This window comes from Methylobacterium sp. FW102-HT35C08, from assembly GCF_058790235.1.
This window is the reverse complement of record NZ_JBYTCL010000002.1, coordinates 3,687,358-3,800,136: the sequence shown is the minus strand read 5'-3', so window position 1 is coordinate 3,800,136 and position 112,779 is coordinate 3,687,358. Positions and strand designations below refer to the sequence as shown.

General features: G+C 69.2%; 100 protein-coding genes (1 of these 100 only partly in view). 52 read left to right on the top strand and 48 right to left on the bottom strand.

Annotation, left to right across the window (positions count from 1 at the left end; translation table 11 throughout):
- Window positions 1–44: 44 nt before the first annotated feature.
- The 9 genes from AC3WSN_RS18105 to AC3WSN_RS18065 form a co-directional block, all read right to left on the bottom strand.
- A complete protein-coding gene (locus tag AC3WSN_RS18105) occupies window positions 45–245 on the bottom strand; it encodes a hypothetical protein (RefSeq protein ID WP_192707929.1) in 201 nt (66 codons plus the stop codon).
- A 612-nt stretch (window positions 246–857) separates the two neighbouring features.
- Window positions 858–2,390 (bottom strand): exopolysaccharide biosynthesis polyprenyl glycosylphosphotransferase, encoded by a 1,533-nt coding sequence (locus AC3WSN_RS18100; protein ID WP_492539799.1) that lies wholly within the window; start codon window positions 2,388–2,390, stop codon window positions 858–860.
- A gap of 387 nt (window positions 2,391–2,777) precedes the next feature.
- Window positions 2,778–3,509: a hypothetical protein gene (locus AC3WSN_RS18095; RefSeq protein ID WP_492539797.1), complete on the bottom strand. Its 732-nt coding sequence runs from the start codon at window positions 3,507–3,509 to the stop codon at window positions 2,778–2,780.
- Between the two features lie 269 nt (window positions 3,510–3,778).
- A complete protein-coding gene (locus AC3WSN_RS18090) occupies window positions 3,779–4,558 on the bottom strand; it encodes a winged helix-turn-helix domain-containing protein (RefSeq protein ID WP_492539795.1) in 780 nt (259 codons plus the stop codon).
- Window positions 4,559–4,806: 248 nt separating this feature from the next.
- Window positions 4,807–6,369, bottom strand: coding sequence for an oligosaccharide flippase family protein (locus AC3WSN_RS18085; RefSeq protein ID WP_492539793.1), 1,563 nt, complete (start codon window positions 6,367–6,369; stop codon window positions 4,807–4,809).
- Window positions 6,356–7,525: a glycosyltransferase gene (locus tag AC3WSN_RS18080; protein WP_492539791.1), complete on the bottom strand. Its 1,170-nt coding sequence runs from the start codon at window positions 7,523–7,525 to the stop codon at window positions 6,356–6,358. Before AC3WSN_RS18080 ends, AC3WSN_RS18085 begins: the two co-directional genes overlap by 14 nt.
- 4 nt (window positions 7,526–7,529) lie before the next feature.
- Window positions 7,530–8,483: a glycosyltransferase family 2 protein gene (locus AC3WSN_RS18075; protein ID WP_492539789.1), complete on the bottom strand. Its 954-nt coding sequence runs from the start codon at window positions 8,481–8,483 to the stop codon at window positions 7,530–7,532.
- Window positions 8,480–9,685, bottom strand: a complete 1,206-nt coding sequence (locus AC3WSN_RS18070) for a glycosyltransferase (protein WP_492539787.1) — start codon at window positions 9,683–9,685, stop codon at window positions 8,480–8,482. The genes AC3WSN_RS18075 and AC3WSN_RS18070 overlap by 4 nt, the downstream gene beginning before the upstream one ends.
- A gap of 172 nt (window positions 9,686–9,857) precedes the next feature.
- Window positions 9,858–11,465 (bottom strand): GMC oxidoreductase, encoded by a 1,608-nt coding sequence (locus tag AC3WSN_RS18065; RefSeq protein ID WP_492539785.1) that lies wholly within the window; start codon window positions 11,463–11,465, stop codon window positions 9,858–9,860.
- Window positions 11,466–11,868: 403 nt separating this feature from the next.
- On the opposite strand from AC3WSN_RS18065, the gene AC3WSN_RS18060 reads away from it, so the two are divergent.
- From AC3WSN_RS18060 to AC3WSN_RS18045, 4 genes are read left to right on the top strand one after another with little or no spacing between them, the layout of a single operon-like run.
- Window positions 11,869–13,083 carry a glycosyltransferase family 4 protein gene (locus tag AC3WSN_RS18060; protein WP_492539783.1) on the top strand — a complete coding sequence of 405 codons (1,215 nt, stop codon included), beginning with the start codon at window positions 11,869–11,871 and terminating at the stop codon, window positions 13,081–13,083.
- Window positions 13,080–14,519, top strand: a complete 1,440-nt coding sequence (locus tag AC3WSN_RS18055; protein WP_492539781.1) for a DUF1800 domain-containing protein — start codon at window positions 13,080–13,082, stop codon at window positions 14,517–14,519. The genes AC3WSN_RS18060 and AC3WSN_RS18055 overlap by 4 nt, the downstream gene beginning before the upstream one ends.
- 2 nt (window positions 14,520–14,521) lie before the next feature.
- The gene (locus AC3WSN_RS18050) at window positions 14,522–15,778 is read left to right on the top strand and encodes a DUF1501 domain-containing protein (RefSeq protein ID WP_492539779.1); all 1,257 of its coding nucleotides are present in this window, start codon (window positions 14,522–14,524) and stop codon (window positions 15,776–15,778) included.
- A gap of 53 nt (window positions 15,779–15,831) precedes the next feature.
- The gene (locus AC3WSN_RS18045) at window positions 15,832–16,788 is read left to right on the top strand and encodes a class I SAM-dependent methyltransferase (protein ID WP_492539777.1); all 957 of its coding nucleotides are present in this window, start codon (window positions 15,832–15,834) and stop codon (window positions 16,786–16,788) included.
- A 92-nt stretch (window positions 16,789–16,880) separates the two neighbouring features.
- On the opposite strand, the gene AC3WSN_RS18040 is transcribed toward AC3WSN_RS18045, so the two are convergent.
- Window positions 16,881–17,891, bottom strand: coding sequence for an NAD-dependent epimerase (locus AC3WSN_RS18040; protein ID WP_192707941.1), 1,011 nt, complete (start codon window positions 17,889–17,891; stop codon window positions 16,881–16,883).
- Between the two features lie 370 nt (window positions 17,892–18,261).
- Here AC3WSN_RS18040 and AC3WSN_RS18035 point away from each other — a divergent pair, with 370 nt between their 5' ends.
- The 6 genes from AC3WSN_RS18035 (at window position 18,262) to AC3WSN_RS18010 (ending at window position 22,701) form a co-directional block, all read left to right on the top strand.
- On the top strand, window positions 18,262–18,978 hold the full coding sequence (locus AC3WSN_RS18035) for a Crp/Fnr family transcriptional regulator (protein WP_373622802.1): 717 nt from the start codon (window positions 18,262–18,264) through the stop codon (window positions 18,976–18,978).
- Window positions 18,979–19,131: 153 nt separating this feature from the next.
- Complete coding sequence (locus AC3WSN_RS18030) at window positions 19,132–19,350, top strand: hypothetical protein (RefSeq protein ID WP_192707943.1); 219 nt, start codon at window positions 19,132–19,134, stop codon at window positions 19,348–19,350.
- 111 nt (window positions 19,351–19,461) lie between these two features.
- A complete protein-coding gene (locus tag AC3WSN_RS18025; RefSeq protein ID WP_192707944.1) occupies window positions 19,462–20,400 on the top strand; it encodes an SMP-30/gluconolactonase/LRE family protein in 939 nt (312 codons plus the stop codon).
- Window positions 20,401–20,500: 100 nt separating this feature from the next.
- The gene (locus tag AC3WSN_RS18020; RefSeq protein WP_492539773.1) at window positions 20,501–21,208 is read left to right on the top strand and encodes a glutathione binding-like protein; all 708 of its coding nucleotides are present in this window, start codon (window positions 20,501–20,503) and stop codon (window positions 21,206–21,208) included.
- Between the two features lie 9 nt (window positions 21,209–21,217).
- On the top strand, window positions 21,218–21,793 hold the full coding sequence (locus AC3WSN_RS18015; RefSeq protein ID WP_192707946.1) for an NUDIX domain-containing protein: 576 nt from the start codon (window positions 21,218–21,220) through the stop codon (window positions 21,791–21,793).
- Window positions 21,790–22,701 carry an inositol monophosphatase family protein gene (locus AC3WSN_RS18010; RefSeq protein WP_192707947.1) on the top strand — a complete coding sequence of 304 codons (912 nt, stop codon included), beginning with the start codon at window positions 21,790–21,792 and terminating at the stop codon, window positions 22,699–22,701. Before AC3WSN_RS18015 ends, AC3WSN_RS18010 begins: the two co-directional genes overlap by 4 nt.
- Window positions 22,702–22,963: 262 nt before the next feature.
- On the opposite strand, the gene clpB is transcribed toward AC3WSN_RS18010, so the two are convergent.
- A complete protein-coding gene (gene clpB, locus AC3WSN_RS18005) occupies window positions 22,964–25,588 on the bottom strand; it encodes an ATP-dependent chaperone ClpB (RefSeq protein WP_492539771.1) in 2,625 nt (874 codons plus the stop codon).
- A 198-nt stretch (window positions 25,589–25,786) separates the two neighbouring features.
- Between clpB and AC3WSN_RS18000 the strand changes: the two genes are divergently transcribed.
- Window positions 25,787–26,557 (top strand): MOSC domain-containing protein, encoded by a 771-nt coding sequence (locus tag AC3WSN_RS18000; protein WP_492539769.1) that lies wholly within the window; start codon window positions 25,787–25,789, stop codon window positions 26,555–26,557.
- 169 nt (window positions 26,558–26,726) lie between these two features.
- Here the strand turns inward: AC3WSN_RS18000 and AC3WSN_RS17995 are convergent, their stop codons facing one another.
- The 3 genes from AC3WSN_RS17995 to AC3WSN_RS17985 all read right to left on the bottom strand — a co-directional run bounded on the left by AC3WSN_RS17995 (window position 26,727) and on the right by AC3WSN_RS17985 (window position 30,703).
- Window positions 26,727–27,302 (bottom strand): c-type cytochrome, encoded by a 576-nt coding sequence (locus tag AC3WSN_RS17995; protein WP_492539767.1) that lies wholly within the window; start codon window positions 27,300–27,302, stop codon window positions 26,727–26,729.
- 17 nt (window positions 27,303–27,319) lie between these two features.
- Complete coding sequence (locus tag AC3WSN_RS17990; RefSeq protein ID WP_492539765.1) at window positions 27,320–28,591, bottom strand: PQQ-dependent sugar dehydrogenase; 1,272 nt, start codon at window positions 28,589–28,591, stop codon at window positions 27,320–27,322.
- Between the two features lie 135 nt (window positions 28,592–28,726).
- Window positions 28,727–30,703 (bottom strand): alpha/beta hydrolase domain-containing protein, encoded by a 1,977-nt coding sequence (locus AC3WSN_RS17985; RefSeq protein WP_492539763.1) that lies wholly within the window; start codon window positions 30,701–30,703, stop codon window positions 28,727–28,729.
- Window positions 30,704–31,001: 298 nt separating this feature from the next.
- On the opposite strand from AC3WSN_RS17985, the gene AC3WSN_RS17980 reads away from it, so the two are divergent.
- Window positions 31,002–31,655 carry a protein-L-isoaspartate O-methyltransferase family protein gene (locus tag AC3WSN_RS17980; RefSeq protein ID WP_492539761.1) on the top strand — a complete coding sequence of 218 codons (654 nt, stop codon included), beginning with the start codon at window positions 31,002–31,004 and terminating at the stop codon, window positions 31,653–31,655.
- Between the two features lie 15 nt (window positions 31,656–31,670).
- Here the strand turns inward: AC3WSN_RS17980 and AC3WSN_RS17975 are convergent, their stop codons facing one another.
- Genes AC3WSN_RS17975 through AC3WSN_RS17965 form a run of 3 tightly spaced genes read right to left on the bottom strand, consistent with a single transcriptional unit; the run spans window position 31,671 to window position 34,907 of the window.
- On the bottom strand, window positions 31,671–33,149 hold the full coding sequence (locus AC3WSN_RS17975) for a flavin-containing monooxygenase (RefSeq protein WP_492539759.1): 1,479 nt from the start codon (window positions 33,147–33,149) through the stop codon (window positions 31,671–31,673).
- The gene (locus AC3WSN_RS17970) at window positions 33,146–34,054 is read right to left on the bottom strand and encodes an alpha/beta hydrolase (RefSeq protein ID WP_492539757.1); all 909 of its coding nucleotides are present in this window, start codon (window positions 34,052–34,054) and stop codon (window positions 33,146–33,148) included. Before AC3WSN_RS17970 ends, AC3WSN_RS17975 begins: the two co-directional genes overlap by 4 nt.
- A 1-nt stretch (window position 34,055) precedes the next feature.
- Entirely contained in the window at window positions 34,056–34,907 is an 852-nt protein-coding gene (locus AC3WSN_RS17965) for an SDR family NAD(P)-dependent oxidoreductase (RefSeq protein WP_492539755.1), read from the bottom strand.
- A gap of 101 nt (window positions 34,908–35,008) precedes the next feature.
- Here AC3WSN_RS17965 and AC3WSN_RS17960 point away from each other — a divergent pair, with 101 nt between their 5' ends.
- Together AC3WSN_RS17960 and AC3WSN_RS17955 are read left to right on the top strand one after the other, a co-directional pair.
- Window positions 35,009–35,650: a TetR/AcrR family transcriptional regulator gene (locus tag AC3WSN_RS17960; protein ID WP_492539753.1), complete on the top strand. Its 642-nt coding sequence runs from the start codon at window positions 35,009–35,011 to the stop codon at window positions 35,648–35,650.
- Window positions 35,651–35,707: 57 nt separating this feature from the next.
- Window positions 35,708–36,955: a NupC/NupG family nucleoside CNT transporter gene (locus tag AC3WSN_RS17955; RefSeq protein WP_492539751.1), complete on the top strand. Its 1,248-nt coding sequence runs from the start codon at window positions 35,708–35,710 to the stop codon at window positions 36,953–36,955.
- 222 nt (window positions 36,956–37,177) lie between these two features.
- Here the strand turns inward: AC3WSN_RS17955 and pqqA (AC3WSN_RS17950) are convergent, their stop codons facing one another.
- Together pqqA (AC3WSN_RS17950) and pqqA (AC3WSN_RS17945) are read right to left on the bottom strand one after the other, a co-directional pair.
- A complete protein-coding gene (pqqA, locus tag AC3WSN_RS17950) occupies window positions 37,178–37,267 on the bottom strand; it encodes a pyrroloquinoline quinone precursor peptide PqqA (protein WP_007559223.1) in 90 nt (29 codons plus the stop codon).
- Window positions 37,268–37,347: 80 nt separating this feature from the next.
- Window positions 37,348–37,437 (bottom strand): pyrroloquinoline quinone precursor peptide PqqA, encoded by a 90-nt coding sequence (gene pqqA / locus AC3WSN_RS17945; RefSeq protein ID WP_007559223.1) that lies wholly within the window; start codon window positions 37,435–37,437, stop codon window positions 37,348–37,350.
- Between the two features lie 397 nt (window positions 37,438–37,834).
- Between pqqA (AC3WSN_RS17945) and mgtE the strand changes: the two genes are divergently transcribed.
- Window positions 37,835–39,247, top strand: coding sequence for a magnesium transporter (mgtE, locus tag AC3WSN_RS17940; protein WP_373622798.1), 1,413 nt, complete (start codon window positions 37,835–37,837; stop codon window positions 39,245–39,247).
- A gap of 220 nt (window positions 39,248–39,467) precedes the next feature.
- On the opposite strand, the gene AC3WSN_RS17935 is transcribed toward mgtE, so the two are convergent.
- The 4 genes from AC3WSN_RS17935 to paoA all read right to left on the bottom strand — a co-directional run bounded on the left by AC3WSN_RS17935 (window position 39,468) and on the right by paoA (window position 44,982).
- Window positions 39,468–41,009, bottom strand: a complete 1,542-nt coding sequence (locus AC3WSN_RS17935) for an acetate--CoA ligase (RefSeq protein ID WP_492539748.1) — start codon at window positions 41,007–41,009, stop codon at window positions 39,468–39,470.
- Window positions 41,010–41,104: 95 nt separating this feature from the next.
- The gene (locus tag AC3WSN_RS17930) at window positions 41,105–43,327 is read right to left on the bottom strand and encodes a molybdopterin cofactor-binding domain-containing protein (protein ID WP_492539746.1); all 2,223 of its coding nucleotides are present in this window, start codon (window positions 43,325–43,327) and stop codon (window positions 41,105–41,107) included.
- 22 nt (window positions 43,328–43,349) lie between these two features.
- Entirely contained in the window at window positions 43,350–44,321 is a 972-nt protein-coding gene (locus AC3WSN_RS17925) for an FAD binding domain-containing protein (RefSeq protein ID WP_492539744.1), read from the bottom strand.
- 10 nt (window positions 44,322–44,331) lie between these two features.
- Window positions 44,332–44,982: an aldehyde dehydrogenase iron-sulfur subunit PaoA gene (paoA, locus tag AC3WSN_RS17920; protein WP_492539742.1), complete on the bottom strand. Its 651-nt coding sequence runs from the start codon at window positions 44,980–44,982 to the stop codon at window positions 44,332–44,334.
- 307 nt (window positions 44,983–45,289) lie between these two features.
- Between paoA and AC3WSN_RS17915 the strand changes: the two genes are divergently transcribed.
- The 10 genes from AC3WSN_RS17915 to lptB all read left to right on the top strand — a co-directional run bounded on the left by AC3WSN_RS17915 (window position 45,290) and on the right by lptB (window position 57,206).
- Window positions 45,290–46,114: an aldo/keto reductase gene (locus tag AC3WSN_RS17915; protein ID WP_492539740.1), complete on the top strand. Its 825-nt coding sequence runs from the start codon at window positions 45,290–45,292 to the stop codon at window positions 46,112–46,114.
- Between the two features lie 137 nt (window positions 46,115–46,251).
- Window positions 46,252–47,268: a quinolinate synthase NadA gene (gene nadA / locus AC3WSN_RS17910; RefSeq protein ID WP_192707965.1), complete on the top strand. Its 1,017-nt coding sequence runs from the start codon at window positions 46,252–46,254 to the stop codon at window positions 47,266–47,268.
- Window positions 47,265–48,788, top strand: a complete 1,524-nt coding sequence (locus tag AC3WSN_RS17905; RefSeq protein ID WP_492539738.1) for an L-aspartate oxidase — start codon at window positions 47,265–47,267, stop codon at window positions 48,786–48,788. Before nadA ends, AC3WSN_RS17905 begins: the two co-directional genes overlap by 4 nt.
- On the top strand, window positions 48,785–49,657 hold the full coding sequence (gene nadC / locus AC3WSN_RS17900) for a carboxylating nicotinate-nucleotide diphosphorylase (protein WP_192707967.1): 873 nt from the start codon (window positions 48,785–48,787) through the stop codon (window positions 49,655–49,657). Before AC3WSN_RS17905 ends, nadC begins: the two co-directional genes overlap by 4 nt.
- 205 nt (window positions 49,658–49,862) lie before the next feature.
- The gene (locus AC3WSN_RS17895) at window positions 49,863–50,561 is read left to right on the top strand and encodes a class I SAM-dependent methyltransferase (RefSeq protein WP_492539736.1); all 699 of its coding nucleotides are present in this window, start codon (window positions 49,863–49,865) and stop codon (window positions 50,559–50,561) included.
- A gap of 229 nt (window positions 50,562–50,790) precedes the next feature.
- Window positions 50,791–52,779 (top strand): potassium transporter Kup, encoded by a 1,989-nt coding sequence (locus tag AC3WSN_RS17890; RefSeq protein WP_192707969.1) that lies wholly within the window; start codon window positions 50,791–50,793, stop codon window positions 52,777–52,779.
- Between the two features lie 124 nt (window positions 52,780–52,903).
- Window positions 52,904–54,736 (top strand): molecular chaperone HtpG, encoded by a 1,833-nt coding sequence (htpG, locus tag AC3WSN_RS17885; RefSeq protein ID WP_492539734.1) that lies wholly within the window; start codon window positions 52,904–52,906, stop codon window positions 54,734–54,736.
- Between the two features lie 231 nt (window positions 54,737–54,967).
- Window positions 54,968–55,687 carry an LPS export ABC transporter periplasmic protein LptC gene (lptC, locus tag AC3WSN_RS17880; RefSeq protein WP_492539732.1) on the top strand — a complete coding sequence of 240 codons (720 nt, stop codon included), beginning with the start codon at window positions 54,968–54,970 and terminating at the stop codon, window positions 55,685–55,687.
- Entirely contained in the window at window positions 55,684–56,346 is a 663-nt protein-coding gene (locus AC3WSN_RS17875) for an LptA/OstA family protein (RefSeq protein WP_492539731.1), read from the top strand. Before lptC ends, AC3WSN_RS17875 begins: the two co-directional genes overlap by 4 nt.
- Window positions 56,347–56,354: 8 nt before the next feature.
- Entirely contained in the window at window positions 56,355–57,206 is an 852-nt protein-coding gene (gene lptB, locus AC3WSN_RS17870; protein WP_373323730.1) for an LPS export ABC transporter ATP-binding protein, read from the top strand.
- Between the two features lie 111 nt (window positions 57,207–57,317).
- On the opposite strand, the gene AC3WSN_RS17865 is transcribed toward lptB, so the two are convergent.
- Window positions 57,318–58,469 (bottom strand): dimethylmenaquinone methyltransferase, encoded by a 1,152-nt coding sequence (locus AC3WSN_RS17865; protein WP_492539728.1) that lies wholly within the window; start codon window positions 58,467–58,469, stop codon window positions 57,318–57,320.
- A 188-nt stretch (window positions 58,470–58,657) separates the two neighbouring features.
- On the opposite strand from AC3WSN_RS17865, the gene AC3WSN_RS17860 reads away from it, so the two are divergent.
- The 6 genes from AC3WSN_RS17860 to AC3WSN_RS17835 all read left to right on the top strand — a co-directional run bounded on the left by AC3WSN_RS17860 (window position 58,658) and on the right by AC3WSN_RS17835 (window position 64,119).
- The gene (locus AC3WSN_RS17860; RefSeq protein WP_492539726.1) at window positions 58,658–59,971 is read left to right on the top strand and encodes an MFS transporter; all 1,314 of its coding nucleotides are present in this window, start codon (window positions 58,658–58,660) and stop codon (window positions 59,969–59,971) included.
- 689 nt (window positions 59,972–60,660) lie between these two features.
- Window positions 60,661–61,764 (top strand): helix-turn-helix transcriptional regulator, encoded by a 1,104-nt coding sequence (locus AC3WSN_RS17855; protein ID WP_492539724.1) that lies wholly within the window; start codon window positions 60,661–60,663, stop codon window positions 61,762–61,764.
- Window positions 61,765–61,869: 105 nt separating this feature from the next.
- Entirely contained in the window at window positions 61,870–62,070 is a 201-nt protein-coding gene (locus tag AC3WSN_RS17850; protein WP_192707978.1) for a hypothetical protein, read from the top strand.
- Window positions 62,071–62,387: 317 nt separating this feature from the next.
- Window positions 62,388–62,597 (top strand): hypothetical protein, encoded by a 210-nt coding sequence (locus AC3WSN_RS17845; RefSeq protein ID WP_492539722.1) that lies wholly within the window; start codon window positions 62,388–62,390, stop codon window positions 62,595–62,597.
- 149 nt (window positions 62,598–62,746) lie between these two features.
- Window positions 62,747–63,277, top strand: coding sequence for a GNAT family N-acetyltransferase (locus tag AC3WSN_RS17840; RefSeq protein WP_209578362.1), 531 nt, complete (start codon window positions 62,747–62,749; stop codon window positions 63,275–63,277).
- A 230-nt stretch (window positions 63,278–63,507) separates the two neighbouring features.
- Window positions 63,508–64,119 carry a DUF2147 domain-containing protein gene (locus AC3WSN_RS17835; protein ID WP_492539719.1) on the top strand — a complete coding sequence of 204 codons (612 nt, stop codon included), beginning with the start codon at window positions 63,508–63,510 and terminating at the stop codon, window positions 64,117–64,119.
- 13 nt (window positions 64,120–64,132) lie between these two features.
- Here the strand turns inward: AC3WSN_RS17835 and AC3WSN_RS17830 are convergent, their stop codons facing one another.
- The gene (locus AC3WSN_RS17830; protein ID WP_492539717.1) at window positions 64,133–65,356 is read right to left on the bottom strand and encodes a serine hydrolase domain-containing protein; all 1,224 of its coding nucleotides are present in this window, start codon (window positions 65,354–65,356) and stop codon (window positions 64,133–64,135) included.
- Window positions 65,357–65,409: 53 nt separating this feature from the next.
- A complete protein-coding gene (locus AC3WSN_RS17825) occupies window positions 65,410–65,919 on the bottom strand; it encodes a DUF427 domain-containing protein (RefSeq protein WP_492539715.1) in 510 nt (169 codons plus the stop codon).
- 128 nt (window positions 65,920–66,047) lie between these two features.
- Between AC3WSN_RS17825 and otsB the strand changes: the two genes are divergently transcribed.
- The 3 genes from otsB (at window position 66,048) to AC3WSN_RS17810 (ending at window position 68,443) form a co-directional block, all read left to right on the top strand.
- The gene (otsB, locus tag AC3WSN_RS17820) at window positions 66,048–66,791 is read left to right on the top strand and encodes a trehalose-phosphatase (RefSeq protein WP_492539713.1); all 744 of its coding nucleotides are present in this window, start codon (window positions 66,048–66,050) and stop codon (window positions 66,789–66,791) included.
- 119 nt (window positions 66,792–66,910) lie between these two features.
- On the top strand, window positions 66,911–67,312 hold the full coding sequence (locus AC3WSN_RS17815) for a DUF4260 domain-containing protein (protein WP_492539711.1): 402 nt from the start codon (window positions 66,911–66,913) through the stop codon (window positions 67,310–67,312).
- Between the two features lie 123 nt (window positions 67,313–67,435).
- Window positions 67,436–68,443 (top strand): glucokinase, encoded by a 1,008-nt coding sequence (locus AC3WSN_RS17810; protein WP_492539709.1) that lies wholly within the window; start codon window positions 67,436–67,438, stop codon window positions 68,441–68,443.
- A gap of 122 nt (window positions 68,444–68,565) precedes the next feature.
- Here AC3WSN_RS17810 and AC3WSN_RS17805 read toward each other — a convergent pair whose 3' ends face one another.
- Window positions 68,566–70,038: an MFS transporter gene (locus AC3WSN_RS17805; RefSeq protein WP_192707986.1), complete on the bottom strand. Its 1,473-nt coding sequence runs from the start codon at window positions 70,036–70,038 to the stop codon at window positions 68,566–68,568.
- A gap of 158 nt (window positions 70,039–70,196) precedes the next feature.
- Here AC3WSN_RS17805 and AC3WSN_RS17800 point away from each other — a divergent pair, with 158 nt between their 5' ends.
- Complete coding sequence (locus AC3WSN_RS17800) at window positions 70,197–70,487, top strand: hypothetical protein (RefSeq protein WP_373622794.1); 291 nt, start codon at window positions 70,197–70,199, stop codon at window positions 70,485–70,487.
- A 100-nt stretch (window positions 70,488–70,587) separates the two neighbouring features.
- Window positions 70,588–71,529 carry a 2-hydroxyacid dehydrogenase gene (locus AC3WSN_RS17795; RefSeq protein WP_492539707.1) on the top strand — a complete coding sequence of 314 codons (942 nt, stop codon included), beginning with the start codon at window positions 70,588–70,590 and terminating at the stop codon, window positions 71,527–71,529.
- A 21-nt stretch (window positions 71,530–71,550) separates the two neighbouring features.
- Here the strand turns inward: AC3WSN_RS17795 and AC3WSN_RS17790 are convergent, their stop codons facing one another.
- Complete coding sequence (locus AC3WSN_RS17790; protein ID WP_492539705.1) at window positions 71,551–72,444, bottom strand: LysR substrate-binding domain-containing protein; 894 nt, start codon at window positions 72,442–72,444, stop codon at window positions 71,551–71,553.
- A 109-nt stretch (window positions 72,445–72,553) separates the two neighbouring features.
- On the opposite strand from AC3WSN_RS17790, the gene AC3WSN_RS17785 reads away from it, so the two are divergent.
- The 3 genes from AC3WSN_RS17785 to AC3WSN_RS17775 all read left to right on the top strand — a co-directional run bounded on the left by AC3WSN_RS17785 (window position 72,554) and on the right by AC3WSN_RS17775 (window position 76,283).
- Complete coding sequence (locus AC3WSN_RS17785) at window positions 72,554–73,306, top strand: SDR family NAD(P)-dependent oxidoreductase (RefSeq protein ID WP_492539703.1); 753 nt, start codon at window positions 72,554–72,556, stop codon at window positions 73,304–73,306.
- A 139-nt stretch (window positions 73,307–73,445) separates the two neighbouring features.
- Window positions 73,446–75,407, top strand: coding sequence for a cytochrome C oxidase Cbb3 (locus tag AC3WSN_RS17780; protein ID WP_492539701.1), 1,962 nt, complete (start codon window positions 73,446–73,448; stop codon window positions 75,405–75,407).
- 27 nt (window positions 75,408–75,434) lie between these two features.
- Window positions 75,435–76,283, top strand: coding sequence for an oxidoreductase (locus tag AC3WSN_RS17775; protein ID WP_492539699.1), 849 nt, complete (start codon window positions 75,435–75,437; stop codon window positions 76,281–76,283).
- Window positions 76,284–76,385: 102 nt separating this feature from the next.
- Here AC3WSN_RS17775 and AC3WSN_RS17770 read toward each other — a convergent pair whose 3' ends face one another.
- The 10 genes from AC3WSN_RS17770 to urtA form a co-directional block, all read right to left on the bottom strand.
- On the bottom strand, window positions 76,386–76,955 hold the full coding sequence (locus AC3WSN_RS17770; protein WP_192707991.1) for a ClpP family protease: 570 nt from the start codon (window positions 76,953–76,955) through the stop codon (window positions 76,386–76,388).
- A gap of 57 nt (window positions 76,956–77,012) precedes the next feature.
- The gene (locus tag AC3WSN_RS17765) at window positions 77,013–78,068 is read right to left on the bottom strand and encodes an aliphatic amidase (RefSeq protein ID WP_492539697.1); all 1,056 of its coding nucleotides are present in this window, start codon (window positions 78,066–78,068) and stop codon (window positions 77,013–77,015) included.
- A 46-nt stretch (window positions 78,069–78,114) separates the two neighbouring features.
- Window positions 78,115–78,432 carry an FmdB family zinc ribbon protein gene (locus AC3WSN_RS17760; RefSeq protein WP_492539695.1) on the bottom strand — a complete coding sequence of 106 codons (318 nt, stop codon included), beginning with the start codon at window positions 78,430–78,432 and terminating at the stop codon, window positions 78,115–78,117.
- A 125-nt stretch (window positions 78,433–78,557) separates the two neighbouring features.
- Complete coding sequence (fmdA, locus tag AC3WSN_RS17755) at window positions 78,558–79,787, bottom strand: formamidase (protein ID WP_012322394.1); 1,230 nt, start codon at window positions 79,785–79,787, stop codon at window positions 78,558–78,560.
- Between the two features lie 63 nt (window positions 79,788–79,850).
- Window positions 79,851–80,870: an alpha/beta fold hydrolase gene (locus AC3WSN_RS17750; protein ID WP_492539693.1), complete on the bottom strand. Its 1,020-nt coding sequence runs from the start codon at window positions 80,868–80,870 to the stop codon at window positions 79,851–79,853.
- A 9-nt stretch (window positions 80,871–80,879) separates the two neighbouring features.
- Window positions 80,880–81,644 (bottom strand): urea ABC transporter ATP-binding subunit UrtE, encoded by a 765-nt coding sequence (gene urtE, locus AC3WSN_RS17745; protein ID WP_492539691.1) that lies wholly within the window; start codon window positions 81,642–81,644, stop codon window positions 80,880–80,882.
- A gap of 2 nt (window positions 81,645–81,646) precedes the next feature.
- Window positions 81,647–82,432, bottom strand: coding sequence for an urea ABC transporter ATP-binding protein UrtD (gene urtD, locus AC3WSN_RS17740; RefSeq protein WP_192707995.1), 786 nt, complete (start codon window positions 82,430–82,432; stop codon window positions 81,647–81,649).
- A gap of 8 nt (window positions 82,433–82,440) precedes the next feature.
- Window positions 82,441–83,613 carry an urea ABC transporter permease subunit UrtC gene (gene urtC, locus AC3WSN_RS17735; protein WP_192707996.1) on the bottom strand — a complete coding sequence of 391 codons (1,173 nt, stop codon included), beginning with the start codon at window positions 83,611–83,613 and terminating at the stop codon, window positions 82,441–82,443.
- 13 nt (window positions 83,614–83,626) lie between these two features.
- Complete coding sequence (urtB, locus tag AC3WSN_RS17730; RefSeq protein ID WP_012322399.1) at window positions 83,627–84,553, bottom strand: urea ABC transporter permease subunit UrtB; 927 nt, start codon at window positions 84,551–84,553, stop codon at window positions 83,627–83,629.
- A gap of 219 nt (window positions 84,554–84,772) precedes the next feature.
- The gene (gene urtA / locus AC3WSN_RS17725) at window positions 84,773–86,041 is read right to left on the bottom strand and encodes an urea ABC transporter substrate-binding protein (protein WP_492539687.1); all 1,269 of its coding nucleotides are present in this window, start codon (window positions 86,039–86,041) and stop codon (window positions 84,773–84,775) included.
- Window positions 86,042–86,324: 283 nt separating this feature from the next.
- On the opposite strand from urtA, the gene AC3WSN_RS17720 reads away from it, so the two are divergent.
- The 4 genes from AC3WSN_RS17720 to AC3WSN_RS17705 all read left to right on the top strand — a co-directional run bounded on the left by AC3WSN_RS17720 (window position 86,325) and on the right by AC3WSN_RS17705 (window position 91,339).
- A complete protein-coding gene (locus tag AC3WSN_RS17720) occupies window positions 86,325–89,699 on the top strand; it encodes an ATP-binding protein (protein ID WP_492539685.1) in 3,375 nt (1,124 codons plus the stop codon).
- The gene (locus AC3WSN_RS17715) at window positions 89,692–90,612 is read left to right on the top strand and encodes a response regulator (RefSeq protein ID WP_492539683.1); all 921 of its coding nucleotides are present in this window, start codon (window positions 89,692–89,694) and stop codon (window positions 90,610–90,612) included. The genes AC3WSN_RS17720 and AC3WSN_RS17715 overlap by 8 nt, the downstream gene beginning before the upstream one ends.
- Before the next feature lie 109 nt (window positions 90,613–90,721).
- Window positions 90,722–90,934: a hypothetical protein gene (locus AC3WSN_RS17710; protein ID WP_492539681.1), complete on the top strand. Its 213-nt coding sequence runs from the start codon at window positions 90,722–90,724 to the stop codon at window positions 90,932–90,934.
- Between the two features lie 30 nt (window positions 90,935–90,964).
- On the top strand, window positions 90,965–91,339 hold the full coding sequence (locus tag AC3WSN_RS17705; RefSeq protein ID WP_492539679.1) for a DUF6894 family protein: 375 nt from the start codon (window positions 90,965–90,967) through the stop codon (window positions 91,337–91,339).
- A 10-nt stretch (window positions 91,340–91,349) separates the two neighbouring features.
- Here AC3WSN_RS17705 and AC3WSN_RS17700 read toward each other — a convergent pair whose 3' ends face one another.
- The gene (locus AC3WSN_RS17700; protein ID WP_492539677.1) at window positions 91,350–91,793 is read right to left on the bottom strand and encodes a DUF488 domain-containing protein; all 444 of its coding nucleotides are present in this window, start codon (window positions 91,791–91,793) and stop codon (window positions 91,350–91,352) included.
- Between the two features lie 202 nt (window positions 91,794–91,995).
- Between AC3WSN_RS17700 and AC3WSN_RS17695 the strand changes: the two genes are divergently transcribed.
- The gene (locus tag AC3WSN_RS17695; RefSeq protein WP_192708004.1) at window positions 91,996–92,880 is read left to right on the top strand and encodes a glycoside hydrolase family 25 protein; all 885 of its coding nucleotides are present in this window, start codon (window positions 91,996–91,998) and stop codon (window positions 92,878–92,880) included.
- Between the two features lie 135 nt (window positions 92,881–93,015).
- Window positions 93,016–93,783 carry a Crp/Fnr family transcriptional regulator gene (locus tag AC3WSN_RS17690; RefSeq protein WP_192708125.1) on the top strand — a complete coding sequence of 256 codons (768 nt, stop codon included), beginning with the start codon at window positions 93,016–93,018 and terminating at the stop codon, window positions 93,781–93,783.
- A gap of 32 nt (window positions 93,784–93,815) precedes the next feature.
- Here the strand turns inward: AC3WSN_RS17690 and AC3WSN_RS17685 are convergent, their stop codons facing one another.
- Genes AC3WSN_RS17685 through AC3WSN_RS17670 form a run of 4 tightly spaced genes read right to left on the bottom strand, consistent with a single transcriptional unit; the run spans window position 93,816 to window position 97,079 of the window.
- On the bottom strand, window positions 93,816–94,589 hold the full coding sequence (locus AC3WSN_RS17685; protein WP_492539674.1) for an ABC transporter ATP-binding protein: 774 nt from the start codon (window positions 94,587–94,589) through the stop codon (window positions 93,816–93,818).
- Window positions 94,589–95,644 carry a FecCD family ABC transporter permease gene (locus tag AC3WSN_RS17680; protein WP_192708006.1) on the bottom strand — a complete coding sequence of 352 codons (1,056 nt, stop codon included), beginning with the start codon at window positions 95,642–95,644 and terminating at the stop codon, window positions 94,589–94,591. The genes AC3WSN_RS17685 and AC3WSN_RS17680 overlap by 1 nt, the downstream gene beginning before the upstream one ends.
- Entirely contained in the window at window positions 95,641–96,696 is a 1,056-nt protein-coding gene (locus AC3WSN_RS17675; RefSeq protein WP_492539672.1) for an iron ABC transporter substrate-binding protein, read from the bottom strand. The genes AC3WSN_RS17680 and AC3WSN_RS17675 overlap by 4 nt, the downstream gene beginning before the upstream one ends.
- Window positions 96,696–97,079 (bottom strand): VOC family protein, encoded by a 384-nt coding sequence (locus AC3WSN_RS17670; RefSeq protein WP_492539670.1) that lies wholly within the window; start codon window positions 97,077–97,079, stop codon window positions 96,696–96,698. The genes AC3WSN_RS17675 and AC3WSN_RS17670 overlap by 1 nt, the downstream gene beginning before the upstream one ends.
- Window positions 97,080–97,298: 219 nt before the next feature.
- On the opposite strand from AC3WSN_RS17670, the gene AC3WSN_RS17665 reads away from it, so the two are divergent.
- Together AC3WSN_RS17665 and fabI are read left to right on the top strand one after the other, a co-directional pair.
- Window positions 97,299–98,210, top strand: coding sequence for a DnaJ C-terminal domain-containing protein (locus AC3WSN_RS17665; protein WP_192708008.1), 912 nt, complete (start codon window positions 97,299–97,301; stop codon window positions 98,208–98,210).
- A gap of 129 nt (window positions 98,211–98,339) precedes the next feature.
- Window positions 98,340–99,164: an enoyl-ACP reductase FabI gene (gene fabI / locus AC3WSN_RS17660; RefSeq protein WP_492539667.1), complete on the top strand. Its 825-nt coding sequence runs from the start codon at window positions 98,340–98,342 to the stop codon at window positions 99,162–99,164.
- A gap of 41 nt (window positions 99,165–99,205) precedes the next feature.
- On the opposite strand, the gene AC3WSN_RS17655 is transcribed toward fabI, so the two are convergent.
- Complete coding sequence (locus AC3WSN_RS17655) at window positions 99,206–100,360, bottom strand: AAA family ATPase (protein WP_492539665.1); 1,155 nt, start codon at window positions 100,358–100,360, stop codon at window positions 99,206–99,208.
- A gap of 15 nt (window positions 100,361–100,375) precedes the next feature.
- On the bottom strand, window positions 100,376–101,368 hold the full coding sequence (locus AC3WSN_RS17650; protein WP_192708011.1) for a polyphosphate kinase 2 family protein: 993 nt from the start codon (window positions 101,366–101,368) through the stop codon (window positions 100,376–100,378).
- A 97-nt stretch (window positions 101,369–101,465) separates the two neighbouring features.
- Between AC3WSN_RS17650 and AC3WSN_RS17645 the strand changes: the two genes are divergently transcribed.
- The 3 genes from AC3WSN_RS17645 (at window position 101,466) to AC3WSN_RS17635 (ending at window position 107,811) form a co-directional block, all read left to right on the top strand.
- Window positions 101,466–102,053 (top strand): histidine phosphatase family protein, encoded by a 588-nt coding sequence (locus AC3WSN_RS17645; RefSeq protein ID WP_192708127.1) that lies wholly within the window; start codon window positions 101,466–101,468, stop codon window positions 102,051–102,053.
- 110 nt (window positions 102,054–102,163) lie between these two features.
- Complete coding sequence (locus AC3WSN_RS17640; RefSeq protein ID WP_492539663.1) at window positions 102,164–106,234, top strand: Pls/PosA family non-ribosomal peptide synthetase; 4,071 nt, start codon at window positions 102,164–102,166, stop codon at window positions 106,232–106,234.
- 425 nt (window positions 106,235–106,659) lie between these two features.
- Window positions 106,660–107,811: a GGDEF domain-containing protein gene (locus tag AC3WSN_RS17635; protein WP_492539661.1), complete on the top strand. Its 1,152-nt coding sequence runs from the start codon at window positions 106,660–106,662 to the stop codon at window positions 107,809–107,811.
- Window positions 107,812–107,836: 25 nt separating this feature from the next.
- Here the strand turns inward: AC3WSN_RS17635 and AC3WSN_RS17630 are convergent, their stop codons facing one another.
- A complete protein-coding gene (locus AC3WSN_RS17630; protein ID WP_192708014.1) occupies window positions 107,837–109,312 on the bottom strand; it encodes a methyl-accepting chemotaxis protein in 1,476 nt (491 codons plus the stop codon).
- A gap of 374 nt (window positions 109,313–109,686) precedes the next feature.
- Here AC3WSN_RS17630 and AC3WSN_RS17625 point away from each other — a divergent pair, with 374 nt between their 5' ends.
- The gene (locus tag AC3WSN_RS17625) at window positions 109,687–109,893 is read left to right on the top strand and encodes a SlyX family protein (protein ID WP_238196074.1); all 207 of its coding nucleotides are present in this window, start codon (window positions 109,687–109,689) and stop codon (window positions 109,891–109,893) included.
- Between the two features lie 42 nt (window positions 109,894–109,935).
- On the opposite strand, the gene AC3WSN_RS17620 is transcribed toward AC3WSN_RS17625, so the two are convergent.
- On the bottom strand, window positions 109,936–111,369 hold the full coding sequence (locus tag AC3WSN_RS17620) for an NAD-dependent succinate-semialdehyde dehydrogenase (protein WP_492539659.1): 1,434 nt from the start codon (window positions 111,367–111,369) through the stop codon (window positions 109,936–109,938).
- A gap of 101 nt (window positions 111,370–111,470) precedes the next feature.
- Window positions 111,471–112,256 (bottom strand): class II glutamine amidotransferase, encoded by a 786-nt coding sequence (locus AC3WSN_RS17615; RefSeq protein ID WP_192708017.1) that lies wholly within the window; start codon window positions 112,254–112,256, stop codon window positions 111,471–111,473.
- Window positions 112,257–112,578: 322 nt separating this feature from the next.
- Here AC3WSN_RS17615 and AC3WSN_RS17610 point away from each other — a divergent pair, with 322 nt between their 5' ends.
- Window positions 112,579–112,779, top strand: partial view of a response regulator gene (locus tag AC3WSN_RS17610; RefSeq protein WP_192708018.1) — the 5' portion only. The gene runs 192 nt beyond the window's last position; the window shows 201 of its 393 coding nt (coding positions 1–201); the start codon lies at window positions 112,579–112,581; its stop codon lies off the right edge, out of view.

Below are 112,779 nucleotides of genomic sequence, written 5' to 3'. Positions count from 1 at the left end.
ACGCAGCAGTGCATCCGGCCGCGGGCTCAGCGCGCTGCGTCCACCTAATCGACGTGTGGGACCTCGATGGCTTCGACGGATTCCACGTCGGCGCGGATCCGCTTTCCATCTGCAAGGTGGAGCGTGACGCGGTGTCCGCTGAGCCCGAGACGGGCGCAGGCGAAGGTCTTGCCGCTGGCCATGTGCACGATCGGCTGGAGGCGGCGCTCGTCATTCGCTTCGAGGGCGCTGATCCAGTCTGCCATCTCGCGAAACGTCGCTTCTCTCATCATCCGACCTCATCAGGGTGACCGGACGGTGCATGAAACCGTCGGCCGAGCCGCCACTCTGGACGGTCTATCAGTCACCGGGCGGATGGAAGATACAGTCAAGCCTGCGCCGGAAGATTTACACGATGCGGTGACAATGACGCAGGCGGATGCGCAGCGTCCGTTGTGGGTTCCCGTGGGCTCGACCAGCGGTTGCGCGTGCCGGCGCGGGTGGCTGGTGGAGGCGGGATGTCCAGCCGATGCGCAAGAGGTCGAGACGCGCACCGGCGCGGTCGCGTGCGTCAGGATCCGGAGATCGGCCGTCAGCCGGAGAACCGGACCTGCTTGGGCAGGCAGTCGCGAAGCGTGCGCGTGGTAGGATCTCGGTGGGACCGGATCATCCCCTCCGCATCCTCGTCCTGAGATACGGCGAAGCCGCCTCGAGGGCGCCCTCCAGCCAGTCGCGCGATTTCTGGAGCCCGCCTTCGAGGCCTCTGCTGCGCTCCGGCGCCTCAGGATGAGGCCAGGGATGGGACAGACGCTCGCCGTCGCCGTTCGCCAGCACGCACCTCGCTCGCACAGCGTGTCGCAATCCGAACGGCCGCGGACCTAGCGCGCATTCCGGTAGGCGCGCGACGAGAAGACGGTCGTCAGGATGATACGGACATCGAGAAGTAACGACCAATGATCGATGTAGTATAGATCGTGCTCGACGCGCGCCCGCATCTTGTCGTCAGTGTCCGTCTCGCCGCGAAGCCCGTGGATCTGGGCCCATCCTGTGAGGCCCGGCTTGATGTTGTGGCGGCGCGCATAGGCCGGGATCTTGCTCTCGTATTCCCAGTCGTGGGCCAGGGCGTGTGGACGAGGCCCCACCAGGGACATGTCTCCGCGCAGCACATCGAACAATTGCGGTAACTCGTCGAGGTTCGTCCGACGCAGGATCGCGCCCACCCTGGTGATGCGACTGTCGTTGACCGTGGCCTGACGGATGACCGGCCCATCGTCCAAGGTGTTCATGGTGCGGAACTTGGTGATCCGGAACGGCCGCTGATTGTACCCGTGGCGCTTCTGCCGGAAGAACACCGGACCTTTGGTGTCCATCTTGATGGCCACGGCGACGAGGATCATCAGCGGCGCGAGGGTCACGAGGCCGGCGAGAGCGGTGACGATGTCGAACATGCGCTTCGCCACCTGATCCAAGGCGGAAAGCGGCGGTCGACAGAGCTTGACCGCGCTGTTCCAGCCGAACCGCCGGACTTCGATCGTCTGCGGATCGTAGAGTTCCTGATCAAGGAGGAGATTGAGCCCCACCGGCAGATGGGTACAGCCGCGCACGATGTGGTGGATCAGGTCGCGTGCCTGTTCCGGCAAGAGGATGACCACTTCTTCGACGGCGGCCCCGCGCAGGGCGGCGATCCTGTCCACGACGATGCCGCGCAGTTCATCCTCGTCTGCGACGCCGGATGGGCAGACCGCCCAGTCGGGCAACTCGAAGGCCGTGAACCGGACGGCCATCCGATCGGGCTGCTTGATCCTGAAAGCGGCGATCGCCTGAGCGGTGCCGATCAGGCCGATGCGCTGGGCCTCCAGGTAGCCGGTCCGGACGGCGGCCTCGATCAGCCGTGCGGCCGCGGCTCGTCCGAGGAGCAACCCGCCGCAGCCGGCAGCATATTGCGTGAACAAGCTGCCACGCGAGTAGAAATCGGTGACGTGCGTCAGGAAGAGGAGGCAGACGACGACCGAGAAGGCGCTGTTGAAGCTGAAGAAGGCCTTGCGGGTGAGCTTGCCCTCGTCGCCCTGCTGCTCGACGCTGTAGCCCCCGTCGAAGACCATTGCCACGACGGTCGCGGCCGCGAGGCCGAGCGACGCGGCGATATAGATCTCGATGTCGCGCAACTGACCCGCCAGCGCGAACTGATAGCCGATCGCGCCCAGAAAGGCGCTGCCGCTGACCAGCAGGAGGTCGATGGCTGCCAGGATGACGAGGAGGTCCTTCGACAGAAGGCGAAGGCGCGGGATCCGCGCTTTGGCGGCGGCCGTCGTGAGGCCCTCGGCCGTACGGCTGCCAAGCCCCGCTCCTGGAAGAGCCGCGCCGGCGAGTCCGGTCCTCGGGAATGTCGTTTCGGCCTGCAGGCTCGCCATAAGCGTCTCCAACGGCGATCGAGATCGATCCTTGATAGGGACGTCGCACGACGCCCCCGGGAGAGATTGCGCTGCAGTCGCGCGGAGCAGGCGCCATGGCCGCGCTCGCGCCGTCGCCGAATTCCTCTCGCCGAAGGCAGGAACGCGGGTCTGCGCGCGACAGGCCGAAGGCGCCGAGGCACGGCCGGTCCGATGACCGACGCGATCCCCTCAGCGGCAAATATCTTGATCGAGCAGTGACATAAGGTGTTTTAGACCTATCTCATCAACTCTCGACAGAAGTTTAGGGCGAATTTAGATCGATGGATTGACAAATCTCAAGCTATTGCGAGCCTCCAGCGGCGTTGGCATTGATCCATGCTGAAGCTTGGCTTCGGGCTTCGAAGGTCAGAGCCGCGGCTCAACCGTCGGCGCTGAATCGCTCACGAATTTGAGCATGATGCGGTCGCGCTCCACCTTGGCGCCTCTATGTACCAGATCCAGGTAGTACTGCGCATAAGGAAAGAATCGTAGCTGCGGATCCGGATATTTCCCCCAGACTAGATCGGTCTTGCTGTCCGATGTCGGTGGGCCGTACTTGCCGATCAAGGCCTTCCGGAAAATCTGCAGGGAGGCGTCGTTGACCGCCCCATCCTGCTCGGTAGACACTTGGTAGATGAGCATCCGCCCCGGATGATCGGGAAGATCTTCGACGAAGTTGACATTGACGCGGCGTTCCTGCTCGCGCCAGTTGAGCGAGCCGATGCAATTCCGCTCCACCGCCCGTGTGTTGACCGCCCCCCGTTTGCGCGCTTCCCGCCATTGTTGCTCGTAGGCGATCACGTCGGCGGCGCATTCCTTCAAGGAGACGTTGCGCTCCGTGGCGTGGGCGCACTCCATGATGTGCTGCGTTTCCTCCAGGCTCATGCCGAGCTTGAGGCCCCCGATATCGAACTCGCCGACGTCGGATGGCTGGATGGACGGTCCACGGGCCGCCTCACAGGTCGATGGGTTGGGTTCCGGCTGCTCGGGCGAGGCAGGTTCGGGCGCGATCTCGACCCGGACGGGATCGGCCACGAGGACGGCGCCCACGATCCCGCCGCCGAGGAGCACGATCAGGAGGTAAACGACCAGACGCATCGCCCTCGGCTGCCCCCTGAGCCCCAGTCGTCGGGAAGACTGCCGGATCGGAGCGGACGGGCGCCGCCGAACGACAGGACGGAGCCGCAAACCAATCTCAGATCATCCGAGGTCGGCCCAGGGGCTGGATTGATCGCGCTTCCCGCTGACCGTTTCGATGGGTCGAAGAATCGCGCCAAGGTTCGGTGCTGCGGCCCTCGCCAAACGGGCGGCGCGGAGAAGAGAATGCGGATCCGACCTGGCAGAACACGCCGCCACGATCGCCCGACTCAGCACGGTTGTGACTTTTCGGTCTGCCGGTAGAGGATCTGGTCTCTGTCCATGGCCGGCACGGCACAGGTGCGCGCGCTCGCGTAGGAGAGACGGGAGGCGAAGACATAGCCCGCGCCTCGGACCGATTTGATCAGCTGCGGGTTCTTCGGATCGATCTCAATCTTCTTGCGCAGCCGGACGATCTGAGCATCCACGACCCGGTCGAGACCGTTCCACTCGCGCCCGCGCGTGAGATCCATGAGCTGATTGCGGGTCAGGACTTGCCCTGGATGCTCGACGAAGACTTTCAGCAGCTCATACTCGCCGGAGGTCAGGACGATGTCATGGCCCAGGGGCGAGGTGAGCTTGCGCCGACTCGGATTGAACTGCCACCCATCGAAGGAGAAGACCTGCTCGCCCGTGCTGCTGGCGGGCATCGTGGGCTGAATGCGTCGCAGGATGCTCTTCATCCGGGCGACAAGCTCACGGATATGGAATGGCTTCAGGATGTAGTCGTCCGCACCGATCTCCAGTCCGACGATGCGGTCGATGACGTCCGTGCGGCTCGCCATCATGATCAGCCCGACCTTCCAGGACAGGCTTCTGACCTCGCGTGCGAGCTGCAATCCGTCGATGTCGGGCAGTACGAGGTCGAGGAGGATGAGGTCGATGCCATCATGGGCCAGGCACTGGTGCATGCCGGCCGCCCCGCTCGTGTCTCGGACGCTGAACCCCTCCAGCGCGAGTTGCCGCGCCAGAGCCGAGCGACTCTCCTCGTCGGGATCGACGATCAGCACGCGGTGTGCTCCAGGCAACACGCTTCGCAGCAACCAACGTCTCCCGACGCAGGCGAGGCACATCTCGCTATGGGAGTCTAAATAGCACGTGTATTCGTCGGTTAATAGCATCATATGTGAGATTCCGTCTGCAAGATGTCAATCAATGCGCTGACGGGCTCTGTCGCCACGGCGTTTGTTTCAATTCTGGAAACCGCTGGATTGATTTGACGTCCCCCAACGTGCCGGTTCCAGACGCGTAGTCCTCCTCAGCCCGCCGACGGCATCGGCCGCTGGCGGACGGAACGGAGCTTCGACGCGAGGTGGTCGCACACCCGCGTCCGCAGGGCTGCCATGTCGGTCCCGAGGGCCCGACGCGGCGTTGCGAAGAACAGGATGATGCAGGCGAGAGCCAATCCCGCACCTCCTGTGACCTGCGACGGCCAGAACCCGAGCGGACGCGTGGCCCAGCTCAGCAGCATGTCGAGGCCCGCGGCCGAGCTTGCCCAAGCTGCAGCCGTCGCATGCATCAGCAAGATCTGAGGTCCGGACAGGTGCAGACGGCTTGAAACAGCCCTTAGCGACAGACAGTAGTAAAGCGTTGTCGCCGCAGTCACCGCCCCGGCCACACCGTTGAGGCCGAGCGTCGTGACGCACAGGGATAGTCCGACGATGCTCATCAGGTAGAAGAGCTGCCGTCCGGCGACGGGCCAGAATTCGCCTTTCGCCATCAGCAGGGAATCCGAAATCTTGTAGCTGATCCGCGGGAGCAGCCCCAGGGCGAGAAGCTGAAGCACCGGGATCGATTGCCCCCAGTCCGGTCCCAGGAGGATCCGGACGGCCGCCTCGGCGTGGAGGACGAGAGCGACGCTGGCGATTGCGAAGGCCGGCAGGCTCGCGGCCATCGCGCGCGAGAAGGCCTCGACCTGGCGGTTGGGCTCGTCGGCCATCGCCGCGAACGTCGGGAGGAGCACGCGGGACAGACTCGATCCGAGCACGTCCTTGGCGAGATTGACCAGGGTGGCGCCGCGCGAGAACAGACCGAGCGCGTGCGCGCCGAACAGTGTCCCGACGAGAAAGTTGGGACTGCTCAGGGCCGCCCAGTTGATGACCTGCATGACCGTGCCGGCGTAGCTCGCCTTCGCCAGGTCCCGGGCGGCCGCGAGCGGAGGCCGACGAAACCTGGGGATACGGGCGGCGCGCGCCGTCAGGGCCGCTTCCAGGATGCTCGCCGCGAGGAGTCCGACCAGCAGGGCCTGGATCTGGAAGCCGGCCCAGGCCAGGGCGAGGGCGGGCAGCACGTTGCCGAACAGGTTGCTCTGAAGGGCGATGATCGTGTTGACGCGGAATCGTCCCTCGCGCTGGAGGATCGCTGACAGGACCGAGATCCAGGCGCGGAACGGCATCGTGAGCGAGGCGAAGACCACCACCATGGCGGGGATGATCTCTCGGCCCGCCAGCGCCTGCCCGACCTGCGCGATCGCCACGAGGCCCGCGGAGAGGATGAGGGCGACGCCGGTCGCCAGGAGGAGGGCCATATGGACGTGGGCCGTCGAGATCTGGGACCGCTGCACGAGTGGCACCGCGACGCCGCCCTCGACCACCTGCGCGGCGAGGTTGGCGATGACCGCGACGAGAATCATCACACCGAAATCCGCTGGCGACAGGATCCGCGCGAGGACCGCCGTCGATACGAGGGACAGCATCATGCCGAGCAGGCGCGCGGCGGCGAGCCAGCCCACCCCGCGCAGGACGCCGCGTGACGACACGCCGGCATGGACGAAGGACCGTGCGGCGGGCCCCGTCGCGGATCGGGGCTCAGGCTCGGCCATGGTGTCCCCCGAACAGCCCGGACGCGGTGGGCCCGGCCGCGCTCTGCGCGAGCGTGCGCGTGAGCGAGTCGTAGACGGCGACGGCCGCCACCGTGCCGTAGGTATCGGCGATCCGCTCGGCCGCCGCGTCGCCCAGCGCGCGGCGCCGCCTGGCATCCGCGAGCAGGCCCGAGATCTGCCGGGCGACATCGTCCGGCTTCGGCGGCACCGGCGCGTGGATCGCGTCGAGGCCGTCGCGGGCATATTCGAGCACGCCGCCGACGGGACTCGCGATGACCGGCAGCCCGACCATCATCGCTTCGGCCACGACGATGCAGAACCCTTCCTCATCGCTCAGATGCACACACAGATCGTGCTCCCGCGCCGTCTCGTACCAGCGGGGTCGGAAGCCCGCGAAGGTGACGCTCGCGCCGAGGCCGAGCGACTCCGCCAGCTGCATCAGCCGCGGACGGTCCGGACCGTCGCCGAAGATCGTCAGGGTGCAGTCGTGGCCGTCCCCGCGGAGCCGGGTCAGGGCTTGCAGCAGCACGTCCACCCGCTTGCGCGGAATGAGCCGCCCGGCGGTCACGATCCGCGCGGGCGTGCCGAGCCGGTAATCCGTCTTGCGCGGTGCCTGCGGATCCGCGACGAACAAGGGCACCACCCGCTCCCGGGGGCGACCGCGGTGATAGCGCCGCGCCCCCTCCAGGGTGACGCGGCAATCGGCCCAGACCTCATCGACGCGCGGGGAGAACAGCCACAGCAGGGCCGCGTAGAGGGTCGTCAGCCGTCCGGCCTCCAGCTTCGCGATGTGCTCGAAGGCGATACAGCGGATCGCGCGGTGGTCGAGGAGCGCGAGGCGCCCGACGATGTTGGTCTGCCGGAGCGACAGCACCACCGTGTGCGGCCGGAAGGTACGAAGCGTCGCCCGCAGGGTCCGGAAGCCGCGCCAGAGGCCGGCGAGCGTCAGTTTGGGTCCGTCCGAGGCGACGACGAGGTTTTCCGGCCCGACGAGTCGCCCGATCGCCGCCCGCAGCTCGGGCGCGCCCTCATGCAGACCGATGACGCGGACGTCGCAGCCTCTGAGAAAGCCATGCTCCAGCATGGTCTGAAGGCCGATCTCGGCGCCGCCCTTGTTGAACCCGTTGATGACGTACAGAACACGGCACGGCGACATCGTCCTACACCTTGGTTGAGCCCACGGACGTGCGCAGGTGATAGACAAGGCCGGTCACGCGCAGCTTCAGCATGGCCAGGCTGATCCAGGCCAGGGCCGAGACGGGCCGCAAGGCGAGGGCGAGCCCGTAGAAGCGGCTCGCGCTGTCTGGGCGCCCGTCCCGCGCCTCCAGGTTCCCGAGCTTGCGCGCGCGCTCGGAGAGGCGACGCGGGATGTGGGCCAGCAGCCGCGGTTCGGTCCGGGCCAAATAGAACGCCACGAAGGCGTGATGCATCATCAGGTCCTGGCGCTTATTGGTGATGCTCGAGCCGTGATTCCGCTTGTGGACGTGGTGTGGATCGACGAGGGCGCGATACCGCGTGATGCGGGCGAGGCGGCCGAAGAACTCGGTATCCTCAAACACGCGCAGGCTCTCATCGAAGCCGCCGGCGAGTTCGAACACGGAGCGCCTGAGGAGGACCGATGAGGGAATCACCGGCGGATCGCTCAAGAAGTAGCTGAGCGCGAGATCACGCGAATCCGTGTGATCGAGAACGCGCACGGGCGTGAGCGCGTCCGGGGCATGGTTCTGGAACAGGCAGAAGCCCGTGTAGACGAGCCCGGTTTCGGGGTGCTCCGCGAGCGCTTGCAGCTGCGCGGCGAGCTTGCCCGGCATCCAGAGGTCGTCGGCGTCGAGGAAGGCGATCAGAGGGGCGCTGCAATGGCGGACCGCGGCGTTGCGGTTGCGAGAGGTTCCGTACCCCCCGTGACGCAGCACCGTGATGCGGGCATCGAGCCCGCGGAGGCGCTCCAGCACCGCGACGGTGGCGGCGTCCGATCCGTCATCCGCGACGATGATTTCGCGGATCGCGTCGGCGGCGGTCTGCGCGAGCACGCTCGAGACCGCCTGCTCGATCCAGGCGCCCTCGTTGTAGCAAGTCAGGATGACGGCGACGCTGCCGGGACCGGCGGCGTTCACGAAGCGCTCCGGACATCGAGGCCGGTCGGCAGGACCGTGACGCTGGCCGCGTTGCGCTTGGCACGGAGCGCGCTGCGGTAGATCTCGTTCAGCCGGTGGTACATCCGCTCGGCGCCCCATTCGCTGAGGTCGGTGGCGGCTGCGTTTTCCGCCATGCGCGCCCGCGCCGTCGCGTCGTCGAGCAGGCCGCGGATCCGGGCGAAGAGGTCGATGAAATCGCCCTGCGGACAGAGATAGCCGTTATGGCCGTGCCGGATCACGGCCTCGATCCCGGGCAAGTGAAAGGCCACGACCGGACGGCCCGTGGCGCAGTACTGCACGACGGCCCGCGGAAGTCCCTCGCGCTCGGAGCAGTAGAGGCACAGGTCGGCCGAGGCGATCAGCTCGCTGGTCGCCTCCACGTAGCCCAGGATCTTGACCTTCTGCGAGAGGCCGCGGCGCTGGACCATGTCCTGCAGCGCACTCTGCTCGCGGCCCTGCCCGGCGAGGAGGAAGGTCGTATCGGGAAAGCGTGCCGCCTGCGCGGCGATCTCGTCGATGAGGCGGGCATGCTGCTTCCGCGCCTCGTAATTCGCGAGGTACAGCACCTTGAACGCCCGGTTGTCGTTGCCGGGGGCGGGGGCTTGACCACGGGCCGCCAATCTCTGGAACGCGGCGATGTCCATGCCGCTGGCCACCACGTGGTGCCGGTCGGCGCCGCCGAGCCCGTGGGCGACGGCGATGTCGCGCATGCCCGCGCTGACGCTGACGAACTGGTCGGTGGCCCGGGCGAGGGCGCGCTCCAGCCCGAGATAGATGGCGCGCTGGGCGGCACCGACATTCACGAAGGGCAGGATATGGATGCCGTGGATCACCGCGCTGGACCGCATCCGGACCGCCGCTGCGCGCCCGAGGATGCCGGCCTTGCTGGTGTGGGTGTGGATGATGTCCGGGCGCAGTGCCTGGAGGTGACGGCGCAGGGCGATCAGGGCCGCAGCGTCGGCGATCGGATGGATGGGCCGGATCAGGCTCGGAATGCGGATCGTGGTCACGCGCGGATGGGCCCGGGCCAGCATCTCCTCCTCGATCTCGCCGCCGCACAGGAGGGTCACGTCGTGGCCCCGCTCGGCGAAAGCGTTGCAGGAGAGCATCGTATTCTCGTCTGCACCGCCGCGAATCATGCGCGTGATGACATGGGCGATCTTCAGACCAGTCTCGACCATCGGCCGCTCCCACCAGATCGGAACAAGATGGCGGCAGGCTAGGCTGGATGACTCACGGACAGTTGATTTTAGTCATACAATCTATGCTTTTTAGCTCTGAATACGATGGCAGATTCTCGTCGATCTATGCCTTAAGATCCGGCCGAACACATCCTGCGAACGGATGGTGACGTCAGGCCGGACGGATCTCGCCGGCGATCCGGTCGGCGCAGCGGTGGGCGAGCTGCAGGATCGTCAGGGTCGGGTTCGCGCTTCCAGCACCGGGGAACACCGAGGCGCTGACGAGGAACAGATTCGGGACCCCGTGGCAGCGCAGCGCGGGGTCGACCACCGAGCGTGTCGGGTCGAGCCCCATCCGGGTCGAGCCGGCGGGATGCGAGGCATCCTGCGCCCTGTTCAGGAATCGGTCGCCCGATGCCTCGTCGTCCGGCTCCCACGCAATCGGGCTCACCGCCGTCAGCCCGGATTGCGACCAGAACGCCTTGAAATGCCGCAAGGCCGCGAGGAATGTCCGGCGATCGGCTTCCGTCGGAGACCAGTCCAGCCGCACCTGGGGTGTGCCGAACGCATCGCGGCGGTCCGACAGGGTCACCCGGTGCGCCGCGCTCGGGGCCTGCTCGATCCGCATCTCGGCCGTGATGCTGATCGTGTCCGACAGATAGAGCTGGCGGTGCCGCAGGCGCCAGAACAGGAGCCGGTACAGAGTCTCGACGTCCAGTGCCTCCCGCAGGAGTTGCCGGTCGCGATGAGGCGGCGCCTTGCCCTGGATGCGCCGACCCAGGTCGCGCAGAGTGCTGTAGATCGACCGCTCGGGCATCGCGAGCCGGAAGTCGATATAGGCGCTCGGGATCGCGTGCTGGCGCTGCGCCTGCGCGCTCAGCTCGAAATGAAGGTTCCGCCGGGTCGCTCCGGCGACGTGGTAGCCGAGAAGCCGATTGGTCGCGCAGGCGTCGATCGGAAAGACTCGGCCGACCGCCACCTTGAGATGATCGTTGAAGTAGTGGCCGAGCGCCCCGCATCCTGCGAAGGCGCGCTGGTGCGAGACCCGGTCCAGCAGGAGAGCGAGCCGGGTCGTCTCGATGGTGCCTGCCGCGAAGATGAAATACCGGGCCGCGACCCGCAGGCTCGCCCCGTTGGGAGCCCGGGCAACGACCTCGCGGAGCCGTCCGGCCTCAGCATCCAGGCCGAAATCGTGGACGGTGGCGTTGAGGTAGACGGTGACCCGTGCTCCGGCCAGGACCGAGCGCCGTAGAGCCGTGGCGATGTTCCGGTTGCGGAAGGTCGGAAACTTCGCGAATCGACAGTTCACGCCCGCATGCCGCGGATAGAGGCCGAACTTCGGCCAGACCCGCGCCAGGTCCGTCGATTCGAACGGGCGGTGATCGAGATCGAACAGCGTTTCGACCGAGGACGTATGGGCATCCAGTTCCTCGGGATTGATCGGCCACGGCTCGATCGAGGCGTAATCGCGGGCGCCGAGGTCGTGTGCGGTCAGGGGCAGGAGCCGGCCGCCCCAGAGCGTCGAGGCGCCTCCGATCAGGCGGACACGGCTCGCCCGCGCCCCGGCATAGCGGCCTTTCGGATCCTCGACGTCGTTGAGGGCTTCCAGGTGCTCGTCCCGGGCGTGGCCGCCACTCTCCAGCACACAGGCCCGGAGCCCGGGGACCGCACCCAGGCGATGGGCGGCGGCAAGCCCGGCCATCCCGCCGCCGACGATGCAGACATCAACCTCCTGCCGCAGGCACGCGCCATCGGCATCTGACAGGTTGAACACCGTCACTGCCTGACCTCCCCCGAGGCGCTACGTAAGTAGATGCCTTGCAACAGTCATGCCAGCTAGGAATTTGGCACGAATTCAGTTCTGCACGACATTGCCTGCGCGCGAGCTGTCCAAGGATCGGTCATCGCAATGAATGAGAAAGAAGTGTTCCGTCTTTCCGTTGCGATGTTTGGAGAAAAAGCCGGTCACATAGCAAATTAAGTCCAAGGTGGCGACGCGTCTGCGCTCGTGCGACAAAATGGGCGGCCTCAATATCGGTCTCGATTGTACGCTGCTTTTCAGGTGTTGCAGCCGCGCGCCTTGACCTTTGTCAAGCATAGGGCCTCGCGGCCGATCTAATTTCGTCCCACGGAGCCAGCGAACCGTCTGTGCGCCCTCCATCGCGAAAGGGACGAACCGCTCCATGCGCATCGTATTCCTGATGCCGACCTACTACCCGGACAGCTTCGGCGGTGCCGAGCGTCAGACGCGCATCCTCGCCCGCTCCCTACGCGACCGCGGCGCGGCGATCACGATCCTCACACCAACCCTCCAGGCGCAGGCGGCCGGAACCGACGACCAACCCGAGGGTCGGGTGGTCCGCCTTCCGATGCGCAGCGATCCTTCCCTGGGCGGTCGTTACGTCTTCTCGATGCTGCATTTCTGGTTTCGCGCCTTCCTCTGGCTCGCCCGCCATCGCCGCTCCTACGACGTCATCGCGATCCAGCACCTGCGCCTGCATGCGTGGCCGGGCTTGGTTGCCGGACGGCTGTTCGGGAAGCTGCTCTCGGCCAAGCTCGGGCGCGGGGGCGAACATATGGAGTTGCGCCGGCTGCCAGCGCAGAAGCTGCCCTTCGGCAAGCTCGTGGTCGCCCTCGCGCGCCGCTCGCGGCTCATCTTCGTGGCCAACAGCAGTGACATCGCGGGGGACCTCGCCGCTCTCGGGATACCCGCTGACCGGGTGGCGCGGGTGCCGAACGGGGTCGAGTGCCCGATGGAGCCGGGGGCGGCCTACCGCGCTTCGGATGGCGCATGCGTGTTCGTCTATGCCGGCCGGCTCGCGCAGGAGAAGCGCGTCGATCGGCTGATCGAGGCCTTCCGGATCTTCTCCGCCGACCACCCTGCGACCCTGCGCATCTTCGGGAGCGGCCCGGAGAAGAACCGTCTGATCGAGCAGGCCGCCGGTCTTCCCTCGGTGCGCTTCATGGGCGTCACCGACGATCGCGACGCCATCTACGGGGGCGCGGCCTTCATGATCCTGCCCTCCGATTCCGAGGGCATGTCGAACACCCTGCTCGAAGCCATGGCGTACGGTGCCGTGCCGGTCATCACCGATGTCAGCGGCGTCGGAGACCTCGTCGTCCCCAGGCAGTCGGGTGTGATGCTGGCGGACAACACCCGCGACGCGATCCTGGAGGGACTCGTGACCGCCGGCGCCCTCGATGCGGCGCAGTGGGCTGCCATGAGCGCCGAGGCGCGACAGCGCGTGTGCGAGAAGCACGCGATCAATGTCGTGGCCGAGGCATATCTGCGCCTCTATCGCGAGATGGCCGATGACCAGTTGAACAGGGCGCCTCCTGCACGCGGCCGCGACATCGGCAGCGCCGAGGCCGGCGTCCCGGCGCCTGTTGGCCGATGACCGCCCGCGCGCAGGCCGCCTGCATCGCGCTGCATCGGTTCGGGCTCGGCGCCCGTCCGGGCGACCTCGACGCGATCGCCGACGACCCGCGGGCCCGGGTGGCGGCCGAGCTCGCCGGTGGCGCCGCGAAGCCTGAGGGCATGCCCAGCCTCGCCGAACTCGTCACCCACAAGATGCGCTGGGAGCAATACCTCGCCTCCACAACCGCGCGCCGGCCCGCCATGGCCATGGCCGATATGCCGGCGTCCGGCATGGCTCTCAACGGACGTGCGAACGCCGCGCCTCCATCACCGCCCGAATTGCCGCCCGGCGTCTTCCGCCTTCCGGAGGGGCGCTTCTATGACAAGGAGGTCGAGGCGCGCCTCGCGATCCTGCCGAAACCGACCATCGGCCTGACCGAACGGCTCGTCTGGTTCTGGTCGAACCACTTCGCGGTGGGCGTCGCCAAGAGCGGCTGGCAGCGCATCACCGCGGGGGCCTTCGAGCGGGAGGCGGTGCGACCGCACGTACTGGGTCGCTTCGCCGACATGCTGAAGGCCTCGACCCGGCACTTCGCGATGTTGACCTATCTCGACAACAGCAATTCGATCGGCCCCAATTCCCCAGCCGGGCGCTCGCCGTCCGGCGCAGGCCGGGCAGGTCTCAACGAGAACCTCGCCCGTGAGATCCTGGAGCTGCACACGCTGGGCGTGGACGGCGGCTACGGGCAGCGCGATGTCGAGAACCTCGCGCGCATGCTCACCGGCTGGACGACCGGCGATGCCCGCAAGGGAGCCGTTGCCGGCAGCTTCGTGTTCAACGCCGCCGCGCACGAGCCCGGCGCCAAGGTGCTGCTGGGTCGCACCTACCCCGAAGCCGGCGCGCAGGAGGCGCTGGACGCCCTCGACGAACTGGCCCGCAAGCCCGCGACCGCCCGCTTCGTCGCGTTCAAGCTCTGCCGTCATTTCGTCGCCGACCAGCCGCCGGAGGCCCTCGTCCAGGCGCTCGCCGACACCTACCGGCGGACCGACGGGGATCTCGGCGCCGTCACGCGCGCGCTGGTGGAGTCCGATCTCGCCTGGGGCGAGCGGGTGAAGCTGCGCACGCCCCAGGAATTCCTGGCGGCGGCCCTGCGCGCCACCGGCGTGCCGCTCTCGGCGGAGGGCTTCACCCTGATCCTGCGCAGCCTCGCCCAGAGGGTCTGGGACGTGCCGGGCCCGAACGGGTTCCCCGATACGGAGGCCGCCTGGCTCTCGCCCGCCAACTTCCGGGCCCGGTTCGAGGCCGCCTCCGTGGTGGCCGAGCACGAGCGGACGGATCGGGATGTCGGGGAGCTCGCGGCCGCGATCCTCGGCCCCGCTTTGACCCGCGAGACGAGCGAGGGCCTGCGTGCCGCCCCGAACCGACGGGAAGCCATCGCCGTCCTGCTCCTGTCACCCGAATTCCAGCGGAGATGACCATGGCGTGCGGACATGGGGCCGGGCCGACCCGCCGGAGCCTGGCCTTCGGAGCCGGGGCGCTCTACGCCTGGGCCCACGCGCCCCGCTTCGCGCAGGCGACCACCGGCCGCGACCCCCGCCTGCTGGTGGTGATCCTGCGCGGTGCCCTCGACGGATTGTCGGCCGTCGCTCCGATCGGCGACCCGGCCTATCGCAGCCTGCGCGAATCGATCGCGCTGGAGGCCGGCGGCGCGAACCCGGCCCTGCCGCTCGACGGCTTCTTCTACCTGCACCCGGCCATGCGGGAGACGGCGCGCCTGTTCCGCGAGCGCAAGCTGTCGGTGGTCCATGCGGTCGCCACACCCTATCGCGACCGCTCGCATTTCGACGGACAGGACGTGCTCGAGAGCGGGACGCCGCGGCCGGGCGCGTCCCGGACCGGCTGGCTGAACCGGCTCGCCGCACACTTGCCGGCCGGGCGCGCACTCGGGCGCGGCGAGGGTCAGCCGGGCAATCCGGGCGCGGGCGGTCTCGCCATCGGGGCCTCGACGCCTCTGATCCTCCGCGGGCCGGCTCCGGTGCTCGCGTGGTACCCGTCGGATCTGCCGGCGGCCACCGCGACGCTGTTCGACCGGATGGAGCAGATCTACGCCCATACCGATCCGAAGCTCGCACAGGCCCTCGACCGCGCCATCGAGACCGACCGGATGGCGTCCGAGGCCGGGATCGGCGCAAACCTCAACACCCGCACCCAGCCCCACGTGCAGGCCGCGCGCTCCATCGCGACCGGAGCCGCGCGGTTCCTCCTCCGGCCGGACGGCCCCCGGGTGGCGGCCCTATCCTTCGACGGCTTCGACACGCATGCCCATACCGGCGGCGCGTCCGGCCGGCTGGCGGATCTGCTGCAGGCCCTGGACGCGGCCTTGCAGGCCTTCGAGGTCGAGCTCGCGCCGGTCTGGCGGGACACGGCCATCGTCGTCACCACAGAGTTCGGGCGGGCCGCCCGGCTCAACGGCACCCTCGGCACCGATCACGGCAACGGGACCATCGCGCTGCTGGCCGGCGGCGCGATCGCCGGCGGTCGGATGATCACCGACTGGCCGGGCCTGCGCGAGAACCAGCTCTACGAGCGGCGCGATCTGATGCCGACCCTGGACCTGCGGGCCGTCCTGAAGGGCGTCGCGATGGATCTGCTGGGCGCCTCCGACGCCGTCCTCTCGCGGGACGTGTTCCCGGGGACCGAGCACCTGCCGCCGGTGCGGGGGCTGATCGTCTGAGCGCGTCCTGATCGAGCATCGGCCGGATCGGCCCCGAACGTGGAGTTCCTGGTATGCTGGCAAGCTTCGAAGATTACGCAGGTCTGTTGCGCCATCCGGGCCGGCCCGACGAGCGCGTGGTGGTCACACCAGGCAAGGTCGGCGCGGTCCGCGCCGCCTCCGCGCTCTCCGCCTTTCCTGTGGTGCACGGTCAGCCGGTGCTCATCGATTTCGAGCGCAGCGTCGTCCGGCGCGCCGATCTCGGCGAGGAGGGGCTCGCGCCGCTCATCGACCGCAAGCCGCATTCCGGCCTGCGCCAGATCGCCAAGGCGCTGTTTCCCTCGACCAAGCGCAGCCGCGCCAATTTCAGCGCTCTGATCGCGGCCGCCAAGGCCTCGGCCGACGATCCGATCGTGGTCGTTGTGGGCGGCGGGACGCGCGGGGAAGGCTCACGCGACCTCTACGCCGATCCGGGCCTGAAGGTCATCGCCTTCGACGTCTACCCGAGCACGGACCTTTCCTTCATCGCGGATGGACACGCCATTCCCCTCGCGGACGCCTCGGTGGACGCGGTGGTGGTGCAGGCGGTGCTGGAGCACGTCGTCGATCCGGCCCGGATCGTCGGGGAGATCGAGCGCGTGCTCAAGCCCGGCGGGCACGTCTACGCCGAGACGCCGTTCCTGCAGCACGTGCATGAGGGGCCGTACGATTTCTGGCGGTTCACGGAGAGCGGGCACCGCCTGCTGTTCCGCGCCTTCGAGCCCATGGCGCGGGGGTCCCTCGGCGGCACGGGCCTGTCCGCCTACTGGGCGATCCGCGCGCTGATGCGGGATCTGACCCGCTCCCGGAAGCTCGGGGGGCTGCTCTCCCTGCCGTTCCTGCCGCTGGCCTTCCTCGACCACCGTCTTCCCGAGGCGCGACAGGTCGACAGCGCGAACGGCGTCTATTTCCTGGGACGCAAGCCGGCCCAGGTCCCTGCCTCGACCGCCAATCTGCACCCGCAGGACATTTATCTCGGTCACCAGCGGTGAGGCTTGCCGCGCCGGGCCTTGCGCCCGACGCGTGACGATCCGAGCGGGCGCGCGATCGAGGAGCCGGCGATACGCGACCGCCGGCAGCGACATCAGACGCGATAATAGTCCCGGTACCAGCGCACGAAACGCTCCACGCCGACCTCGATGGGCGTGCTCGGCGCGTAGCCGGTGGCTGCCGAGAGGTCTTCGACATCCGCGTACGTGGCCGGCACATCGCCGGGTTGGAGCGGCAGGAACTCCTTCTGCGCCTTGCGGCCCAGACAGGTCTCCAGCACCTCGATCAGGTGCAGCAGCTGCACCGGCTGGTGGTTGCCGATGTTGTAGACCCGGTAGGGCGCGTTGCTGGTGCCCGGATCGGGCAGATCCGAATCCCAGCCCGGGTTGCTCCGGGCCGGCTGCTCGGCAAGCCGCACGATGCCCTCGACCACGTCGTCGATATAGGTGAAATCGCGCATCATCTGACCGTTGGCGAAGACCTTGATCGGCTCGCCCGCCAGGATCGCCCGCGTGAACAGGAACAGCGCCATGTCGGGCCGTCCCCAGGGCCCGTAGACCGTGAAGAAGCGCAGGCCGCTGCACGGGATCCGATAGAGATGGCTGTAGCAGTGGGCGAGCAGCTCGTTCGACTTCTTGGTGGCCGCGTACAGGCTGACCGGATGATCGACATTCTGATGGACGGAGAAGGGCATCTGCGTCACCGCGCCGTAGACGGAACTGGATGACGCGTAGAGGAGATGCGCCACCGGATTGTGCCGGCAGCCCTCGAGGACATGGAGGAATCCTTCGACGTTGCTCTTCACGTAGACGTGCGGGTTTTCCAGCGAGTAGCGCACGCCCGCCTGGGCCCCGAGATGAATCACGGTCTCGAAGGCCTGGGCTCTGAAGATCTCGTCCATGGCCGAACGATCGGCCAGATCGATCTTCCTAAATGCGAAGTTGCTGTGTGCGGAGAGATTGCTGAGGCGGCTCTCTTTGAGGGCAACCTCGTAGTAGTCATTGAGGTCGTCGATGCCGAGAACGCTGCGACCGGCATCCAGATAGCGCTTGGCAACGTGGTATCCGATGAAGCCGGCCGCTCCGGTTAACAACACAGGTTTCATTCGGCACTCCGATGCTGATGTGAAGATTACTTAACACATGTTGCGCGTTATAATTTTTGGAAATATCAATTTTTCGCCGGAGTGGCTGTTCCCGTTGTCCACAGAATGCGTGCCATGACAGAGGTGTGATGTGAGGACGACGTGTCACACGCTAGCACGCCGAAAACACGCTGAAAATACGGTGTTCGATGAAGATGGATGCATATTTCGCCTCTGGAATATGCAAGGATTGGATCGGAAAAGCGGCGTTGTTACAATCTATCGATATTCTGTAACCGAATGCAGATTTTCGTGACAATTGGGGACACAGCAGTTATACGTGTGTGGCATCGCCTGCCTAAGCTGTTAAGGATTTTTTAACAGTCTAGAGGTGCCTGCCGTGGAATGCCTCGCTTCGCTCACCTCACGTTCTCCGATCCGGACGGCGTTGGCCGATAAAAACTTTCGTACAGCGAGCTTGAGATCAGAATTTTCTCATCGGCCTACCATCCTGTATCCTGCGGGACAGCGCATTTTCTGGGAGGACGATCAGGCTAACTCCATCTTTCTCGTGGCTGACGGTGTCTTGAGGATCTCTCGGTTCCTCATGGATGGCCGGCGTGGTGTCATAGGATTTGTCTTTCCTGGAGACATCATGGGGCTATCGGCGCGTACGAGACACATCTACTCAGCTGAAGCCGTCACGAACTGCTATATATACGCTCTGCCGCGGGAGAAGCTGAATACGCTGCTCGCCGACAGCTTGGTGCTGCGGGAGGAGTTCATCTCCGAACTCTGCGCCGAAGTGTCGAGGACGCAGTCGCTCGTCCTGAACCTGAGCCAGAAGAGCGCCGAGGAGCGCGTCGCGAGCTTTATCCTGGAGTTGGTCCCCAGGGGCGAACGCAAGTCGGCCGGCAAGGTCGAGGTCCGGATGCCGATGTCGCGCCTCGACATCGCGGACTACCTGGGTCTGACCGTCGAGACCGTCTGCCGCTCCCTCGCCAAGCTCAAGAAGGCGGGACACATCAGGACGGTCGGACGCGACATCGTGCTGATCGAGCGGCTGGCCGACCTCAAGGACTTCGCCTGCGCCGACGGGGTCTGCTGACGATTCGCTAGGACGTGGGCGAACCGGTGGCAATCGGACCGGAATCGCCCGGCGCGACGGGTGGACGCCGCCGCTTCGGCGGCTGTTGTGCTGCATCCCGGGATAACAACGCCCGGACATCGACAAGCCTGGGGCAATGCGGAGTCAATCCTCATGAAGACCCACGAGGCCGCTGACTTTCTCCCGAGCTTTGGCAAGCGGGACCGTTTTGCCGACATGTCCGTGTGGGAGGCGCTCAATATCGCCGTGTTGTGCCTCGTCGCCGGGCTCGTGCTCGGCGCGGCTGTGCTGTCGCTCGTCCTGTATGAGGCCTGGATCGCGCTGGAGCGCCGGCGCAGGCCGTCGCCCCGGGTGCCACACGCCGCACGTTGACCGACCCCTCGGCTGAAGGTCCGAGCCTGGAAAGGCTCCGCTCGCGCTCTCGCGTCTTGCTCCGCGACCCGGAAACCGTAACGGTGGTCCGGACGCGAGAAGATCGACACCGTGTGGACACCGAGCACGCGCTACCCCGACCCGGCGATCGAGATCATCGATGCCGCCTTCGCCCGTTATCGGGTGTTCAGCGCTGCGGTCGAGCGCCTCGCCACCGGCTTCCGCTGGTGCGAGGGGCCGGTCTGGTTCGGAGACGGGCGGTACCTCCTGTGGAGCGACATCCCCAACGATCGCATCCTGCGCTGGGACGAGGAGAGCGGGGCGATCGGCACGTTCCGCAAACCGTCGCGTTTCGCCAACGGCAACACGCGCGACCGGCAGGGGCGCCTCGTCACCTGCGAGCATGGCGGACGTCGGGTCACCCGGACGGAATATGACGGGACGATCACGGTGCTGGCCGACGCGTTCGACGGCAAGCGGCTGAATTCCCCGAACGATGTCGTCGTGGCCTCTGACGGGGCGGTCTGGTTCACCGATCCACCCTTCGGGATCGCGGGTTTCTACGAGGGCGAGCGGGCCGAGCCCGAATTGTCCCAGAACGTCTACAGGATCGATTCGGAGACGGGCGTGCTGGAGGTGGTGGCGAGCGGCATCGCCGGTCCCAACGGCCTGTGCTTCTCCCCTGACGAAAGCCTGCTCTACCTGGTGGAGTCCCGCGGACAGCCGACCCGGCGGATCGTCGCCTTCGACGTAGTCGGCGGCCGCGCTCTGCGCGACAGGCGGGTGCTGATCGATGCCGGGCCGGGGACGCCCGACGGCATCCGCTGCGACGTTGACGGCAATCTCTGGTGCGGGTGGGGCATGGGCGACGATGCCCTGGACGGCGTGATGGTGTTCAACCCCGACGGCCGGCTGATCGGCCGGATCCGTCTGCCGGAGCGCTGCGCCAACCTCTGCTTCGGTGGGCGGCACCGCAATCGGCTGTTCATGGCCGCGAGCCAGTCCCTCTACGCCCTCTATGTCGACGTGCAGGGTTGCGCCGGGGGATGAGCCTTCCACCGCGGTGCGGCACGGATCTGGAGCCGTGCTTGACCGGAGCGCGGTGCCAACCCACTTCCCGTCCGCCGGGGGCATAGCGGGACACCAGCCGATGATCGATTTCTACTACTGGCCGACGCCGAACGGCCATAAGATCACGATGTTCCTCGAAGAAGCAGGCATTCCATACCGCATTCACGCGGTCAATATTGGTAAGGGTGAGCAATTCAATCCGGACTTTCTGAAGATTGCTCCCAACAACCGCATGCCGGCGATCGTCGACGACGAGCCGGCGGGTGGCGGCGCGCCGGTCTCGCTGTTCGAGTCGGGCGCGATTCTCCTCTACCTCGCCGAGAAGACCGGCCGCTTCATCGCGGGCGACCTGCGCGGCCGCGCCGAGGTGCTGCAATGGCTGTTCTGGCAGATGGGCGGCCTCGGCCCGATGCTCGGCCAGAACCACCATTTCTCGCAATACGCGCCCGAGAAGATCGACTACGCGATCAAGCGCTACGTCAACGAGACCAACCGGCTCTACGGCGTGCTTGATCGGCGCTTGGCCGACCGCGCCTTCGTCGCCGGAGCGGACTACTCCATCGCCGACATGGCCTGCTATCCCTGGATCGTGCCATGGGAGAAGCAGGGCCAGAACCTCGACGAGCACCCGAATCTGAAGCGCTGGTTCACGGCGATTGCGGAGCGGCCCGCCACGAAGGCGGCCTACGCCCGGGCCCCGGAGGTCAACCCGGATTTCGGGAAGACCATGAGCGAGGACGCCAAGAAGGTGATGTTCGGCCAGACGGCCGCCAGCACCAAGCGCTGATCCGTCGCGATGAGCGGGATGCCGGCCGCGCTGCCGCTGAAGGTGCTCCATCGCGGGTGGAACACCTTCGGAATCGCCACGCTGACGCTGCCGGACGGCAGCACCGTGCCGCGGGCCCTGGAGGACCACGGCCAAGCCGCCTGCGTCCTGCCCTACGATCCCGAGCGGCGCGTGGCGCTGCTCGTCCGGCAGGCCCGGGTCGGGCCGGCTTTCTGGGGCGAGCCGGCCGACCTCGACGAGGCGCCGGCGGGGGGCCTCGACGGCGGCGAGCCGGAGGCGACCGCGATCCGCGAGGCCATGGAGGAGGCGGGCGTCCGTCTCCGGCAGCTCGACTGCGTGGCGCACGCCTACAGCATGCCGAGCGTGTCGTCGGAGCGCCTCTGGCTTTACCTTGCGCCATACAGTGAGGCCGACAAGGTCGCCGCCGGCGGCGGGCTGCACGCGGAGGGCGAGCACGTGGTTCCCTTTGAGGTGCCCCTCGCGACGCTGGCGGAAGCGGCCCGCTCGGGCCGGCTTCCCGACCTCAAGACCCTGGTGCTCGTCCAGGCGCTGATGCTCCGCAGACCCGAGTTGTTCGCCGCATGACTTTTCCGCCCGACGCGCCCGCGCAGGATGTCCTCGCCCGGATGCTCGCCTTCGCCGAGGAGGCGGCCCCGCTCGCCCTGCGGATGCGCGCGGCCGGGCTGGACATGACCAACAAGGGCCCGGATCTGGGGCAGGCCCTCACCGAGGCCGATCTCGCGGTGAGCCGGCTCCTGCACGCCCGGTTCGGCCCCGACCTGATCGAGGAGGAGACGGCGGACGACCTGAGCCACGCGGCCGCGGCGGCACTGCTCGCCCGGGACGCCTGGACCTTCGTGGGCGATCCGATCGACGGGACGCGTCCCTTCGCGGGCGGCCTGACGGGCTGGGGCGTGATGGTGGCCGCCTGCCGCGCGGGCTGGCCCCGCGCCTGCGTGATGAACCTGCCCGTCTGGGCGGAAGACCGCGCCGGCCCGGCCCGCATCGATCCGGCGGAGGCGGCGCGCGGCATCCTGCTCGTGGCCTGCGACGGCCAGGCGTTCTGGGCGCCCACACAGGGCGGAATGCGGGCCGAGCCCCTGCGGCCGCTGGAGCGGCCCGGGCGCCGCACCGGCCACATCGGCTGGCTCTCGGTGACCGCCCAGAAATTCACCCTGGATTACGGGCGCGGCTGGTTTCCCTGGAGCGAGGGCGGCACGATCTCCGACGCCGCGCTCCTGGCGACCGGGCGCCTCGACGCGACGCTCAGCAACAACCGGCTGTGGGATCTGGCGCCGATCCTGCCGCTGTTCGAGGCGCTGGGCTTCGGCCTGTTCCACTGGCCCGATCTCAAGCCGCCGCCGGCCGCCTTCGTCGATCTGTTCGATGCGGGCCTGTCGGCCCACGACGACCTCTGGATGGTCTGCCGCAACCGGGATCAGGCGGCCGACCTGGCGCAGGCGATCCACCGGGCCGGTGACCGGCTCGGCTGAAGGCGGCTAGGCCGAGGTCTCACCGTCCCATTCATCGCGGCGCTGGTGCGCCATGATGGCCGCCACCGTCTTTAAGAGCAGAGCGAAGCAATCCGGGTGCGCCACGCTCCCGAGATCGCGCTGCCCTGGGTCACGTCGCTTCGCGCGTGATGATTTCGGGCCTCCGCAGCCGGGGGGCTCCACCGGCAGCCGCGCACGCCGAACTTGCAAAAAGGGCGGCGCACCCCGTTGTGGTGCACCGCCCCTTTTCCGTGCCGGTCGATCAGTTCAGCGTCGCGTGAACCGGCCGGCGCTCGGTGCCGACCGTGACGTCGCCGATCATCAGCCCCATCGGGCCGAGCCGCACCGGCACCGTCTCGCCGTCGTGGACCTTGCCGGAGAGCACCAGCTCGGCCAGCGGATCCTGGACGTTCTTCTGGATCACCCGCTTCAGCGGCCGCGCCCCGTAGGCCGGGTCGTAGCCCTTGTCGGCCAGCCAGTTCTTGGCATCCTCGTCGACCTCCAGGGTGATCTTGCGATCGTCCAGCAGCTTCTGCAGGCGTCCGAGCTGGATCTCCACGATCGCCCCCATCTCCGACCGCGCGAGACGGTGGAACAGGATGATCTCGTCGACCCGGTTCAGGAATTCCGGCCGGAAGTGGCCTCGGACCACGCCCATCACCTCCTCGCGGACCGCGTCGGTGTCCTGGCCCGCGGGCTGGTTCACCAGATACTCGGCCCCGAGATTCGAGGTCATGATCAAGAGCGTGTTGCGGAAGTCGACGGTCCGCCCCTGGCCGTCGGTGAGCCGCCCGTCGTCGAGCACCTGCAGCAGGACGTTGAACACGTCCGGATGCGCCTTCTCGACCTCGTCGAACAGCACGACCTGATAGGGCCGGCGCCGCACGGCTTCGGTGAGGGCGCCGCCCTCCTCGTAGCCGACATAGCCTGGGGGCGCGCCGATCAGCCGGGCGACCGCGTGCTTCTCCATGTACTCGGACATGTCGATGCGCACGAGCGCCGTGTCGTCGTCGAACAGGAAGCCGGCCAGAGCCTTGGTCAGCTCGGTCTTGCCGACGCCCGTCGGGCCCAGGAACATGAACGAGCCGATCGGCCGGTTCGGATCCTGCAGCCCGGCGCGGGCGCGCCGGACCGCGGTCGAGACCGCCTCCACCGCCTCGCGCTGACCGACGACGCGCTTCGCCAGCGCCTCCTCCATGGCCAGCAGCTTCTCGCGCTCGCCCTCCAGCATCTTGTCCACCGGCACGCCGGTCCAGCGGGAGACGACCCCGGCGACGTGGGCGGGCGTGACCGCCTCCTCCATCATCGCGTCGCGGCCGTTCTCCGCCTTCGCCTCGATCTCGGCGAGCTGCTTCTCGAGGCCCGGGATGACCCCGTAGGCGAGCTCACCGGCGCGCTGGTACTGGCCCTGGCGCTGCGCCGCGGCGAGATCGTTGCGGGCCTCGTCGAGCTTCTTCTTGAGGCCGGCGGCCGTACCGAGCTTGTCCTTCTCGGCCTTCCAGCGGGCCGTGATCGCCGCCGAGCGCTCTTCGAGATCGCCGAGCTCCTTCTCCAGCCGGACCAGCCGGTCGCGGGAGGCGGAATCGGTCTCCTTCTTGAGTGCCTCGCCCTCAATCTTCAGCCGGACGATCTCGCGATCGATGTTGTCGAGCTCCTCGGGCTTCGAATCGACCTGCATGCGCAGGCGCGAGCCGGCCTCGTCGACGAGGTCGATCGCCTTGTCGGGCAGGAAGCGGTCGGTGATGTAGCGGTTCGACAGCGTCGCGGCTGCGACCAGGGCGGAATCCTGAATGCGCACGCCGTGGTGCTGCTCGTACTTCTCCTTCAGGCCGCGCAGGATCGAGACCGTGTCCTCCACGGTCGGCTCCGACACGAAGACCGGCTGGAAGCGCCGGGCGAGCGCCGCGTCCTTCTCCACGTGCTTGCGGTACTCGTCGAGCGTGGTCGCGCCGACGCAGTGCAGCTCGCCGCGGGCGAGCGCGGGCTTGAGCAGGTTCGAGGCGTCCATGGCCCCGTCCGCCTTCCCGGCGCCGACCAGCGTGTGCATCTCGTCGATGAACAGGATGATGCCGCCCTCGGCCGCCGTGACCTCGGAGAGCACGCCCTTCAGCCGCTCCTCGAACTCGCCGCGGTACTTCGCGCCGGCGATCAGCGCGCCCATGTCGAGGGCGAGGAGGCTCTTGTCCCGCAGGGACTCGGGCACGTCGCCGTTGACGATGCGCAGGGCCAGACCCTCGACGATCGCGGTCTTGCCGACGCCGGGCTCGCCGATGAGGACCGGGTTGTTCTTGGTGCGCCGGGACAGGACCTGGATGGTCCGCCGGATCTCCTCGTCGCGGCCGATCACCGGGTCGAGCTTGCCGTCCCGGGCGGCCTCGGTGAGGTTGCGGGCATACTTCTTCAGCGCGTCGTAGGCGTTCTCGGCCGAGGCGTTATCGGCGGTGCGGCCCTTGCGCAGCGCGTTGATCGCGGCGTTCAGCGAGGCGGGGGTGACGCCCGCCGCCTGGAGCGCGCGGCCGGCCTCGGAATCCTTCTCCACCGCCAGGGCGAGGAGCAGCCGCTCGACTGTGACGTAGGAATCGCCCGCCTTCTCGGCGGCCTTCTCGGCGGTGTCGAACAGGCGCATCAGCTCGCGCGTCGCCTGCGGGGCGGACGCGTTGCCGGAGACCTTCGGCTGCTTGGCGAGCCACTGCTCGGTCTGGGCCAGCGCCACGCGCGACTGGCCGCCCGCGCGGTCGATCAGGCCGGCGCACAGGCCTTCCGGATCGTCGAGCAGGACCTTGAGCAGGTGGCCCGGCTGAAGCTGGGGATGTCCCTCGCGCATCGCGAGATTCTGAGCCGCCTGCACGAAGCCGCGGGCGCGCTCGGTGTATTTTTCAAAGTTCATGCACAACCCTCCCGTACCGGCATCCGCCGCCCGATGAGAGGCGCGGCGCCACCGAAACGTCGCCCTCCGGCACTCCGCCGCGCGAGGGCCCCGGCGCCTTGGTGGCCGCCGGTAGTCCGGATGTGGTGTTGCAATTGAGCACCACAAGGGGCGGCGAAGCTCTTGCGTGCCGGATCATTTCAGGGCCACGCTGCGCGCATGACCGACGCGATCCATGTCACCGCCCTCTACCGCTACCCCGTGAAGGGCCTGAGCCCCGAACCCGTCGAGCGGGCCGACCTCGAGACCAGCGGATTTTTCCCCGGCGACCGGCTCTACGCCATCGAGAACGGCCCCTCGGGCTTCAACGCAGTCGCGCCCCGGCATCAGCCCAAGACCAAGTACCTGATGCTGATGCGCGACGAGGCGCTCGCCCGCCTGCGCACCCGCTACGACGACGCGACGGCCACGCTCACCGTGGAGGGCTGCGGCGAGCCGCAGGCTTTCCGCCTCGACACCGAAGCCGGCCGGGACGGGCTCGCCGACCTGATGCGCCGCTTCATCCCCGAGAGCCTGCGGGGCGAGCCGAAGGTGCTCGCCGCCCCGCCGCAATACCGCTTCACGGATTCGCCGACCGGCTACGTGTCGCTGATCAACAGCGCGAGCGTGGCGGCGGTGGAGGATTACATCGGTGCGCCGGTCGATCCCCTCCGCTTCCGCGGCAACCTGCTGGTCGACGGGCTCGCGCCCTTCGCCGAGCTGGAGATGGTCGGCCGGGTGATCGAGGCGCCGAGCGGGCTGCGCCTCAAGATCACCAAGCGGACGGTGCGCTGCGCGGCCACCAATGTCGATCCGGCGAGCGGCATCCGCGATTGCGACATCCCGTGGACCCTCGATGCGCGGCTCGGCCACCGCGACCTCGGCGTCTACGCCGAGGTGATCGCCGGAGGGGCGCTCGCGAAGGGCGACGCGCTGCGGCCGGTGGGCTGACGGAGAAGCCCGTCCAGCTCAATCCCTCATCCTGAGATGCGGCCGCGCAGCGGCCGCCTCGAAGGAGGGTTCCAGCCAGCCATGCGATCCCTGGAGCCCTCCTTCGAGGCCCGCTGACGCGGGCGCCTCAGGATGAGGGTTTGAATTGGAGCGGCCGCCGAGGCCGCCCTCAGAGGCGCGACACGTAGGCGGCCAGATCCTTGATCTCGGCCTCGCTCAGGCCCTGGGCGACCTCGTTCATCGCGGGATCGTAGCCGGGCCGGCTGTTCGACTTGTAGCCGGTCAGTGCCTTGGCCAAGTAATCTTCCCGCTGAGCCCGGATCCGCGGGATCGCGTCGCGGCCAGCGAGGTCGGCGCCGTGGCAGGAATTGCACTGGTGCTTGGCGACGAGGGCCTGCCCCCGCTCCGTCAGGGCCGGGTCGGCGGGCGGGCCGGACCGGCTTGGCGGCGGCAGGGTCGCCACCGCGTCGGCATAGGCGCGCAGGTCGTCGTCGGAGAACCCGGCGGCGACGTCGTTCATGGGCGGCGCCTCGCGCTGCTTCTCCCGGAACTGGAACAGCTGCGTGACCACGTAGTCCGGGAGCTGCCCGCCGAGCGAGGGCACCCCCTCGGTCTCCGAGGTGCCCGCCCCGTGGCAGCCGATGCAGGGCGCGAGGCGCTCCTGCATCGCGGCATCCGGCGCCGCGAGTGCCGCGCCGGCCAGCATCGCGCCGAGGGCCGATCCCAGCCCTCGGAGGATGCGCATCCGCGTCACAGGCGCCATCACTTGCCGTAGCTGACGCGGTAGATCGCGCCGTTGTAATCGTCCGCGACGAGAAGCGAACCGTCCTTCGCGACGAGGACATCGGCCGGACGTCCGACATACTTGTTGTCTTGCAGGAAGCCGGTCAGGAACGGCTCCACCGCGGTGATCTTGCCGTCGGCGCCGGCCTTGGCCATCACCACGTCGCCGCCGAGCTTCTTGGTGCGGTTCCAGGAGCCGTGGCGGGCGATGAAGATCGCATCGCGATACGCTTCGGGGAACTGCGTCCCGGTGTAGAACCGCATGCCGAGCGAGGCCGTGTGCGGCCCGAGGAGGGCGGCCGGCGCGGTGAATTCCGAGCAGGAATGACCCCAGCCGTATTCGGGATCGGTGAACGTGCCCTGATGGCAGAAGGGGTAGCCGAAATGCTGCTTGCCCGGCTCGGAAATGACATTCAGCTCGTCGTTCGGGATGTCCTCCGACACCCAGTCGCGGCCGTTATCGGTGAACCAGAGCTGCTTGGTCTTCGGGTTCCAGTCGAAGCCGACCGTGTTGCGCACGCCGCGGGCGATGACCTCGGCGTTCTTGCCGTCGAGATCGATCCGGCGGATCTGCGCGTGCGTGTCCGGCGGCATCAGGATGTTGCCCGGCGCGCCGATCGGCACGTAGAGCTTGTTGTCCGGGCCGATGGCGATGAACTTCCAGCCATGCGCCTCGTCCTTCGGCAAGTCGTCGTAGACGAGGGTGGGCTTGGCCGCGCCGTCGAGATGCTGCGCGATGTCGTCGTAGCGCCAGATCTTCGAGAGTTCGGCGACGTAGAGCGCGCCGTCGTGATACGCGACGCCGTTCGGCCGGTGCAGGCCCGACGCGATGGTCTTGACCTCGCGCTTCCCGTCCTGGCCCGCCTGCGGCAGCACGGCGTAGACCTTCCCGACCGTGCGGGTGCCGACGAACAGGGTGCCGTCCGGAGCCTGGGTCATCTCGCGGGCATTGGCGAGGCCGCTCGCGTAGACCTCGACCTTGAAGCCGTCCGGCACCTTCAACTGGTCCAGAGGCAGCTTGGCGACCGGGGTGGCGAGCGGCGGCCCCGCCACGGGGGCGAGCTTCGCGGCCGCGCCGCCCTCAGGCCGACCGTACAGCGCATCACCGCGTTCGACGGCCTTCACGCTCGCCGGCGGGGCTGCGGAGGCGGGCGTCTCCTGCGCGCGCGCGGCTTGGGAGCCGATGGCGCCCAGGCAGGTGAGGGCGGCAGCGAGGGAGCGGGTGAGGAGCGACTTGCGGTTCGGCGTCATGGTGTCTCCCGATGCGGCCGGCGCTCTGGCCGGCCCGCTTGTTCTGCACTCATTATTCAACGAACTGTCCGACGACGCGACCCGCCGGGCAAGCCTGGGCGCGACAGCGCGATGCCGACGTAACTCCCGCCCGGATTAGGGGCGCTGCGCGCCCGTGCGGGCACGTTCCACGTACCGATCGCCATCCTCTCGCAGGAGCAGCCGTTCCGCAACGAGCCCTTCGACGGCGCGCGCGACGGCGTCAGCATAGGCGGCCTGATCCGGGTAGCGCTCGGCGAGCGAGAGCCGCGGGTCACCCTTGGCGTCGCGCTCGGCCTTCGTCGCCGCGAAGGGCAGCAGGCTGCCCTCACGATCGCACAGCGCGCCGGCCGGAAACGGCTCGGCGTAGAGGTTCCAACCGGTATAGGTGCCGCGCGGCACGGCGACCTCGGGCAGGCGGATGCCCGCGATGGCCTGCCCGTCTGCATCGACCCGCGGAACCAGGGGCCGGTATTGCGGTCCCGCTTCGGGATGCGGATCGACGTAGGTCGGAAACCGCGCGATGGCGTTGGTGAATGTCGCGACGGCGAGACCCGGCACGTACGGGAAGCCTGTGGCGGTTGGCTCGACCAGGGTCCCGTCCGATCGGCGCGGCACCCGGCTCGCCGGCGGCGCCCGGCCGTCGCGCACCCATTCCTCGAGATCGACCAGCAGCGCGCGCAGGGCCGGGCCGGGATTGAGCGTGTTGCGCGGATTGGCGCACGGCCCCTTGTCCGAGACGAGGCCCGAGCGGCCATAGTGGAAGCCGCCCGCGATCAGGTAGGCCCGCGCCGTGTCCGGCAGATCCACGTCGGCGCGGCCGAGGGGATCCGTGGTCAGGAGGGAGGCCCCTTTCTGCCAGTACTCGGTCTCGGTGTTCACCTCCATCCAGAGCGGGTCGAAGCCGTCGCCGCGCAGGAGCGCCCCGCGCTGCCCCGTCACCGGATCGTGCTGGACGGCCGGCGAGAACGGGAAGGCGTTCTCGGGGTAGAGGTGATCCTCGTGCTGGGTGTTGGTCCGCGAGGGCTGGGCGAAGCGCGCGTTGAGGAAGACGCCGCCGACCCCGGAGATATGGGCCAGCACCCCGTCGAACACGCGGGCGCCGGCCTCGTCCTGGTTGAAGCCGAGATGGACGAAGTCCCGCAGGAAACGGCCGCTCTGCGAGATGCCGAGCGCCAAGGCGCGCTGCATCTTGCCGCCGGCCGGGTTGTCCGCGGTGCCCCCGCGCAGATAGGCGACCACATCCCGCGTCGCCGCCAAGCCGAGACCCAGCACCTTCGGGCCGACGGCCTCGTAGGTGAACTCGTAGAGCGAGCCGGGCTGGGGCTTCGTGCCCGCGGGCAGCAGCATGAGCTGGCGCGGCCCCGCGAAGGTCCAGGCCTCGCGCGGCACCGGCAGAGGCGGGTCGGCTTCTCGGCGCCGGACCGTCAGGGTTGCGCCGGGCTGGTCGGTGCCGGCAGCCGCGAAGGTCAGGTAGAACGGCGCCTCCGTCGGGCCGCGCGTTCCGCTCACCAGCTCGTCGCGCACGGTGCCGACGATCGGCTTGCTGTCGCGGGTGGCCACCGGCACGTCGATCGCCATGCCGCCATTCTGGCGCAGGGCGTCCGCCTCCCAGCCCGACCAGACGATCGTGTCGCCGCGGTTCAGGACCAGGGCCGTGCCCGCATCCCGGGCTTCGCGCGGGTCATTGACCGCCTGTGCGGCCTGGGCGGGCGCGTCGAGAACCCAGTTGAACAGGAACTTCCGGCCGCGATTGAGCACCTCGTAGAGCAGCGTGCCGCTGCCGCGTGCCGGGTCCTTGGGGCGGAGGATGAACAGGTCCGTGCGGTACTCAACGAGACCGCGGGCGTTGCGCGGCGCCAGCGCGATGTCGGCAATGCCGGCATTGGCGGGATCCGCCGGGTCGATCTCGCCGCGGGCGAAGCCCGTCACCCGCTCGTAGGCGCCGGTCTCTCCGAAGCTCGCACCGCCTGCAAACGGCTCGACGGCGGTGATGTCGAGGCCCACGATCCGGGCCGTGGCCGGCGTGGCGGCCGGCACCGCGAGGCAGAGGGCAGCGACGCAGGCACGCAAGCGCACGGCGCGGATACACATGCCTCGACCCCCCGAATGCCTTATCGTTCTGAGGCCACCAGGGCCCTGAGGCGGATTTAGCGGTGTCCGAGCGCTCCATGTCGACAGCATTCTAAACGCCAGCGTTACAAATTTGCGTCTGCGACCCGACGAAGGGCCCGACCGACGCGCGGACGGCTGCGCGCGCACTCACCTTGCGTTTTGGGCAACGATCTCCGAAAACGCCCCCGTCCGGAAAGCTTAGGCTTGGCCGGGGGGCCGGCCGGCTGCCGGAGCCCGGCCGAAGTGGCGTTCCGATCCGGTTCGAGGACAGGGTTCGATGATCGATTACGCGCAGGCGCGGCGGATGATGGTCGACTGCCAGTTGCGGACCTTCGACGTGAACGAAAACACGGTGCTCGACGCGTTCGACACCGTGGCGCGCGAGACCTTCGTTCCCAAGGACCGCGAACCCTTCGCGTATATCGACCAGACTCTGCATATCGGCCCGGCTGGCGGTGAGAGCCGCTGCATGCCGGCGCCGATGGTGCTGGCGCGGATGATCCAGGCCCTGCGGATCCGGCCGGGCGTCACCGCTCTCGACGTCGCCAGCGGCTACGGCTACGCCGCGGCGGTCATGGCGCATCTCGGCGCCCAGGTGACCGCGCTGGAATCGGTTCCCGAACTCGCCGCCGAGGCGCGCAGCCGGCTCGGCACCGCCGTCCAGGTGGTGGAGGGCCCGATCGGCGCCGGCGCGCCCAAGCAGGCGCCGTTCGACGTGATCCTGATCAACGGCCGCGTCGAGGTGCGGCCGCAGGCGCTGCTGGAGCAGCTGAAGGACGACGGCCGCCTGGTCTGCGTGATGGGCCCGCACCGCAACGCGAAGGTGACGCTGTTCGTCCGTGCCGGCGACGCCTTCGGGGCGCGCCCGCTGTTCGACGCCTCGCTTCCCGGCCTCGACGCCTTCGCGGAAGAAGCCGGCTTCGCGTTCTGAGCGCCTGACCGGGCCTCAGCCTAGCCGGTAATCGACCATCCGGGCCCGGCGGGCGCTGCGGCGGTAGGCCATCACCGAATCCGGCCACAGGGTCGTGTTCCGACCCTGCGCGTCAAGATACCAGCTTTTGCAGCCGCCGGCCTGCCAGATGCTGTCGGCCATCCGGGTGCGGATCCGGTCGAGGAAGCGCGCCTGCGCCTCCGGGCGGACCTCGATGGCCCTGGCGCCCCGGCCCAGGGCCTTCAGGCAGTCGAGCACGTGCTGCACCTGGACCTCGATCATCGACACGACCGAGTTGTGCCCGAGCCCGGTATTCGGCCCGAGCAGCATGAAGTAGTTGGGAAAGCCCGCGACGGTGATCCCCTGGAAGGCGCCCATGCCGCCCGCCCAGGCCTCGGTCAGCCGCAGGCCACCGCGCCCCACGAGGTTCATCCGCGCGAAGGTCGCGGTGACGTCGAAGCCCGTGGCGTAGACGATCACGTCGAGGTCGTGCGCGCGGCCGTCTTCCGTGACGAGGCCGGTCGGCGTCATCCGCGCGATCGATCCCGTTTCCAGGGTGACGTTTGGGCTCTGGAGGGCCGGGTAGTAATCGTCGGAGATCAGCACCCGCTTGCAGCCGAGCCGATAGTTGGGCGTCAGCTTCGCGCGCAGGTCCGGGTCCCGGATCGCCTTGGCGAGGTGCCGGCGCGCCAGGCCTTCGGCCTGGCCGGTCAGCTTCGAGACCTTGGTGAAGCCCAAAAGGGCGCGGACCTCGTGGAGCCAGAACAGCCGCGCCCGCTCCAGCTGCCGGGCGAACGGGAGCTTCCGGTACCGGTCCTTGGCGCGCTCCGCGATGGCATGGTCGTTCTTGGGCATGATCCAGGGCGGCGTGCGCTGGAACAGGGTCAAGTGGCTGGCGATTGCGGCGAGTTCCGGCACCACTTGGACCGCGCTCGCCCCCGTGCCGATCACCCCGACGCGCTTTCCGGCGAGGTCGACGGCATGATCCCAAGCCGCCGTGTGGAAGGCGGAGCCAGCGAAGGACTCGCGGCCGGGAATGTCCGGATAGGCCGGGTGGTGCAGGCCGCCCATGCCGGAGACGATCGCCCGCGCGGTGACCGGCCCCCGGTCTGTCTCGACGTGCCAGAGGGCGCGCGCCTCGTCCCAGGTCGCGCCCTGGAAGGTGGTCCGGAGCTGGATCAGCGGCATCAGCCCGTGGCGCTCGGCGGTCTCGCGCAGATAGGCGAGGATCTCCGGCTGCGGGGCGTACATCCGGCTCCAGTCGGCCTTCGGGGCGAAGGAGAGGGAGTAGAGATGCGAGGGCACGTCGCAGGCCGCGCCCGGATAGGTGTTGTCGTGCCACGTGCCGCCGAGGCCATCGCTTTTCTCGATCACCCGCAGCGGCCCGATCCTCGCCTGCCGGCAGCGGATCGCCATGGCAAGCCCGGAGAAGCCGGCGCCGACGATGAGAACCGCCAGCGGTTCAGGGGCGGTTTCGCGCGCGGGATCGGTCATGGCACGAGGCTCCCGGAGCTGGCGTGGGCTTTCGGCGCGTGGGCCTTCAGGAAGGCGGCGGCCGCATCGAGGGAGATCCGCGCCTCCGGCAGGATATGGGCGGCGAACTGCCAGGCATGGGAGACGACGGGGAAGACCGTCAGCTCCGTCTCGACCCCGGCAGCCCGGGTCCGCTCCGCCATGCGCACGGAATCGTCGCGCAGGATCTCGCGGTCGCCCACGTGGAACAGCAGCGGCGGGAAGCCGGCCGGGTCGCCGTAGATCGGCGAGATCCGCGGGTCGGCGGGGTCGGCCTTGCCGAGATACATCGGCCGGATCGCCGCGAGCGCCTGCGGGTCGAACATCGCGTCGCGCCAGGCATTCGTCACGCGCGAGCCGTCCTCGGAGACGAAGTCGGTGGCGGGGGAGAACAGGGCGGCGGCCCAGGGCATCGGCAGGCCACGGTCGCGGGCCTCGCCCATCAGGACCAGGGCGAGGTTGCCGCCGGCCGATTCGCCGGCCACGCAGGCCGCGCCCTCGGCGCTGAAGGCCCGCCACACCGCCACGACGTCCTCGACGGCGGCGGGAAACGGATGCTCGGGGGCGAGGCGGTAATCCGGAGCGAAGATCGTGAAGCCGCGCAGCGCCAGCGCGCCGGTCACGGGGCGGTGCGTGCGCGGCGAGCAGGCGATGAAGCCGCCGCCATGGATGTAGAGCATCCGCTGACCGGACCCGGATCTCGGCCGTACCCACTCGCCCCGGACGCCGCCGACGGCCCCGGGCTCGTAGGTCACGCCCTTAGGATCGGGGAAGGCGGGCGCCTCGAAGATGCGGCGGAAGGCGGCGGCGTCCCGCGCCCGGCCCAGCGGCCCGCGCATCCGGCTGCGGATCATGTAGGCGCCGATATAGGCGCGCAGGCTCGCCATCTCAGAGGTTCCCGCCCGACAGTCGCACGATCGTCTTCCAGTAGCCGACTGGCATCAGCCGCTGGATCAGCGCCGCGTTCCGCGCATCCTTGCCGATGACGATGCGCGGCGCCCGGGCCTCGATGCCGCGGATGATCGCGTTCGCGGCGTCGGCGGGGGGAAGCGTCAGGAGCTTGCCGAAGGCCTCACGCCCCTTCTCGTCCTCGACCGCCGCGCGCTTGGCCGCCTCGGGATCGGAGGGCGGCCGCCGGCCGCGGGCGTTGCGGGAGATGGCGGTGGCGACGCCGCCCGGATGGACGACCGTGATCCCGAGCCCGGTGCCCTCGTATTCGTGGCGCAGGGCCTCGGAGAAACCCCGGACCCCGAACTTGCTGGTGCAGTAGGCGACTTGGCCCGGCGGCGCGATCAGCCCGAACAGGCTCGACAGGTTGACGATCTGCGCCGCCGGCCGGGCGCGCAGCATCGGCAGGAAGGCGTGGCACATCCGCACGACCGCGCGCAGATTGATGTCCATCAGCCACTCGAAATCTTCGAGATGCGTCTCGTCGAACCGGCCGCCGAGCGCCACGCCGGCATTGTTGATCAGGATGTCGAGGCGCCCGAACCGGTCCTGTGCCCAGTCTGGCAGCGCGCGGATCGCGTCCGCATCCACGAGATCGACGATCCGGGTCTCGACCGTGGCGCCGCGCGCCCGGATCTGCCCGGCGACGTCCTCGAGGCCGACCGGATCCCGGTCCACCAGCAGCAGGCTGCAGCCCTTGGTGGCCAGACCCGCCGCCAGGGCGGCTCCGATGCCGCTCGCCGCGCCGGTGATCAGCGCGACCGCGCCTGCGAGCTGAAACCGCTGAGCCAAGCTGTGCCTCCCGTCGTGCCGGTTGGTCCGGGCCTTGAGCGAGGGATAGCCTCCGCTCCGGAGATTGTCTAGGGTGAACACCCTAGACGAGACGATGGACGATGGCGCGGGGCCGAGCATCACTGACGGACGAGCGGGCGGCGGCCCAGGCCGTGCCGAGCACGCGCGACCGGATCCTGGCGGTAAGTCTGGCGCTGTTCAACGCCCGCGGCCTGGGCCGGGTGACGACGGCGGAGATCGCCGCGGCAACGGGGATCCGTGAGGGGAACCTGCAGTATCATTTCCCCCGCAAGAGTGGGCTCGTGGAGGCGATGTTCGCGGGCTTTGAGGCGGAGGCAGTGGCGGTCGCCGGCCGGATGCCGGCGGATCCCGCGGAACCGGAAGCGCTGCTCGCCTACCAGCGGGCGTGGTTCGACCTGATCTGGCGCTACCGCTGTGTCTACCGGGACGGGATCGCCATGGTGGAGATCGCGCCGGCCCTGCGCCCGCGTGTCCATGCGCTGCGGGCGCGGACCCAGGAACTGGCCCGCGGCGTCTTCGAGTCGGCGGCGCGGGCCGGGCGCCTCCGGATCGGCCCCGACGCCCTCGGGCGCCTCATCGACAATGCCTGGATCGTGTCCAGCCACTGGATGAGCCATCGTCCTCAGGGTGGTACCGCTCTGACCGCGGCCGATCTCGACTGGGGCTTCGCGCAGGTCCGCGACCTGTTCACCCCCTATCTCGCGCCGGATCGCCCGGATTGACGGTCGCTGGCCCGAACCTTCCATAAGCGCCGGCCAAGCTCGGACCCGAAGGACGCGATGCTCGACCGCCTGACCCATGCCGGCCTCAGCCTCCTGCTGCTGCTCGCCGTCGCGGCCCTGTTGTCCACGAACCGCCGGGCGATCCGCCCGCGGGTCGTGCTGACGGCCCTCGCACTGCAGGTGGGGCTCGGGGCGCTGGTCCTGTTCCTGCCCGCCGGACAGGCCGCTCTGGTGGCGGCCGCCGACGTGGTGGTGACGGTGCTGTCCTACGGGGACCGCGGCACGGCCTTCCTGTTCGGCGGCCTCGTCGAGCCGAAGATGTTCGAGCTGTTCGGGGGCTCGGGCTTCATCCTGGCACTGCGGGTGCTGCCGCAGATCCTGTACGTCTCGGCCCTGATCGCGGTGCTCTATCATGTCGGCCTGATGCAGGCCCTGGCCCGCGGCCTCGGTGCGATGCTCCAGCGGATCCTCGGCACCGCGCCGATCGAGTCCTTCGCCGCCGTCATCACGATCGCCATCGGCCAGAGCGAGATCGCGGTGGCTCTGCGCCCGTTCCTCGCGCTCCTGACCGGGGCCGAGCTGTTCGCGGTCATGTCGAGTGGCGCGTCGTCCACGGCAGGCTCGATCCTGGCCGGCTATGCCGCCCTCGGCGTCCCGATGACCTACCTGCTCGCCGCCTCGGTGATGGCGATCCCCGGCGGCCTGCTCTACGCCAAGATCCTCATGCCCTCCACCGAGCCGACCCGGACCGCGACCACCCGGGTGGAGTTCGGCGAGACCCGTGCCGCCAACATCATCGAGGCGGCGGCGGACGGCACGCAGAGGGGGCTGGCGGTGGCCGTCTCGGTCGGCGCCATGCTGATCGCCTTCGTAGGGCTGATCGCGCTGGCGGACGGGCTTCTCGGCACAGCGGGGAACTGGTTCGGCTATCCCGGCACCTCGTTCGAGGGCGTGCTCGGTTGGGTGCTGAGCCCCCTGGCGTGGCTTCTCGGTGTTCCGTGGGAGCACGCGACGCTGGTCGGCGGCGCGATCGGCCAGAAGCTCGCCTTCAACGAGTTCTTCGCCTACGCCAACCTGTCACCGACCCTGAAGGCCGGCACGCTCGACCCGCGCTCGCAGGCGATCGTCTGCTTCGCCCTGTGCGGCTTCGCGAATTTCGCGTCGATCGCGATCCAGCTCGCGAGCTTCTCGAGCCTCGTCCCCGAGCGTCGCTCCGAGGTCGCCCGCTACGGGCTCCGGGCGATCCTGGCGGGGTCCCTCTCGAATCTCACGAGCGCCGCCATCGCGGGGCTCTTCGTGAGCTGATTCGGCCACGGCGTCCTTGGGCCGGCATCCGACAATCGTTCCAGTTCGGCTGGGCGTCTCGTAGGCCGGCCGGAAGGCGCAGCCGGCACGACAATCCTCAGTTCGCGGCACCTTCGATCTGTTGCCGGGAGGTCTGACGCGCCGGGTGCACCGGTCATGACACTGCACAAACGAAAAGCGCCGCTTCGAATGAAGCGGCGCCCAAACCGTCCTGTCGTCGACTTAGTTGAAGGTGTCGATCTCAGCCGACTCGTAGCTGGTGACTTCCATGCCGACGCAGATTTCGGAAACGATCGGGGCAGACCAGGCCATGTTTTCCTCCTGACGAGATTCGGGAATTTTAGTTGGCGACTGCGATGACCGAGGCACGATCCGCCTCGGACCGCGGAGACTTAGTTGAAGGTGTCGATCTCAGCCGACTCGTAGCTGGTGACTTCCATGCCGACGCAGATCTCGGACACGATCGGGGCGGACCAGGCCATGGTGTTTCTCCTCGCTGTTGCTGAGAGGCATATAGGCAATATCTTGGACGCAATACAAGCGAGCGCAACACTTATATTTCTCATAGGGACGCCGCCCTCGTTCAGGGTGCACGCTGGTGCCGCTGTGTGACACCCGCGCGCGGAGTGCGCGGATGGTCGGGAGGCGCGGAAACGGGAACGGTTTCGGCTTGACGGGCTTTCCGCGCGGGCGCACGACGCAGCCGCGCGACATCGTCTCCGGCGACGCCGCGCTCCCATTCAGCAGCGACCCGCGAAGCGACGTGCCCGACCGATCGTGCCTGCCGTGCCCGGCCCCCTGCCGTCGTCCCGCCTGAGCCGCTGAGAGGCCTGGCCGCGGGGCGACCGGCGTGGCTGCCGGCCACGGCCCTGACCCAGGATGACCGGCGACGCGTCGTCTCGTAACCCACGAGGCGAGGCCATGAACGAGATCGCCCTCTTCGATACGCGCGTCGACCCGTCCGTGCTGGCCGCGCGGCTCTCGGATGAGCGCGCCCCCGACATCGTCGAGAAGCTCAACGACGAGGCTCCCGAGGTCGCCGCCGCCATCCTGCTGGGCCTGCCAATGGAGCGGGCGATCGAGGTGCTCGACCAGCCGGAGCTCGACTGCGTCGCCGACATCATCGAGATGCTGCCGCGCGACCGGGTCGCGGGCTACCTGTCGGGCATGTCGGCCGACCGGGTGACCGACGTGTTCCGCGAGATCGAGGAGCCGGGCCGCTCCGACCTGCGCGCCCGCCTCGATGCCGAGACCCGGGGCGCCGTGGACCGGCTCTCGGCCTATGGCGAGGAGACGGTCGGCTCGCTGATGACCACCGAGTTCGTCACCGTGCCGGGCACCTGGACGGTCGGCCAGACCCTGGAGCACATTCGCCACGTCGAGAAGACCCGCGAGACCATCTACGCGATCTTCGTGCTCGACCCCCGGACCCGCGCTCTCACCAAGGCGGTGCCGCTGCGCCGGCTGATCTCGGGGGATCCGAACGACAACGTGCTCAGCGTCGCGCCGGGGCGGCGGCCGCTCGCCGTGTCGCCGACGGCGAGCCGCGAGGAGGCGGCCCGGCTGATCTCCAAATACGACCTGCTGGCGCTGCCGGTGGTCGATGCGGTCGGCCACGTGATCGGCATCGTCACGGTCGACGACATGATCGACGCAATGATCGAGAAGCAGACGCAGGACGTGCAGCGCTTCGGCGGCATGGAGGCGCTGCCCGAGCCCTACATGGATATCGGCTTCTTCACGATGATCCGGAAGCGCGCCGGCTGGCTGTGCGCGCTGTTCCTCTCGGAGATGCTCACCGCCTCGGCCATGCAGGGCTTCGAGGGCGAACTGGAGAAGGCGATCGTCCTGACGCTGTTCATCCCGCTGATCATGAGCTCGGGCGGCAATTCCGGCTCGCAGGCAACCTCGCTGCTGATCCGGGCGCTGGCGCTGCACCAGATCCGCCTGCGCGACTGGTGGCGGGTGGCCTTGCGCGAATTGCCGACCGGGATCTTCCTCGGAACGATCCTCGGCATTATCGCGGTGATCCGGATCGTGGCCTGGCAGAAGCTCGGCCTCTACGATTACGGCGAGCACTGGCCGCTGGTTGCCGCCACGGTCGGCGCGGCGCTGGTCGGGATTGTGACGTTCGGGTCGCTGTCCGGCTCGATGCTGCCGTTCCTGCTCCAGCGGATCGGCTTCGATCCGGCCACCGCCTCGGCACCGTTCGTAGCGACCCTGGTCGATGTGACCGGGCTCGTCATCTACTTCTCGGTGGCGCTGCTGATCCTGCGCGGGACATTGCTGTAGGGTGCTTCTGCGCCGAGCGCGGCCCCTCTGCGGCCGGTGATCCCCGCCGTCGTTCCGGGGCGCCGCAGGCGAGCCCGGAACCCAGAACCGCTGTCTCTGCAGGATCCTGGCGCGTCGGTGCGTCTGGATTCCGGGCTCCGCTGCGCGGCCCCGGAATGGCGGGATGGAACGGCGGCTTTGCGACGCTGCGGGGACGCAGATCGGACCCGCGCCGGACCCCTCACCCCGCTACCGCCTCGGCCAGCCGCTTCCGCTGCACCTTGCCGTTCGCCGTGCGCGGCAGGGCGTCGAGGAAGCGGATCTCGCGCGGGCGCTTGTACGCGGCGAGCCGCTCGGCGCACCACGCGAGCAGGGCGTCCGCGTCGGGCTCGGCATCGGGCTGGAGCACCACGAAGCCGCAGATCACCGAGACGTCGGCCCGCACCGGCAACTCGGCCACGCCGACCTCGGCCACCGCGGGATGGGCGGAGAGCACCACCTCGACCTCGTTGGGCGAGACCCGGTAGCCCATCGCCTTCATCAGGTCGTTGTTGCGGCCCTCGAACCAGAGGTAGCCGTCCGCATCGAGCCGCGCGAGGTCGCCGCCGACGAACCAGTCGCCGCGCATCACCTCGGCCTCCTCCTCGGGTCGGTTCCAGTAGCCCAGCATCAGCGCCGGCTCGGACCGGTGGACGGCGAGCAGGCCGGTCTCGCCTGCTGGCAGGGGAACGGCGTCGCCCTCCGTTGGGAGGATCGCCACCCGCCGGCCGGGTTGCGGCTTGCCGGGTGAGCCGGGCCGCACCGGGATCGTCGGGCCGCTGGAGATGTAGGTCGAGATCTCGCTCATCCCGAGCGCCTCGTAGAGGGGCTTGCCCGTCGCGCGCGTCCAGGCGTCGAGCAACTCGACCGGGAGCGGCTCGCCCGCCGTGCAGCCATGGCGCAGGCTCGACAGGTCGTGCGCGCCGAGATCGCCGTACTTGAGGATCTGCCGGTAGAGCGTCGGGACGGCGGCGAACAGGGTGGCGCCGTACTGGGCGATCAGGCGCGGCCAGACCGCGGGATCGCGCGGTCCGTTGTAGAGCACCGCGGTGGCGCCCACCGACCACGGATCGCTCAGGCCCACGCCCAGCGTGTAGGTCCAGTTCATGGTGCCGGCGTGCAGCATCACGTCGGACTCGGAGAGTCCGAGCCAGTGGTCGAGCATCGGCCGGCGGCCGTAGGCGGCGCGGTGGGCATGGAGCACGCCCTTGGGCCGGCTGGTGGTGCCGGAGGTGTAGATCAGCATCGCCGGGTCGTCGGCGGCGGTGTCGGCGTAGTAGGGCAGGGGCGGCCTCGCCTTCATCCGCGCGATGGCGGCGGCATCGAGCAGGATGCGGTCACCCAGCGCTTCGGGCGCGACCGTGCAGCCGCTGCCGACCACCACCGCGGCGGCGCCGGAATTCTCCATCAGGAACGCCGCCTCGGCCTCGGTGAGCTGCGGCGAGGAGGGCAGGGCGACGAGGCCGGCCGCCAGCGCGCCGAAATAGACGAGGACGTAATCGGCCTCGTTGCCCATCCGGATCATCACCCGGTCGCCGGGCTTGAGCCCCAGACCAAGGAGGCCCGCCGCGATCGCGCGTGCCGAATGCTCGACCGCGCCGAAGCTGAGGCGGTCGGCCGTCCCATCCCCGACCAGAACGAGGGCGGTCTTGTCGGCGCGCAGGCGCGCGTTCTCAGCGAGACAGTACCGCGCGGCGTTGAACCGCGCGGGCGGCTGGCGGTCGTTGGACAGGCTCTCGGGCACCGGGCGCTCCCCCGCATTCGGGCTTTTGGCCGGGTGTCCTGCCTGGGCGCCTGTCCGTCAACCTTCGGCGGGGTGCCGCGCGCAGCAGCTCCGGATCATGTCCGCCGCTGCGCCTGCCCCTCCTGCTCCTCGAAGCCCTTGAGCATCTTGTCGAGCGTCAGCGGGTACTCGCGGACCCGGATCCCGGTGGCGTTGTAGATGGCGTTGGCGAGAGAGGCACCGGCGCCGCAGATGCCGAGTTCGCCGAGGCCCTTGCTCTTCAGCGGGTTCGCCTTGTCGTCGAGCTCGGGCAGGAACACCGCGTCGATCTCCGGCAGATCGGCGTGCACGGGCACGTGGTACTCGGCCATGTCGTGGTTGACGAAGTAGCTGTAGCGCGGATCGACCACCGCATCCTCCATCAGCGCCGCGCCGACCCCGAAGGTCATGCCGCCGATCGCCTGGCTGCGCGCGGTCTTGGCGTTGAGGATGCGGCCGCCGGTGAAGACGCCGAGCATCCGCCGCAGCCGGATCTCGCCGGTGTCGACGTCGACACCGACCTCGGCGAAGTGGGCGCCGTAGGAATACTGCGAGAACTTCTGCTTCATCTCGCCGGGCTTGATCTCGCCCGCGGCTTCCAGCCCCGAGCCGGCGAGGTCGGTGAGCGACTCCGTGCGGTTGCCCGACGTGACCGCGCCGTCGCGGAACGTCGCCCCGTCCGGGTTGAGGTCCCCGGCCTTGAGCAGAGCCTGCCGGAGGTTGTCGCAGGCCACGTACAGGGCCGAGCCGGCCGAGGCGGCGCCGAACGAGCCGCCGGACCCGGAGGCGAAGGGAAAGTCGGTGTCCCCCATCTCGACCCGCACGCGCTCGGGCGGCAGCCCCAGCATCTCGCCGGCGATCTGGGTGAGGATCGTGTAGGTGCCGGTGCCGGGATCGGTCATGGCCATCCGCACCACCAGCACGCCGTCCGGCCCCAGCCGCACCTTGGCGGCGGACGGCATCAGCGGGTTGAGGCGGGCGGCGGCCGACATGCCCATGCCGACGAGCCAGTTGCCCTCGCGCCGGCTGCCCGCCGCCTGCCGCTTGTCCCAGCCGAACAGGCGGGCGCCCTCGCGCATGCAGGGCACGAGCTGGCGCGTGGAGAACGGCACCTTCTTCTCGGGATCCTCGGCCGGCTCGTTGCGCACCCGCAGCTCGATCGGATCGACCTTCAGCTGCTCGGCCAGCTCGTCCATGGCGCACTCGAAGGCGAGCTGGCCCACGGCCTCGCCGGGGGCACGCATCGACGAGGCGATGGGCATGTTGAGGTTCACGAGCCGGTGACGCGTCACGCGGTTCTGCGCCGCGTAGAGCGAGCGGGTGACGTTGGCGGAGGTCTCGAAGAAGCCGTCACCCTCGGCGGTGTCGGACCAGGATTCGTGGCTGATCGCCGAGAGGCGCCCCTCCGCGTCGGCACCGAGCCGGATCCGCTGGATCGTGTCGGTGCGGTGGGTGGCGACGTGGAATTCCTGCTGGCGGGTCAGCGCGACCTTCACGGGCCGCTGGATGACCTTCGAGGCCAGGATCGCGAGCGTCGCCTCCGGCTGGACCTGGAGCTTCGCGCCGAAGCCGCCGCCGATATAGGGGCTGACGATCCGCACCTTCTCGGGCGGCAGCTTCAGCACCGAGCCGAGCGCCTTCTGGCCCCGGTTCGGCATCTGGTTCGACGTGTGCAGCACGACGCCGTCGCCGTCCCAGGCGGCGATGGTGGCGTGCGGCTCCATCTGCGCGTGGATCTGGTTCGGCGTGACGTATTCCACGTCGAGCTTCACCGGTGCGGCTGCGAAAGCCGCGTCGAAATCACCGAGCTTGGAATCGGGCGGCGAGTTGACCGGCTTCGGCTCGTAGGCCGCCGCAAGGCTGTCCTTGAGCAGCCCCTTGGGCTTGGCCGCGTCGTACCGGACCTTGACCAGCATCGCTGCGGCGCGGGCCTGCTCGAAGGTCTCGGCCACCACGAAGGCGACGGGTTGCCCGTAGAACCTGACCTCGGTTCCCTGGAGCTGCGGCCAGACCTGCTCCTTCTTCTCGCCCTGCTCGGGCACGTTCTCATGGGTCAGGACCAGGATCGTGCCCGGCGCCTTGCGGGCGGCCTCCGCGTCGATCGAGCGGATCGTGCCGGAGGCGATCGTCGCCGGCACAATGAAGCCGTAGGCGGGGTTCTCGAGCGCCCGCGTCTCGTAGGCGTAGGGCGCGCGGCCCGTGACCTTGAGCTTGCCTTCGACCCGGTTCAGCGGCTTGCCGACAAGCCCGTCGGGCCGGTCGTCGAGGGGCGTCCGGCCGATCGGCTGGTTCATCTCCATGGGAACGGTCCTTGCCGGGATTCTACGCGCGGGTCGCCTGCGCCACGACGGCGCGCAGGGTCCGCCGGGTCAGCGGAATCTTGAAGTCGTTGCTGCCGTAGCCGCGGGCGCCCTTGAGCACCGCGTCGGCGGCGGCGTCGGCCGAGCCGGTCTGGACCAGGGCGGTCTCGGCCTCGGCGACCCGCCAGGGCTTGTGCGCCAGCCCGCCGAAGGCGAGGCGCGCGGCTGTCGGCTTGCCGCCTTCGCCGGCGATCACCGCGGCCACCGACACGGTGGCGAACGCGTAGGACGCCCGGTCGCGGACCTTGCGGTAGATGTGCGTGCCCGCCACAGGCTTCGGCAGCGTTACGGCGGTGATGATCTCGCCCTTGCGCAGCTCGGTCTCGATCTGCGGGGTGTCGCCGGGCAGCTTGTGGAAGTCGGCGATCGGGATCTTTCGCGATTGCCCGTCCGGATTCATCGTCTCGACGGTGGCGTCCAGCGCCCGCATGGCCACCGCCATGTCGGACGGGTTGGTGGCGATGCAGGCCTCGCTCGCCCCGACCACCGCCATGATCCGGTTGAAGCCGCCGATCGCCGAGCAACCGGAGCCGGGCTCCCGCTTATTGCAGGGCATGGCTGTGTCGTAGAAATAGTAGCAGCGCGTCCGCTGGAGCAGGTTGCCGGCGGTGGTCGCCTTGTTGCGCAGCTGCCCCGACGCACCGGCCAGCAGTGCCATCGTCAGCACGGCGTAGTCCTTCCGCACCCGCGGGTCGGCGGCGAGGTCGGAGTTGCGCACCAGCGCGCCGACGCGCAAGCCGCCCTCCTGCGTGGCCTCGACCTTGTCGAGCGGCAGCCGGTTGACGTCGATCAGGGTCGCCGGGGTCTCGATCTGGAGTTTCATCAGGTCGAGGAGGTTGGTGCCGCCGGCGATGAACTTGGCGTTCGGCCGCTCGGCCGCGAGCTTCGCGGCGTCCTGAACCGTGGCCGGACGCTCGTACGTGAAAGCCTTCATGTCCGCCCCCTCAGAGGTTGCTGGCGGCGGTGTCGCGGATCGCCGCGACGATGTTCGGGTAGGCGCTGCAGCGGCAGATGTTGCCGCTCATGCGCTCGCGGATCTCGGCATCGCTGAGCGTCGGCGTTGACGCGACGTCCTCGGTGACGTGGCTCGGCCAGCCGGCCTTGGCCTCGCTCAGCATGCCGACCGACGAGCAGATCTGGCCCGGCGTGCAGTAGCCGCACTGGAAGCCATCATGCTCCAGGAAGGCCGCCTGCATCGGGTGGAGCTGGTCGCCGGTGGCGAGCCCCTCGATCGTGGTGATCTGATCGCCCTCGTGCATCGCCGCGAGGGTCAAGCAGGAATTGATCCGCCTTCCGTCCACCAGCACCGTGCAGGCGCCGCACTGGCCGTGGTCGCAGCCCTTCTTGGTGCCGGTGAGCGCCAGATGCTCGCGCAGGGCATCGAGCAGCGTCGTGCGGGTGTCGAGGACGAGGTCCTGCGGCTGACCGTTGATCGTGAGCCGCACCGGCATCGTCTGCGGGGCTGGATCGCCCGGTGCCGCCGCTGCGGGCGCAGGCCGGAGACCGAGGGCGCCGAGCGCCCCGGCCGCGGCGCAGCCCTCCACCACGGCCCGCCGCGTCAAGGCGAACGGCTTCTTCGGAGTCGCGTCTGTCATGCTGTTATCCCGCCCGTGCGCAACGCATCACGGCGCGACGCAGTCTGGAATCCGGTGTGCCAACGCCCAGCTCGCCGGATTAGATCCGGTCCAGACTGCGCCCGTTCACCGCGGCTGCGCGGCGTAGCCTGCTGGACTCCGGCAGTTCGTCCTCGCGAGCACAGCGAAGCGTCTCAGGGCAGGGCGACATCGGTGACCGTGGCGGCGCCGGATTGCTTCGCGTTGCTCGCAAAGACGGTCGCGCCTTGGAACGCGTCCCGCTGCGGGCGTTTGGGTTGATCGGACAACGACACCGGAGTCTCGCCCCATGGCCGTCCCGACCCTGCCGCTCAACGACGGGCGCCGCATCCCGCAGATCGGCTACGGCTGCTGGCAGCTCTCGGACGCACAGGCGCCGGACCTCGTCGGCCGGGCGCTCCAGGCCGGCTATCGCCTGATCGACACCGCCGCCATCTACGGCAACGAGGCCGGCGTCGGCCGCGCCGTCCGCGACGCGCAAGTGCCCCGGGACGAGATCGTCCTGACCACCAAGCTCTGGAACGACCGCCAGGGTCGCGACGAGACGCGGCGTGCCTTCGACGAGAGCCTGCAGCGCCTCGGCCTGTCCTATGTCGATCTCTATCTGATCCACTGGCCGTGCCCGCAGCGGCGCCTGTTCGTCGAGACGTGGAAGACCCTGATCCAGCTCCGTGAGGAGGGGCGCGCGAAGTCGATTGGCGTCTCGAACTTCACGCCCGAGCACATCGCCACCCTAATCGGCGAGACGGGCGTCGCGCCCGCGGTGAATCAGATCGAGCTGCACCCGCGCTTCCAGCGCAAGGCGCCGCGGGCCGACGATGCCAGTCGCGGGATCGTGACCGAATCCTGGAGCCCGCTGGGACAGGGCAAGGAGCTGAACGACCCGGTCATCGTGGCGATCGCGAAAGCCCACGGGAAGAGCCCCGCCCAGGTGGTACTGCGCTGGCAAATTCAGATCGGCTGCGTGGCCATCCCGAAGACCGCCCGGCCCGAGCGCATCCTCGAGAACATCGCGCTGTTCGATTTCGAACTTGCGGCCGACGAGATGGAGAGGATCGCGGCCGTGGATCGGCCCGACGGCCGGATCGGACCCGACCCCGCCACCTTCTGCTGACCGGTCGGCCTTCGGCGGCGCAGCATAACATCGCGCCGCAAAAGATTTATGCTCACAGCTAGCATATCTGGACAGGCGCCTCCGGCCCCCATAAGTTAGACGGCACAATGCTCAAACTGAGCATAATGGAGGACGCCATGGCGGCGACCGTTGCACCCGTCTCCCGCACGCCTATCCCGGGCCTGCCGCTTCCGGATCTCTACGCCCGTGTCAGCCGGCACGTTCCGGCGATCGAGTGGCCGGCGCTGGCTCCGGACATCGAGGCGATCCTGCGCCTCAAGCGCGAGCGCAACGCCGTGATCCTGGCGCACAACTATCAAGCGCCCGAGATCTTCCACACGGTGGCCGACATCGTCGGCGACAGCCTCGCACTCGCCCGCGAGGCGGTGAACGTCGATGCCGACGTGATCGTGCTGGCGGGCGTCCACTTCATGGCCGAGACGGCCAAGCTCCTGAACCCGAGCAAGACCGTGCTGATCCCCGACATGGGTGCGGGCTGCTCGCTGGCCGATTCGATCACCGCCGCGGATGTGCGCGGCCTGCGCGCCAAGTACCCGGGCGTTCCGATCGTCACCTACGTGAACACCTCGGCGGCCGTGAAGGCCGAGTCGGACCTGTGCTGCACCTCCGGCAACGCGGTCGCGGTGGTGAAGTCGCTGAACGCCCCGCGGGTTCTGATGATCCCGGACGAGTTCCTGGCGCAGAACGTCCAGGCCGAGATCCCCGAGGTCGAGATCCTGACCTGGGCCGGCCATTGCGAGGTGCACGAGCGCTTCACGCCGGCCGACATCCGCGACGTCCGCGACAGCTATCCCGGCGTCACCGTCATCGCGCACCCGGAATGCCCGCCGGAGGTGGTGGCCGAGTCGGACTTTTCCGGCTCGACCGCGATGATGATGGACTTCGTCGTCGAGAAGCGGCCGAAGCAGGTGGTGCTCGTCACCGAGTGCTCGATGGCCGACAACATCGCGGCCGCGAACCCGGACATCGAGTTCATCAAGCCCTGCAACATGTGCCCGCACATGAAGCGGATGAGCTTGGCGAACATCCGCCGGTCGCTTGAGACCATGACTCACGAGGTCACGGTCGATCCGGCGCTGGCCGACCGCGCCCGGGCGGCGGTGGAGCGCATGCTCCAGGTGCGCACGCGATGAACGCGATCTCGCCCAACGCCGCCGACCGCGTCGTCGTGGTCGGCGGCGGCGTCGCGGGGCTGAGCGTCGCGCTGCGCCTCGCGCCCCGCCCGGTGACGCTTCTCAGCGCCTCGCCCCTCGGTCTCGGCACCGCCACAGGCTGGGCGCAGGGCGGCATCGCCGCCGCGGTCGGCGCCGACGATGCGGCCGCGCTGCACGCCGCCGACACGGAAGCGGCCGGCGCCGGGCTGACCGAGCCCGACGTCGCGCTCCGCGTCGCGCAGGAAGGGCCGGCACTGATCGACTGGCTGGTGCGGATCGGCGTTCCGTTCGACCGGACCGGCGATGGGGCGCTCGCCCTCGGGCTGGAGGCCGCGCACGGCCGCCGGCGCATCGTCCGCTCCGGCGGCGATGCCACCGGCGCGCGCGTCCTCGAAGGACTTGTCCGGGCCGTGCTGGCGGCACCCTCCATCGAGGTCGTCACGGCGCGCGCCTGCGACCTGCTCCGGGACACGAACGGGGCCGTGGCCGGGATCGTCGCCGAGCGCGACGGCGCCCTGTTCCGCATCCCGGCCCGCGCCGTGGTGCTGGCCACCGGCGGCGTCGGAGCCCTGTACGCGGCCACCACCAACCCGCCGGGCGCGGTTGGACGCGGGTTGGCGCTCGCCGCCCGCGCCGGAGCGGTGATGCGCGATATGGAATTCGTGCAGTTCCACCCGACCGCCATCGCGACCGGCGCCGATCCGATGCCGCTCGCCACCGAGGCTCTGCGCGGTGAGGGCGCCCGCCTGATCGATGAGACCGGCGCTCCCGTGATGGCCGGCATCGCGGGCGGCGATCTCGCCCCCCGCGACGTGGTCGCCCGCGGCATCTTTCAGGCGCTGCAGCGGGGCCGCACGGTTTATCTCGACGCTCGCGGAACGCTCGGCGCCGCAATGCCGACGCGCTTTCCGACGGTGGCGGGCCTCTGCGCCGGCGCCGGCATCGATCCGGCCGTGCAGCCGATCCCGGTCCGCCCGGCGGCGCACTACCACATGGGCGGCGTGAAGGTGGACGCGCACGGCGCCACCTCGGTGCCGGGCCTCTATGCCTGCGGCGAGGTCTCCTCCACGGGCCTGCACGGGGCCAACCGGCTCGCCAGCAACTCGCTGCTGGAGGGGCTCGCCTATGCGCGCTTCATCGCCGACGGGCTCGACGCGCCGCCGCCGGCGGCCATCGTGCCGCAAGCCGTGACCGTCCGCACCTCCGGCGACCTGCCGGCGATCCGTACCCTGATGGACCGCCAGGTCGGGGTCGTGCGCGACGCCGCCGGTCTCGCGGGGGCGGTGGCCGCCCTCACGCCCGAGGCGGAATCCTGCGACGCGGCACTGGTGGCGCTTCTGATCGCCCGCGGCGCGCTGGAACGCCAGGAGAGCCGCGGTGCTCATTGGCGGAGCGACTATCCGCATCTCGCAGCCCCGGTTCACACCGAGACCTCGCTGGCCGAACTCCGGGCGGCGCAGAGCGGTCGTGAGGCCGCCAAGGAGGCCCTGACGCCATGACCCGATCGGTGCTCTCCGAGGAGATCCTGCCCCTGCCGCGGCTCCTGGTCGAGCCGGTGGTGCGCGCCGCCCTGCTGGAGGATCTCGGCCGGGCCGGCGACATCACCACCGACGCCATCGTGCCCCCGGGCGAGCGGATGCGCGGCGTGATCGCCTCCCGCCAGGATGGCGTGATCTCCGGCACCGACGCCGCCGCCATCGCGTTCGCGCTGGTCGACCCGGCCGTGACCGTCACGGTCGAGCGCGGCGACGGCACCCGCGTCGCGCCGGGCGACGTGGTCCTGCGCCTGGACGGGCCGGCGCGGGCGATCCTTACCGCCGAGCGCGTCGCCCTCAACCTGCTCTGCCGCATGTCGGGCGTCGCGACCGCCACACATGGCCTTGTCGAGGCAGCGCGCCCGCACGGCAAGGCGTCGATCGTCTGCACCCGCAAGACCACGCCGGGCCTGCGCGCCCTGGAGAAGCACGCGGTCCGGGCCGGCGGCGGCTCGAACCACCGCTTCGGCCTCGACGATGCGGTGCTGATCAAGGACAACCACGTGGCGGTGGCCGGCGGCATTGTTCCGGCGATCGAGCGCGCCCGGTCCCGGGCCGGTCACCTCGTGAAGATCGAGTGCGAGGTCGACAGCCTGGAGCAGCTGGAGGAGGCGCTCTCGATCGGGGTCGACGCCGTGCTCCTCGACAACATGAGCCCCGACCAGCTCACCCGCGCGGTGGCGATGATCGACGGCCGGGCGCTCTCCGAGGCGTCGGGCCGGATCACCCGCGAGACGGTGGGAGCGGTCGCGGCGTCGGGGGTCGACCTGATCTCCTGCGGCTGGATCACCCACTCGGCCGCGATCATCGACCTGGGCCTCGACGCCGCTTGAGGCGGCGCTGTCCCGACCTGCGGAGCTGAAGCCGGGGCAGCACACCGGCTCCCCGGGCGTCTCATCCCGCGCCTCGGTGCTGCTGCTATCGCGACCGCGGGAAAGCTGACACAACGACGTCCGCGTCGCTGCAGGCTTTCCCCGACCGAACGCGGGGCCAGAAAGCCGGAGCCTCGGCACTAACCCATCGATCGAGGTGGCCCGGATGGCGAAGTTCCACTTCGTCGAAGACTACGAGAAGTTCGTCCGCCAGCTGATGCGCGATTTGCCTCTCGACGAAGCCATGAGCCGGGCCGTCGGCGGCGATTATGATCGCATCGGCGCGGTCGAGTGCGAGATCCTGAAGCATTTCGGACTGAAGGACGGGGATACGGTCGTCGATTTCGGGTGCGGGTCCGGCCGCCTGGCGGTCAATCTCGCGAAAGAAACCCGGATCACTTATCTCGGTCTCGACGTCGTCCAGGATCTGCTGAACTACGCAAAAACCAAATGTCCGAACAGCTATCGTTTCGTGAAGAACGATCAGCTGTCCCTGCCTGTTGCTGGCGACAGTGTCGATCTGTTTGCGGCCTTCAGCATTTTCACGCATCTGCTGCACACCGAGTGCTACATCTATCTCGAGGAGATGTATCGTGCGCTGCGTCCGGGCGGGCGCGTCGTTGCGTCCTTTCTCGAATTCAGCACCCCTTCGCATTGGGGCATCTTCACGACGACCGTGGGCGAGCAACGCACCAGTTCGGTGCCTCACCTCAACACGTTCATCGAGCGGAGCGTCTGGGAGATCTGGGCCGGTCATCTCGGGTTCGAAATCGTGCAGTTCGTCGACGGGCCCGCCGCCCCTTGGCCGTCGGGCACCATGCTCGGTCAGTCCGTCGTGGTCCTCAGCAAACCGCAGGCGCGCTGACGCGGTGCGGGCGGGTCCCCATCGGACCAGTCTACGCGTCGGTGGCCTTCGTCGCGGAACTGCGGCGGGGGCCGTGAGGCCGTGCTCTGACGCGCCGGTTTGACGCGATCGTCATCACGGACGGTGACAAGTCATCGTCGTAGTCCCGTCGGGCTATCCGACAGTCTTCCGCAGCGCCCTCGACTTGATAAGGTCGCGCCGATAGCGACGCCATCGACCGGACCTGCCCGTGAGCCAAGCCCTCAACCCCGCGGCAGCACCGGCAGTCGGTCTTCCCAACGCACCGGTCGTGCGCAAGCCCGGCGCCGTCCGGCACGGTCCCGGGCCGGCGCTGATGCTCGGCGCGCTTGGGGTGGTCTACGGCGACATCGGCACGAGCCCGCTCTACGCGTTCAAGGAGGCGGTGAAGGCGGCGACGGCCGGCGGCGCCTCGGTGCCGGCGGCGGCCACGGGTGCGGTGTCGCTGATCCTGTGGTCGCTGATCCTGATCGTGTCGCTGAAATACGCGGTGCTGATCCTGCGCGCCGACAACCGCGGCGAGGGCGGCATCGTCGCCATGCTGGCGCTGCTGGGCGCGCGGCAGGCGCGGCCGGGGACGTGGAAGGCGCTGCTTCTGGTGGTCGGGCTCGTGGGCGCGGCTTTGCTCTACGGTGACGGGGCGATCACGCCGGCGATCTCGGTGCTGTCGGCGATCGAGGGCCTGAAGGTCGACGCGCCCGCGCTCGGGCCATTCGTGGTGCCTATCACGCTGGTGATCCTGGTCGGGCTGTTCCTGGTCCAGCACAAGGGCGTGGCCGCCATCGGCCGGGTGTTCGGGCCCGTCATGCTGGTCTGGTTCGTCGTGCTGGTCCTGCTCGCGGTCCCGAGCATCCTCCGGGCCCCGGAGATCCTGGCCGCGGCCAATCCCTGGCGGGCCCTAGACTTCCTGATCCATGCGGGCTGGCACGTCAGCTTCCTGATGCTCGGCGCGGCCTTCCTGGCGGTGACCGGCGGCGAGGCGATGTACGCCGACCTCGGCCATTTCGGCGCCCCGGCCATCCGCGCAGCGTGGTTCGTCCTCGTCCTGCCCGCCCTGCTGATTCATTATTGCGGCCAGGGAGCCCTCATCCTCGCGAATCACGAGGCGATCGAGAACCCGTTCTACCTGCTGGCTCCCGACTGGGCGCATTATCCGCTGGTCGCCCTGGCCACGATGGCGACGGTCATCGCCTCGCAGGCGGTGATCTCGGGCGTCTATTCGCTGACCCAGCAATCCATCCAGCTCGGCTTCCTCCCGGCGATGCGCGTCGTGCACACCGACCGGGACGAGCGCGGGCAGATCTACGTGCCCGGGGTGAACTGGATGCTCGCCGTCGCGACGCTCACCGCCGTCGTGGTGTTCGGCTCGTCCGACGCGCTCGCTGGCGCCTACGGGATCGCGGTTTCCGCGCTGATGGGCATCACCACGCTGCTGGCGGCCCTGATCGCGCTCCGGTGGGGCTACAACCCGATCCTGGTCGTTGCGGTGAACGGCTTCTTCCTCGCCATCGACAGCGTCTTCTTCGCCGCCAACAGCGTGAAGCTCCTGGAAGGCGGCTGGTTTCCGCTGCTGCTGGCGGCCGCGGTCGCATTCCTGATGCTGACCTGGATGAAGGGCAACCACGTCCTCGAATCCGTCCGCCAGACCATGCGCATGTCCGAGGCGACCTTCCTCGCCCGCCTCGCCTCGCACCCGCCGGTGACGCTGCCGGGCACCGCAGCCTTCCTGACGGCCGCCACGGAGGGCATCCCGATGGCGCTCGGCCGTCTGCTGGAGCGCAGCCGCTGCCTGCACGAGCGGCTCCTCCTGATCACCGTGATCTACGAGGAGGAGCCGGTCGTTCCCGCCACCGAGCGGGCGGAGGTGACGCTCGTGGCCCAGGGCATCCGCAAGGCCATTTCCAAGTACACGCCCGGCATGGAGCGCGTGGTCCTGCACTACGGCTTCATGCAGACCGCCTCGATTCCCGAGGGGCTGCAATGCGCCGTGGCGAGCGGACTGCTGCCGCCGGAATATCTGGAGGACATGACCTACTTCGTCGGCCACGAGGTGGTGATCCCGTCGCCGACCCATCCCGGCATGGCGCCCTGGCGGGAGGGCCTGTTCGCCTTCATGAAGCGCAACGCCGAGCGGACCGGCGCCCATTTCGGCCTGCCGACCCGGCAGATCGTGGAGGTGGGGACCGAGATCGAGATCTGACCGGCCGTGGCGCCCGCGAGCCGCGCATCGGAGGCCGAAGCCGGCCGGCATGCGCATTGAAAACGGCCGCGTTCGCAAGCATATCGCCACCGCGAATTTTTCCCCCACAGCGGAGGCATCACCCGTGAGCGAGACGATCGAGCGGCACGAATTCGGGGCGGAGGTGGGACGCCTCCTCGACCTCGTCGTGCACGCGCTCTACTCCGACCGCGAGATCTTCCTGCGCGAACTCGTCGCCAACGCCGCCGACGCCATGGACCGGCGGCGGTTCGAGGCGCTGACCTCGGCGGCGAGCGCCCTGCCGCCGGACGCCAAGGTCCGCATCGCGCCCGACAAGGAGGCGCGCACCCTGACCGTCTCGGATGCCGGTATCGGCATGACCAAGGAGGATCTCGCCACCAACCTCGGCACCATCGCGCGCTCCGGCACGCGGGCCTTCTCGCAGACGCTGGAATCCGCCAAGGCCGAGGACCGGCCGAGCCTGATCGGCCAGTTCGGCGTCGGCTTCTACTCGGCCTTCATGGTCGCTGACCGGGTCACCGTCACGTCGCGCCGCGCCGGCAGCGACGAGGCCTGGACCTGGGCCTCGGAGGGGCAGGGCAGCTACACGCTGGAGCCGGCCACGCGTGGCGAGCCCGGCACCGACATCGTCTTGCACCTCAAGGAGGACGCCGACGAGTACCTCGAGCCCTACCGCCTCGACCATCTCGTGCGGAAATGGGCCGACTTCATCACCGTGCCGATCGCCGTCGTGCGCGACGGCAAGGATGAATCGGCCAACCAGGGCACCGCGCTCTGGCGCAAGCCGAAGTCGGAGGTCACCGAGGAGCAGTACGAGGAATTCTACCGCTCCATCGGCATGAACTTCGACAAGCCCTGGGCGACGCTGCACTGGCGCGCTGAGGGGCAGCTTGAATTCTCGGCGCTGCTGTTCGTGCCGGGCTCGAAGCCGTTCCAGGCCCTGGACAACGAGCGGCAGAGCAAGGTCCGTCTGCACGTGCGGCGGATGTTCATCACCGACGAGGCCGAGTTGCTGCCGCCGTGGCTGCGTTTCGTCCAGGGCGTCGTCGACACCGAGGACCTGCCGCTCAACGTCTCCCGCGAGATGCTCCAATCGACGCCGGCCCTGGCGCGGATCCGCCGCGCCGTGACCGGCCGGGTCGTGTCCGAGCTGACGACGCGCGCCAAGGACGCGGAGAGCTACACGGCGTTCTGGGAGAATTTCGGCCCTGTCCTCAAGGAGGGCATTTACGAGGATTTCGAGCGCCGGGGCGAGATCGCGCCGCTGCTGCGGTTCCGGTCCTCGGCGGTCGACGGCTGGACCTCGCTGCCCGACTACGTATCCCGGATGAAGGACGGGCAGGAGGCGATCTACTATCTCGTCGCCGACGATGCCGAGGCGCTGAAATCGTCGCCCCAGCTCGAAGGCTTCAAGGCCCGCGGCCTCGAGGTTCTGCTCCTCTCCGACCACGTCGATGCCTTCTGGCCGGACCAGCTCGGCACGTTCGAGGAGAAGCCGCTGCGCTCGATCACCAAGGGCGGCCTCGACCTGTCGAAGTTCGCCCTCGACGGTGAGCAGGCCGAAGCGCCTGAGGGCATCGACGCCTTCGTGATCGCCGTGAAGTCAGCGCTCGGCACCGAGGTCTCCGACGTGCGCACCACCGACCGGCTGGTCGATTCGGCCGTGGTGCTCTCGGCCGGCAGCGGTGGCCCCGACCTCCAGATGCAGCGTCTCATGCGCCGCGCCGGACGGGCGGGCGGAGGCCAGCCGGTGCTGGAGATCAATCCGCGTCACCCGCTGATCCGGGCGCTCGCCGCGTCGCCCGAATCCGAGGTGCCGCAGGCTGCCGGCACGCTCCTCGACCTCGCCCGGATCCAGGACGGCGACAGCCCCCGTGACCCGGCCGCGTTCGCGCGGACGGTGGCGGCGGCCCTGGCCGCGGCGCGCGGCGCGTAAAACTACGGAGACACACGCCCCGTGCCGCCGTGAGGCTGCGCGCGGCGTGTGTCTCCACACACATTCGTTCCCGACATTTGCGGGTTCGGTTGATCATTCGGAAATGGTCAAGCCATAACTTCGCCACCGGTCGGGATCATTGCCCGGCCGATGGCGCGGGCGCGGTGGGGGCCGCAGGCGTCTGAGCCGATCCCTCTCGCGCGCGCTTCACACGCGCCTCACGGACGCTGCATGAACCCGGTCGAGGCTGAAGCCGGTAACGGACAGGCGGTCGCGGCAGCGCGGACTCGGGCCCACGCCCGGGCTTACCGCCATAGCGACCGCGTGCGCACGATGCGCCGCCTGATCCCCGTGGCGGCCGGCGGCTCGGTGGCGCTGCTGCTCGCCTACCTGTTCAATCCGTTCGCCGCCAAGCTCCCGGGCGTGTCGGTCGGTCCGGTGACGCTGGCGGGCTCAAAGGTTCGCATGGAGAACCCCCGGCTCTCGGGGTTCCGCCAGGGCACGCGCGGCTACGAGGTGACGGCGGACGCCGCCCTGCAGGACGTGCGCAAGCCCAGCCAGATCGAGCTGCAGCAGATGCGCGGCCACATCGCCACCGACGACCAAGGCGGCGTCGCCCGGCTCTCGGCGGCCTCGGGCCTGTTCGACACCGCCCGCGAATCCCTCGACCTGAAGGACAACATCCGGATCTGGACCGACAAGGGCGAGGAGGCGCGCCTGCGCTCGGCCGCGGTGACGTTCAAGACCGGGGCGATCAGCTCGCAGGAGCCTGTCACCGTAATGAGCCCGCGGGCCACGGTGAACGCCGACACCCTCGACGTCGTGGAGAGCGGCAAGCGGATCTCCTTCGTGGGCAACGTCCACGTGGTCATCGTCAACGAGGATCAGGCCGAGAAGCCGCCTGCCCGCATCCTGACCTCGGATGCCGAGGCCGGGGGCGTCGGCCGATGAGGTCCGCTCGCCTCCTCTGCGCCGTCTTGGCGGCCGGGCTGCTCCTGGCCGGTCCGGCGCTGGCCGAGAAGCCCGCGGCGCGCAAGGATTCGCCCTTCGGCAATATCGGCGGCAGCGGCAAGGACCCGATCAAGATCGACGCCGACCGGCTCGACGTGTTCGACCGGGAGAACAAGGCGGTCTTCGCCGGCAACGTCGTGGCCGTGCAGGGCGACAGCACCATCCGGTGCTCGACCATGACGGTCACCTACAAGCGCGGCAAGGACGCGCCCGCCAAGGGTGCCAAGGCCGAGCCGAAGGACGAAGGCGCCGAGGCGGCGCCCCGCAACCCCGCCGAGAACGGCATCCAGAAGGTCGATTGCGCCGGCCCGGTCACGGTAGTGCAGAAGGATCAGGTCGCCACCGGCGACCACGCGGTGTTCGACCAAGATGCCAAGCGGATCGTGCTCACCGGCAACGTGGTGCTGAGCCAGTGCCAGAACGTCACCCGCGGGCAGCGGCTGGTCTACGACATGAATACCGGCCGGGCCAACATGGACCCGTTGGCGGGCGGCCGGGTCTCGGCCCTGTTCGTCCCCGGTGACAAGTCGGACGCCAAGGACGGCAAGGCGAAGGGCTGCACGCAGCCGCCGCCCAAGCCGAAGGCGCAGGTCGATTGAGCGGCGCCGTGGCATTTCAGGCTGGCCCGCAGGACGCGCCGGGCCATACGGGCTGGCTCGGCCGGCTGTTCGGCCGGCGCGCGCGGCCGCCGGAGGCTGCCGGGTCCGACGGCTGGTCCGCGGCCGAGGAGGGCGGTCTCGGCATCCTCAGCGTGCGCGGCCTGCGCAAGAGCTACGGAGCCCGCACGGTCGTGCACGAGGCTGGGCTGACGGTCCGCACCGGCGAGGCCGTGGGGCTGCTCGGGCCGAACGGCGCCGGCAAGACCACGATCTTCTACATGATCACCGGGCTGGTGGCGGCCGACCGCGGCCATATCACCCTCGACGGCCTGCCGATCACACATCTGCCCATGTACCAGCGGGCGCGGCTGGGGATCGGCTACCTGCCGCAGGAGGCCTCGATCTTCCGGGGGCTGAGCGTGGAGGACAACATCCGCGCGGTGCTGGAGGTGGTCGAGCCCGACCGCAAGGCCCGCGCCCACAAGCTCGATTCCCTGCTGGAGGAGTTCGACATCGCGCGCCTGCGCAAGTCGCCCTCGATCGCCCTCTCGGGCGGTGAGCGGCGGCGCTGCGAGATCGCCCGGGCGCTCGCATCCTCGCCGACCTTCATGCTCCTCGACGAGCCCTTCGCGGGCATCGACCCGATCGCGGTGGGCGACATCCAGGATCTGGTGAAGCACCTGAAGCAGCGCGGCATCGGCGTGCTGATCACCGACCACAACGTCCGCGAGACGCTTGGCCTGATCGACCGCGCCTACATCGCCCATTCCGGCCGCATCCTCACCGAGGGTACGCCGGAGGAGATCGTGGCAAACCCCGAGGCGCGGCGGCTGTATCTGGGTGAGGATTTCCGGCTCTAGGCCGTTCATCGTCCGCGCGCAGCGACGCGATCCAGAGCCCCCACGACAATCGATGGCGTGCTACCCTGAGCCGCTCCGCTGCGCGCGCGAGAACGGGCGAGCCCGACGGCCTCACCCCTTCCAGTTCTTCAGCGCCGCGAACGGACTGTCCGAACCCGCGGGCTTCTCGGGGTTCAGCACCGGCTCCACCTGGGCGATCGCGTCAACCATCGAGAAGGCGGAGCCGCTCTGAAGCCGGCCGCCGGCCGCGTCCCGATGGCCGCCGCCGCGGAACAGGCGGGCGCCGTCGAGGGCCGTGCCGTCGTTGGAGCGGAACGACAGGTTCCCCATCCGCTGGACGTTGACGACGCGCTTCGCCCGGCCCGCATCCATGATCAGGTCCGAGACCCGCTGGAATGTGCCCGAGTCGAGGGCGAAGGACAGGAGCGTGCCGTCCTTCAGCGGCCGGAAGAGAGTGTCCGAGCGGGCGAGCGCCCGGGCGAGCCGCATCCGCGTGGTGAGCGCCGGATCGTCGTCCGGCGCGTCGCGCAGCAGGGCGTCGACCACGTCGCCTCGGATGGCGACCGCGCGCCGTTCCAGCTCCGCCGGGCTCGCGCCGTCCCGCAGCGCCGCGGCGGCGCCGAGCAGGATGTCGGACACGAACCGGTCGTGCCAGGGATGCCCGACCGGCACGAAGCTCGACACCACATCCCAGAACAACTCGTCCAGCGCCAGGCCGCCCCGGAAGGCGGGGCTCTCCTTGCGCCAGAGGTCGAGGGCGTCGACCGCGGCGAGCAGGCTCGACAGGTCGGTCTCGGGCTCGTGGCTGGCGAACAGGGCGCGATGATCGAAAGTCATCCGCGTGGCGCAGAGATTCTCCTCGATCAGCACGGCGATCCCGGGATCGCCGAGATCGATCCGGTTCAGGCCGGGCCGCTCCGGATCCGCGGCCGGCTCCAGCCCGAGGCGGCGCAACTGGTCGAGGGACGAGGCGTGGTGGTCGAGAACCACGAGGCGGTGCGTCCGGCCCTCGTCGCGGCGGCGGTTCATCGCGGCGAACTTCTTCAGCCCGGCGATGGTCTGCTCCTCCAGGCCGAGGTCGGTCATCAGGAGGATCTCGCTCTCGGCGGCGCGGCCGAGGCGCTTGATCTCGTCCTCGAAGACCGGACCGACATCGCTGTAGCGCGGCACGTGGACGACGCGCTCGACCGTCGCGCAAGCGGCGGCCACCGTGGAGGCACCGTAGCCGTCGAGGTCGTGGTGGGTGATCTGGGTCAGGCGCACGCGGAGCGGTCTCGGAGGGTGAGGGAGGAGGGCGGTCTACGACGTCGGGCGCCGGGAGGCGAGGGGCGGCGGGCTCTTCCCGTCGCCCGCAATCGGTGCAGAATGCGGGCGGGACGTCACGAGTCGAGCAACGGCCGGTCGGACCCGGAGCACCCCAACGGTGCCCGTCATCCCGGGAGGAGAAGCCGATGGCCCTGGCCGCAACGCCGCGCGTGAGGCGCATCCAGACGATCTCACTCGCCCTCCTCGTGACCGCGGGCGTCGTCAACTACGTCGACCGCGCCACCCTGGCGGTGGCCAATCCGCTGATCCGAGAGGATCTCGGCCTCTCCATCCCCGACATGGGCCTGCTGCTCTCGGCGTTCCTCTGGGCCTACGCCTTCGCCCAGCTTCCGGCCGGTGCGCTGGCTGACCGGCTCGGGCCGCGGCTGACGCTCGCCCTGGGCCTGTCCTGCTGGTCCCTCGGCCAGATGCTGGGCGGCGCCGTCACCTCGTTCTGGCAGTTCGTGAGCGCGCGCATCGTGCTCGGGATCGGCGAGGCCCCGCATTTCCCGACCTGCGCCCGGGTCTCCCGCGACTGGTTCAACATCCGCCAGCGCGGCACCGCCACGGGCATCTGGAACTGCGCCTCCTCCCTCGGCACCTTCCTAGCCCTGCCGCTGCTCACCTTTCTGATGGTGAGCTTCGGCTGGCGCGCGATGTTCGTGATCATGGGTGCGGCTGGGCTGGTGCTCGCCGCCATCGTCTACCTCGTGTTCCGCAACCCGCGCGAGACCGATCTGACCCCGGCTGAGCGCGCCTTCCTGGAAGAGGGCGACGCGCCGAATGCCAGCCGCCCGGTGACCTGGAGCGCGTGGCGGCGGCTGTTCGGCTTCCGCACCAGCTGGGGCATGATCGTCGGCTATTTCGGCTGCATCTACATGACGTGGCTCTACACCGCGTGGCTGCCGAGCTACCTGGAGATCGAGCGGCACTTCACCCTGCAGAAGACCGGCCTCATCGGCTCGATCCCCTTCGCCTTCGGGGTGATGGGCGGCATCCTGGGCGGCCGGGTCGTGGACATGCTGGTCCGGCGCGGCGTCGATCCGATCCGCAGCCGCAAGATCCCGATGGTCGCCTCCCTGGTGGCGACCGCGGGTTTCACCGTGGTGGCGGCCCTGACGCCGAGCGACACGCTGGCCATCGCGTGCATCTCGGCCTCGCTGTTCCTGGTCTATCTGAGCTCGTCCTCCGCCTGGGCGATGGCTTCCGTGGCGGCGCCTGCCAATTGCACGGCCTCGCTCGGCGCCATGCAGAATTTCGGCGGCTATATCGGCGGCGCCCTGGCCCCAACCGTGACCGGCTTCATCGTCGGCGGGACGGGGCATTTCTCGATGGCGTTCATCACGGGTGCGGTGATCGCGCTGATCGCGGCCCTCGGCTACTGGACGCTGATCCAGGATCCGATCGTCGACGAGGCTCCGTCAGGCCCGCTCGTGGGTGGCCTGCACGCGGCCGGATGAACTGCGGCAGGGGGAGTGAGGTGTCCCTCTCCGTCATCACGAGCACAGCGAAGTGACCCAGGGCGTCGCGACTTCTCAGATCGTGGCGCCGGCTGGATTACCTCGCTCCGCTCGCCGAGACGGCGGGGCCGAGATCATCATCCGAAGCCGCGATGTCGGAGGCGTTTCCAATTGCGCCGTCGCGCTGACCGCTCGATCCTTTCATCTAGCGACGCATCGCAAACCCTCGACCCCGTCATTCCGGGTCGCCGCAGGGGAGCCCGGAGTCCAGAGCCACCGACGCGCCAGGATCCTGTAGTGACAGCGGATCTGGATCGCCCGCCTCCGGCGTGCCCCTCCGGGTCCGGGCTTCGCTGCGCGGCCCGGGTCTGACGGCGCGGCTCATAGTTCGCCGAACATCCCAGCACGGGAGAGGGGCTGGTTGCGTCCGTTCGAGTCGGGCGCAACTGTTCGGGCGTACCGCGTGAGTCGAAATCAGCGGATACGGCCATGCCGGCGCGGGTGGCTGGTGCGAAACCGCGAAGGTCAATCGTTCGGTCAGCGCTCCGCATTCAAAACTGTAAACATTCGAGCGATGGCCTTGCGGCGCCGGGCCGAATTATGGTCACTTGGCTGATGTGTGCCATCGGGATGACGTTCGAACAGCTCAGGACTGAATCGATACACCCTGGATTCTGCGGACGGGTCCGATGGCTGGCGTGAGCCATGACCCCTGGATCCGCCTGCAGGACGACCTTGAGGCCCGTTTCCGGGAGGATCTCGAGGAGGCGGTGATCGACGCCGCACGCTGGCCCGACCTGATCGACCGGGCCTCGCGGGCGTCCGGCAGCGAAGGCGCCCTGCTCCTGCGTTCGGATCGCACCGCGCTCGATGCGCTCTGCACGCCGTCCCTGGCGGATGCCTCGCGCCGCTACTTCGATGAGGGCTGGCACCGCGAAGACCACCGGCTGCGCGGCATTCCGCTGATGCGCCAGCGCGGCATCGCGGTCGATCAGGACTTCACCTCGCCCGAGGAATTCGCGCGGCTTCCGTTCTACCAGGACCTGCTCGCCTCCCGTGGCCTGCGCTGGTTTGCGGGGATCGGGTTCGAGGTGAAGGGCCGGCTCTGGTGCCTGTCGCTGCAGCGGACGATCGCGCAGGGGCCCTACGAGCCGCACGAGCAGACGCGCCTGGCTGCCCTGTCGCCCCTTCTCCGGCGGGCCGGCCTGCTCACCGCGATGGTCGAGAAGGCACGGCTGGCCGGGATGAATCAGGCCTTCGACGTCATCGAGCGCGCGGCGCTGATCCTCGATTCTGCGGGACGCGCGGTGTGCTGGAACGCCGCCTTCGGCGCGCTGCTCGGCCGCGACCTGAAGCTCGCGGGCGGACGCCTCACCGCCGCGGAGCCCGAGGCCGCCCGGCAATTGGAGGCTCTAGGACGCCCGGCCGGCCGGCCGCCGATCTCCGCCGTGGTTGTGGCCCGCGAGGACGCGTCGCCGGTCGTGATCCACGTCGTCCCGCTTGTCGGGCCCAGCCGTGGCCTGTTCGCGGGCGGATGCACCTTGCTCCTGGGAAGCGTCCCCGAGGCCGCGCCGGTGCCGGCCTCCGCCATCCTTCAGGCCGCCTACCGGCTCACGCCTGCGGAGGCGCGTCTGGCGCAGGCCGTCTCCGGAGGCGCTTCGCTGGCGGAAGCGGCGGCCCGCTTCGCAATCACGGCCGCGACTGCCCGCTCGCAGCTGAAGGCGATCTTCGCCAAGACCGGCGCGACGCGACAGTCGGACCTCGTCCGGCTGGTCGCCGGTCTCGCGCGCTGACCAGCCGCCGCGCCGGGCATCCGGCCCGGATCGCGGAACGGGTCAGCCCGCGGCACCGTTTGACAGGGGACGACAAGACGAAACTCGACGACTGGAGACCCTCTGATGACGAATCGTATCGCGCTCGCCTCCGCCCTGGCCATCGGCGCTCTCCTCGCCGGCGCGCCGGCCGAGGCGAAGGGCTGCCTCAAAGGTGCGGTGGTCGGCGGCGTCGCCGGTCACGTGGCCGGCCACGGCAAGATGGGGGCGGCCGCGGGCTGCGCCATCGGGCACCACAACGCCAACAAGAAGGCCAAGCAGGGCTGAGCCGATTCGCACCTGAAACAGACCGGGTTCTGCGCGTGCGGGACCCGGATCGACCGCGCGACCGCTTCGAAGCCGGGCCCAGATCCAGGGTCCGGCTTCTCTGCGTTTGCGGACCAAGTCGGTCACGCCGCAATCGCCCGATCCCGTGCAGATGACCGCGCGCCGGCCCCGTTCGGAATGGCCTCCGGAAAGCCCCCGATCGCAAGCCTCAGCCAAGCCTCAACGTTGACCGCTCTTTATACCTGTTCTAATTAAGAACTGTGCAGGGCGCGCCGCGAACTTCGTCGCGCCACCGCGACTCACGATGGAGAGACCCGATGGCCGGTACCGCGAACGCCGCTTGCGAGAGCTGCCGCTTCTTCGACGATCACAAGCTCAACGGCGCCAGTGCGCAGGGCGACGACGGGCTCTGCCGGTTCAATCCGCCGGTCAGCCAGCCCGCCCCGGAGTCCAAGGGCCTCTGGCCGGTGGTCGCGTCCAAGGATTGGTGCGGCCACTTCACCGCAGAGATGTCGGCGGCCGAGTAAGCGGCCTCTCCGGAGCGCCCGACGAGTGCGGTGCCCGGCGCCGCCCCGCGCATCATCGCGCGGCGCCCCGCGTGCGCCGCGCCTCTGACGACATAGCTGCATGCGCAAGGCCGTTGCCGGCCTCGCCATCGCGCGCTTATTCTGCCGTCGTGACAGACGGAATACGCCCGGCCACCGAGGCCGATCTGACGGCCATCACGGCGATCTACGGGAACGCCGTCAGCACCAGCACGGCCAGCTTCGAGACGGAGCCGCCGAGCCTCGATGAGATGACGCGGCGCTTCACAATCCTGCGCGCGGGCGGCCTCCCCTATCTGGTGGCCGTGCGGGACGGTTCGGTCGCCGGCTATGCCTATGCTGGCCCCTACCATCACCGCGCCGCCTACCGCTCGACGGTCGAGGACTCGATCTACGTCGCGCAGGCCTGCCGCGGCGGCGGGATCGGCCGCCGCCTGCTCGGGGCCCTGATCACGGAATGCGAGCGGATCGACTGCCGGACGATGGTCGCCGTCATCGCCGAGAGCGGCTCTCCCGCTTCCGTCGCGCTGCATGCCGGGCTCGGCTTCACGCCGGTCGGGACCCTGGCCGGGGTCGGCTACAAGCACGGGCGCTGGCTCGACGTCACCCTGATGCAGCGCCCGCTCGCCGCCGCCCGGACGACGCCGCCGACCCGCGTCTGAACCCGGATTCGCGCCGCACGGGAGCAGGCCTGCATCTTCAGCCCTAAGCTGCGTTGTCATGATGCGGACAACTTCGCGCGGGACAGGGCGGGCAGGAAGCGCGTGCCGCCCGGGGCTCGGCCCGGCGAGAGCGCGATGTCGCGAGGGAAGGGGGCTTTCCGCGCGCGCAAGCGGTTTACGCGTGGGCGGTCGGGTCTTCGACACGGCTCGCGAGGTATGGGAGTTCGGGTATGAGGTTTACTTCGATCAGCCGCCGGATCGCGCCGCTCGCGATCCTGGCGCTCTCGGCGCTGGCGGGCCAAGCGCATGCGGCGACCCCGACCGATCCGAGCGGCACCTATCTCACCGAGGATGGTCGCGCCCGCGTGCGCCTCGAGAAGTGCGGGGCCGCCAACGATCGGCTGTGCGGCTACGTGGTCTGGCTGAAGGTTCCGCTCAACGACAAGGGCGAGCCGCGGGTCGACTTCAAGAACCCCGATCCCAAGAAGCAGGCGCGTCCGTCCCTGGGCCACCAGTTGATCATGGGCCTGAAGCCGAATGCCGATGCCCATTACGAGGGCAAGATCTACAATTCGGAGGACGGCAAGTCGTACGACGTCACGATCTGGACGGACGCACCCGGCGAGCTGACGGTGCGCGGCTGCCTGATCGCGTTCCTGTGCAAGTCGCAGACCTGGAACAAGGTCACTGACCTCGCCCCCGGCCAGCTCCCCGGCCCGACCAACGGCCCGAACGGCCCGCGCAGCGACCCCGAATACACCGGCGCCGCCAAGCCGACGGCCAAGGCAGCTCCGAAGCCGGCGGCGAAAACCGCCCCTGCCGGCGCGCCCGCGCAGGAGTGAGGCGCGCTGCGCCTCAGCTGTCCAGCGCCGCGTAGGTCAGGACGCGCAGCTCCCGCCGGATCGGCAGCGCCGAGGACGGCACGAGCTGCGTCATGAGCACGACCGAGAGATCCTCGACCGGGTCGATCCAGAACGCCGTCGAGGCGAGGCCGCCCCAAGCGACTTCGCCGGGCGTGCCGAGGATCTGGGCGCGAGCCGGGTCGAGCATCACCGAGAAGCCGAGGCCGAAGCCGATCCCCGTGTAGGAGGTCTCGGCGAAGCGCGGCGTGCCCATCGCGGCGAGGTCGCCGGACAGGTGGTTCGCCAGCATCAGATCGACGGTCTTGCGACCGAGCAGCCGCCGGCCGTCCAGCGTGCCGCGATTGAGGATCATCCGGCAGAAGCGCTGGTAATCGGCGGCCGTCGAGACGAGGCCGCCGCCGCCCGACGCGATCGCGGGCGGGTTCGCGAAGACCGTGTCCACCGAATCGTCGAACGGCCTGAGCCGGCGCTCGCGGTCATACGCGTAGGTCGCGCAGAAGCGCGGCATCAGGTCGGGCCGGACATGGAAGTCGGTATCGATCATGCCGAGCGGACCGATGACTTCGTCCCGCAGGTAATCGGCGAAGGGACGGCCGCTGAGTGTCGCCACGTACTGGCCGAGCACGTCGGTGGCGACGCTGTAGTTCCAGGCAGTGCCGGGCTGCGCCAGCAGCGGCAGCGCTGCGACCCGGGCGGTCATCTCCGCGAGGGTCCCGTCCCGGGCCAGGAAATCGACGCCGCGCTCGCGGTACTGCGCGTCGACCAGCGTCGCCTCCATGAAGCCGTAGGTCAGCCCCGCCGTGTGGGTGAGGAGGTCGCGCACCGTGATCGGCCGGCGCGCCGGCTCGGTCTCGAGCTTCGCCCGGTTGCCACCGACCGCGACGCGCATCGCGGCGAATTCGGGCAGGACCCGGGACACCGGATCGTCGAGCTGGAACAGGCCCTGCTCGTAGAGCTGCATCACTGCGACCGAGGTGAGCGGCTTGGTCATCGAGTAGATCCGCGTCACCGTGTCGAGGGTGAACGGCGTCGCGCGGGCGAGGTCGGCCTGCCCGCAGGCGCGCGCGAAGGCGGTGCGACCGCGCCGGTTGACCGTCACTGACAGGCCGGCGAGCCGCCCCTCGGCGACGAGACGGTCCATCCACGGCGCGATCCGGGCGAGCCCCTCCGGGCTGAAGCCGGCCCCCTGCGGATCGGTCTCGGTCAGCGCGCTCATGCAGTCGTCCTCGCCTCGTCTGTCCGGATTCGTAAGGGCCGGGACCCGGAAAATCACCAGCCCATCGTGCCGGGGCCGCCCTTGAACGGCCCGACGATCCCGGGCGTGATCCAGCCGCCGTAGAAGCTGCCGGGCTGCGGCGTCGCCCGTTCCGTGCCGACGAAGCAGGCATCCATCGGTCCGGCGTAGAAGGCGACGTAGCCGGCGATCGGGGTGAAGTCCGGGGTCGGGGCGGGATAGGTCCAGGCAGCGCCCGGCGCGACGCGGTCACCGCCGCGCACGTCGAACAGCCGCGCCTGCCCCTTCCATTCGCAGATCCCGCCGCGCCGCGGGTTTGCGAGCGCCCCGGCCACGATGGCGTCCGGCGGCAGGTAGTAGGTCGGCGGGTGCGAGGTCTCGAGGACGCGAAAGCCCGCCTCGGTCTCGGCGATCACGGCGCCGCCGAGCACCACGCGCAGCCGTTCCCGCACCGGCTCAAGCCGTGGCGGGCGCGGGTAGTCCCAGACGCTTTCGGCGCCCGGCCCAACCGGGTCCGGAACGGGTCGCCTCGCCGGGCCAGTCATGGGGAGCCTCTCATCGGAACCTCGTGCCAATCGCTCGTGGACCCACATAGGGCATTGCTGCCGTCATTTGTCGGTGGGCCGGGCCGTGCTAGCCCCGGGGCCGACGCTCAAGCCCGGGATCGCCCGCGATGGACATCGCCCTCTTCCTCGACTTCGACGGCACCCTCGCCGAGATCGCGCCGCGGCCCGACGCCGTGCAGGTCGCGCCCGGCTTGGTGGACACTCTGGAACGGCTGCGGGAGCGCCTCGGCGGCGCCCTCGCGATCGTGACCGGGCGCCCGGTCTCGGTGATCGACGATTTCCTGACGCCGGCCCGCCTCGATGCGGCCGGACTCCATGGGGTTGAGCGCCGCGTCGACGGGCGCCTCGCGGGCGGACGGGCGGAGGACCACCCGGATCTGCGCCGGCAGGTCGAGCGCCTCCAGGCGGAGAGCGCGGCGCTGGCCAACGTGCTGATCGAGGACAAGGGCGCCTCGGTGGCGGTGCACTGGCGCCTCGCCAATCCCGAGGATGCCGCCCGGGCCGAAGCCCTGGTCAAGGCGGCCGCAGACGCCCTGGGCGGCGCTTACAGGCTTCAGCTCGGCAAGGCGGTGGGCGAGATCGTCCCGGCGCAGGCCACCAAGGCGCACGCGATCCGCGCCTTCCTGGAGCAGGCGCCCTACGCGGGGCGCAGGCCGGTCTTCTTCGGCGACGACCGCACCGACGAGATCGCTTTCGCGTCGGTGAACGAGGATGGCGGCATCGCGGTCCGGGTCGGCGACGGCGACACCGTGGCGGGCCGGCGCCTGCCGGATCCGGCCGCCGTCCGCGCGCTGCTGCGGGACTGGGCCGAGGGCGGCACCATCGATCCGGCGGCGCTGCCGCCGGCCTGAGGCAGGAGCGGCCCCGTATTTGCCAAGTCCATGATGTGCCGAGTCCACGCGAGGCCTCTCGGCATGCGCGTGAGGACGGCTGGCCCGCGCTTCGCTCCGGGCATTCGACGAGGATCATGATGCCGGACGGTTTTGTGCGCGGCGTCCCGCGCGTTCTGCTGCGGATCGAGGGTGCCGGCATCCTCGGCAGTGCCGTCGGGGCGTATGCCTGGCTCGGGCAGCCCTGGTGGATGTTCGCCGTGCTGATCCTCGCGCCCGATCTCAGCATGCTCGGCTACGTCGCCGGCGCCCGCTCCGGCGCCGTGCTGTACAATGCGGTCCATACGCTCGCCGGGCCGCTGATCGCCCTGGGCTCGGCGGCAAGCCTGCATCAACCGGGCCTCGCGGGCGTGGCGCTGATCTGGCTCGCCCATATCGGCCTGGACCGCATGCTCGGCTACGGCCTTAAATACGGAAGCGGTTTCGGCGATACGCATCTTGGCGCGGTCGGCCGGAGCCTTGAGAACGTGACGACATCCTGATGGGTGCGGCCATCCTCGCACCGGGCCTGAGCGCCTGGACCCGAGCGTCGGATGGAGTCATCCACGCTGTCGGCAGGCTCGTATCCTGCCTGGGGCGGGCCAGAAACGAGAGGTAGCCTTTCGATGTTCGAGTTTCCGGTTCTGGTCGGCGACATCGGCGGCACGAATGCCCGCTTCGGCCTCATCGAGACGAAGGGTGATCAGCCCCGGCCTCTCTCGCATGAGGCCACCGCCGACCACGCCGATCCGTCGAGCGCCATCAAGGCATCCTTGGCCAAGGACGGGAACCGCGCACCCCGACCGCGTTCGGCGATCCTCGCCATCGCCGGCCGGGTCGACGGGCCGGAGATCCAGCTGACCAACGCCCATTGGAAGATCGCCGGTCAGCGCATCGCCGAGGCTTTTGGGCTCTCCTCCGCGGTCGTGGTAAACGATTACGTGCCGGTCGCGGCCGGCGCCGCCGACATCGAGCCGCACGATCTCTCCCCGGTCGGACCCTGTCCCCCGGTGCCGGGGGGCGCCCGTGTGGTGCTGGGGCCCGGGACCGGCTTCGGCGCTGCCGCCCTGGTGCCTTACGCCGCCCATCTCGCGATCGTCTCGACCGAGATCGGCCACACCGATTTCGGCCCCGCCGACGAATTCGAGGAGAAGGTCTGGCACGTCCTCGAGCGGGTCGAAGATCGCATCACCGTGGAGACGGTCCTGTCGGGGCCGGGTCTGGCGCGGCTCCACGCGGCCGTGGCCCATGTTCGCACCGGCAAGCCGCACGAGAAGATCGATCCTGCGGCCGTGACCGAGGCAGGTCTCAACGCATCCGACCCGCACGCCGCCGAGACCCTGGAACTTTTCGGCCGGCTGCTCGGCCGCGTCTGCGGCGACCTCGCGCTGACCTTCCTGGCGACGAGCGGCGTCTATATCGGCGGCGGCATTGCGCCCCGGATCCTCAAGGTGCTGCAGGAAAGCGGGTTCCGCACGGCGTTCGAGCGGAAGGCTCCGTTTGCCGAGATGATGCGCAAGATCCCGACGAGCGTGATCACCGTCCAGGATCCGGCCTTCCGGGGCCTTGCCGCCCTGGCGAATGAGGGCGGCAAGTTCGTCTATCATGGGCAGGTGTGGCGGAAGAGAGCGTGACCGCCTCTTGCCCGTCGCGGCGCGCGGTGAAGCAACCCGGGGCAGCGCAACGCCGACCGGCGTAACGCGCTCTGGATTGCTTCGCTCCGCTCGCAAAGACGAAGGCTGATGCGGACAGGCGCTCAGGCCGCCGCCAGGGGCTTCGACACTTCTTCCAGCGACTTGCCCTCCGCAGCCGTGCCCCAGATGCCGCCGACCACCGCGGCGACCAGCATCAGCACGGCCCCGATCCCGTAGCCGAACAGCACCCAGTCCCGGGAGCCGGTCTCCACCAGGGTGCCGAACAGGAGCGGGCCCGAGACGCCGCCGATGCCGGTGCCGACCGCGTAGAAGGCCGCGATCGCGAGCGCCCGGATCTCCAGCGGGAAGGTTTCGGAGACGGTCAGGTAGGCCGAGCTCGCCGCCGCCGAGGCGAAGAAGAACACCACCATCCAGGCCCCCGTCTGGCCGACCGGCCCGAGCACGTCGAGGCGGAACAGCAGGCCGACGCCGGCGAGCAGCAGCGCCGAGATCCCGTAGGTGAAGGCGATCATCTTGCGCCGGCCGATCGTGTCGAACAGGCGCCCGAGCAGCAGCGGCCCGAGGAATGAGCCGAGCGCGAAGGGCAGCAGGTACCAGCCGACATGGTTGCCCGGCACCTCGTAGAAGCGCTCCAGCACCAGCGCATAGGTGAAGAACAGCGCGTTGTAGAAGAACGCCTGCGCGATCATCAGCGCGAGGCCGACCATGGTCTCCTTGCGGCTCGTGACAAACAGCGCCTTGAACACCTCCGAAAGGGGGGTGTGATCGCGGGTGCGCACCTTCATGCGCTTGCTCTCGTCCACGGGCGGCAGCGTGACACCCTCGTCCTTGAAGCGCTTCTCGATGCCGGTGACCACCCGGTCGGCTTCCGCGGCGTAGCCGTGGGTGGCGAGCCAGCGCGGGCTCTCGGGGATCCAGGTGCGCAGGAGCAGGATCACGAGGCCGATGGCACCGCCCGTGAAGAAGGCCACGCGCCAGCCCCAGGCCGGATCGATCACCTCGGGTTTCAGCAGCACGATCGACATGAACGAGCCGAGCGCGGCGCCGATCCAGAACGAGCCGTTGATGACCAAGTTGGTCCAGCCCCGGACCCGGGCCGGGACGAGTTCCTGGATGGTGGAGTTGATCGCCGTGTACTCGCCACCGATTCCCGCGCCGGTGAAGAAGCGGAAGAGGCAGAAACTCCAGACGTTCCAGGACAGGCCGGTGGCCGCCGTGGCGACCAGGTAGAGGGCCAGCGTGATGAAGAACAGCTTCTTGCGGCCGATCCGGTCGGTGAGCCAGCCGAAGCCGAGCGCCCCGGTGACGGCGCCCACGAGGTAGCAGGAGGCGGCCAGCCCCACATCGAACTCGGAGAACGACATCGGCGGCTTGCGCAGGGCGCCGACGAGCGAGCCCGCCAGCGTCACTTCCAGGCCGTCGAGCACCCAGGTGATGCCGAGCGCCACGATGACGAGGACATGGAAGCGGCCCCAGGGTAGCCGATCGAGCCGAGCGGAGATGTCGGTGTCGATCACCCGGCCGATCTCCGCCCGCTCCGGGGTCCCGGAGCCTCCCTCGACCTTGCTCGCCATCCGCGCAAACCCTCCCGAAATGTCGTTTACCGTACCTGAACAGCCGCCATTTACCGCGACTGCAGGCAGGTGTTGGCAACGACTTGGGAATCGATTCGGTTCGATCCGGTCTTCACTTGCGACGCGCAGAACGGGGGGCGTTCACGCGGTGCCATCTCATGCCCTCCCGACCTGCCCGTTTCCGCCCGCCATCCCTGATCCGCCTCGCCATGCTCGCGACTATGACGTTCGCGGGGCTGGCGATCGTCCCGACGGAGGGGGCGGATGTCCACCTCGAACGGCCGAAGCCCCGCGTGCAGATGCCGGGCGCCGATCGGTGGCGCCTCCGGCCGACCGAGCCGGCACTCGCGAGTACGACGGGCAGCATCCGCAAGCGTGCCGAGACCGCCATCCCGGCGGAGCGCCGCAACGTTCGCCTCGTCTACCCGGCGTTGCTCGAGGCGCGCTGACCGAGCGGCGTTTCAGGCTTGGCGATTCTGAGCCCTTGAGGCACAGCGCCTGCTTCGTCCCGCGCCGATGATAGGCTCGAGGTCGGTACGGAGTTCGCGGATGTCGGAAACGATCGCCCTTGTCGGGTGCAAGAGCCCGGCGCAGGAGGCGGAATATCTGCACATCCTGTCGGCCGCGATGCCCGAAGAACGCCTCGCGCCGTTCCGGACGATGGGACCCGCGGAGCGGACGGCCGCGCGGATCGCCGTGGTAGCGAATCCCGATCCCGCCGAGGTTGCGGCGCTGCCGGGCCTGGTCTGGGTGCAGAGCCTGTGGGCCGGTGTCGAGAAGCTCGTCGGCGCCTTCGACCGGCCGCTGCCGATCGTCCGCCTCGTCGACCGGGAAATGGCGCGGACCATGGCGGAGGCAGTCCTCGCCTGGACCTACTATCTCCAGCGCGACATGCCGGCCTATGCGCGTCAGCAGCGCGACCGCGTCTGGCGCCCGCACGCCTATCGCAAGCCGTCCGACACGACGGTGGGCCTGCTCGGGCTCGGAGCGCTCGGCACCGCGGCGGCCGACAGGCTCGTCGGCGCGGGTTTCCGGGTCGTCGGCTGGAGCCGGACGCCGAAGGCAGTCGCGGGCCTCGACACGGTCCACGGGGCGGATGGGCTCACGGCGATGCTGGGCCAGTCCGATATCCTCGTCTGCCTCGTGCCCCTGACGACCGAGACGCGCGGCCTCGTGAACACCGCGCGGCTCGCGGCGCTGAAGCCCGGTGCGGCGCTGATCAATTTCGCCCGCGGGCCGATCGTCGTGACCGAGGACCTGATCGCGGCGCTCGACAGCGGCCAGCTCGCGCACGCGGTGCTCGACGTGTTCGACGTCGAGCCGCTGCCGGCGGAGTCCGCTCTGTGGAGGCATTCTGGGGTGACCGTGCTCCCGCACGTGTCCGGCCCGACCGACATGGACTCGGCCGCCGCCACCGTCGCGGCCAATATCCGGGCGTATCGCCGGACTGGACGGCCGCCCAGCGGAGTCGACGCGGCGCGGGGCTACTAGGCCGGACGCCCGGCATCGGGGTCATAGCTTCGGAAAGGCCGCCGCGAGGTGGTCGATCAGGACGCGCACCGCCGGCGGCAGGCCGCGCCGCGTCGTGAACACGAGATGGACGATGCCGGCCTGACCGCGCCAATCGGGATAGACGGGGACCAGCCGCCCGGATGCGATGTGATCGGCGCAGGCGTGGTCGGGCAGGAAGCCGACACCGAGACCGACGGCCGCCGCATCGCAGAGCACCGCGGAATCGCTGCAGGTCAGGCGCGGCTCGTGACGGAGCGAGTAGGTCGCCCCGTCGTCCCGTTCGAGCCGCCATTCCACCGGGCCCGGATCGTCGCGCGTGCTGAGCGTCGGGACGCCGGCGAGCCCGTCGATGTCCGGCCCGATCCGGCTCGCGACTGCCGGACTCGCCACCAGGATCCAGCGCGAGAGACCGAGCGAGCGCATGGTCAGGGAGGCGTCGCTCGTCAATTCCCGCCGGACCCGCAGCGCCACGTCGACCCGCTCCTCGATCAGGTCCACAGGCCGGTCGGTGGCCAGCAGCTGCAGCCGCACCTTCGGATAGCGGGCGAGGAAGCTCCGGACGGTCGCGGCGACGACCTCGGTCAGACCGGTCGGGCAGCTCATGCGGATCAGCCCGTGCGGCTCGGTCTTGACCTCCGCGACCAGTGCCTCGGCCCGCTCCGCCTCCAGCATGATCGCACGGCAGCGCTCATAGAAGCTCTGGCCGACCTCTGTGACCCGGAAGCGCCGGCTCGACCGCTCGATCAAGCGGACGCCGAGACGTGATTCCAATCCGGCGACCCGCCGGCTGAGCTTCGATTTGGGCTCACGGAGTGCGCGGCCCGCAGGAGCGAAGCCGCCATGGGCGACGACCTCGGCGAAATAGACGTAGTCGTTGAGGTCGGCGCAGTTCATCGTTCCTCCAGCGGAACGCTGAGTACCAAAATTGTCGTCTACCGGCACCATCGTTCTATCAGCATCTCTCTCGTCAGCGGCGCACGAAGCCGTGCGATGGAGAAAGACGATGACCGGCAGATTTCAGGACAAGGTCGTGGTGGTGACCGGCGGCACCAGCGGTATCGGGCTCGCTGCCGCCAAGGCCTTCGCCACCGAGGGCGCCTCGGTGTTCATCACCGGGCGCCGACAGGAGGCGCTCGACGCAGCGGTGAGGCAGATCGGCGGCAAGGTTACCGGCGTGCGGGGTGACATGGCGAACCTCGCCGACATCGACCGCCTCTACGATGCGGTCCAGCAGAAGCACGCACAGATCGACGTGGTCTACGCCAATGCCGGCGTCGGTGAATTCGCACCGCTCGGCGCGATCTCGGAAGCCCACTACCAGAGCACCTTCGATACCAACGTGAAGGGCGTGCTGTTCACCGTCCAGAAGGCCCTGCCTCTCCTGCGCGACGGGGCCGCGATCGTGCTCACCGGATCGACCGCCGGCAGCTCGGGCACGCCCGCCTTCAGCGTCTACGGAGCCACCAAGGCGGCGATACGGAGCTTCGCGCGGAACTGGATCCTCGACCTCAAGGATCGCCGCATCCGGGTCAACACGATCAGCCCGGGCGTGACCGAGACCGCCGGTCTCAACGAACTGTTCGGCGGCGGTGATCAGGCGGCGGCCACCAAGGACTACCTCGCCGGCCAGATCCCGGCCGGGCGCGTCGGCCAGCCGGAGGAGATCGCCGAGGCGGTGCTGTTCCTGGCCTCGGACGCGGCGAGCTTCGTCAACGGCGTCGAATTGTTCGCCGATGGCGGCCAGATCCAGATCTGACGGTTGAAGTCCGGCCGGGCGGGACGCGACACCCCGTCCCGGCCGCCAGCATGAACCCTGGCCGTATCCGGCGGTTAAAGGCCCGGCCCTCGACCCCCGCATATCCGCGGGCCGGCGCCGGGAAGGACGATCAGGGTTCATGGGTTGGCCGCGCCGCATCCTGATCGCCGCCGGGTTCGTGACCGTCGCGGCGGGCGTGACCCTGAGCCTCGGCCACTTCAGCTACGCGCCGATGCCCGACCGGGCGGACCTGCTCAACCCGGACCGCTACCCGATCCAGACCGCCTTCGACGTCCTCGGCCGCCGGGTCTCGCGCGCGGAGGTCGAACGACTGAACAGCACCGAGGCCGGGCGAAAGGCGCTCGCACCGACCAGCGGCAGCGTGGCGATCGATCCCGCCATGGTCGAGCGCGGCCGGCAGGCCTTCTACCAGGAGACGTTCGGCAACGAGATCTTCCTGACCGACGTGATGGGCATGCTCGATGGGGGGCTCACGCCCACAGCGGTGGCCCTGGCGGTGGCGAAACTCGGCGGGCAGGGCACCGGCAACCTGCAGGTCGCCATGGCCAAGGATGTGCGCGTCGGCGATCGCGTCTACCGGACGGGCGAGCTGGTCCCGACCGGGCTCGATGTGCCGAAGGGCGGATCCTTCATCATCGGGATCAAGACCTTCTCCGACCGCGGCCATCTGCGTATGGGGATCACCTGCGCCCTGTGCCACGCCGCGGTCGATCCCGGCACCGGCAAGGTCGTGGAAGGCGCGCCGAACACCGACCTCAATGCCGGGCTGCTGCTGGCCCTCGCCAAAAATTCGTCGGCCTACTTCATGCACGCCAGTGTGCCCGAGGCCGATGCCCGGCCCTCCGCCGACCCGCAGCACACCGGTTCGACCACCACGGGACCGGCCCTGCCGGACGCCGCTTCCGTCGAGGCGGCCACCAAGGTGCAGGTGGCGAGCTGGCCGCCGGGCAGCTTCGACTCGTCGGCCGACCGCGTCACCAACCCGACCTCGATCCCGTCGAGCTTTTCCGCCCACGGCGAGCCCTACAGCTGGAGCGGGCGCGAGGCGATCGGGCCCTTCGCTGGCCTGTCCTCCCTCAACAACAACGTCCACGCCGCCAATTCCGACACGACCCAGCTCGCCGCCGCTGCGCCGTGGCTGTTCGGCATGGATCCGGAAACGTATCTCGGCATCGTCCTGCGCGGTGCGGCCATGGAGGCGTTCCGCTACAAGCCGGATGGCGGCCGGAGCCCGTCCGCAGTGCTGGACAGCGTCGATCCGACGCCGGCCTCGCCGGGCCTCAACAGCTACGCGGTCCTGCCGACCTACCCGGCGACCAACTACGTCACCGACAACGGCCTGTTCACCTCGGTCCCCGGCGAGCCGGTCAACCACGCCAACAACGCCATGTCGGCCTTTCAGAACCTGCTGCACCCGCCTGCGGCCGGGCAGGATGCCGACAGGGCGACAGCCGGGCGTGCGGTGTTCGAGAAGGCCGGTTGCGGCACCTGCCATTCCGGGCCGGCGCTCACCAACCATCGGGTCGTCCCGGAGGCCGAGATCGGCACCGAGCCGACCCGGGCGCGGGCGGGCGCCAAGATGGAGGCGCGCCTGTCGCCACCGACGATATTCGCCACCGACACCCCGTTCCCGGTGCCGACCGATCCGGTGATCGTCCCGGTGCCGCTCGCGGGCGACGCCCTCGCGCAGGTGCAACTCGCCTGGGGACAGGGCGGCACGGAGGGCGGCTACAAGGTGCCGAACCTCGTGGGCCTCGCCTGGACGGCACCGTATCTGCACGATTCCGGCGTGGCGGTCGGTCGCGACGCGGATACGCAACTCGGCGTGCCCGGCACCCTGTACAAGGGCATCGCACCGGATCCTGCCAACAGCCTGCGCGCCCTTGTCGACCGGGACCTGCGGGCGAAGGTCATCGCCGCCAACGCGGCCTCGGATACAGCGCGCACCGCCCGCGTTACCGGCAGAGGGCACGCCTTTTGGGCGGATGCGGGCTCGGGCGTCTCCCCGGAGGAGCAGACGGCGCTGATCGCCTACCTGCTCTCGGTCGATCGCCTGACCGAGCCGGCCGCGACGCCCTGACCCCGCCGCGCGAGTTCAGGATCTCTCATGACGCAGAACAGCAATCCGGTCTGGTTCATCACCGGCTGCTCCACCGGCTTCGGCCGGGAACTCGCCCGGCTTGTCATCGGGCGCGGTTGGCGGGCGGTCGTGACGGCCCGCGACCGCGCCAAGGTTGCCGACCTGGCTGAGGGCGCCGAGGACCGGGTTCTGGCCCTCTCCCTCGACGTGACCGAAGCCGATCAGATCGCCGCGTCCCTCCGCGCTGCGCAGGACAGGTTCGGCCGGGTCGACGTGCTGGTGAACAACGCCGGCTATGGATATCAATCCTCCATCGAGGAGGGCGAGGAGGACAAGATCCGCGCCCAGTTCGACGCCAACGTCTTCGGCCTGTTCGCGCTGACCCGCGCCGTGCTGCCGGTCCTGCGGGCGCAGCGCTCCGGTCGCATCCTCAATATCACCTCGGTGGCGGGCTTCGTCGGCTTCCCGGCCTCGGGTTACTACGCGGCGACCAAGCACGCCGTCGAAGGGTTCTCGGATTCCCTCGCCGCCGAGGTGGCACCGCTCGGGATCCGCGTGACCTGCATTGAGCCGGGCCCGTTCCGCACCGACTGGGCCGGGCGCTCCCTGATCCAGACGCCGAACGCGATTGCCGACTACGCCGAGACCGCCGGCGCGCGGCTCAAGGCCACGTCGGAGAAGAGCAGCACCCAGGCCGGCGATCCGGTGCGGGCCGGCGAGGCGATGATCCGGGTGACCGAGATGGAGAACCCGCCGCGCCACCTCGTCCTCGGCGCCTGGGGGTACGACGCAGTCACGACCCGGCTGAAGCAGCGTCTCGCCGAGATCGAGGCATGGCGCGAGACCAGCCTTGGCGCCGATTACCCGGAGACGTGAGGGCTCGCCGTCTTTGCGAGCAAGGCGAAACAATCCAGCAGCGCCAAGATCGTCGGTGTCGCGCTGCCCGCGGTTGCATCGCTGCGTTCGCAAGGACGCGGATCAGATGACCGCCTCGATCAGGCCCCGCCGCTTGGCCTCCTCCGCCTCCAGGTACCAGTTGGCCGGCGCCTTCTCGAGCACCTCGTCGAGAGTGACGTCCGAGCCCGCAACGAGGTTGGCAAATCCCTCGTTCTGGATCTCGATCGAGCACAGGATCTCGTTCAGCGTCGCCTTCACGGAGGCGATGCAGGTGGTGAGCGGCCCCTGAACCTGGAGCTGCTTGTTCATCTTGCGCTCGTGGATCATCAGGCGCGTGCCGCAGGTCAGGTAGCGGTTCTGCCGGGCGAAGAAGCTCATGAAGGTCGTGCCGGCCGAGTAGATCGCCGCCTTTCCGAGGAACACGAACCGCCGGTCCGGATCCATCGCGCTGTTGAAGCGGATATCCTCGCCCATCATCCGGGCGACCTCCGGATCGCCGCCGAGCGTCGTCAGCTCGACCACGACGATCTCGCGGTCTCCCGCCGCGCCGAGCTGGCGGCGGAAGTCCTTGTACATGTCGTAATCGACGGGGCCGGAAAGCAGCACCGCGGGGGCCCGGAAAGCGGTGGGGCCGAGGGGAGTCGTGTCCATGGTTCTCCTGGTCGAATGTCCTGCCCAGGCCCGCCCCCCGCGGCGCCTGCCAGGCGATCAGCGCGCCGGGTCGGGCGCACCCTGACCCTTGCCCACGAACGGGATGCCCTCGATCGGGCATTCCTCCGTGCCGACGCTCTGACGGGTAATGGCCCGGACGGCGTCGCGGGTTCCGTCGGGATCCTCGATCCAGCGCCGGTAGAATTCGTAGGGGCATTCCGACATCCCGTGCCGGTTCTCCTTCGAGTTGATCATGCCCGTGTAGCCGCGGTGCAGGAGCTTGAAGAGGTGGTTCTCCGACTGGCCGTGGGCGCGGAAGTCCCGGATCAGGAACTTCGACAGGGCGGCGTACTGGATGCCCATCTCCTCCTCGCCGCACTCGCCGAGGGTGCGGCCGTCGAAGCCGATGATCGCCGAGTGGCCGAAATACGTGTAGACGCCGTCGAAGCCCGCCGCGTTGGATACCGCGACGTAGACGTTGTTGGCGAAGGCCATCGCCTTCGAGATGACGACCTGCTGTTCCTTGGCCGGATACATGTAGCCCTGGCAGCGGATGATCAGCTCGGCGCCCCGCATCGCGCAGTCGCGCCAGATCTCGGGATAGTTGCCGTCGTCGCAGATGATCAGGCTGATCTTCAGCCCCTTCGGCCCGTCCGACACGTAGGTGCGGTCACCCGGATACCAGCCCTCGATCGGCGTCCAGGGCATGATCTTGCGGTACTTCTGGACGATCTCGCCCTGGTCGTTCATCAGAATCAGGGTGTTGTAGGGCGCCTTGTGCGGGTGCTCCTCGTGGCGCTCGCCGGTGAGCGAGAACACGCCCCAGACCTTGGCCTCCCGGCAGGCGGCGGCGAACACCTCGGTCTCCGCGCCCGGGACCGTCGAGGCGGTCTCGTACATCTCGGCGGCGTCGTACATGATGCCGTGGGTCGAGTATTCGGGGAAGATCACGAGGTCGAGGCCGGGCAGTCCGGTCTTCATCCCGACGATCATCTTGCCGATCGCCTTGGCGTTCTCCAGCACCTCCGCGCGGGTGTGCAGGCGCGGCATCTTATAGTTCACGACGGCGACGCCGACGCTGTCCTGGCTGGACGAGATGTCTCCGTGCATCATGGCGTGATGTCCTCCTGACCGTGTTTGTCCCCCGGATGTGCGCGGCTCAGTGGCTGATCATCCAGGGCCGCGCCTTCGGGAAGCTCTTGGCGGCGGCCGGGGCGGCGGTCGCCTTCTTGGGTGAGCAGCAGCCGCAGCCGGCCCCGTGACTGCCCGAACGCCGCGGCGCGTGGCGGCTGCGCTCGTTGGTGGCGTGGGCGGCCCGCAGCCCCGCATCCATGCCGGCGATGCGCGGCGCGGTGAGGAAGGCCCGCTGGCTCGCGGTCCCGCAATCCGGGCAATCATGCGGCTCGCGGAACTCCGCCATCGGCCGCATTACCGTGAAGGGCCCGCAGGCCTCGCAGGCGTAGTCGTAGACGGGCATGGGGTGCTCTCAGGAAGGCTGCCGGTTCAGAAAGCGGTCGGGTCAAGCACGGGGCCCCTCTCCCGCGCGGGAGAGGGGCAGGTCGCGTCCGGTGAGCACCACGTGCCCACCGGGCGATCAGGGCCTCACAGATCCGGCGAGAGCGGCATCTGGATCGAGCCGTCGAGGAACTTGGTCGGTCCGTCGGCGCCCGGGTTGATGTCGAACTCGAAGATCTTGGTCGGTATCCAGAGCGTCGCGCAGGCGTTCGGGATGTCGACGACGCCCGAGATGTGGCCCTGGACCGGCGCCGTGCCGAGGATCGAGTAGGCCTGCGCGCCCGAGTAGCCGAACTTCTTCAGGTACTCGATCGCGTTCAGGCAGGCCTGCCGGTAGGCAATGTGGACGTCGAGGTAATGCTGGCCGCCGCTCTCGTCGACCGAGATGCCCTCGAAGATCAGGTGGTCGTCGTATTTCGGCGTGATCGGCGACGGCTTGAAGATCGGGTTCTTGATCCCGTACTTGGCCATGCCGTCCTTGATCAGCTCGACCTTCAGATGCACCCAGCCGGCCATCTCGATGGCGCCGCAGAAGGTGATCTCGCCGTCGCCCTGGCTGAAATGCAGGTCGCCCATCGAGAGCCCGGCGCCGGGCACGTAGACCGGGAAGTAGATCTTCGAGCCGCGCGACAGGTCCTTGATGTCGCAATTGCCGCCGTGCTCGCGGGGCGGGACCGTGCGGGCGCCGGTGGCGGCGGCCGCATCCTTCGCGTCGCCCTTCAGGCGGCCCATATGGGCGGTCGGGCCGAAGGGGAGGGTGGCGAGCGCCGGCACCCGCTCCGGGTCGGTGTCGTAGAGCGCCTTCTCGCGGGTGTTCCAGGTCTCCAGCATCTTGGGATCGGGCAGGCAGCCGATCAGGCCGGGATGGATCAGGCCGGGGAAGCGCACGCCCGGGACGTGGCGCGACTTGGTGAACATCCCCTCGAAGTCCCAGATCGACTTCTGGGCCTGCGGGAAGTGCTCGGTGAGGAAGCCGCCACCGTTCTTCTTGGAGAAGAAGCCGTTGAAACCCCACTGGCTCTCGGGCTTGGCGCCGATGTCGAGGAGGTCGACCACCAGCAGGTCGCCGGGCTCGGCGCCCTCGACGCCGATCGGACCCGAGAGGAAGTGCACGATCGACAGGTCGATGTCGCGCACGTCGTCGGCGGAATCGTTGTTCTTGATGAAGCCGCCGGTCCAGTCGTAGGTCTCGACGATGAAGTCCGCGCCGGGCTTCACGTAGGCAACCATCGGGATGTCGGGGTGCCAGCGGTTGTGCACCATGTCGTTGTCGTAGGCCGATTGCGTGAGATCGACCTTGATCAGCGTCTCGGGCATCTCGTGTCTCCAGCTCCCTGACTCAACCGGGGCAGGCCCCGTTCGCGCGCCGCTGCGCGTCTCTCACCCGCTCGCGAGCAGCTCTTTCAGCGCGTCGTCGAGGACCTTGATGTCGTCCGGGCTGGTGCCGGGCCCGCCCGCGAAGTGGCCCCACCACGTGTCGATCACGCGCAGCTCCGCGTTCGGCATGGCGGCCGCCTCGATGGCGTTGTCCTCGGGCGGGAAATACAGGTCGGTCGAGGCGGGCATCAGGATCGCCTTGGCGCGGATGGCGCCGAGCGCGGCCTTGAAGTCGCCCTTGAAGGTGTCGTTGGCGCTGATGTCGCCGTGCTGCCACGTCCACAGCATGGCGAGCAGGTTGTTGGCGTCGCGCTCGTAGAACAGGCCTTCCCAGAATCCGATCAGGAAGTCCTCCAGGGAGGCGTAGCCCATGTGGGTGATGTCGGCCTCGAGGCGGTAGAAGGTCTGCGACAGGCCCCAGCCCGCGTAGACACGGCCGAAGGCGCGCAGGCCCCGGGTCGGCGGGCTCGTGTACCAGCCCTCCGCCCAGGCGGCGTCGGCCTGGAGCGCGGCCTTGGCGCCCTCAAGGAAGACGTAGTTGTGCCGCGAGCACTTGGCCGAGCCCTGGAACGGCAGGATCTTCGGCACCATGTCGGGGTACATCGACGCCCAGTGGTAGGTCTGGAGCGCGCCCATCGACCAGCCGGTGACCAGGACCAGTTTCTCGATGCCGAAATGCTCGGTGACGAGGCGATGCTGGGCGCGGACGTTGTCGTAGGCGGTGACGTTGGGGAAGCGCGGCCCGTTCCAGGGCGCGGGCGTGTTGCTCGGCGAGGACGAGAGCCCGTTGCCGAACATGTTCGGGATGATGATGAAGTACTTGTCCGGGTCGAGCGCCTTGCCGGGTCCGATCAGCCACTCGTTCTCGGTGTGCTGGCCCGAGTACCAGGTCGGGTAGACGATGGCGTTGTCCTTGGCCGGGCTCAGCGTGCCGAAGGTCTTGAAGGCGAGTTTGGCCGCGCGCAGCGTCTTGCCGCACTGGAGCACGAAGTCGCCGAGTTCGAAGATCTCGTAATCGGCCATGCTGTGCCCCTAGACCGACAGGAACCGGGCGACGGCGGCCTCGTCGATCCCGTCGCGCGGGGCCTCGTGGACGATGGCGCCGTTCTCCAGCACGATCACCCGGTCGGCGACGTCGAGGGCGAAGCTCAGGACCTGCTCGGACACGACGATGGAGAGTCCGCGCGCGTCACGGATCGCTTTCAGCGTCCGGCCCATCTCGCGGATGATCGAGGGCTGGATGCCCTCGGTGGGTTCGTCGAGAAGCAGGACCTTCGGCCGGCTCGCCAGCGCCCGGGCGATGGCGAGCTGCTGCTGCTGGCCGCCCGAGAGGTTGCCGCCGCGCCGCCCCTTCATCTCCAGCAGGACCGGAAACATGTCGTAGAGGTCCTGCGGCACCTTGCGGGTGCCGGTGACCGTGAGGCCGGTCTCGATGTTCTCCTGGACCGTCATGGTCGAGAAGATCATGCGGCCCTGCGGCACGTAGGCGAGGCCCTTGGCGACCCGGGCGTGGCTCTTGAGCCCGGCGACGTCCGTGCCCTCGACCTGGATCGCGCCGGCCTTGACCGGCACGAGGCCCATCAGGGTCTTCATGAGCGTGGTCTTGCCCATGCCGTTGCGGCCCATCACGGCGACGATCTCGCCGGGCGCCACCGAGAAGGTCAGCCCGTGCAGGACCTCGCTCTGGCCATAGGCGGCGTGCAGGTCCTCGACGGCGAGCGCCGGCGTGGCGGACGCGATTGCGGCGAGCGGGGGCGCCTGGACGCCCGGCGTGTGCGCAGTCTGGAGCGACGCCATCGTCAATGTCCTAAATACACTTCGATGACCTTCGGGTCGTTCTTTACCCGCTCCATCGAACCCTCAGACAGCACCTTGCCCTGGTGCAGGACCGTCACCCGGTGGGCGATGTCCTCGACGAACTTCATGTCGTGCTCGATCACCAGCACCGAGCGGCCCTTGATGATCTGATTGAGAAGTTCGGCGGTCTTGATCCGCTCGCCGACGCTCATGCCGGCCACCGGCTCGTCGAGCATCAGCAGCTCCGGGTCCTGGATCAGCAGCATGCCGATCTCCAGCCACTGCTTCTGGCCGTGGCTCAGGAACTCGGCCCGCTCCTTGAGCTGGTCCTTCAGGAAGATCGTCTCGGCGATGGCGTGGATGCGGTCGCGGACCTCCGCGTCCCGCTTGAACGTGAGGGCGCCGAAGACCGAGCGCCCGCGGGGGAACGAGATCTCCAGGTTCTCGAACACCGTGAGGTCGTCGTAGATCGATGGCGTCTGGAACTTGCGGCCGACGCCGGCCTGCACGATGGCGCTCTCGGAGAGCTTGGTCAGTTCCTGGCCCTTGTACTTGATCGAGCCGGTGCTGGCCTTGGTGCGCCCGCAGATCAGGTCGAGGACCGTGGTCTTGCCGGCGCCGTTCGGCCCGATGATCACCCGGATCTCGTCCGGATCGACGTAGAACGACACGTCGTTCACCGCCTTGAACCCGTCGAACGAGACCGTGAGCGCCTCGACGGCGAGGAGGTAATCGGGCGGGGCGGCCTCGGCGCCGACCACGGGGGAGGAGAGGATCGCGGCGTTCATGGCGGGACTCACTCGGCCGGAGTGCCGTGGGGCGGGACGATCGCGGGCGGCGGGGCGCGCAGCCCCTTCACCCGGCGGGTGAGACGGGGCTCGATATGCTCGCGCCAGATCCCAGCGAGACCGTTCGGGAAGGCCAGCACCACCGCGATGAACAGGGCGCCGAGGCCGAACAGCCAGAGGTCGGGGAAGCTCTCGGAGAAGCTGGTCTTGGCCCAGTTGACCAGGAGCGTGCCCCAGACGGCGCCGAACAGGGACAGGCGCCCGCCGACCGCGGCGTAGATCACCATCTCGATCGAGGGGACGATGCCCACGAAGGATGGCGACATGAACCCGACCTGCAGGGTGAACATCGCGCCGCCGATGGCCGCCAACCCGGCGGCGAAGCAGAAGGCGAAGACCTTGAACCCCGCCACCGAGTAGCCGGAGAAGCGGACCCGGTCCTCCTTGTCGCGCATGGCGACGAGGATGCGGCCGAGCTTCGACTTCTTCACGTACTGCGCCGCCAGGATGCAGGCGATCAGCAGGCCGCCGTTGACGAAGTACAGGATGACCTTCGCGTGGTCGGTGCGGATGTCCCAGCCGTGGAGGGTGCGCAGGTCGGTGATGCCGTTGATGCCGCCGGTATAGCCCTGCTGGCCGACGATCAGGATCGTCAGGATCGCGGCGATCGCCTGAGTGATGATCGCGAAGTAGGTGCCGCCGACCCGGCGCTTGAACATCGCGAAGGAGATCAGCATCGCGAACAGGACCGGGACGGCGACCGCCAGAATCAGCGTCAGCGGCAGGCTCTTGAACGGCTGCCAGAACCAGGGGAGGGCGGTGATCTGGTTCCAGTCCATAAAGTCCGGGATGCCGGGCGTGGACTGGATCTTGGTGTTCTCGACGCTCGAAGCCTCGAGCTTCAAGTACATCGCCATGCAGTAGCCGCCGAGGCCGAAGAACACACCCTGTCCCAGCGACAGGATCCCCGCGTAGCCCCAGCAGATCACCAGTCCGAGGGCGACGAACGCGTAGGTGAGGTACTTGCCGACGAGGTTGAGGCGGAAGCCGTCGAGCATCAGCGGCAGGACGACCAGGATCACCCCGGCCAGGAGGAGCAGGCTCAGCCACTCCACCGGCTTCATGAACGGGTTGTCGTTGACGGTGACGGATTTGGTGAGGGTCTGGACCGGGTTCGTCATCGGGAAAACATCCTCAGCGCCGGACCTTGAGGGTGAAGAGGCCCTGGGGCCTCAGCATCAGGATGCCGACCACCGCGAGCAGGGTGATGACCTTGGCCATCGAGCCGGAGAGGAAGAACTCCAGGGTCGACTGCGTCTGGGAGATCGAGAAGGCCGACGCGATCGTGCCCAAGAGGCTCGCGGCCCCGCCGAACACGACGATCAGGAAGGTGTCGACGATGTAGAGCTGGCCGGAGGTCGGCCCGGTCGAGCCGATCATGGTGAAGGCCGAGCCGGCGATGCCCGCGATGCCGCAGCCGAGGCCGAACGTGTAGCGGTCGACCTTCTCGGTATCGATGCCGACCGCCCCCGCCATGGCGCGGTTCGACATCACGGCGCGGACTTGCTGGCCGAAGCGCGAGCGGAAGATCAGAAGCGCGACGCTGACGGTGATCAGGATGGTGACGGCCATGACGAACAGGCCGTTGATCGGGATCTCGATCGTGTCGGTGACCTGCACCGAGCCGATCAGCCAGGACGGCAGCTCGACACCGACCTCGCGGGCGCCGAAGATCGATCGGTAGGCCTGTTGGAGGATCAGCGACAGGCCCCAGGTGGCGAGGAGCGTATCGAGCGGGCGCTTGTAGAGGAACCGGATCAGGCCCCATTCCACCAGCATGCCGAGGGCCCCGGAGGCGAGGAACGCCAGGCCCATCGCGATGAAGAAGTAGATCGGGAAGAGCGCCGGCAGGTAGGTCTGGAAGAAGGTCGAGCAGAGGTAGGTGACGTAGGCGCCGAGGATCATGAACTCCCCGTGCGCCATGTTGATCACGCCCATCTGGCCGAAGATGATCGCGAGCCCCAGCGCCATCAGCAGGTAGACGGAGAACAGGATCAGGCCGGCGAAGCCCTGCATGGCGAAGATCGCGCCGAGGTCGCCGAGGGAATAGTCGCCGAGCATGGTCCCGTAATCTCCGATCCGAGATGCGCTCCGCCCGCGGCGGAGGCCCGTGATCCCACTCAGATCACCTCATCCTGAGGTGCCGGAGCGCAGCGGAGGCCTCGAAGGAGGGCTCCAGTCGCCGCGCGGGTCCTGGAGGGCTCCTTCGAGGCAGGGCGATCGATGATCGTCCTGCACCTCAGGATGAGGTCGCGTGTTGGAGGCGCGCGTTTCGCGCGACTACTGGTACCCCTTCGGGAACGGGTCCGGCTTGATCAGCTCCGGGCTCGTGTAGACGATCTCGAACTGGCCGTCGGGCTTGGCCCGGCCCACCCGCGTCTTCGACCAGAGGTGATGGTTCGGGTCGATCTTTACGTAGCCTTCCGGCGCACCCGTGAATTCCAGACCGGGCGAGGCCGCCACCACCTTGTCGACGTCGAACGAGCCGGCCTTCTCGCAGGCCATCTTCCACAGGAACGGGCCGAGATAGGCCGCCTGCGTCACGTCGCCGATGACGGTCTTCTCGCCCCACATCTTCTTGAAGGCGGCGACGAAGGCCTTGTTGTTCTCGTTCTGGATCGACTCGAAGTATTTCATGCAGGCGTAGGCCCCGGCGATGTTCTCGCCGCCGATGCCGTCGATCTCGTCCTCGGTCACCGAGATCGTCATCAGCACCTGCTTCGACAGGTCGATGCCGGCCGCCTTGAGCTGCTTGTAGAACGCCACGTTCGAGCCGCCGACCACGTCGGCGAAGATCACCTTCGGCTTGGTCAGCTTGATCTTGTTGATCACCGAGTTGAACTGGGTGTGGCCGAGGGGGAAGTACTCCTCGCCGACGACCTTGCCCTTGAGCACGTTCTCCACGTGCTTGCGGGCGATCTTGTTGGAGGTGCGCGGCCAGATGTAGTCGGAGCCGATGAAGTAGAAGCTGTCGCCGCCCTTCTCCTTGTGGACCCAGTCGAGGCCTGCGAGGATCTGCTGGGTCGCCTCCTGGCCGGTGTAGAAGACGTTCTTTGACTGCTCCAGGCCCTCGTAGAAGGTCGGGTAGTAGAGGAGGCCGTTGTACTGCTCGAAGACCGGCAGCACCGCCTTGCGCGAGGCCGAGGTCCAGCAGCCCATCACGGCGGCGCAATGGTCGTTGACGAGGAGCTTCTTGGCCTTCTCGGCGAAGGTCGGCCAGTCGGAGGCGCCGTCCTCCTGGATGATCTTGATCTTGCGGCCGAGCACGCCGCCGGCATCGTTGATCTGCTGGATCGCGAGTTTTTCCGCTTCCTGCGCGCCCGTCTCGGAGATCGCCATCGTGCCGGTGATCGAGTGCAGGATGCCGACCGTCACGTCCGTGTCCGTCACCGCGAGGCCGGTGGTGTTCACCGAAGCGGTCGGCGGCGCGGCCCAGGCGGTGCGCGGCATCAGCGCCAGCGCCGGGGCGCCTGCCAGCCCCATGAGCAGCCGGCGCCGCAGCGGGGAGCGCAAGCCGTGATCGGCGCCGGTCTCGGTGTCGTCTGCCATATGCCTGCCCCTGTTCGCGTCCGGGCCTTGAGAGGCGGCCCGGATCGATGAGCGCAGGCTAGGTCCTGGGTTGCGGTGCGGCCTATACGCGATTTTGCGTATGGCCGTGCTCTTGCATGCGCTGCACCATCGCGACGGAATACTTCGAGGTCGGGGTGGCTGAGAGCGCGAAGAGTGGGAGCACCGCGCCGGTGCCCGTTTTTTCGCGCGCGCGCGCGTCGCGCTGCCGCCTGTGCGTGTCGCTGCCCGGGCGCGGCGGCCGGATCGCCCCGGCCGTGGCTCGATGAGCGGTCCGCAGCGCATCATCCCCATCCGCCGGGACTACAACCGCTTCGTCGCCGACGAGACGCTGGAGGATTACGCCCTCCGCTTCACCGCCAAGAAGGCGCGGCGCTGGTCGAGCCTCGAGGTCGCGCAGACCGCCCTCGGCTCGATCTCGTTCCTGGCGCTGGAGGCGATCGGCGGGACGCTGGCGCTGACGGCGGGCTTTCCCAACACGGTCGCGGCGGTGCTGGTCGTCGGCCTGATCATCTTCGCCACGGCGGCGCCGATCACGGTCTACGCCGCCCGGTACGGCGTCGACATGGACCTCCTGACCCGCGGCGCGGGGTTCGGCTATCTCGGCTCGACCGTGACGTCGCTGATCTACGCGAGCTTCACCTTCCTGTTCTTCGCCATCGAGGCGGCGATCATGGCGCTGGCGCTGCAGCTCTGTTTCGGGCTGCCGCTGGGCATCGGCTATCTGCTCTGTGCCGGGGCGGTGATTCCCCTCGTCGTCTACGGGATCCGGCTGATCAGCCGGTTCCAGATCTGGACGCAGCCGATCTGGATCGCCTTGAGCCTGCTGCCGCTGATCTTCGTGGCGGCACAGGGTGCGGGGCCATTGCGGGCGCTCGCCGGCTTCCCCGGCCTCGACGGCGGCGGGGCCGGCTTCGATCTCGCCCGGTTCGGCCTCGCCACGGGCGTCCTGCTGGCGCTGCTCGCCCAGGTCGGCGAGCAGGTCGACTTCCTGCGCTTCGTGCCGGAGCCGCAGGGCCCGCGCGACCGCCGCTGGTGGCTGGCGGTCCTGTCGGGGGGCGCCGGCTGGATCCTGCCCGGGATGCTGAAGATCCTGCTCGGGGCCGCGCTGGCGGTCCTGGCGCTGGGCCACGGCGTCCCGGTCGAGCACGCCGCCGAGCCGACCCGCATGTACGCGGTGGCGTTCGGCTACCTGACGGGGGAGGGGAGCCGGGCGGCCCTGCTGCTCACCGGGCTGTTCGTCCTCGTGTCGCAGCTCAAGATCAACCTGACCAACGCCTATGCCGGCTCGATCGCGTGGTCGAACTTCTTCTCGCGCCTGACCCACAGCCATCCGGGGCGGGTGGTCTGGCTCGTGTTCAACGTCGCCATCGCGGTGCTCCTGATGGAGCTCGGCATCGACAAGACCATCGAGAGCACCCTGCCGCTCTACGCCTCCGTGGTCTCGGCCTGGGTCGGGGCGCTGGCCGCCGACCTCGCGGTCAACAAGCCGCTCGGCCTCTCGCCCCCGGGCATCGAGTTCAAGCGCGCCCATCTCTACGCGGTGAACCCGGTGGGGACCGGCGCCATGGTGTTGGCCCTCGCGGCCGGGGGCGCGGCCTATGTCGGCTGGCTCGGCGCGACCCTGCAGCCCTTCGCGCCGCTGCTGACCCTGGCGATCGCGTTCTGCGCCGCCCCGGCGATCGCCTGGGCCACCGCCGGACGCTGGTACCTCGCCCGGACGCCGAAGCAGGATTGGGGCGCGGCCGAGGTGGTCTGCCGGGTCTGCGAACTGCCCTTCGAGGGCGAGGACATGGCCCATTGCCCGGCCTACGACGCGCCGATCTGCTCGCTCTGCTGCTCGCTGGACGCCCGCTGCGGCGACCTGTGCAAGCCCCACGGACGCCTGGACGTGCAGGCGCAGGCCGCCGTCGCGCGGATTCTGCCGGGCCGCACCGCCGCCTGGATCGGCGCGCCGCTGGGCCGCTACCTCGCGGTAATGCTGACGCTCTGCGCGGTGATCGGCTTGATCCTGGGCATCGTGCACGCCGGCGCGACGATCGCCCACCCGGAGAATCGCGCGTTCCTGCGCACCGCGCTGACCAGCGTGTTCTACACCCTGGTGGTGATCCTGGGCGTGGTGACGTGGCTGTTCGTGCTCGCCCAGGAGAGCCGGCGCGTCGCCCAGGCCGAGACGATGCGCCAGACCGCGCTCTACCAGGCCGAGATCGCCGCCCATAAGATCACCGACGCCAAGCTGCAGGAGGCCAAGGAGCGGGCCGAGGCCGCCAACCAGGCCAAGAGCCGATACGTGGTCGGGATCAGCCACGAGCTGCGCACGCCGCTCTCGACCGTGCTCGGCTACGCCCAGCTTCTCGAATCCGACCCCGCGATCCCGGCGCATCGCCTCAACGGCCTGCGGGTGATCCGGCGCAGCGCCCAGCACCTGTCGGGACTGATCGACGGCCTCCTCGACATCTCGCGCATGGAGGCTGGGCGCCTCCAGATCCACCGCGACGAGGTCCGGCTGACCGATTTCCTCGACCAGCTGGTGGACATGGTCCGCCTCCAGGCGCGGGAGGCCGGACTGGAGTTCCGGTTCTCAAGGCCCGAGATCCTGCCGGCGGTGGTCGCCACCGACGAGAAGCGCCTGCGGCAGGTGCTGCTGAACCTGCTGTCGAACGCCATCAAGTTCACGGAAGCCGGCACCGTGTCGCTGGACCTCAGCTACCGGAGCCAGATCGCGGTGTTTACGATCCGCGACACCGGCCCCGGCATCCCGGAGGCGGACCTCGCGCGGGTCTTCGAGCCCTTCGAACGCGGCTCGACCCCGGCCGCCCGGAGCACGCCGGGGACGGGGCTCGGGCTCACCATCGCCAACCTGCTGGCGCAGCTGCTGGGCGGCGAGATCACCGTCACCGCCGCCCCTGGCGGCGGCACGCAGGCGCGGCTGCGCCTGATGCTGGCCTCCGTGGCCCAGCCCGCGCCGATCGTCGCGCCCGCGCCGGCGGCGGCCCCGGAGCGGGCCTATGCGGGGGCGCGCCGCACCGTCCTGGTGGCCGACGACGACAGCGCCCACCGCGCCCTGATGCGGGCGATCCTGGAGCCGCAGGGCATCTCCGTGCGGGAGGCGGGATCGGGACCCGAGTGCCTCGCGATGGTCGCGCAGGGCGGCGTCGACCTTGTCCTCCTCGACATCGCGATGCCCGGGATGAGCGGCTGGGCGGCGGCGGCGGCTTTGCGGCAGGCCGGGCATACCGGCCCGATCGCCATGATGTCGGCCAACGTCCACGAGATCAGCCCGACCCGGGGCGACGACGCCCCCCACGACGCGATCTTCGCCAAGCCCTTCGACCTGCGCGACGTGATGGAGCGGATCGGCAAGCTCCTGCACCTCGAATGGACCGAGGGCGCCGCGCCGGCGCGGTCGGAGCCCGTCCCGGCCGCGGCGGACCTCCCGGGGCCCGGGCCCGAGCATATCGGCGAGCTCCTGCGCCTCGGCCGGATCGGGCATATCCGCGCCATCGAGGCCAAGCTGACCCAGATGGAGGCGGACGCGACCGTGCCGCCCGCCTTCGTCGCCCGGATGCGCGGGCTGGTCGAAGGGTACGACCTTCGCCGCTATCTCTCCGTCCTGCAGGAACTCGCCCGCCATGGCTGAGGCGCCGAAGGTCCAGCCGCACCGGGACATCGTCCTGGTGATCGACGATTCGCCCGACACGCTAAGCTTCCTCACCGAGGCGATCGAGCAGTCCGGCGCGACCGTACTGGTCGCGGTCGGCGGCGACCTCGCCCTGACCCTGGTGGACGAGATCACGCCGGACGTGATCCTGCTCGACGCGGTGATGCCCGGCCTCGACGGGTTCGAGACCTGCCGGCGGCTCAAGGCCAAGCCGCACCTCGCCGGCGTGCCGGTGATCTTCATGACCGGGCTCAGCGAGACCGAGCACATCGTGAAGGGGCTCTCCGCCGGCGGGATCGACTACGTCACGAAGCCGATCGCCCCCGACGAGATCCTGGCCCGGATCCGCGTGCATCTCGCGAGCGCCCGCGCCGCGCAGAGTGCGCGGGCCGCCCTCGACACCGCCGGTCGGACCCTGTTCGCCGTCTCGGCGGAGGGGCGGGTGCTGTGGTCGACGCCGCAGGCCGGCCGGCTTCTGAGCGGCCTCGGCGCCCAGCGCTCGGGCACGCTCGAACTGCCGGCGCGCGCCCGCGACTGGCTGGGCGCGCATCTGGCCGGAGCGGTCGGCACCACCCTGACCCTGACCGATCCCGACGGCGCGGCCTACGCCCTGAGCTTCATCGGAGGCACCCCGGACGAGATCCTGCTCCGCCTGTCCCGGGAGGAGCCGGCCTCCGGGATCGAGCGGCTGCGCGCGAAGCTCCCCGTCACCGGCCGTGAGGCCGAGGTTCTGCTCTGGCTGTCACGGGGCAAGTCGAGCCGCGACATCGGCGAGATCCTGGGGCTGAGCCACCGGACGGTGACGAAGCACCTCGAGGGCATCTACGCCAAGCTCGGTGTCGAGAATCGCACCGCCGCCTCGATCATCGCCGCGCGGCACCTGCAGGATTGAGCTGGCCGGAATCCCCACCTTGTCCACAGGTGTTCCGGTCCGGCGAAACCCCTTGGTAAGCGCCGGCGCTCCACGGTCCTCGCTCCCACTGATCCCGGGTCCGGATGCGATGATGACCAGCCAGCAACTCGCCGACGAACTGAAGCGGATCGCCACCACGCAGGTCAGCGACATCACGCGGGCTGTGAAGGAGGGCCAGAAGTCGATCGCCCTCAACGAGGTGCGGGACATGGCGCGGCGCCTCTCCCTGCTGGCCGACGCGTTCGATCCGATATCGGCCCCGGAGAAGGCGGAAGCCGTCGACGACGCGCAGGCCGCCTGACGCACGCCGCCGGCTCACGAGGAGCGCTCCATGATCCGCGCCCACTTCACCATCCGCCTCGGCGGCAACTCGCTGCCCGCATCGGCGGCCCAGTCGGTCGACGACATCGAGGCTGCCCGATCGGTCGCGCGCACGATCGTCCAGCGGCTCATGCGTCAGCACGGCGGCGATCCGCGGCTGCTGGACGCCACCATGGTGATCGGTGACGATGACGGCGCGACGCTCCTGGAACTCTCCTTCCGCGACGCCCTCTACATGCCGGTCGAGCCCGTGGCCGATCCGGACCGCCGGCGGCCACGCCCGCCGGGCAGGGCTCCCTCGAAGCGCCTGAGCGCCGCGCTCCACCCAGTCCGGCGGCTCGCCGGGGCGCTGGGTGCGCGCGTGCAGCCGCTGCTCGGCTCGTGAGCCGACGCGTTCAGCCGTAGAGATCGCTGACGGCGAAGCCCCTGGTCGCAAGGCGTTCCGCCAGCACGCGCCGGTGGCACAGCGCCGGATCCCGCTCGAAACAGAGCAGGCAGATCGGCGCGGCTTCGGCCATCTGGGCGAGCTCGTCGAGCGCCGCCTGTCCGCCGGCCGTGTCGAGAACATCCTCGCAGTAGATCCGCCGCATCAGCGCCGCATCGCCGGCCCGCGCCGCCTGCCGCCCGGATTTCGGCGTTCCCAGGCTGCGCAGGTGCGTGTAGCCGACCCCCGCCTCCTGAAGGGAGGCGCTGAGTGCCCCTTTCGAGAACCCGCGCTTGCGGGAGTTCGCGACCGCTCGGACGTCGACGAGCGTGGCGATCCCGGCCGAGCGCAGGACGCTGCCGAGCCGCTCAGAATCGAGGCCTTCGTAGCCTATGGTAAACAGTTGCTTGCTCACGGCGGCGTGACCAGACTTGTGTTTCGGGGCCGGCACTTAGCCGGATGTCATCCTGTGCAACAGCCGGGGATGCCCCGCGTATGTCGCGGCGTTGCAACGCATCTCGGAATTCCGCCGCAATGATCGCAAAGCTCCGTTAACCGCGCCGGGGCCATCGAATACGCCTGTCTGTGGCGCTCTTTCGGTGGCGGGCTGAGCACTGATGACGCGGATCTACACGCTTTCGCGGTCGCTTTCCGAGGATCTGAGCCGGGGCCTGAGCGGCCGCTTCGGCGCCGTCCGGCGACTCGCCGCGCGGTTCGCCGCCGCGGCGACCCTGGCTGGCCTCGCGGCCTGCGCATCGAATTCCGACTTCTACCCGACCAAGGGTGACGCGAAGCCGCATCCCGGCGTGGCCAAGGCGAAGCTCCACCCGATCCAGGGGATCGACATCTCCAAGTGGCAGGGCAACGTCGACTGGGCCTCGGTCCGGGCGGCCGGCACCCAGTTCGCCTTCATCAAGGCGACGGAGGGGGGCGACCACGTCGATGAGCGCTTCCGGACCAACTGGGACGGTGCGGCGCGGGCGGGCGTGCCTCGGGGGGCCTACCACTTCGTCTTCTGGTGCCGCTCGGCCAAGGAGCAGATGGACTGGTTCAAGAGGAACGTCCCCAACGATCCGAGCGCGCTCCCGCCGGTGCTCGACGTCGAGTGGAACGGGCACTCGCAGACCTGCCCGAAGAAGCTGCCGAAGGCGCAAGCCTTGGCGATGGTCTCGGAGATGTTGGAGGAGATGGAGCGCTACACCGGCAAGCGCCCGATCATCTACACCGACATCACCTTCCATAAGGACGTGCTGGAAGGCGAATTGCCGGATTACCCGCACTGGTTGCGCTCGACAGCGGCGGAGCCGGAGCAGCGCTTCGTCAACCGCAAGTGGATGCTTTGGCAGTTCACATCCACGGGCCGGGTCCCCGGCGTCCGGGGCGATGTCGACCGAAACGCGTTCTACGGCACACCTTCTGATTGGGCATCCTTCCTGTCGACGGATTGCGATCCGCGCGAGCACAAGCGGCTCTCGGAGCAGGGGCTTTGCACGGACAAGTAGATGCCCACGTTGGAAAGAAACCTACGTTAGTTCAGGGGCGCGGGTCGCGGAGTATGCGTGTCGGGTCCGGCCGCCGACGGGCGGGTCCGAGAGGAGCTTGTCGGGAGCCTTCTGTCCCGCACCGCTCCGTTCGTGATGCCAATCGACAATGCCGCCCCGACGGGCAACCTGCTTCTCGATGCGCTTCCCGCCTCAGACCGCGCACTGATCGCGCCTGATCTGGAAGCGATCTCCCACGCCAAGGGCCAGACGATCTTCGAGGCGGGCGACGACGTCACGCACATCACGTTCCCCTGCAATCACGCCGTTGTCGCGCTGGTCGTCTCCACCCGGGACGGGCGAACTGCCGAGACCGCCACCATCGGCCACGAGGGCGCCGTCGGCGGGATCGTGAGTCAGGGGCGCTTGCCGGCATCCGCCAACGCGCTGGTGCAGATGGGTGGGCCGATGCTGCGCCTGGAGGTGGAGCGGCTCCAGGAGGCTGTCCGCCGGTCCGCCTCGCTGCGAGACCATTTCGCGCGCTACGCCGATTGCCTATTGGCTCAGCTGCTTCAGACCGCTGCCTGCAACGCCCTGCATCCCATCGAGCAACGCTGTCTCCGCTGGCTCATGGCGCTCCAGGATCGCATTCAGGACGACACGCTGCCGATCACCCATGAACTGCTGGCGTCGATGCTCGGCGTCCAGCGCACCTATCTGACGCGGATCCTGCGCGTGCTTCAGGAGCAGGGGCTCATTCAGGTCGGCCGCGGACGGATCACCATCCTCGACCGGCGCGCGGTCTCGGCGGCAGCCTGCGAGTGCCACGCTCGTGTGCGGCTGCATTGCGAGGCGGTGCTCGGTGACGTGTACGGAACGGAGAACCTCGACCGGACCGCACGGCTCGCGGCTGCCGCCGGCTAGGCCGACGCGCACTGACCCAGGGCCGTTCCTGTTCAGTCGATGACCGGCATGCAGACCGGTACGGCAAGGCCCGGCACGGACGCCATCACCACGTCGATCCCGTAGAGCAGGCGCAGCAGGGCCGGGGTGATCGTCGTCGACGGCGGCCCGTCTGCGACGAGCTGGCCGCCATGCAGCGCCACGATGCGATCCGCGCACAGCAGGGCGTGGTCGGGATCGTGGGTCGAGAACATCACGCCGATGCCGCCGCGCGCCAGGCGCCGGACCTGTCCGAGCACACGCGCCTGATTGCCGAAATCGAGGCTGGCGGTCGGCTCGTCCATGATCAGGAGATCGGGCTCCCCGCTCAGGGCGCGCGCGATCAGGACGAGCTGCCGTTCGCCACCGCTGATCTCGGTATAGATCTTCTCCGCCAGATGGCTGATGCCGAGCGTGGCGAGCGCCTGCTCGGCCGCAGCGTCATCGGACGGTCCGGGCGCGGCGAACGGGCCGAGGCGGCTGGCGCGCCCCATCACCACGACATCGCGCACCGTGAACGGGAAGAAGGCGGAATGCGCCTGCGGCACGGACGCGATTACGCGGGCGATCGCCGCGCGTGACAGCCGGAATAGGTCGGCATCCTTGAGGGCAATGCGGCCGGCCTGTGACGGAAGCAGGCCGAGCAGCGTCTTGAGCAGGGTCGTCTTGCCGCCGCCGTTCGGCCCGAGGAGGCACAGCACCTCGCCCGCGCCGAGGTTGAACGACACGTCCCGCCCGATGGCCCGGTCGCCGTAGCCGAAGGCGAGATTTTGGACTCGGAGCAGCATCACGCGATCCTGCGGCGCCCGGCTGCCAGCAGCCACAGGAAGAAGGGGGCTCCGACCAGGGCCGTCAGGATCCCGAGCGGCACCTCGATGGTCGCCGCCGTCCGGGCGATCAGGTCGACGGCCAGCAGGTAGCCGGCGCCGAGCGCCAGGGAGGCGGGCAGCAGGCGGCGGTAATCCGGCCCGACCAGCAGCCGGGCGACGTGCGGCACGATCAACCCGATCCAGCCGATGACGCCGGTCATGGAGACGGCCGCCGCGGTGATCAGCGTCGCACCTGCGATCAGGAGCGGGCGCAGCACCCGGGTCTCCACGCCGAGCGCCCGGGCCTCCTCGTCCCCGAGGCTCATCAGGTTCATGCGCCAGCGCAGCAGCACCAACGGTGCGAGCCCCAGAAGCATCATCGGCAGGATCGCGCCGACATCGCCCAGGCTCACCGACGACAGGCTGCCGAGCAGCCAGAACGTGATCGCCGGCAACTGATTGTAGGGATCGGCCAGGACCTTCAGGAGCGAGATGCCGGCCCCGAGCACGGCGCCGACCGCCACACCCGCCAGAACCAGGGTGAGGACCGGATCCTGCCGCCGGACCGCAAGCCCGATCCCGTAGACGACGGCCACCGCCCCGAGGCCGCCCAGGAAGGCCAGGCCCTGAATGGGGGCCACCGGCAGGCCGAGATAGATCCCCAGCACGGCCCCGAGTCCGGCACCGGCGGAGACGCCGAGGATGTCGGGCGAGACCAGCGGGTTACGGAACAAGCCCTGGTAGGTCGCTCCGGCCGCCGACAGGGCCGCGCCCACCACGAGGGCGGCCACGACCCGGGGCAGGCGTACCTGCATGATCACGGTATCGATCGTCGCCGGCGCCCGGGCGGGCAGTCCGAGCAGGCGATGGCCGAGGACGTCCGCGACATCGGCAAGGGAGACCGGGTACTTGCCGGTGGCCAGCGCAAGCAGGGCCAGGGCCAGGAGGACGAAGCCCGAGAGCAGCGTCGCCGAGACCCGGAAGCCCCGGTGCCCCCGCGCCGCGCCGACCGCCTCGAGCACGGTTCGGCTCATCGCGCCGTGTCCGGCACCGTGGATCTCAGCAGTGCGGCTGCCTGCTCCGGATCGAGGCCGACATGGTAGAAGCGCTGATAGAAGCGGCGCACGACGTCCGGCATCGGCGCCGGAAACAGGTCCGGATGAAGCAGTCCGGCCAGCCAGCGCAGGCCGATCAGCCGGTTGATCCCGGGCGGCGCGTCGAACCACGGGAATGGCTGCTGCGGGACCACATACACCCGGCCCGACTGGACCGCCCTGATGTCACGCCAGAGCGGATCGGTGCGGATCGCGGTCGCGAAGGCCGGGTCAAGCGTGACGATCACGTCCGGGTTCCAGGCCAGGACCTGCTCCGGAGAGACGCTGCCAAGGCGCCCGTCGCCGCCTTCCGCGACGTTGCGGCCGCCGGCCAGCTCCAGCAACTCGGTGTTGATCGACCCGACGAAGCCCGTCTCCAGTCCGCGCGGTCCGCGGGCGTAGTACACCCGGGGCCGCTGATCCTGCGGCGTCGATCCGGTCGCCTTCGCCACGCCATCGATCAGATCCTGCGCCTGGCCGGCCAGCGCATCCGCCTCCGCCTGCAGGCCGAGCGCCGCGCCGAGCTGCCGGTAAGTATTGGGCGTGCTCGCGAAGCTGCCGTCGAGCAGGATGTAGGGGATGCCGGTCTGTGCCTGGACCTTGTCGGCGAGGGACGCGTAGGTCGGTCCGAGACTGCCGGAATCGACGATCACGTCGGGCTTGGCGGCCAGCACGCCCTCGACATTGGCGGTGCCGCCGCGACCGGTGAGGCGCCCGTAGGCGGGAAGCGTCCGGGTCCGGGGCTCGAGGAAAGGCAGCGCCTCGGGACGCGGGGCGCTCACCCAGCCGGTCATCCTGTCCGGGGCCAAGCTGTAGAGCAGCACCGCCGCCGGTGGGCCGGCCGGGAGCACCCGCTCGATCCGGTCGGGAAGCTCGACGGTTCGGCCGGCTGCATCCGTGAACGGACGCGCCAGCGTTCCGCCCGACGACGCCAGGAGCAGACCCAGCGCGCAGGCGAGCGCTTCGCCGCGGCCGAGGGCGAACCCGCGCATCACGCGGCCTTGCGCTCCAGGATCTCGATCAGCGCCCCGTCCGGACCCTCCACGAAGGCGATCCGGAGGTCGGGCGCGCGCTGGGTGATGCCGGTTCGGACCGGCACGCCGCGGGCGGTGAGATCGGCCATCGCCGCCTCGATATCGGCGACGCGCAACCCGATATGCTCGAGACCGAGGCAGGGTGTCGGTGCCGCGGGGGTCGTCTCGGCCGGCGCCTGCTCGATGAAAATGGTGAGTCCGCCGAGATCCAAAACGACGCGCTGCACCGGGTCGTCGCCGACGCGCGTCACCTCGCGAGCCCCGAAGGTTTCGACGTAGAACGCTCCGGCCTTGACCGCGTCGCGGCTGCGCAGATGGACGTGATCGCAGGCGTATTGCATCGGGTTTCCGGTCTGTCGCGGTTTCAGCGTCGGCAAAGGGCGGCTGAGGCAGCGCGCACCCGGCTGACGGCACAAGTATGCCTCGCCGCCCGTCGGGGCGAGAGCCGCCGCTTGACGCCACGCCCGAACCCGCAGACTTTCGGCGGCAGGACCGTTGCAGGGATGCAACATCCTTCCCACATCGGGGTCGAAACCCCACACCGCACAGCCAAGAGTTCCATGCGCAATCCCTACGACGTGCTGGGCGTGGCCAAGGGGGCGAGCGAGGCCGAGATCAAGAAGGCCTATCGCAAGCTCGCCAAGGACTTCCACCCCGACCGCAACAAGAACGACGTGAAGGCGAAGGACCGGTTCGCCGAGGCGAATGCCGCCTACGAGATCCTGGGCGACGCCGAGAAGCGCAAGCAGTTCGACCGCGGCGAGATCGACGCCGAGGGCAAGCCGCGCGCGACCGGCTTCGAGGGCTTCGGCGGCGGACGAGGCGGCGGGTTCGACTTCGAGAACATGGCCCGCAGCCGGCAGGGTGGCATGGGCGGCGGGATGGGCGAGGATATCTTCTCGCACATCTTCGGCGAGGCTTTCCGCGCGGGCGGAGCCGGCCCAGGCGCGCGTCAGACTGCCAAGGGCGACGACGTGGCCGCCGAGCTGTCGGTGACGCTGGAGCAGGTCGCCAGCGAGGAGAAGCTGCGCCTGTACCTGCCCACCGGCCGCGAGGTCGACGTGGTCATCCCGCGCGGCGTGGTGGATGGCCAGACCATCCGGCTCCGCGGCCTCGGCCAGAGCGGCGGCCCGCGCGGCGAGGCGGGCGATGCGCTGCTGACCATCAAGCTCCGGCCCCATCCCGGCTTCACGGTCGAGGGCGCCGATCTGCGAACCACCGTCGAGGTGCCGCTGGAGGATGCCGTCCTCGGGGGAACGATCCGCGTCCCGACGCTCACCGGTGCCGTCGAGATGAAGATCCCGGCGATGACCAGTTCCGGCCGCACCTTCCGCCTGCGCGGCAAGGGCCTGCCGAAGAAGGACGGGACGCAGGGTGACCTGTTCGCCACGACCGCGATCGTCCTGCCACGGGATGAGGACGCGGCCCTGATGGAGTTCGCCCGCGGCCGCCGCGCCGCCAAGGCGGCCTGAGCGATGCGGCCTGAGAAAGTGGCGCTAGCCTGAAAGTGCGTGGAGGCAGCCCGGACTTCCGTCTCCGGGCCACCTCCGCTAAGGAGGCGCCCCGGCGCCGCGAGGTGCCGCGAGGCTTCGGGATCGATCATGGCGGAACACGGGCAGGGCCTTCTGGCGGGCAAGCGGGGCATCGTCCTCGGGGTCGCCAACAACCGCTCGATCGCCTGGGGTATCGCCCGCAGCGCCCGTGCCCACGGAGCCGAGCTCGCCTTCACCTATCAGGGCGACGCCTTGCGCAAGCGGGTCGAGCCGCTCGCCAAGGAACTCGACGCCCACGTCATCGGCCATTGCGACGTGACCGATTCGGCCACGATCGACGCGGTGTTCGCGGAGGCGGCCAAGGTCTTTCCCGACGGCATCGACTTCGTGGTCCACTGCGTCGCCTTCTCCGACAAGGACGAGCTGACCGGCCGCTACATCGAGACCTCGGAGGACAACTTCACCAAGTCGCTGCTGGTCTCGTGCTACTCCTTCACCGCGGTGGCGCAGCGGGCCGAGAAGATCATGCGCCCGGGCGGTTCGCTCGTGACGCTGACCTATTACGGCGCCGAGAAGTGGATGCCGCATTACAACGTCATGGGCGTCGCCAAGGCGGCGCTCGAAGCCTCGGTCCGGTATCTCGCGGCCGATCTCGGCCCGAAGAATATCCGCGTCAACGCGATCTCGGCGGGCCCGATCAAGACGCTCGCGGCCTCGGGAATCGGCGATTTCCGCTACATCCTGAAGTGGAACGAGTACAACGCGCCGCTCAGGCGGACCGTGACGATCGGCGAGGTCGGCGAGACCGCCGCCTATCTCGTCTCCGACATGGCGGCCGGCATGACCGGCGAGATCCTGCACGTGGATGCAGGCTACCACGTCGTCGGCATGAAGAACCCCGACGCGCCGGACCTGACCCTCGACAAGGATTAGGATCCAGCTCGACCTGCTTCGCCGCACGGCCGGCAACGGGATCAATCCGCGGCGGCTTCGGCGAACGTGCCCGAGAGGCGCAAACCCTCGATCCAGGTCTCGCCGTCGCGCTTGAGGACGGTCCGCGGACGCGGACCGCCGGAGGCCGCGATGGCATCGGCCAGGCGATCGGAATGGGTGACCAGCCAGACCTGCGTGCGCTCCGCCGCCCGGGCGATCAGCCGGGCCAGCGGCTCCATCAGGTCGGGATGCAGGCTGGTCTCCGGCTCGTTCAGGGCGATGAACGGCGGCAGCCGGTATCCGAGCAGGGCACCGGCCAGGGCGAGGAAGCGCAAGGTCCCGTCCGACAGCTCCGACGCGTCGAAGATCCGCTTAGCGAAGTCGGGGAAGGTCACGCCGAAGCTCGCCTCCCGCGCCGGTTCCGGCACGATCAGGCGCGCCCCCGGAAAGGCGCCGTCGATGGCCTCATCGAGGTCCGTTGTGTCCTGGCGGATATGGGCGAGCGTCGCGAAGACCGCGGCGAGATCGGAGCCGTCCGAGGCCAGGGTCGGTGTGGTCACCGCGAGGCACGGCCGCCGTAGGGGTGAATCGGCGTCGGTCCGGAAGCCGTGGTGGAATCGCCACGCCGCCATGGCCAGCCGCACCAGGGCGATCTCCGGCTGGCCGGTTGCGATCAGGGCACTGCCAAGCGCGGTCTCGGTGGCGAGCAGATCGATCCCGAGGCTTTGCTTGCGCCCGTCGGCGTCGCGCACGAAGCCGCTGCGGCCGTCCCGGTCGAGGATCACGGCCGTCCGGCCACCATTGCGCACGGTCAGACGCTCGGCCTTCACCTGCGGCTCCTGCCGGAAGGCCGCGCCGTAGATCTCGGCGCCGGCCTGCGGAACCAGCCCGATCTCCACCGTGTAGGCGAAAACCTGCCCGGTCTCGTCATCGCTCAGGCTGACGGACAGGCAGAGCCGGGCGGGCTCGCCCTGGCGGCGTCGGCCGGCCCAGAGCACCGAATCCATGCCGCCTTCCGCAGCGAGGTCGCGGGTCAGCGTGCCCAGGGCCGCCGCCTGCAGCAGCTCCAGGGCCCGGTAGAGGTTGGTTTTGCCCGTCCCGTTGCCGCCGACAAAGACCGACAGGTCTTCGACCGGGAAGCTGATCCGCCGGAGCGAGCGGTAACCCGAGACCGCGACCTCGCGTACCGCCAGCATGCCGAGCCTCCCGCTTCAATCCGGAACGGTCAGATCGGCAATGCCCTTGGCAGCCTCGGGGAATCGCGGATCCATCGCCTCCAGCGTATCCGCCACGGTCTTGGCGATCACGTAGTTGCGGAACCATTTGTGATTGGCCGGCACCACCAGCCACGGGGCACGGGGGGTCGAGCAGCGCGAGAGCGCGTCCGCGAAGGCCTGCTGATAGGCATCCCAGGATTTCCGCTCGACGAGGTCGGCGGGGTCGAACTTCCAGTGCTTTTCCGGATCGGCGATCCGCGCCTCCAGGCGCTTCTTCTGCTCCGCCTTTGAGATGTGCAGGAAGAATTTCAGGATGGTCGTGCCCGATTCCGTGAGCAGCTGCTCGAAGTCGTTGATCCGGCCGTAGCGGCTCTGCCAGACCGCGTCCGGGACCAGGCCTTTCACCCGCACAACGAGCACGTCCTCGTAGTGGCTGCGGTTGAAGACGCCGATCATGCCGCGCCCCGGCGTTCGGGCGTGGTAGCGCCACAGGAAATCGTGATCGCGTTCGTCGCTGGAGGGCACCTTGAACGAGGCGACGGTGCAACCCTGCGGGTTCACGCCCTTCAGCACCGCCCGGATCGTCCCATCCTTGCCGCCGGTGTCGATGGCCTGGAACACCAGCAGGAGGCTGCGAGCCCGCTCGGCATAGAGGCGCTCCTGCAGCGCGATGATCCGCTCGCGCTCGCGGCCCAGGGCCTCCTTCGCCCAGTCCTTGTCGAGGCCGCCGTCGGCGTCGGCATCCACCGCGCCGAGGTCGATCCGCGTGCCGGGCTCGACCACCGTGATGCCCGCTGCGGCGGGGATCGGGACCTCCCGATGCGCTCCCAGCGCGGCCGGGATGCTCTCGGCGTTTGCGTCGATCGTGCTGGCCCATCGGGCCGTCGAGGGGCGCTTCGCATGGGCTGTCCCGTGCAGGTCGTCCCCGTCTGTCATGCGCTGGTCGCGCTTCTGGCCGCGATGATGCTTGCCGTTCTTCTTCGACATAGGGCAGGACCTGTTTCCGGACGTTGCCGACCGACGGCGAGAACGGCCGGCACTCCTGGCCGTTCCGAACGCCTGCGCAGGACGGGATGTGAGACGGTTGGTTACGATCTACTTCATCCGCCACGGCCAGACCGATTGGAACGCCGAGGGACGCCTTCAAGGCGGTCGCGACACCGACCTGAACGCGCAAGGGGAGGCGCAGGCGGTCGCGGTTGCGGAGCGCCTCGCCAAGCTGGCCGGCTCGACGCTCGCTGAGGCGCAGTTCGTCGCGAGTCCGCTCAAGCGCACCCGACGGACCATGGAGATCCTGCGCACGACGCTCGGGCTCAGCGCCGACGGGTACGGGACTGACCCGAGGCTGCGGGAGATCGGTTTCGGCAACTGGGAGGGCTCGACCTGGGCGGAGATCCGCCGCCGCGACCCGGCCGGCGCCGCCGGGCGCGACCGCGACCGTTGGCATCACCGCCCACCGGGCCACGGCGGCGAGAGCTATGCCGCACTCGTGCAGCGGGTCGGCCCGATGCTCGCCGGGCTGCAACGGGACACGGTCGTCGTCGCCCATGGCGGGGTGGCGCGCGCGGCCCTGGTCGCGCTCGGTCACCTCGATATCTACGCCGCGCCGCGGCTCGGCATTCGCCAGGGGGAGGTTCTGGTCCTCGAGCCTGACGGCTGGCGCTGGGGTTGATCCCGTGCGCGGGCGCAGTGCAAAGCCGCCTCGATAACGGCATGATCGGCAGGCTATAGGGCGGCCGCCACGGAAGTGCCGGCCCGGGCGGGCGGCCAGCGGAGCAGCGGATGAGCGACGTCGCCGAGAAGACCCGGCCCGGATTGGCGGCCGGGGAGCGCGAGCGTCCCGGCGAGGGGGCCGCTTTCCTGCGCGGCGCGCACCGTCCGGACCTGATCCGCGACGAGGTGCTGGCCGAGATTTTTTTGGATTCGGCCCGCAGCCGTCCTGACCATCCGTGCCTGATCGACGGCGCGCGCGTCGAGGCGGGCGGCGTCCACCCACGCCTGACCTACGCCGCAGTTGCCGCCCGCGCCGGCCGGATCGCGGCCGGGCTCGCCCACCGCGGCATCGGTCCCGGCGATGTGGTCGGCCTGTGGATGGCCCGGGGCCCGGACCTGCTCGTGGCGCAGATCGGCATCACGCTCTCGGGCGCCGCGTGGCTGCCCTTCGACGCTGAGGCGCCGGCCGACCGGGTCGGGGTCTGCCTGACGGACGCGGCCGCCAAGGCGCTGCTGGTCTCTCCGGCGCTCAAGCCTTCCGCACCGGACGCGGCACCCGCCCTGACGCCGGCCGATCTCGATGCCGCGACCCCCGCCGACGCACCGGTCCCCCACGCCCGCGCCGCCGGCCTGACGCCCGAGCACCCCGCCTATCTGATCTACACCTCGGGCTCGACCGGCGTGCCCAAGGGCATCGTCATCAGTCACGCCAACATCTGCCACTTCCTGCGCTCGGGAAACGCGCTTTACGGGATGCGCGCCGACGACGTGGTGTTCCAGGGGGCTTCGGTCGCCTTCGATCTCTCCATGGAAGAGATCTGGGTCCCGTACCTCGTGGGCGCGACCTTGTTCGTGGCGAGCCCTGCCATGATGGGCGACGTGGAATCGCTGCCGGGCATCCTCGAGGCGGAGCGGATCACGGTGCTCGACACCGTGCCGACCCTGCTGGCGATGATCTCGGGCGATCTGCCGACCGTGCGCCTCGTCCTGCTCGGCGGCGAGGCGCTCCCCGAGCCGCTGGTCGCCCGCTGGGCGACGGGCTCACGCCAGTTGTTCAACACCTACGGGCCGACCGAGGCCACGGTCGTGGCCACTGCCGCCGAGATGCGGCCCGGCGAGCCGGTCACCATCGGCGGCCCGATCCCGAATTATTCGGTCTACGTTGCGGGCGAGGATCTGAGCCTGCTCGGCCGCGACCAGCAGGGCGAGCTGCTGATCGGCGGCCCCGGCGTGGCGCGGGGCTACCTCGCCCGGCCGGAGCTGACGGCGGAGAAATTCATCGCCAACCCCTTCGCGTCGGACGGGACCGACCCGGTCCTGTACCGCTCGGGCGACGCGGTCTCGCTCGATGCCGCCGGCCGGATCGTGTTCCACGGCCGCATCGACGATCAGGTCAAGATCCGCGGCTTCCGGGTGGAGCTCGGTGAGATCGAGGCGCGGATCCGCAGCGTACCCGAGATCAATCAGGCTGCCGTGGTGCTGCGGCAGGATGACGGGGTCGATCGCCTCGTGGCGTTCCTGATCCCGGAGCGTGGCCGCGCCATCGATACCGCGGCGCTCCGGCGGACGCTGGCCGGGCAGATGCCGCCCTACATGGTGCCCGGCCACTTCGAGGTAGCCGAGACGCTGCCGCGCCTGACCTCCGGCAAGGTCGACCGCAAGGCCCTCAAGATCGCCCCGCTCACCGTGGTCTCGGCCGACGGCGAGCAGGAGCCCCCGGCGAACGAGACGGAGGCGGCCCTCGTCGCAGCCGCCAAGCAGATCTTCGGCAACCAGCCGATCCCGCTGGAAGGCGACTTCTTCGCCGACCTCGGCGGCCACTCGCTGCTCGCAGCCCGGTTCGTCTCGGCGGTGCGCGAGACGCCGGCCCTCGCCGGCATCACCCTGCCGGATGTCTACGCCCTGCGCACCGTACGGGCGATGGCCGACGCGCTGATCGCGCGCACCGGCGGGATGGGCGCTTCGGCGGCAATCCATGACCTCAGCTTCGACCCGCCCCCGCTGCTGCGCCGGGCCTTGTGCGGCCTCGCGCAACTGGTGGCGCTGCCCTTCGTGATCGCGCTCGCGACCGCGCAGTGGCTCGGCATGTTCGTCACTTACCTGCTGCTCACCGGCGGCGGCCTCAGCTTCTTCGCCGAACTCGGGGTGCTGCTTCTCGTCTACGTGGCGATCAACGGCGTCACGGCCGTGGCGGCGGTCGCCGGCAAGTGGCTGATCCTCGGGAAGACCAAGCCCGGCCGGTATCCGCTCTGGGGCGCCTATTATTACCGCTGGTGGCTCGCGCAGCGGCTCGCGCCGCTCGTCCACGTGAAGTGGCTGCAGGGCTCTCCGGCCATCGCGATCTATCTCCGGCTGATGGGCGCCAAGATCGGCCGCGACACCCTGATCTCCGATATCGAGGTCGGCGCGCCCGACCTCCTGACGATCGGCGACGGAGCCTCGCTCGGCGGCCGGCTGGTCATCGCCAATGCCGAGATCGTCGGAAACGAGCTGGTGATCGGCCGGGTCGAGATCGGCGCCGACACGGCGGTCGGGACCTCCTGCGTGCTCAGCCACGACACGGTGGTCGGCCCGCAGGCCGAGATCGGCGACCTCACCACGATCCCGGCCGGAACGCGGGTCGGCGCCGCCGAGCGCTGGGACGGCTCACCCGGCCGCAAGGTCGGCATGGCCGAGCCGACAGAGCTGCCCGCACCGGCCGAGGCCTCATGGCGGCGTCGGGCCGGCTTCATGGCGGCCTATGTGGTGCTGCTCGGCGCGATCCCGGCCGTCGGCCTGCTGCCGATCTTCCCGGCCTTCTTCATCTTCGACCAGATCTCGGACTCGCTGTCCGACATCACCGACGTCGACTACCATTGGTACCTGCCGATCCTCACCTGGCCTACCGCCATGCTGATGACCGCCGGCACCGTGCTGCTGATCGCCGGCATCCGCTGGATTGTGCTGCCGCGGACGCGCTCCGGTACCTACTCGGTCCACTCGCTGTTCTACCTGCGGAAATGGTCGCTGGCCCTCGCCGTCGAGGTGACGCTGGAGACGCTCTCGTCGCTGTTCGCCACGGTCTACATGCGGGCCTGGTACCGGCTGATGGGCGCCAATATGGGCCACGGCGCGGAGATCTCGACCAACCTCTCCGGACGCTACGACCTCGCCGAAGTCGGCGCGAAGAACTTCATCGCCGACGAGGTGGTGTACGGCGAGGAGGAGATTCGACGCGGCTGGATGCACCTGGAGCCGACCCGCACCGGAGCGCGGGTGTTCGTCGGCAACGACGCCGTCGTGCCGCCGGGCGCCGTGATCCCGGACGACGTGCTGATCGGCATCAAGTCGAAGCCGCCGGCGAACGAGGCCATGAGCCCCGGGGAGACGTGGTTCGGCTCGCCACCGATCCGGCTGCCGGCCCGGCAGAAGGTCGATCTCGGCTCGACCGCGCAGACCTACGAGCCCGGAATCTGGCCGAAGGTGCGACGCGGCATCTTCGAGGCGTTCGCGACCTCGTTCTCGCCGATGCTCTACATCACGCTCGCGATCACCGTGATCGACTGGTACTTCTATCCCGCCATCCTGGAGCAGGATTGGACGGGGCTGGCCGTCAGCTTCGTGGCGGCGAGCGTCGCCATCGCGCTGATCCAGTCCTCGGCCGTTATCGCCATGAAGTGGCTGCTGATGGGCGTCTACAAGCCCGGCATGCAGCCGATGTGGTCCTGGTGGGCGATGCGCACCGAGGCCATCGCGGTGGCTTACTGGGGGCTGGCCGGCAAGGTGCTGCTGGAGCACCTCCAGGGCACGCCGTTCCTGCCCTGGGTGCTGCGCCTGTTCGGCGTGAAAGTCGGCCAGGGCGTGTGCATGCTCACCACCGACATCACGGAATTCGACTGCGTTACGATCGGCGACTACGCCACGATCAACCGTGTCTCCGCGCTCCAGACCCACCTCTACGAGGACCGGATCATGAAGATCGGCCGCGTCGTGGTCGGGCGCGGCGTCTCCGTGGGCGCCTTCTCGACGGTGCTCTACGACACGAAGGTCGGTGACTTCGCGCGGCTGCGCCCCCTCACCATCGTGATGAAGGGCGAGTCGATTCCGGCCAACACCGAGTGGGAAGGCGCACCGGCGGTCCCGGTGATCCATGCCACCTGATACGATGGCGCGTTGAGCGATTCGGTCAACGCGTCCCGCATCGTCATCACGCGCGCAGCGAGGTGACCCAGGGCCACGCGACATCAGCCGTCGTGGCGCCGCCTGGATTGCTTCGCTCCGCTCGCAAGGACGGCGCTGCTGAGATCAGCGATCCAGAATGGAATGAACGGACGGACCCTGAACAGTCGTTGGCACTGAACTCCCGCATCTACCCGGCCTGACTTCGCCTGACAGCGCTATGTTGTCGGCTGACCATTCCGTGTGTTGCCGCCAATCATTATCCGTTCTGAGGGTAGGTATATTGTCATATAGATAAACGTACTGTACTGATGTTTGTATCAAGCGATTCGTCTTCGAACGGCCTCAGCGGCGCGTGCTCGGGGGCGGGCTCGGCAGCGCATCTGGTTGGAGATCGATGGACGGTCGTGCAGCTTGATCCCGCCACCCTGCTGATCGTCAGTGCGGCGACGACGCTGCTGGTCGGCGCGTTGTTCCTGGCTTCGTGGCGACAGGCACCCGAATCGCGCTCGCTCGCGTTCTGGGGCGCCGCGCACCTCGTCGGCGCGGTCGGCTCAGCCGGGTTGGCTTTGCGTGGGCAGATCCCCGATCTCATCTCCATCGGCGTGGCGAACGCGATCGTCCTCGCCGCCTATGGCCTGATCTGGAGCGGCGTCCGATCGTTCGAAGGCCTGAATCCCCGTGTGGGCTGGGCCACGGCCGGTGCGCTCGTCTGGTGCGCGCTCTGCTTCGTCCCCGCCTTCTACGACTCGATCGTGCTGCGGATCCTTTACGCCTCCGCGGCGGCGACGCTCTACTGCGGCGCGGCGACCGTCGAGATCTGGCGCGGCCGTGACGAGCGCCTGGCCTCCCGGATCACGGCTGCCGCCGTTCTCGGACTGCACGGGCTGTTCTATCTCGTGCGGATCCCCTCGACCTTCCTGGCGCCGCCGCGGCCCGGTCTGAACCCGCTCGCATCGCCGTGGGTGGCCATCCTGTGCTTCGTAACCCTGCTCTTCTCGATCGCCTCCGCCTTCACCTTCATGGCTTTGGTGAAGGAGCGGGCCGAGCGGAAGCAGCGCATTGCCGCGTCCACGGACGCGCTCACGGGCGTGCGCAACCGCCGGGCCTTCGCGGAGGCCGCCCAGGCGGCAATGACCAAGCAAGGCGGGGCGCTCCTGCTGTTCGACCTCGACCGGTTCAAGGCCGTCAACGATGTCCACGGGCATGCGGTCGGCGACGCGGTGCTGGTAGGATTCTGCGCCATGACCGCTTCCCTGCTGCCGCGGGGGGCGCTGCTGGGGCGCCTGGGCGGCGAGGAATTCGCCTGCTTCCTGCCGGAGGTCTCCCCCGCCGAGGCACTGGCTCGGGCCGAGGGGCTGCGCCACACCTTCGCGCAGCTCTTGGTGCCCGAACTGCCCGACCTGCGCGTGAGCGTCAGCATCGGGATTGCGCAGGCCCGCGATGGCGTCGGGTTCGAGACGTTGATGCTGCGGGCTGACGCCGCGCTCTACACTGCCAAGCACGGCGGCCGCGACCGGGTCGCCGTGGCCGATATGGCGGCCGCACGGGCGGCCTGAGGTCAGGCTCGCGGCACCCGGGCGCTCAGGCGAGGGCGCGCGCGGCCTCCGAGACCTTGCGCACCGAGGCATCCACAGAGGCCGCGGAAGCGGCGATGTCCGCCATCGCGGCGCGCGCGGTCTCGACGCTCTGAGCGGCCGATTGCATGTTCTCGGTCAGATCGCGGGTTACCGCCGCCTGCTCGGTGACGGCGGAGGATACGCTGAGCGTGATCTCGCTGAGCTGCTCGATGGTTGTGCCGATCCCGTCGATCGCGGCCACCGCGCGGGCGGTTTCCGTCTGCACGGCCGTGATCTGGGTGCCGATCTCCCCGGTCGCCCGGGCCGTCTGCTCGGCCAGCGCCTTCACCTCGGCCGCCACGACCGCGAAGCCCTTGCCCGCGGCGCCCGCCCGGGCGGCCTCGATCGTCGCGTTGAGCGCGAGCAGGTTCGTCTGGTCGGCGATCGAGCGGATCAGGCTGACGGCAGCGCCGATCCGGTCGGCGGCGCCGGTCAGGCCGACGACGATCGCACCCGCTTCCTCGGCGCGCGTGACCACCTTGTCGACCGAGGATTTCGCCAGCAGGGCATGGCGGCTCAGCTCCTCGATCGAGGAGGCGAACTCCTCCGAGCCCGCGGCGACGGCCTGGACGTTGTGCGCGGTCTGGTTCGAGGCCTCCGAGGTCTCGTCGGCCTGCTGGACCACACGGCTCATCGAGTCGCGGATTGCCGCGATGTCCGCATCGATGGTGCGCTGACCCGCGGCCCGGCGCTCCCGGTCCTCGACCTGCCGGGTGACGTCGGTGGCGAACTTGACGACGGCGCAGGGCGCGCCCGCCGCATCCAGGATCGGATTGTAGGCGCCGAAGATCCAGACGGTGCGGCCATCCTTGCCCACCCGGCGGAACTCGCCGGATTGATGGCGACCGGCGGCAAGGTTCGCCCAGAATGTCGTGTACGCCGTGCCGGCCGCCTCGGCCGACGGCATGAACATCCTGTGATGGCGTCCGCGGACCTCCTCAAGGGTGTAGCCCATCGTCGACAGGAAGTTCGCATTCGCATCCGTGATGGTGCCGTCCAGCGTGAAGCAGATCACGGCCTGCGAGCGGTCGAGCGCCGCGATCTGTCCGGCGAACAGCGCGTTGCGCGCGCGCTCCTCGGTGACGTCGGTGGCGAACTTCACGACTTTGACGACTTTGCCCCGGCGGTCCAGGATCGGGTTGTACGAGCCCCTGATCCAGATGACCTGTCCGGACTTGGTCACCCGGGCAAATTCCCGCGCCTCGTGGTGCCCGGCGCCCAGTCGCGCCCAGAAGGTCGCATAGTCCGGCTTGGCGCGCTCGGCCTCCGAGACGAAGAGGCTGTGGTGACGCCCGCGCACCTCCTCCAGCGTGTAGCCGACGAGGTGGAGGAAGGCGGGATTGGCGTCCGTGATCGTGCCGTCCAGATCGAATTCGACCCGGCTCATGGTCCGGTCGATGGCCGAGACCAGCGCGTCAGCGCGCATACCAAACATCGCCATCCGCCGCCCCGGCCCACTCTGTCAATTCGATTGACGTCCTGTAAAATAGGAACGTTTAAAAAGTCACAATTTACATAACCGGCGAGGCTAAAGCCGATGTCCTGTTTACGCGCGAACGAAGCATGCGCAGCTCAGAAACTGATTTCACGGCGCTCGCCCTTTTTAACAGCAACCTGAGGTGGCATGTGCGCCGGCTCGCCGCGGACCGAGCTTCCTGGCTCGCTCGCCCACCGATGGTGTCTTGCCGTTCGTTTCCGCGAGGATCGGTGTCGCTGCCCGGGTGCCGCTTCGGTTAGGAGGGGCGGGCGGACAGAGCCGCACGGTCGGGTGGCGGCCGTGATCGACTCATCACCTGTCCCGATTGGAGATCGGACATGAACGCCCCGAGCCGGATCGACCGCCTGGAAATGCGTCTCACCGAGCAGGAAGCGACGATCGACGATCTGAACCGGACGGTGACCGAGCAATGGCAGGTCATCGACCGGCTCACGCGGAAGATCGAAGCCCTGCGGGAGCAGGTGGAGGAGGCGGCGGCACGAACCGGCCAGCGCGGACCCGAGCCGCCGCCGCCTCATTACTGATACTTTCGGCCGGCGGCCCCGTGAGACCCGCCGGCCGCGCGATCAGAAATTGGCCTGCGTGACGAACTTGGTCACCAGATACGCGTCCAGTGCCTCAGCGCCGCCCTCGCTGCCATAGCCTGAGTCCTTGACGCCGCCGAACGGCGTCTCCGGCAGGGCAAGACCGTGATGGTTGATCGAGATCATGCCGCTCTCGACCGTGTTCGACACCCGGGCGGCCCGCTCCGCCGAGCGAGTGTAGGCGTAGGCTGCGAGCCCGTAGGGCAGGCGGTTGGCCTCGGTGAGCGCCTCGTCGTCGTCGGAGAACCGATTGATCATCGCCAGGGGGCCGAAGGGCTCCTCGTTCATGATCCGGGCGGTCAGCGGCACCTCGGTGAAGACGGTCGGCTCGAAGAAGTTGCCCTGATTGCCGATCCGCTTGCCACCGGTGCGCAGGCTCGCGCCGCTCGCCTCGGCATCCGCCGTCAGGGCCGCAATGGCGTCGAGACGCCTCCCGTGGACCAGCGGGCCCATCTTGGTTTCGGGATCGAGGCCGTCACCGACCTTCAGGGTCTTGGCGAAGCCGGTAAACCCTTCGACGAAGCGGTCGAACACCGAATCATGCACGAGGAAGCGGGTCGGCGACACGCAGACCTGGCCGGCATTGCGGAACTTGGAGGGCGCGAGGACGGCGATGGCCTTCTCTACGTCCGCGTCACCGAATACGATCGCCGGGGCGTGGCCGCCGAGCTCCATCGTGGCGCGCTTCATGTGTTCACCCGCGAGCGCCGCGAGCTTCTTGCCGATCACGGTGGATCCGGTGAAGGAGATCTTCCGAATTACCGGGTGCGGGATCAGGTAGGCGGAGATCGTCTCCGGGTCGCCGTAGACCAGTGACAGCGCGTCGCCCGGGATGCCGGCATCCAGGAAGGCGCGGACCAGCGCGGCGCAGCTCGCCGGGGTGTCCTCGGGGCCTTTCAGGATCACCGTGCAGCCGGTGCAGAGCGCCGCCGAGATCTTCCGGACGGCCTGGTTGATCGGGAAATTCCAGGGCGTGAAGCAGGCCACCGGGCCGACCGCCTCGCGCACGACCGCCTGCAGCACGCCGTCGGCCCGGCCCGGGATGACGCGGCCGTAGGCGCGCTTACCCTCTTCGGCGAACCAGTCGATGATGTCGGCCGCCGCCAGGGTCTCGACCCGCGACTCGGCCAGCGGTTTGCCCTGCTCGAGGGTCATGACGCGGGCGATCTCGTCGACCCGGGCGCGCAGGAGGTCGGCGGCCTTGCGCATCACCTTGGCGCGCTCGAACGGCGCCACCTTGCGCCAATGCGGAAAGGCCCGTGAGGCCGCCGCCAGAGCCTCGTCGAGGTCGCCCTGGGTGGCAACGGCGCATCGGCCGATCGTCTCGCCGGTCGCCGGATTCAGGACCCCCAGGGTCTGCCGGTCAGCGCCCGCCCGCCAGCGTCCCGCGATGTGAAGCTCGGTATCCGGATACATCGGTCAGTTCCCGCCAGGCCGCATGCTCGGCCGTCAGCGGATTTTGGTCATAGGGCGCCCACGGGCAATGCCCTTTCCGGCATGGCTGGGCCGGATTGTATTCAGGCGGCGGCCCTGGCGCGCTCGGGGACTTCGACGACGGTCGGCCCTCCACGGCGGGCGCGGAGGGTGCCGCCTTTGGGCACGACCTGCCAGCCGTCGCGGCACCCGTCGATCGGCTCCGAAACCACGACGATGCCGCCGGGGCCATCGCGGAAATACAGGCTCGGCGGACGACCGTCGCAGGCCCAGCGATAGGCGGTGAGCGTTTCGCCGTCGGTCAGCAGCGCGGTGAAGCGCAGCGGTTCGCAGACATTGGCGGCCGCCATCAACTCACGGACCGTCCGCAGCGTGCGCGCCATCGCGCCGACGGGATCCTCCTCGAGACCATTGGCCAGGGCCAGCAGGAACAGCGCCTCGGAATCGGTGCTGCCGCGCCGATGATCGTAGAATGCGTCCGGGATCAGGGCCTCGAGCCGGCGCTTGATCCGATGGTAGCCGCCGATCTGCCCGTTGTGCATGAACAGGTGCCGGCCGAAGACGAACGGGTGGCAGTTGGCCCGGGCGGTGGCGGTGCCGGTCGAGGCGCGGACATGCGCGAAGAACGTCCGCGCCCGCACCTGTCCGCACAGGTTCACAAGGTTCTCGTCCGACCAAGCGGGAGAGATGTCCCGATAGACCCCCGGTTCCGGCCGCTCCGCGTACCAACCGATACCGAACCCATCTCCGTTGGTCTCGGTTTTACCCTCGTCGGCGTGCAGCGACTGATGCACCAGCGAGTGGGTCGGCGCGCAGACGAGGTCGGAGAGGAAGACCGGCTCACCGCTGTAGGCGAGGAAACGGCACATGACGGACGTTGATCCTTCAGCTCTGGTTCGCGTTGGATCCGATGGGAACGCCCCGCCGGGGTGGGTCCGCGTTGTGGCAGCAGGTTAACAGTCAGTCCGCTTCGGTGAACAGTTTCTTAACCGACTCCCCACTGCGCCAATTTCGGGCGTTTCGCACGAAACTGGCGCGGCTTGACTGCAACGCAGGCATACCTCCGCCGATTCGCTCGGACACTTGTGAGCCGGCTCCTGACAGGCCAGCATGGCCGAATCGGGGAATCAGAAGTCCGCTTAGTGGACCGTGACCCGTCGAGGGGCACCGCACCGTCATCAGGAGATTTTCATGGATCGCGCAACGCCCGATAGTTCCAGCCCCGTGGCGCTCGTCGTCGAGGACGATGCGGCGGTGCGCGATCTCGCCACCGCGGTTCTGGAAGAGACGGATCTGGGCGTGATCGCCTGCGAGAGCGCGGAGGCGGCCCTCTCGGTGCTCGAACGCTCCGATGTCACGGTGGCGCTGCTCTTCGCGGACGTGCGCCTGCCG

Bases quoted from the DNA above. Each gene is read 5' to 3' on its own strand.
- AC3WSN_RS17985 (WP_492539763.1), bottom strand. From the start codon at position 30,703: ATGTGTATCCGCGCCGTGCGCTTGCGTGCCTGCGTCGCTGCCCTCTGC.
- AC3WSN_RS17990 (WP_492539765.1), bottom strand. From the start codon at position 28,591: ATGACGCCGAACCGCAAGTCGCTCCTCACCCGCTCCCTCGCTGCCGCC.
- AC3WSN_RS17915 (WP_492539740.1), top strand. From the start codon at position 45,290: ATGGCCGTCCCGACCCTGCCGCTCAACGACGGGCGCCGCATCCCGCAG.
- AC3WSN_RS18055 (WP_492539781.1), top strand. From the start codon at position 13,080: ATGACCGCCCGCGCGCAGGCCGCCTGCATCGCGCTGCATCGGTTCGGG.
- AC3WSN_RS17670 (WP_492539670.1), bottom strand. From the start codon at position 97,079: ATGCAATACGCCTGCGATCACGTCCATCTGCGCAGCCGCGACGCGGTC.
- pqqA (WP_007559223.1), bottom strand. From the start codon at position 37,267: ATGGCCTGGTCTGCCCCGATCGTTTCCGAAATCTGCGTCGGCATGGAA.
- AC3WSN_RS17650 (WP_192708011.1), bottom strand. From the start codon at position 101,368: ATGTCGAAGAAGAACGGCAAGCATCATCGCGGCCAGAAGCGCGACCAG.
- AC3WSN_RS17780 (WP_492539701.1), top strand. From the start codon at position 73,446: ATGGGTTGGCCGCGCCGCATCCTGATCGCCGCCGGGTTCGTGACCGTC.
- AC3WSN_RS17750 (WP_492539693.1), bottom strand. From the start codon at position 80,870: ATGGCCGATTACGAGATCTTCGAACTCGGCGACTTCGTGCTCCAGTGC.
- AC3WSN_RS18080 (WP_492539791.1), bottom strand. From the start codon at position 7,525: ATGTCGCCGTGCCGTGTTCTGTACGTCATCAACGGGTTCAACAAGGGC.
- otsB (WP_492539713.1), top strand. From the start codon at position 66,048: ATGGACATCGCCCTCTTCCTCGACTTCGACGGCACCCTCGCCGAGATC.
- AC3WSN_RS17770 (WP_192707991.1), bottom strand. From the start codon at position 76,955: ATGGACACGACTCCCCTCGGCCCCACCGCTTTCCGGGCCCCCGCGGTG.
- AC3WSN_RS18010 (WP_192707947.1), top strand. From the start codon at position 21,790: ATGACTTTTCCGCCCGACGCGCCCGCGCAGGATGTCCTCGCCCGGATG.
- AC3WSN_RS17615 (WP_192708017.1), bottom strand. From the start codon at position 112,256: ATGTGCCGTTTCCTCGCCTACAGCGGTGAGCCGGTCTTCCTCTCCGAC.
- AC3WSN_RS17930 (WP_492539746.1), bottom strand. From the start codon at position 43,327: ATGGAGATGAACCAGCCGATCGGCCGGACGCCCCTCGACGACCGGCCC.
- AC3WSN_RS17710 (WP_492539681.1), top strand. From the start codon at position 90,722: ATGATGACCAGCCAGCAACTCGCCGACGAACTGAAGCGGATCGCCACC.
- AC3WSN_RS17805 (WP_192707986.1), bottom strand. From the start codon at position 70,038: ATGGCGAGCAAGGTCGAGGGAGGCTCCGGGACCCCGGAGCGGGCGGAG.
- AC3WSN_RS17715 (WP_492539683.1), top strand. From the start codon at position 89,692: ATGGCTGAGGCGCCGAAGGTCCAGCCGCACCGGGACATCGTCCTGGTG.
- urtC (WP_192707996.1), bottom strand. From the start codon at position 83,613: ATGACGAACCCGGTCCAGACCCTCACCAAATCCGTCACCGTCAACGAC.
- AC3WSN_RS17960 (WP_492539753.1), top strand. From the start codon at position 35,009: ATGGCGCGGGGCCGAGCATCACTGACGGACGAGCGGGCGGCGGCCCAG.
- paoA (WP_492539742.1), bottom strand. From the start codon at position 44,982: ATGACAGACGCGACTCCGAAGAAGCCGTTCGCCTTGACGCGGCGGGCC.
- AC3WSN_RS18020 (WP_492539773.1), top strand. From the start codon at position 20,501: ATGATCGATTTCTACTACTGGCCGACGCCGAACGGCCATAAGATCACG.
- AC3WSN_RS18095 (WP_492539797.1), bottom strand. From the start codon at position 3,509: ATGCGTCTGGTCGTTTACCTCCTGATCGTGCTCCTCGGCGGCGGGATC.
- AC3WSN_RS17775 (WP_492539699.1), top strand. From the start codon at position 75,435: ATGACGCAGAACAGCAATCCGGTCTGGTTCATCACCGGCTGCTCCACC.
- AC3WSN_RS18070 (WP_492539787.1), bottom strand. From the start codon at position 9,685: ATGGTCGAGACTGGTCTGAAGATCGCCCATGTCATCACGCGCATGATT.
- AC3WSN_RS17995 (WP_492539767.1), bottom strand. From the start codon at position 27,302: ATGCGCATCCTCCGAGGGCTGGGATCGGCCCTCGGCGCGATGCTGGCC.
- AC3WSN_RS17860 (WP_492539726.1), top strand. From the start codon at position 58,658: ATGGCCCTGGCCGCAACGCCGCGCGTGAGGCGCATCCAGACGATCTCA.
- AC3WSN_RS17665 (WP_192708008.1), top strand. From the start codon at position 97,299: ATGCGCAATCCCTACGACGTGCTGGGCGTGGCCAAGGGGGCGAGCGAG.
- clpB (WP_492539771.1), bottom strand. From the start codon at position 25,588: ATGAACTTTGAAAAATACACCGAGCGCGCCCGCGGCTTCGTGCAGGCG.
- urtD (WP_192707995.1), bottom strand. From the start codon at position 82,432: ATGAACGCCGCGATCCTCTCCTCCCCCGTGGTCGGCGCCGAGGCCGCC.
- mgtE (WP_373622798.1), top strand. From the start codon at position 37,835: ATGACCGGCGACGCGTCGTCTCGTAACCCACGAGGCGAGGCCATGAAC.
- AC3WSN_RS17835 (WP_492539719.1), top strand. From the start codon at position 63,508: ATGAGGTTTACTTCGATCAGCCGCCGGATCGCGCCGCTCGCGATCCTG.
- nadA (WP_192707965.1), top strand. From the start codon at position 46,252: ATGGCGGCGACCGTTGCACCCGTCTCCCGCACGCCTATCCCGGGCCTG.
- fmdA (WP_012322394.1), bottom strand. From the start codon at position 79,787: ATGCCCGAGACGCTGATCAAGGTCGATCTCACGCAATCGGCCTACGAC.
- AC3WSN_RS17765 (WP_492539697.1), bottom strand. From the start codon at position 78,068: ATGATGCACGGAGACATCTCGTCCAGCCAGGACAGCGTCGGCGTCGCC.
- AC3WSN_RS17695 (WP_192708004.1), top strand. From the start codon at position 91,996: ATGACGCGGATCTACACGCTTTCGCGGTCGCTTTCCGAGGATCTGAGC.
- AC3WSN_RS17925 (WP_492539744.1), bottom strand. From the start codon at position 44,321: ATGAAGGCTTTCACGTACGAGCGTCCGGCCACGGTTCAGGACGCCGCG.
- fabI (WP_492539667.1), top strand. From the start codon at position 98,340: ATGGCGGAACACGGGCAGGGCCTTCTGGCGGGCAAGCGGGGCATCGTC.
- AC3WSN_RS17980 (WP_492539761.1), top strand. From the start codon at position 31,002: ATGATCGATTACGCGCAGGCGCGGCGGATGATGGTCGACTGCCAGTTG.
- urtB (WP_012322399.1), bottom strand. From the start codon at position 84,553: ATGCTCGGCGACTATTCCCTCGGCGACCTCGGCGCGATCTTCGCCATG.
- AC3WSN_RS18045 (WP_492539777.1), top strand. From the start codon at position 15,832: ATGCTGGCAAGCTTCGAAGATTACGCAGGTCTGTTGCGCCATCCGGGC.
- AC3WSN_RS17855 (WP_492539724.1), top strand. From the start codon at position 60,661: ATGGCTGGCGTGAGCCATGACCCCTGGATCCGCCTGCAGGACGACCTT.
- AC3WSN_RS17720 (WP_492539685.1), top strand. From the start codon at position 86,325: ATGAGCGGTCCGCAGCGCATCATCCCCATCCGCCGGGACTACAACCGC.
- nadC (WP_192707967.1), top strand. From the start codon at position 48,785: ATGACCCGATCGGTGCTCTCCGAGGAGATCCTGCCCCTGCCGCGGCTC.
- AC3WSN_RS17685 (WP_492539674.1), bottom strand. From the start codon at position 94,589: ATGCTGCTCCGAGTCCAAAATCTCGCCTTCGGCTACGGCGACCGGGCC.
- AC3WSN_RS18060 (WP_492539783.1), top strand. From the start codon at position 11,869: ATGCGCATCGTATTCCTGATGCCGACCTACTACCCGGACAGCTTCGGC.
- AC3WSN_RS17705 (WP_492539679.1), top strand. From the start codon at position 90,965: ATGATCCGCGCCCACTTCACCATCCGCCTCGGCGGCAACTCGCTGCCC.
- AC3WSN_RS18100 (WP_492539799.1), bottom strand. From the start codon at position 2,390: ATGGCGAGCCTGCAGGCCGAAACGACATTCCCGAGGACCGGACTCGCC.
- AC3WSN_RS17850 (WP_192707978.1), top strand. From the start codon at position 61,870: ATGACGAATCGTATCGCGCTCGCCTCCGCCCTGGCCATCGGCGCTCTC.
- AC3WSN_RS17905 (WP_492539738.1), top strand. From the start codon at position 47,265: ATGAACGCGATCTCGCCCAACGCCGCCGACCGCGTCGTCGTGGTCGGC.
- AC3WSN_RS18085 (WP_492539793.1), bottom strand. From the start codon at position 6,369: ATGGCCGAGCCTGAGCCCCGATCCGCGACGGGGCCCGCCGCACGGTCC.
- AC3WSN_RS17795 (WP_492539707.1), top strand. From the start codon at position 70,588: ATGTCGGAAACGATCGCCCTTGTCGGGTGCAAGAGCCCGGCGCAGGAG.
- AC3WSN_RS17830 (WP_492539717.1), bottom strand. From the start codon at position 65,356: ATGAGCGCGCTGACCGAGACCGATCCGCAGGGGGCCGGCTTCAGCCCG.
- pqqA (WP_007559223.1), bottom strand. From the start codon at position 37,437: ATGGCCTGGTCCGCCCCGATCGTGTCCGAGATCTGCGTCGGCATGGAA.
- AC3WSN_RS17655 (WP_492539665.1), bottom strand. From the start codon at position 100,360: ATGCTGGCGGTACGCGAGGTCGCGGTCTCGGGTTACCGCTCGCTCCGG.
- AC3WSN_RS17620 (WP_492539659.1), bottom strand. From the start codon at position 111,369: ATGTATCCGGATACCGAGCTTCACATCGCGGGACGCTGGCGGGCGGGC.
- AC3WSN_RS17630 (WP_192708014.1), bottom strand. From the start codon at position 109,312: ATGGCGATGTTTGGTATGCGCGCTGACGCGCTGGTCTCGGCCATCGAC.
- AC3WSN_RS18000 (WP_492539769.1), top strand. From the start codon at position 25,787: ATGACCGACGCGATCCATGTCACCGCCCTCTACCGCTACCCCGTGAAG.
- AC3WSN_RS18015 (WP_192707946.1), top strand. From the start codon at position 21,218: ATGAGCGGGATGCCGGCCGCGCTGCCGCTGAAGGTGCTCCATCGCGGG.
- AC3WSN_RS17975 (WP_492539759.1), bottom strand. From the start codon at position 33,149: ATGACCGATCCCGCGCGCGAAACCGCCCCTGAACCGCTGGCGGTTCTC.
- AC3WSN_RS17955 (WP_492539751.1), top strand. From the start codon at position 35,708: ATGCTCGACCGCCTGACCCATGCCGGCCTCAGCCTCCTGCTGCTGCTC.
- AC3WSN_RS18040 (WP_192707941.1), bottom strand. From the start codon at position 17,891: ATGAAACCTGTGTTGTTAACCGGAGCGGCCGGCTTCATCGGATACCAC.
- AC3WSN_RS17825 (WP_492539715.1), bottom strand. From the start codon at position 65,919: ATGACTGGCCCGGCGAGGCGACCCGTTCCGGACCCGGTTGGGCCGGGC.
- AC3WSN_RS17760 (WP_492539695.1), bottom strand. From the start codon at position 78,432: ATGCCCGTCTACGACTACGCCTGCGAGGCCTGCGGGCCCTTCACGGTA.
- AC3WSN_RS17640 (WP_492539663.1), top strand. From the start codon at position 102,164: ATGAGCGACGTCGCCGAGAAGACCCGGCCCGGATTGGCGGCCGGGGAG.
- AC3WSN_RS17675 (WP_492539672.1), bottom strand. From the start codon at position 96,696: ATGCGCGGGTTCGCCCTCGGCCGCGGCGAAGCGCTCGCCTGCGCGCTG.
- AC3WSN_RS17785 (WP_492539703.1), top strand. From the start codon at position 72,554: ATGACCGGCAGATTTCAGGACAAGGTCGTGGTGGTGACCGGCGGCACC.
- AC3WSN_RS17690 (WP_192708125.1), top strand. From the start codon at position 93,016: ATGCCAATCGACAATGCCGCCCCGACGGGCAACCTGCTTCTCGATGCG.
- AC3WSN_RS17625 (WP_238196074.1), top strand. From the start codon at position 109,687: ATGAACGCCCCGAGCCGGATCGACCGCCTGGAAATGCGTCTCACCGAG.
- AC3WSN_RS17680 (WP_192708006.1), bottom strand. From the start codon at position 95,644: ATGAGCCGAACCGTGCTCGAGGCGGTCGGCGCGGCGCGGGGGCACCGG.
- AC3WSN_RS17815 (WP_492539711.1), top strand. From the start codon at position 66,911: ATGCCGGACGGTTTTGTGCGCGGCGTCCCGCGCGTTCTGCTGCGGATC.
- AC3WSN_RS18030 (WP_192707943.1), top strand. From the start codon at position 19,132: ATGAAGACCCACGAGGCCGCTGACTTTCTCCCGAGCTTTGGCAAGCGG.
- AC3WSN_RS17810 (WP_492539709.1), top strand. From the start codon at position 67,436: ATGTTCGAGTTTCCGGTTCTGGTCGGCGACATCGGCGGCACGAATGCC.
- AC3WSN_RS17970 (WP_492539757.1), bottom strand. From the start codon at position 34,054: ATGGCGAGCCTGCGCGCCTATATCGGCGCCTACATGATCCGCAGCCGG.
- AC3WSN_RS17845 (WP_492539722.1), top strand. From the start codon at position 62,388: ATGGCCGGTACCGCGAACGCCGCTTGCGAGAGCTGCCGCTTCTTCGAC.
- AC3WSN_RS17790 (WP_492539705.1), bottom strand. From the start codon at position 72,444: ATGAACTGCGCCGACCTCAACGACTACGTCTATTTCGCCGAGGTCGTC.
- AC3WSN_RS17800 (WP_373622794.1), top strand. From the start codon at position 70,197: ATGCCCTCCCGACCTGCCCGTTTCCGCCCGCCATCCCTGATCCGCCTC.
- AC3WSN_RS18105 (WP_192707929.1), bottom strand. From the start codon at position 245: ATGGCAGACTGGATCAGCGCCCTCGAAGCGAATGACGAGCGCCGCCTC.
- lptC (WP_492539732.1), top strand. From the start codon at position 54,968: ATGAACCCGGTCGAGGCTGAAGCCGGTAACGGACAGGCGGTCGCGGCA.
- urtE (WP_492539691.1), bottom strand. From the start codon at position 81,644: ATGGCGTCGCTCCAGACTGCGCACACGCCGGGCGTCCAGGCGCCCCCG.
- AC3WSN_RS17895 (WP_492539736.1), top strand. From the start codon at position 49,863: ATGGCGAAGTTCCACTTCGTCGAAGACTACGAGAAGTTCGTCCGCCAG.
- urtA (WP_492539687.1), bottom strand. From the start codon at position 86,041: ATGGCAGACGACACCGAGACCGGCGCCGATCACGGCTTGCGCTCCCCG.
- AC3WSN_RS18050 (WP_492539779.1), top strand. From the start codon at position 14,522: ATGGCGTGCGGACATGGGGCCGGGCCGACCCGCCGGAGCCTGGCCTTC.
- AC3WSN_RS17875 (WP_492539731.1), top strand. From the start codon at position 55,684: ATGAGGTCCGCTCGCCTCCTCTGCGCCGTCTTGGCGGCCGGGCTGCTC.